This window comes from Bradyrhizobium sp. AUGA SZCCT0169, assembly GCF_018130085.1.
Taxonomy (GTDB): Bacteria; Pseudomonadota; Alphaproteobacteria; order Rhizobiales; family Xanthobacteraceae; genus Bradyrhizobium.
The window spans coordinates 112,166-227,508 of record NZ_JAFCMC010000008.1 but is presented as its reverse complement, the minus strand read 5'-3'; the positions used below and the strand labels follow the sequence as shown (position 1 = coordinate 227,508).

The 115,343-nt window shown below is 63.1% G+C and carries 103 protein-coding genes and 3 pseudogenes (2 of these 106 running past the window's edge); 63 read left to right on the top strand and 43 right to left on the bottom strand.

Going from position 1 to position 115,343, the window contains the following annotated elements; genetic code table 11:
- Positions 1-533, bottom strand: partial view of an alpha/beta fold hydrolase gene (locus JQ609_RS12860; RefSeq protein WP_212273684.1) — the 5' portion only. Its footprint begins 385 nt before the window's first position; 533 of the gene's 918 nt are visible here — the first part of the coding sequence; its start codon is at positions 531-533; its stop codon lies off the left edge, out of view.
- Between the two features lie 255 nt (positions 534-788).
- Between JQ609_RS12860 and JQ609_RS12855 the strand changes: the two genes are divergently transcribed.
- The 17 genes from JQ609_RS12855 to JQ609_RS12775 all read left to right on the top strand — a co-directional run bounded on the left by JQ609_RS12855 (position 789) and on the right by JQ609_RS12775 (position 15,695).
- Positions 789-1,169, top strand: a complete 381-nt coding sequence (locus JQ609_RS12855) for a poly(R)-hydroxyalkanoic acid synthase subunit PhaE (RefSeq protein WP_212273683.1) — start codon at positions 789-791, stop codon at positions 1,167-1,169.
- Positions 1,166-2,251 (top strand): alpha/beta fold hydrolase, encoded by a 1,086-nt coding sequence (locus tag JQ609_RS12850; RefSeq protein ID WP_212273682.1) that lies wholly within the window; start codon positions 1,166-1,168, stop codon positions 2,249-2,251. Before JQ609_RS12855 ends, JQ609_RS12850 begins: the two co-directional genes overlap by 4 nt.
- Positions 2,248-2,841, top strand: coding sequence for a GNAT family N-acetyltransferase (locus JQ609_RS12845; RefSeq protein WP_212273681.1), 594 nt, complete (start codon positions 2,248-2,250; stop codon positions 2,839-2,841). Before JQ609_RS12850 ends, JQ609_RS12845 begins: the two co-directional genes overlap by 4 nt.
- Before the next feature lie 287 nt (positions 2,842-3,128).
- Positions 3,129-3,605, top strand: coding sequence for a phasin (locus tag JQ609_RS12840; RefSeq protein WP_212032347.1), 477 nt, complete (start codon positions 3,129-3,131; stop codon positions 3,603-3,605).
- A 248-nt stretch (positions 3,606-3,853) separates the two neighbouring features.
- Positions 3,854-5,140, top strand: a complete 1,287-nt coding sequence (locus JQ609_RS12835) for a DUF445 domain-containing protein (RefSeq protein WP_212210611.1) — start codon at positions 3,854-3,856, stop codon at positions 5,138-5,140.
- Positions 5,141-5,329: 189 nt separating this feature from the next.
- Positions 5,330-6,100 carry a triacylglycerol lipase gene (locus JQ609_RS12830; protein WP_212273680.1) on the top strand — a complete coding sequence of 257 codons (771 nt, stop codon included), beginning with the start codon at positions 5,330-5,332 and terminating at the stop codon, positions 6,098-6,100.
- Between the two features lie 144 nt (positions 6,101-6,244).
- The gene (gene paaX, locus JQ609_RS12825; protein WP_212273679.1) at positions 6,245-7,114 is read left to right on the top strand and encodes a phenylacetic acid degradation operon negative regulatory protein PaaX; all 870 of its coding nucleotides are present in this window, start codon (positions 6,245-6,247) and stop codon (positions 7,112-7,114) included.
- Positions 7,115-7,189: 75 nt separating this feature from the next.
- Positions 7,190-8,182: a 1,2-phenylacetyl-CoA epoxidase subunit PaaA gene (gene paaA, locus JQ609_RS12820; RefSeq protein ID WP_212273678.1), complete on the top strand. Its 993-nt coding sequence runs from the start codon at positions 7,190-7,192 to the stop codon at positions 8,180-8,182.
- A gap of 10 nt (positions 8,183-8,192) precedes the next feature.
- Complete coding sequence (gene paaB / locus JQ609_RS12815; RefSeq protein ID WP_212210623.1) at positions 8,193-8,480, top strand: 1,2-phenylacetyl-CoA epoxidase subunit PaaB; 288 nt, start codon at positions 8,193-8,195, stop codon at positions 8,478-8,480.
- A 118-nt stretch (positions 8,481-8,598) separates the two neighbouring features.
- On the top strand, positions 8,599-9,375 hold the full coding sequence (gene paaC / locus JQ609_RS12810) for a 1,2-phenylacetyl-CoA epoxidase subunit PaaC (RefSeq protein WP_212273677.1): 777 nt from the start codon (positions 8,599-8,601) through the stop codon (positions 9,373-9,375).
- The gene (paaD, locus tag JQ609_RS12805; RefSeq protein ID WP_212273676.1) at positions 9,369-9,872 is read left to right on the top strand and encodes a 1,2-phenylacetyl-CoA epoxidase subunit PaaD; all 504 of its coding nucleotides are present in this window, start codon (positions 9,369-9,371) and stop codon (positions 9,870-9,872) included. Before paaC ends, paaD begins: the two co-directional genes overlap by 7 nt.
- 2 nt (positions 9,873-9,874) lie before the next feature.
- On the top strand, positions 9,875-10,954 hold the full coding sequence (gene paaE, locus JQ609_RS12800) for a 1,2-phenylacetyl-CoA epoxidase subunit PaaE (RefSeq protein WP_212273675.1): 1,080 nt from the start codon (positions 9,875-9,877) through the stop codon (positions 10,952-10,954).
- A gap of 87 nt (positions 10,955-11,041) precedes the next feature.
- On the top strand, positions 11,042-11,494 hold the full coding sequence (paaI, locus tag JQ609_RS12795; protein WP_212273674.1) for a hydroxyphenylacetyl-CoA thioesterase PaaI: 453 nt from the start codon (positions 11,042-11,044) through the stop codon (positions 11,492-11,494).
- A 26-nt stretch (positions 11,495-11,520) separates the two neighbouring features.
- Positions 11,521-12,852, top strand: a complete 1,332-nt coding sequence (gene paaK, locus JQ609_RS12790; protein WP_212273673.1) for a phenylacetate--CoA ligase PaaK — start codon at positions 11,521-11,523, stop codon at positions 12,850-12,852.
- 136 nt (positions 12,853-12,988) lie between these two features.
- Positions 12,989-13,312, top strand: a complete 324-nt coding sequence (locus JQ609_RS12785; RefSeq protein WP_212273696.1) for a GIY-YIG nuclease family protein — start codon at positions 12,989-12,991, stop codon at positions 13,310-13,312.
- 92 nt (positions 13,313-13,404) lie between these two features.
- Positions 13,405-14,409: a zinc-binding alcohol dehydrogenase family protein gene (locus tag JQ609_RS12780; RefSeq protein ID WP_409411175.1), complete on the top strand. Its 1,005-nt coding sequence runs from the start codon at positions 13,405-13,407 to the stop codon at positions 14,407-14,409.
- Positions 14,410-14,636: 227 nt separating this feature from the next.
- A complete protein-coding gene (locus JQ609_RS12775; protein ID WP_312014612.1) occupies positions 14,637-15,695 on the top strand; it encodes a YeeE/YedE family protein in 1,059 nt (352 codons plus the stop codon).
- 163 nt (positions 15,696-15,858) lie between these two features.
- Here the strand turns inward: JQ609_RS12775 and JQ609_RS12770 are convergent, their stop codons facing one another.
- The 3 genes from JQ609_RS12770 to JQ609_RS12760 are packed head-to-tail and all read right to left on the bottom strand — an operon-like array spanning position 15,859 to position 19,291.
- Positions 15,859-17,082, bottom strand: a complete 1,224-nt coding sequence (locus JQ609_RS12770) for a bifunctional alpha/beta hydrolase/OsmC family protein (RefSeq protein ID WP_212273671.1) — start codon at positions 17,080-17,082, stop codon at positions 15,859-15,861.
- 26 nt (positions 17,083-17,108) lie between these two features.
- Entirely contained in the window at positions 17,109-17,774 is a 666-nt protein-coding gene (locus JQ609_RS12765) for a sulfite oxidase-like oxidoreductase (RefSeq protein WP_212273670.1), read from the bottom strand.
- A gap of 50 nt (positions 17,775-17,824) precedes the next feature.
- Positions 17,825-19,291 (bottom strand): amidase, encoded by a 1,467-nt coding sequence (locus tag JQ609_RS12760; RefSeq protein WP_212210644.1) that lies wholly within the window; start codon positions 19,289-19,291, stop codon positions 17,825-17,827.
- A 52-nt stretch (positions 19,292-19,343) separates the two neighbouring features.
- Here JQ609_RS12760 and JQ609_RS12755 point away from each other — a divergent pair, with 52 nt between their 5' ends.
- A complete protein-coding gene (locus tag JQ609_RS12755) occupies positions 19,344-20,195 on the top strand; it encodes an alpha/beta hydrolase (protein ID WP_212273669.1) in 852 nt (283 codons plus the stop codon).
- Between the two features lie 143 nt (positions 20,196-20,338).
- On the opposite strand, the gene JQ609_RS12750 is transcribed toward JQ609_RS12755, so the two are convergent.
- Positions 20,339-21,115: an SDR family oxidoreductase gene (locus JQ609_RS12750; RefSeq protein WP_212273668.1), complete on the bottom strand. Its 777-nt coding sequence runs from the start codon at positions 21,113-21,115 to the stop codon at positions 20,339-20,341.
- A 191-nt stretch (positions 21,116-21,306) separates the two neighbouring features.
- Between JQ609_RS12750 and JQ609_RS12745 the strand changes: the two genes are divergently transcribed.
- The 3 genes from JQ609_RS12745 (at position 21,307) to JQ609_RS12735 (ending at position 22,913) form a co-directional block, all read left to right on the top strand.
- Positions 21,307-22,380, top strand: coding sequence for a tartrate dehydrogenase (locus JQ609_RS12745; protein ID WP_212273667.1), 1,074 nt, complete (start codon positions 21,307-21,309; stop codon positions 22,378-22,380).
- A 157-nt stretch (positions 22,381-22,537) separates the two neighbouring features.
- The gene (locus JQ609_RS12740; RefSeq protein ID WP_212273666.1) at positions 22,538-22,699 is read left to right on the top strand and encodes a hypothetical protein; all 162 of its coding nucleotides are present in this window, start codon (positions 22,538-22,540) and stop codon (positions 22,697-22,699) included.
- A gap of 25 nt (positions 22,700-22,724) precedes the next feature.
- Positions 22,725-22,913 carry a hypothetical protein gene (locus JQ609_RS12735; protein WP_212273665.1) on the top strand — a complete coding sequence of 63 codons (189 nt, stop codon included), beginning with the start codon at positions 22,725-22,727 and terminating at the stop codon, positions 22,911-22,913.
- On the opposite strand, the gene JQ609_RS12730 is transcribed toward JQ609_RS12735, so the two are convergent.
- From JQ609_RS12730 to JQ609_RS12715, 4 genes are all read right to left on the bottom strand, one after another.
- On the bottom strand, positions 22,880-23,587 hold the full coding sequence (locus tag JQ609_RS12730; protein WP_212273694.1) for a topoisomerase DNA-binding C4 zinc finger domain-containing protein: 708 nt from the start codon (positions 23,585-23,587) through the stop codon (positions 22,880-22,882). The two genes, JQ609_RS12735 and JQ609_RS12730, sit on opposite strands and share 34 nt — an antisense overlap.
- A 371-nt stretch (positions 23,588-23,958) precedes the next feature.
- Positions 23,959-24,873, bottom strand: a complete 915-nt coding sequence (locus tag JQ609_RS12725) for an NAD(P)-dependent oxidoreductase (protein WP_212273664.1) — start codon at positions 24,871-24,873, stop codon at positions 23,959-23,961.
- Positions 24,874-24,898: 25 nt separating this feature from the next.
- Positions 24,899-26,149: a Zn-dependent hydrolase gene (locus tag JQ609_RS12720; protein ID WP_212273663.1), complete on the bottom strand. Its 1,251-nt coding sequence runs from the start codon at positions 26,147-26,149 to the stop codon at positions 24,899-24,901.
- A gap of 40 nt (positions 26,150-26,189) precedes the next feature.
- Positions 26,190-27,107, bottom strand: coding sequence for a LysR family transcriptional regulator (locus tag JQ609_RS12715; protein WP_212210656.1), 918 nt, complete (start codon positions 27,105-27,107; stop codon positions 26,190-26,192).
- Between the two features lie 119 nt (positions 27,108-27,226).
- Between JQ609_RS12715 and JQ609_RS12710 the strand changes: the two genes are divergently transcribed.
- The 6 genes from JQ609_RS12710 to JQ609_RS12685 all read left to right on the top strand — a co-directional run bounded on the left by JQ609_RS12710 (position 27,227) and on the right by JQ609_RS12685 (position 32,676).
- Positions 27,227-28,048, top strand: a complete 822-nt coding sequence (locus JQ609_RS12710; protein WP_212273662.1) for a putative hydro-lyase — start codon at positions 27,227-27,229, stop codon at positions 28,046-28,048.
- 82 nt (positions 28,049-28,130) lie between these two features.
- Entirely contained in the window at positions 28,131-29,375 is a 1,245-nt protein-coding gene (locus JQ609_RS12705; RefSeq protein ID WP_212273661.1) for an ABC transporter substrate-binding protein, read from the top strand.
- A 23-nt stretch (positions 29,376-29,398) separates the two neighbouring features.
- A complete protein-coding gene (locus JQ609_RS12700) occupies positions 29,399-30,277 on the top strand; it encodes a branched-chain amino acid ABC transporter permease (protein ID WP_212273660.1) in 879 nt (292 codons plus the stop codon).
- Complete coding sequence (locus JQ609_RS12695; RefSeq protein ID WP_212210664.1) at positions 30,277-31,257, top strand: branched-chain amino acid ABC transporter permease; 981 nt, start codon at positions 30,277-30,279, stop codon at positions 31,255-31,257. Before JQ609_RS12700 ends, JQ609_RS12695 begins: the two co-directional genes overlap by 1 nt.
- Complete coding sequence (locus JQ609_RS12690; RefSeq protein ID WP_212273659.1) at positions 31,254-31,988, top strand: ABC transporter ATP-binding protein; 735 nt, start codon at positions 31,254-31,256, stop codon at positions 31,986-31,988. The genes JQ609_RS12695 and JQ609_RS12690 overlap by 4 nt, the downstream gene beginning before the upstream one ends.
- Positions 31,972-32,676, top strand: a complete 705-nt coding sequence (locus JQ609_RS12685) for an ABC transporter ATP-binding protein (protein ID WP_192737287.1) — start codon at positions 31,972-31,974, stop codon at positions 32,674-32,676. Before JQ609_RS12690 ends, JQ609_RS12685 begins: the two co-directional genes overlap by 17 nt.
- Before the next feature lie 83 nt (positions 32,677-32,759).
- Here JQ609_RS12685 and JQ609_RS12680 read toward each other — a convergent pair whose 3' ends face one another.
- Together JQ609_RS12680 and JQ609_RS12675 are read right to left on the bottom strand one after the other, a co-directional pair.
- Positions 32,760-33,026, bottom strand: coding sequence for a hypothetical protein (locus tag JQ609_RS12680; protein WP_212210670.1), 267 nt, complete (start codon positions 33,024-33,026; stop codon positions 32,760-32,762).
- 19 nt (positions 33,027-33,045) lie between these two features.
- Positions 33,046-33,702 carry an aldolase gene (locus tag JQ609_RS12675; RefSeq protein WP_212273658.1) on the bottom strand — a complete coding sequence of 219 codons (657 nt, stop codon included), beginning with the start codon at positions 33,700-33,702 and terminating at the stop codon, positions 33,046-33,048.
- A 36-nt stretch (positions 33,703-33,738) separates the two neighbouring features.
- Between JQ609_RS12675 and ltnD the strand changes: the two genes are divergently transcribed.
- From ltnD to JQ609_RS12640, 7 genes and pseudogenes are all read left to right on the top strand, one after another.
- Entirely contained in the window at positions 33,739-34,731 is a 993-nt protein-coding gene (gene ltnD / locus JQ609_RS12670; RefSeq protein WP_249127911.1) for an L-threonate dehydrogenase, read from the top strand.
- A gap of 22 nt (positions 34,732-34,753) precedes the next feature.
- Positions 34,754-35,536 carry a 2-oxo-tetronate isomerase gene (gene otnI / locus JQ609_RS12665; RefSeq protein WP_212210674.1) on the top strand — a complete coding sequence of 261 codons (783 nt, stop codon included), beginning with the start codon at positions 34,754-34,756 and terminating at the stop codon, positions 35,534-35,536.
- Entirely contained in the window at positions 35,533-36,810 is a 1,278-nt protein-coding gene (gene otnK / locus JQ609_RS12660) for a 3-oxo-tetronate kinase (RefSeq protein WP_212273657.1), read from the top strand. The genes otnI and otnK overlap by 4 nt, the downstream gene beginning before the upstream one ends.
- Positions 36,811-36,996: 186 nt before the next feature.
- A pseudogene (locus JQ609_RS12655) lies at positions 36,997-38,687 on the top strand (methyl-accepting chemotaxis protein).
- 206 nt (positions 38,688-38,893) lie between these two features.
- A complete protein-coding gene (locus JQ609_RS12650; protein WP_212273693.1) occupies positions 38,894-40,921 on the top strand; it encodes a methyl-accepting chemotaxis protein in 2,028 nt (675 codons plus the stop codon).
- A 285-nt stretch (positions 40,922-41,206) separates the two neighbouring features.
- Positions 41,207-44,388 (top strand): annotated as a pseudogene (locus tag JQ609_RS12645) (efflux RND transporter permease subunit).
- The gene (locus tag JQ609_RS12640) at positions 44,378-45,577 is read left to right on the top strand and encodes an efflux RND transporter periplasmic adaptor subunit (RefSeq protein WP_212273656.1); all 1,200 of its coding nucleotides are present in this window, start codon (positions 44,378-44,380) and stop codon (positions 45,575-45,577) included. Before JQ609_RS12645 ends, JQ609_RS12640 begins: the two are co-directional and overlap by 11 nt.
- Before the next feature lie 124 nt (positions 45,578-45,701).
- Here JQ609_RS12640 and JQ609_RS12635 read toward each other — a convergent pair whose 3' ends face one another.
- Positions 45,702-47,210: an acetyl-CoA acetyltransferase gene (locus tag JQ609_RS12635; protein ID WP_212273655.1), complete on the bottom strand. Its 1,509-nt coding sequence runs from the start codon at positions 47,208-47,210 to the stop codon at positions 45,702-45,704.
- Positions 47,211-47,342: 132 nt separating this feature from the next.
- On the bottom strand, positions 47,343-48,476 hold the full coding sequence (locus JQ609_RS12630; protein ID WP_212273654.1) for a nitronate monooxygenase: 1,134 nt from the start codon (positions 48,474-48,476) through the stop codon (positions 47,343-47,345).
- 233 nt (positions 48,477-48,709) lie between these two features.
- Here JQ609_RS12630 and JQ609_RS12625 point away from each other — a divergent pair, with 233 nt between their 5' ends.
- Positions 48,710-50,371: an NAD(P)/FAD-dependent oxidoreductase gene (locus tag JQ609_RS12625; protein ID WP_212273653.1), complete on the top strand. Its 1,662-nt coding sequence runs from the start codon at positions 48,710-48,712 to the stop codon at positions 50,369-50,371.
- Between the two features lie 108 nt (positions 50,372-50,479).
- On the opposite strand, the gene JQ609_RS12620 is transcribed toward JQ609_RS12625, so the two are convergent.
- Positions 50,480-51,631, bottom strand: coding sequence for an aminotransferase class V-fold PLP-dependent enzyme (locus JQ609_RS12620; RefSeq protein ID WP_212273652.1), 1,152 nt, complete (start codon positions 51,629-51,631; stop codon positions 50,480-50,482).
- A 186-nt stretch (positions 51,632-51,817) separates the two neighbouring features.
- Between JQ609_RS12620 and JQ609_RS12615 the strand changes: the two genes are divergently transcribed.
- Positions 51,818-52,180 (top strand): hypothetical protein, encoded by a 363-nt coding sequence (locus JQ609_RS12615; RefSeq protein ID WP_212273651.1) that lies wholly within the window; start codon positions 51,818-51,820, stop codon positions 52,178-52,180.
- On the opposite strand, the pseudogene JQ609_RS12610 reads toward JQ609_RS12615, so the two are convergent.
- Positions 52,152-52,440: pseudogene (locus JQ609_RS12610) on the bottom strand (hypothetical protein); the annotation flags it as partial. The gene JQ609_RS12615 and the pseudogene JQ609_RS12610 overlap by 29 nt on opposite strands.
- Positions 52,441-52,670: 230 nt before the next feature.
- On the opposite strand from JQ609_RS12610, the gene yghU reads away from it, so the two are divergent.
- Both yghU and JQ609_RS12600 read left to right on the top strand, forming a co-directional pair.
- Positions 52,671-53,564 carry a glutathione-dependent disulfide-bond oxidoreductase gene (gene yghU / locus JQ609_RS12605; protein ID WP_212210700.1) on the top strand — a complete coding sequence of 298 codons (894 nt, stop codon included), beginning with the start codon at positions 52,671-52,673 and terminating at the stop codon, positions 53,562-53,564.
- A 127-nt stretch (positions 53,565-53,691) separates the two neighbouring features.
- Complete coding sequence (locus tag JQ609_RS12600; protein WP_212273650.1) at positions 53,692-54,447, top strand: alpha/beta fold hydrolase; 756 nt, start codon at positions 53,692-53,694, stop codon at positions 54,445-54,447.
- A 92-nt stretch (positions 54,448-54,539) separates the two neighbouring features.
- On the opposite strand, the gene JQ609_RS12595 is transcribed toward JQ609_RS12600, so the two are convergent.
- From JQ609_RS12595 to JQ609_RS12555, 9 genes are all read right to left on the bottom strand, one after another.
- A complete protein-coding gene (locus tag JQ609_RS12595; protein ID WP_212210704.1) occupies positions 54,540-54,824 on the bottom strand; it encodes a GNAT family N-acetyltransferase in 285 nt (94 codons plus the stop codon).
- 147 nt (positions 54,825-54,971) lie between these two features.
- Positions 54,972-55,589 carry a flavin reductase family protein gene (locus JQ609_RS12590; RefSeq protein ID WP_212032306.1) on the bottom strand — a complete coding sequence of 206 codons (618 nt, stop codon included), beginning with the start codon at positions 55,587-55,589 and terminating at the stop codon, positions 54,972-54,974.
- A 116-nt stretch (positions 55,590-55,705) separates the two neighbouring features.
- Positions 55,706-56,983 carry an acyl-CoA dehydrogenase family protein gene (locus JQ609_RS12585; RefSeq protein ID WP_212273692.1) on the bottom strand — a complete coding sequence of 426 codons (1,278 nt, stop codon included), beginning with the start codon at positions 56,981-56,983 and terminating at the stop codon, positions 55,706-55,708.
- Between the two features lie 125 nt (positions 56,984-57,108).
- Positions 57,109-57,642, bottom strand: coding sequence for a Spy/CpxP family protein refolding chaperone (locus tag JQ609_RS12580; protein ID WP_212273649.1), 534 nt, complete (start codon positions 57,640-57,642; stop codon positions 57,109-57,111).
- A 70-nt stretch (positions 57,643-57,712) separates the two neighbouring features.
- A complete protein-coding gene (locus JQ609_RS12575) occupies positions 57,713-58,336 on the bottom strand; it encodes a trans-aconitate 2-methyltransferase (RefSeq protein WP_212273648.1) in 624 nt (207 codons plus the stop codon).
- A gap of 30 nt (positions 58,337-58,366) precedes the next feature.
- The gene (locus JQ609_RS12570) at positions 58,367-61,531 is read right to left on the bottom strand and encodes an efflux RND transporter permease subunit (protein WP_212273647.1); all 3,165 of its coding nucleotides are present in this window, start codon (positions 61,529-61,531) and stop codon (positions 58,367-58,369) included.
- Entirely contained in the window at positions 61,528-62,940 is a 1,413-nt protein-coding gene (locus JQ609_RS12565; protein WP_212273646.1) for an efflux RND transporter periplasmic adaptor subunit, read from the bottom strand. Before JQ609_RS12565 ends, JQ609_RS12570 begins: the two co-directional genes overlap by 4 nt.
- On the bottom strand, positions 62,937-63,344 hold the full coding sequence (locus tag JQ609_RS12560) for a FixH family protein (protein WP_212210717.1): 408 nt from the start codon (positions 63,342-63,344) through the stop codon (positions 62,937-62,939). Before JQ609_RS12560 ends, JQ609_RS12565 begins: the two co-directional genes overlap by 4 nt.
- Before the next feature lie 83 nt (positions 63,345-63,427).
- A complete protein-coding gene (locus tag JQ609_RS12555; protein ID WP_212273645.1) occupies positions 63,428-63,799 on the bottom strand; it encodes a hypothetical protein in 372 nt (123 codons plus the stop codon).
- A 239-nt stretch (positions 63,800-64,038) separates the two neighbouring features.
- Between JQ609_RS12555 and htpX the strand changes: the two genes are divergently transcribed.
- Positions 64,039-64,977, top strand: coding sequence for a zinc metalloprotease HtpX (htpX, locus tag JQ609_RS12550; protein ID WP_212273644.1), 939 nt, complete (start codon positions 64,039-64,041; stop codon positions 64,975-64,977).
- Between the two features lie 813 nt (positions 64,978-65,790).
- Here htpX and JQ609_RS12545 read toward each other — a convergent pair.
- Positions 65,791-66,570 (bottom strand): SDR family NAD(P)-dependent oxidoreductase, encoded by a 780-nt coding sequence (locus JQ609_RS12545; protein ID WP_212273643.1) that lies wholly within the window; start codon positions 66,568-66,570, stop codon positions 65,791-65,793.
- Positions 66,571-66,720: 150 nt separating this feature from the next.
- Between JQ609_RS12545 and JQ609_RS12540 the strand changes: the two genes are divergently transcribed.
- Genes JQ609_RS12540 through JQ609_RS12530 form a run of 3 tightly spaced genes read left to right on the top strand, consistent with a single transcriptional unit; the run spans position 66,721 to position 68,871 of the window.
- Positions 66,721-67,512 (top strand): enoyl-CoA hydratase/isomerase, encoded by a 792-nt coding sequence (locus tag JQ609_RS12540; RefSeq protein ID WP_212000646.1) that lies wholly within the window; start codon positions 66,721-66,723, stop codon positions 67,510-67,512.
- On the top strand, positions 67,509-68,495 hold the full coding sequence (locus JQ609_RS12535; RefSeq protein WP_212273642.1) for a phosphotransferase family protein: 987 nt from the start codon (positions 67,509-67,511) through the stop codon (positions 68,493-68,495). The genes JQ609_RS12540 and JQ609_RS12535 overlap by 4 nt, the downstream gene beginning before the upstream one ends.
- Before the next feature lies 1 nt (position 68,496).
- Positions 68,497-68,871 carry a DUF6285 domain-containing protein gene (locus JQ609_RS12530; RefSeq protein WP_212273641.1) on the top strand — a complete coding sequence of 125 codons (375 nt, stop codon included), beginning with the start codon at positions 68,497-68,499 and terminating at the stop codon, positions 68,869-68,871.
- 130 nt (positions 68,872-69,001) lie between these two features.
- Here JQ609_RS12530 and JQ609_RS12525 read toward each other — a convergent pair whose 3' ends face one another.
- Complete coding sequence (locus JQ609_RS12525) at positions 69,002-69,781, bottom strand: enoyl-CoA hydratase-related protein (protein ID WP_212205065.1); 780 nt, start codon at positions 69,779-69,781, stop codon at positions 69,002-69,004.
- 205 nt (positions 69,782-69,986) lie between these two features.
- On the opposite strand from JQ609_RS12525, the gene JQ609_RS12520 reads away from it, so the two are divergent.
- Positions 69,987-71,261 (top strand): acyl-CoA dehydrogenase family protein, encoded by a 1,275-nt coding sequence (locus tag JQ609_RS12520; RefSeq protein ID WP_212273640.1) that lies wholly within the window; start codon positions 69,987-69,989, stop codon positions 71,259-71,261.
- 95 nt (positions 71,262-71,356) lie between these two features.
- Here the strand turns inward: JQ609_RS12520 and JQ609_RS12515 are convergent, their stop codons facing one another.
- Both JQ609_RS12515 and JQ609_RS12510 read right to left on the bottom strand, forming a co-directional pair.
- Positions 71,357-72,937, bottom strand: a complete 1,581-nt coding sequence (locus JQ609_RS12515) for a fatty acid--CoA ligase (protein WP_212273639.1) — start codon at positions 72,935-72,937, stop codon at positions 71,357-71,359.
- Between the two features lie 194 nt (positions 72,938-73,131).
- Complete coding sequence (locus JQ609_RS12510; protein ID WP_212205071.1) at positions 73,132-74,007, bottom strand: SDR family oxidoreductase; 876 nt, start codon at positions 74,005-74,007, stop codon at positions 73,132-73,134.
- Between the two features lie 98 nt (positions 74,008-74,105).
- Here JQ609_RS12510 and JQ609_RS12505 point away from each other — a divergent pair, with 98 nt between their 5' ends.
- The 3 genes from JQ609_RS12505 (at position 74,106) to ppc (ending at position 79,612) form a co-directional block, all read left to right on the top strand.
- The gene (locus JQ609_RS12505; RefSeq protein WP_212205073.1) at positions 74,106-74,921 is read left to right on the top strand and encodes a crotonase/enoyl-CoA hydratase family protein; all 816 of its coding nucleotides are present in this window, start codon (positions 74,106-74,108) and stop codon (positions 74,919-74,921) included.
- A 144-nt stretch (positions 74,922-75,065) separates the two neighbouring features.
- Positions 75,066-76,610, top strand: a complete 1,545-nt coding sequence (locus tag JQ609_RS12500; RefSeq protein ID WP_212205075.1) for an acyl-CoA synthetase — start codon at positions 75,066-75,068, stop codon at positions 76,608-76,610.
- A 218-nt stretch (positions 76,611-76,828) separates the two neighbouring features.
- On the top strand, positions 76,829-79,612 hold the full coding sequence (gene ppc, locus JQ609_RS12495; protein WP_212205077.1) for a phosphoenolpyruvate carboxylase: 2,784 nt from the start codon (positions 76,829-76,831) through the stop codon (positions 79,610-79,612).
- Between the two features lie 98 nt (positions 79,613-79,710).
- Here the strand turns inward: ppc and JQ609_RS12490 are convergent, their stop codons facing one another.
- The 4 genes from JQ609_RS12490 to JQ609_RS12475 form a co-directional block, all read right to left on the bottom strand.
- Positions 79,711-80,646 carry an SMP-30/gluconolactonase/LRE family protein gene (locus tag JQ609_RS12490; protein WP_212205079.1) on the bottom strand — a complete coding sequence of 312 codons (936 nt, stop codon included), beginning with the start codon at positions 80,644-80,646 and terminating at the stop codon, positions 79,711-79,713.
- 408 nt (positions 80,647-81,054) lie between these two features.
- The gene (locus JQ609_RS12485) at positions 81,055-81,969 is read right to left on the bottom strand and encodes an SDR family oxidoreductase (RefSeq protein WP_212273638.1); all 915 of its coding nucleotides are present in this window, start codon (positions 81,967-81,969) and stop codon (positions 81,055-81,057) included.
- Positions 81,970-82,145: 176 nt separating this feature from the next.
- Entirely contained in the window at positions 82,146-83,285 is a 1,140-nt protein-coding gene (locus tag JQ609_RS12480; RefSeq protein ID WP_212273637.1) for a thiolase C-terminal domain-containing protein, read from the bottom strand.
- Between the two features lie 5 nt (positions 83,286-83,290).
- Entirely contained in the window at positions 83,291-83,704 is a 414-nt protein-coding gene (locus JQ609_RS12475) for a Zn-ribbon domain-containing OB-fold protein (protein WP_212205085.1), read from the bottom strand.
- 204 nt (positions 83,705-83,908) lie between these two features.
- Here JQ609_RS12475 and JQ609_RS12470 point away from each other — a divergent pair, with 204 nt between their 5' ends.
- The 7 genes from JQ609_RS12470 to JQ609_RS12440 all read left to right on the top strand — a co-directional run bounded on the left by JQ609_RS12470 (position 83,909) and on the right by JQ609_RS12440 (position 90,716).
- Entirely contained in the window at positions 83,909-85,249 is a 1,341-nt protein-coding gene (locus tag JQ609_RS12470) for an acyclic terpene utilization AtuA family protein (protein ID WP_212273636.1), read from the top strand.
- Position 85,250: 1 nt separating this feature from the next.
- A complete protein-coding gene (locus JQ609_RS12465; protein ID WP_212273635.1) occupies positions 85,251-85,571 on the top strand; it encodes a hypothetical protein in 321 nt (106 codons plus the stop codon).
- A gap of 30 nt (positions 85,572-85,601) precedes the next feature.
- A complete protein-coding gene (locus JQ609_RS12460; RefSeq protein WP_212273634.1) occupies positions 85,602-86,957 on the top strand; it encodes an amidase in 1,356 nt (451 codons plus the stop codon).
- Positions 86,950-87,639 (top strand): DUF2848 domain-containing protein, encoded by a 690-nt coding sequence (locus JQ609_RS12455; protein WP_212273691.1) that lies wholly within the window; start codon positions 86,950-86,952, stop codon positions 87,637-87,639. The genes JQ609_RS12460 and JQ609_RS12455 overlap by 8 nt, the downstream gene beginning before the upstream one ends.
- Positions 87,640-87,832: 193 nt before the next feature.
- On the top strand, positions 87,833-88,579 hold the full coding sequence (locus JQ609_RS12450) for a 2OG-Fe(II) oxygenase (protein ID WP_212273633.1): 747 nt from the start codon (positions 87,833-87,835) through the stop codon (positions 88,577-88,579).
- A 27-nt stretch (positions 88,580-88,606) separates the two neighbouring features.
- Complete coding sequence (gene alkB, locus JQ609_RS12445) at positions 88,607-89,260, top strand: DNA oxidative demethylase AlkB (RefSeq protein ID WP_212273632.1); 654 nt, start codon at positions 88,607-88,609, stop codon at positions 89,258-89,260.
- 217 nt (positions 89,261-89,477) lie between these two features.
- A complete protein-coding gene (locus JQ609_RS12440; RefSeq protein ID WP_212273631.1) occupies positions 89,478-90,716 on the top strand; it encodes an MFS transporter in 1,239 nt (412 codons plus the stop codon).
- On the opposite strand, the gene JQ609_RS12435 is transcribed toward JQ609_RS12440, so the two are convergent.
- The 6 genes from JQ609_RS12435 to hpaH form a co-directional block, all read right to left on the bottom strand.
- Entirely contained in the window at positions 90,717-92,345 is a 1,629-nt protein-coding gene (locus JQ609_RS12435; RefSeq protein ID WP_212205105.1) for a thiamine pyrophosphate-dependent enzyme, read from the bottom strand.
- A 26-nt stretch (positions 92,346-92,371) separates the two neighbouring features.
- Positions 92,372-93,241 carry a fumarylacetoacetate hydrolase family protein gene (locus JQ609_RS12430; RefSeq protein WP_212273630.1) on the bottom strand — a complete coding sequence of 290 codons (870 nt, stop codon included), beginning with the start codon at positions 93,239-93,241 and terminating at the stop codon, positions 92,372-92,374.
- An 8-nt stretch (positions 93,242-93,249) separates the two neighbouring features.
- On the bottom strand, positions 93,250-94,233 hold the full coding sequence (hpaD, locus tag JQ609_RS12425; RefSeq protein ID WP_212273629.1) for a 3,4-dihydroxyphenylacetate 2,3-dioxygenase: 984 nt from the start codon (positions 94,231-94,233) through the stop codon (positions 93,250-93,252).
- Positions 94,234-94,340: 107 nt separating this feature from the next.
- On the bottom strand, positions 94,341-95,876 hold the full coding sequence (hpaE, locus tag JQ609_RS12420; RefSeq protein WP_212273628.1) for a 5-carboxymethyl-2-hydroxymuconate semialdehyde dehydrogenase: 1,536 nt from the start codon (positions 95,874-95,876) through the stop codon (positions 94,341-94,343).
- Positions 95,869-96,267, bottom strand: a complete 399-nt coding sequence (locus tag JQ609_RS12415) for a 5-carboxymethyl-2-hydroxymuconate Delta-isomerase (protein ID WP_212273627.1) — start codon at positions 96,265-96,267, stop codon at positions 95,869-95,871. The genes hpaE and JQ609_RS12415 overlap by 8 nt, the downstream gene beginning before the upstream one ends.
- 31 nt (positions 96,268-96,298) lie before the next feature.
- Positions 96,299-97,105, bottom strand: a complete 807-nt coding sequence (gene hpaH, locus JQ609_RS12410) for a 2-oxo-hept-4-ene-1,7-dioate hydratase (RefSeq protein ID WP_212273626.1) — start codon at positions 97,103-97,105, stop codon at positions 96,299-96,301.
- 134 nt (positions 97,106-97,239) lie between these two features.
- Between hpaH and hpaR the strand changes: the two genes are divergently transcribed.
- The 7 genes from hpaR to JQ609_RS12375 all read left to right on the top strand — a co-directional run bounded on the left by hpaR (position 97,240) and on the right by JQ609_RS12375 (position 108,402).
- Positions 97,240-97,770, top strand: coding sequence for a homoprotocatechuate degradation operon regulator HpaR (gene hpaR / locus JQ609_RS12405; RefSeq protein ID WP_212273625.1), 531 nt, complete (start codon positions 97,240-97,242; stop codon positions 97,768-97,770).
- Positions 97,771-97,982: 212 nt separating this feature from the next.
- Positions 97,983-99,068, top strand: coding sequence for a malate/lactate/ureidoglycolate dehydrogenase (locus JQ609_RS12400; protein ID WP_212273624.1), 1,086 nt, complete (start codon positions 97,983-97,985; stop codon positions 99,066-99,068).
- A gap of 52 nt (positions 99,069-99,120) precedes the next feature.
- Entirely contained in the window at positions 99,121-99,900 is a 780-nt protein-coding gene (locus tag JQ609_RS12395) for an HpcH/HpaI aldolase/citrate lyase family protein (RefSeq protein WP_212273623.1), read from the top strand.
- Between the two features lie 115 nt (positions 99,901-100,015).
- The gene (locus tag JQ609_RS12390) at positions 100,016-101,539 is read left to right on the top strand and encodes a UxaA family hydrolase (RefSeq protein WP_212273622.1); all 1,524 of its coding nucleotides are present in this window, start codon (positions 100,016-100,018) and stop codon (positions 101,537-101,539) included.
- Between the two features lie 175 nt (positions 101,540-101,714).
- Complete coding sequence (locus JQ609_RS12385; protein WP_212273621.1) at positions 101,715-104,981, top strand: DUF2126 domain-containing protein; 3,267 nt, start codon at positions 101,715-101,717, stop codon at positions 104,979-104,981.
- A 23-nt stretch (positions 104,982-105,004) separates the two neighbouring features.
- The gene (locus JQ609_RS12380; RefSeq protein WP_249127906.1) at positions 105,005-107,527 is read left to right on the top strand and encodes a circularly permuted type 2 ATP-grasp protein; all 2,523 of its coding nucleotides are present in this window, start codon (positions 105,005-105,007) and stop codon (positions 107,525-107,527) included.
- Complete coding sequence (locus JQ609_RS12375; RefSeq protein WP_212273620.1) at positions 107,524-108,402, top strand: transglutaminase family protein; 879 nt, start codon at positions 107,524-107,526, stop codon at positions 108,400-108,402. Before JQ609_RS12380 ends, JQ609_RS12375 begins: the two co-directional genes overlap by 4 nt.
- A 136-nt stretch (positions 108,403-108,538) precedes the next feature.
- Here the strand turns inward: JQ609_RS12375 and JQ609_RS12370 are convergent, their stop codons facing one another.
- From JQ609_RS12370 to JQ609_RS12350, 5 genes are all read right to left on the bottom strand, one after another.
- Positions 108,539-108,973, bottom strand: a complete 435-nt coding sequence (locus JQ609_RS12370; protein ID WP_212205136.1) for a DUF2721 domain-containing protein — start codon at positions 108,971-108,973, stop codon at positions 108,539-108,541.
- A 10-nt stretch (positions 108,974-108,983) separates the two neighbouring features.
- Positions 108,984-110,105: a transporter gene (locus JQ609_RS12365; RefSeq protein ID WP_409411174.1), complete on the bottom strand. Its 1,122-nt coding sequence runs from the start codon at positions 110,103-110,105 to the stop codon at positions 108,984-108,986.
- A gap of 83 nt (positions 110,106-110,188) precedes the next feature.
- Positions 110,189-111,619, bottom strand: coding sequence for a DUF1254 domain-containing protein (locus JQ609_RS12360; RefSeq protein ID WP_212273618.1), 1,431 nt, complete (start codon positions 111,617-111,619; stop codon positions 110,189-110,191).
- Positions 111,620-111,736: 117 nt separating this feature from the next.
- On the bottom strand, positions 111,737-112,402 hold the full coding sequence (locus JQ609_RS12355) for a hypothetical protein (protein WP_409363375.1): 666 nt from the start codon (positions 112,400-112,402) through the stop codon (positions 111,737-111,739).
- A gap of 301 nt (positions 112,403-112,703) precedes the next feature.
- Positions 112,704-113,039, bottom strand: coding sequence for a helix-turn-helix domain-containing protein (locus tag JQ609_RS12350; RefSeq protein ID WP_249119429.1), 336 nt, complete (start codon positions 113,037-113,039; stop codon positions 112,704-112,706).
- A gap of 163 nt (positions 113,040-113,202) precedes the next feature.
- Between JQ609_RS12350 and JQ609_RS12345 the strand changes: the two genes are divergently transcribed.
- From JQ609_RS12345 to JQ609_RS12335, 3 genes are all read left to right on the top strand, one after another.
- Positions 113,203-114,336 (top strand): helix-turn-helix domain-containing protein, encoded by a 1,134-nt coding sequence (locus JQ609_RS12345; protein WP_312014673.1) that lies wholly within the window; start codon positions 113,203-113,205, stop codon positions 114,334-114,336.
- 203 nt (positions 114,337-114,539) lie between these two features.
- Positions 114,540-114,791, top strand: coding sequence for a DUF2185 domain-containing protein (locus JQ609_RS35890; protein ID WP_409363370.1), 252 nt, complete (start codon positions 114,540-114,542; stop codon positions 114,789-114,791).
- A 248-nt stretch (positions 114,792-115,039) separates the two neighbouring features.
- Positions 115,040-115,343 carry the 5' portion of a VOC family protein gene (locus tag JQ609_RS12335; RefSeq protein ID WP_212205152.1) on the top strand. It continues 143 nt past the right edge of the window, so only the first 304 of its 447 coding nucleotides appear in the window; its start codon is at positions 115,040-115,042; its stop codon lies off the right edge, out of view.

The window sequence follows — 115,343 nt, the reverse complement described above, 5'->3', positions numbered from 1 at the left end:
TCTTCCTTGGTCGCGGGCGGCGGCGCCATCAGCATGGCGGCGGCTTCGCGCGTCGGCCCCGGCACTTTTGGACTGCCCGTCGTCGACATGATCGAGGTCAGCGAGCGCACCCGCGCCGGAAACGAGATCGCGACTTCCTGCGCGATCATGCCGCCCATCGATGCGCCGACCAGATGCGCCGAATTGATGCCGAGCACATCCATCAGGCCGACCGTGTCCTTGGCCATGTCGATCAGTTTGTAGGGCGCGGCGACCGGGATCTTCAGGAATTTCAGCTTGAGCAGTTCGAGCGCGGTCAGTCGCTTGCCGCCGGTCATCCTTGAGGATTTGCCGATATCGCGGTTGTCGAAACGGATGACGCGAAAACCGCGCGCGGCAAGCTGGCGGCAGAAATCATCGTCCCAATGGATCATTTGGGCACCGAGACCCATGATCAGCAGCAGCGGTTCCGCGCCGGAATCGCCGAAGACTTCGTAGCAAATGTCGATGCCATTGGCGTGGGCGATCTGCGGCGGCTGATGGGCAAGCGTCACGGCGGCGGTCCTTTGTATCAGTCCTGCGATGGTACCTTGTTGGGGTCTTGTATGGCACGGTTTACCGCATCGCAGAAGGCTTTGCAGCTCACTGTTAACCAGTCCCTTGTTTTGGGCGCGTTTCCAGACGCGAACCGCTATCCACTTCGCTTGAAAACGCCATGTCGCCCGGTTGACCGCCACGCCGCAACGGTGTGGTATGGCGGAACAATATCCGAGGCGTGGCAAAGCGCTCGTAACCAAGGGAGGGCGCCTATGGCCGACAAGGGCAACGATCCTGCCGTGATCTGGCAGACGATGATCGGAGAGATGGAGAAGGGGTTCAACTCCTTTGCCAACCAGGCGATGGCTTCGCCCGAATTTTCCAAGGTGATGAACCAGGTCGGCGGCGCCACGGCGGGCGCGCAGAAGCAGCTCGGCGAGCTGATGGAGAAATATCTCGTCAGCATGAACTTGCCGAGCCGGGCGCAAATGGTCGGCATGGCCGAGCGCATCCAGGGCATCGAAGGCCAACTCAGCGAGATCAAGGCGATGCTGCACCAAATCCATCACAATTCGCTGGCGCCCGAGGGCGGCTTTGGCGCGGCGCGGCCACCGCGCACCAAGCGTCCCCCGTCGGAGGGAGAGCAAAAATGAACGCGCCCGCCGCAGCCCTCGATCTGGCGTCGATACCCGAGCGGATCCAGTCCGAGGTACAGCGCGCGATCCAGCGCAGCATCAAGGGCGTCGAATACATCTCCTCGTCGGGCCCCGCGCTGGGTTCGACGCCGAAGGACGTGTTGCTCAGCCGCGGCACGCTGAACCTCTATCACTATCGCCCGATCGCGGACGAAATCTACCGCGTGCCGATCCTGATCGTGATGGCGACCACCAATCGCGGCTACATCCTCGACATGGTGCCCGGCCAGAGTTTCATCGAATTCCTGCTCAAGCGTGGCTACGACGTTTACATGATGGACTGGACCGCGCCGAAGCCGGAGGAAAAATCGCTGCGGATGGAGGACTACGTTCTCGACTTCATCCCGGATTGCGTCCGCCGCGTGCAGCAGGATTCCGGCGAAACGGACGTCACCGTGATCGGCTATTGCTTCGGCGGCGTGCTGTCGCTGCTGTACGGCTCGATCTTCAACGACGGACCGATGAAGAATCTGATCTGCTTCACCACGCCGATCGACTTCCGCGAGATGAAGCTGTTCTCGAATTTCTCGAACCGACGCTATTTCGACGTCGATCGCCTCGTCGACAGCATCGGCAATGTGCCGCCGGAAATGATCCTGTCGTCGTTCGAAATGCTGCGGCCGGCGTCGCGCGCCGTCAGTCAGGTGAATTTGTGGGAGAACATCTGGAACGACGAATACGTCAAGGCCTACCGGATGATGGATCGCTGGGGCACGGACACCTTGCCGCTGGCCGGCGAATATTTTCGCGCCATTACCAAGGACCTGATGTGGGACAACAAGCTGTTCAACGACACCATGAGCGTCGGCGGCCGTGCGGCCAAAATTGCCGACATCAAGGTGCCGATCCTGCATGCGGTCGCCGAGCACGATCACATCGTGCCCTATGACGCGGCCAAGCACCTGATCGCCAAGGTCGGCTCGTCCGACAAGGAAGAGGTGATCCTGAAGGGCGGCCATGTCAGCGTCGTCGCCGGCGCCAACGCAATCAAGCGGCTGTGGCCGAAACTGGACAACTGGTTAGGTAAGAGATCAACATGAGCGAAACACGTTCCTATCCGCGCCACGCCAAGACCCACGCCGGCGAGATCGAATTCCGCCTGATGTCCCGCGCCGACGAGGCTGCGGTGCTTGCCTTCGCGCAAAAACTGCCGACCCATGATCTCTTGTTCCTGCCGCGCAACATCAGCCAGCCCAAGGTGCTGTCGGCCTGGATCAACGAGATCGAGCGCGGGCAGATCACGAGCCTCCTGGCGGTGAAAGGCGACGCGGTGGTCGGTTGCGGCACGCTGGTGCGCGACCCGCATTCCTGGTCCCCGCATGTCGGCGAGATCCGGATGGTGGTGTCCCAGGACGTGCGCGGGCAGGGCGTCGGCCGGGCGCTGTCGCAGGAGACCTTCGCGCTGGCGCTGGGTGCCGGGCTGGAAAAGCTCTCGGTGCAGATGACCGTCGACCAGCAGGCGGCGATCGCGCTGTTCGAGAGCCTCGGCTTCAAGGCCGAGGCCCTGCTGCGGGACCACGTCCGCGACGTCGGCGGCAAGAAGCACGACATCGTCGTGCTCGGGCACAATGTGGCGCAGGTCCGGGCGCAGCTGGAAGCCTTCGGGCTCCCAGGCGCCGTCCAACACTAAGCGCGCCGTCCAGCACTAGAACCGGCCGTCAAGCACTAAGCCCGCCGTCCAGCCCGGACTCAAAATCGGCGTGGGGCCTCGGCTATTCGTACGAGGCTAAGACTAAAGTGGAACTTTTGCCGGTTCCCTAGGCAAACCGCCTATCATTGAGGCTGATCACGTATTCGTGATATCGCGATGCAACATTGATGTTGCGTCGCACCATTAACTATGGCACAACGATCTCGCCCCGGGCCACTCCGGACGGGGTGAGCCCATAGCTCAAACCTGAGGATGGAGAGACCCCAATGACCACCGAAACCAATTCCGTGCTGAACACCGTCAAGGAAGCCTTCGCGCCCGTCACCGAGGCGTTCACCAAGCTCCAGAACCTGGAAGTTCCGGAAGCTGCCCGTGAGTTCGTGAAGAAGCAGGCCGAGACCGCGAAGGTTCGCGCCGCCGACATGCATGCCGGTTCCGAGAAGGTGACCGCCGCCATCGAGACCGCCGTTGCCGGTTCGGTTTCCGAGGCTGCCAAGATCAGCCGTAACATCCAGCAGGCGTTTTATCAGGACGCGGAAGCGTTCTTCGCCGGCATCGACAAGCTCGCTTCGGCCAAGTCGCTGAGCGAAGCCGCCCAGATCCAGTCGGACATGGTCCGTGCGCGTGGCGAAGTGTTCGTCTCGCGGGCGAAGGCCACCACCGAATATCTCGGCAAGCTCGTCGCCGACAGCGCCAAGACCGCTCAGGACAACTTCTCCAAGGTCTACAGCAAGACCGCCTGATAGCGATCTGCCAACTGCCCTTTTGGAAGGCCCGCTTAGGCGGGCCTTCTTTTTGTCTCCCACAGTTTGCGTTCCCCGGACGCAGTGCAGCGCGCACCGGTGCACTGCAGAGCCGGGGTCCATCGCCTGTGCATGGGTCCCGGCTCTGCGGAGCAGCGTGAAGAACGCTGCACCGCGTCCGGGACACGCAACTGCCGATGTGCGCAGCAGTTGAAAACGCTAAGCTTCGATTTCATTTGGAAGCTGTGATGACTGTCCCCGCCAAATTTTCATTCGACACGCCTGCCGACGCGCTGCGGGCTGCCGAACTGCGCCGTGTAAAGCTGCTGGCGACGCTGGTGCTGGCGGCGACGTTTGCGATCTTTATTGCGGCGAGGGCGCTGCTGCCGATCCATCCGGCGTTCGGCTTCGTCGCAGCCTTTGCGGAGGCCGCCACCATTGGCGGGCTGGCCGACTGGTACGCGGTCGTGGCCTTGTTTCGCAGGCCTTTGGGGCTGCCGATCCCGCACACCGCGATCATCCAGAGCAACCAGCACCGCATCGCCGACAAGCTCGGCGAATTCATCGAGCAGCATTTTCTGGAAGCGGCCCCGGTCGAAGCAAAACTCCGGCAGATCGATTTCGGTTCGTTCATCGCCGACTGGCTGCGCGACCGCAAGCGCAGCGAGGATCTCGCGCGCTTCGCACTGCGGCTGTTGCCCGAGGCGGTCGCGGCCACGGAGAATTCCGGCCTGATGACCTTCGTCAGCCGCCGCATCACCTCGCAATTGATGTCGATCGATCTTGCGCCGCTCGCGGCTGGCACGCTGCGCACCTTCGTGAAGGAAGGCCGGCACCAGGGCCTGCTCGACGACATCATGCGCGCGGTGCATCAATCGCTGACGCAGGCCGAGACCATGGCCATGATCCGCGAGAAGATCCGCGACGAATTGCCGACACTGCTGAAACTCTATCGCGCCGACAGGTTTCTGGTGAACAAGATCGTGGCGTCGGCGACCGCCTTCTTCGAGGAAGTGCGCAACGATCCCAAGCATCCGTTCCGCGACGAGTTCGACCGCATGGTGCTCACCTTCGTCGACCGGCTCGGCAGCGATCCGGCCTATGCCGAGCGCATCCAGGGGCTGAAGCGCGATCTCCTGGCGCGCCCCGAACTGAACAGCCTCGCGCGCCACATCTGGGAGAATGCGCGATCGTTCTTCGAGCGCAGCGCCTCAGGCGAGACGCAGGTGCTGGAGCAATATCTCGTGCGCATGTTCGTAACGGCCGGCGAGGCGCTGGCCGCCGACGCCGAGATGCGCGCCGAAATCAATCAGGGTCTGGTTGCGGTGCTTCGAAGTGTGGTCGCCGAACAAAAGAGCGGCGTTTCCACCTTCATCTCCGACCAGGTCAAATCCTGGGACATGGGGCAGTTGATTTCGCTGATCGAAATCAACATCGGCCGCGACCTGCAATACATCCGCTTCAACGGCTCGCTGATCGGCGGGCTTGCAGGATTGGTGCTTTACACCCTCGAGTACCTGCTGCGGCTCGTGTGACTATTTGATCACGTCTGCGCTTTTAATTGTCACAAGTGTGAAGTGGGCCGTTGAAAGAAGAATTCCGGTTCCTTAGCTTTTTACGAAATAATGTTGCGTTGCGGAACGATTCTACGAGGTGAGCATCTTCCCATTGAACCCTGGCCTGGCTGCCGAGACGCAAGGGGCTTGGCCTGAGAAGGAGATACGATGTCCGTTGCTACGCAGACGCTTCGTCCGCCGTCCAGAACCCTGATGTTTCTGGAGGGGCGGGCGATTTCCGAATTGGGCGCTTTCCTTGGTGCCTTGCCGCTCCTGAGTCTGGCGCCGAGAGGCGACGGGCATCCGGTGCTGGTATTGCCCGGCCTCGTTGCCTCCGACACCTCGACGCGTCCGCTGCGCAGCTTCCTCAGGAGCCGCGGCTACGCCGTCAGCGGCTGGCGCCAGGGCCGCAATCTCGGTCTGCGCCAGGGCGTGCAGCACGCGATGGTCGATCTCGTCCACGAATTGAACGACACCCACGGCCGCAAGGTCAGCCTCGTCGGCTGGAGCCTTGGCGGTCTTTACGCGCGTCAGCTCGCCAAGATGATGCCGGAGCGCGTGCGCTCGGTGATCACGCTCGGCAGCCCGTTCGCGGCCGGCCCGAAGGCGACCAACGCATGGCGCGTCTATGAGATGGCCAGCGGCCGCCGCGCCGACGAAGAGGACACGCGTTTCGGCGGGTCGCTGGCGGGCACGCCGCCGGTGCCGACCACCGCGATCTTCAGCCGCACCGACGGCATCTGCGCCTGGCAGGGCTGCATGGAGCAGACCACCGCGACGTCGGAGAGCATCGAGGTCGAGAGCAGCCATTGCGGCATGGGTCACCACCCCGCCGTGGTCTATGCGGTCGCCGATCGCCTGGCACAGCCGGAAGGCAAATGGGCGCCGTTCGACCGCAGCGGCTGGCGCAGCATGGTTTATCCGAACCCGGATAGGTAGTTGCTTCCTTACCTCTCCCCGCGCTTGCGGGGAGAGGTCGGATTGCGAAGCAATCCGGGTGACCCTCTCCCCGCAAGAGCGGGGCGAGGGGGAGGCGCGCACCGGCGTTTTCGTGAATCTGCAAAACGCGCTATGCCTTGACGCATGCCGCAGCCGCTTGCCCGCATTGTCGAACAGCTCAAGCGCGAACCGTCGCGCACCGGCTCGATCGTCATCACCGTGTTCGGCGACGCCATCGTGCCGCGCGGCGGTTCGGTGTGGCTCGGCACGCTGCTGGAGTTCTTTGCCGCGATCGACATCGACAGCGGCGTCGTCCGCACCGCGATGTCGCGGCTGGCGAGCGACGGCTGGCTTGAGCGCAACAAGGTCGGTCGCAACAGTTTTTACCGGCTCGACAAGAAGGGGCGGCAGACCTTCGATACCGCCACCAGGCACATCTACGATCCGCCGCCGTCCGACTGGACCGGGCGGTTTGAGCTGCTGCTGATCGGCAATGGCGGGGACCGCGATGCATCGCGCGATGCGCTGAAAAACGCCGGCTTCGGCAGTCCGCTGCCGGGCGTGTGGGTTGCGCCGTCAGGCGTGCCGGTTCCGGAAGAGGCCGCGGGTGCCATACGTCTGGAAGTCTCCGCCGAGGATGAGAGCGGCCGGCGTCTGCTCAGCGAAAGCTGGCCGCTTGAGCGCACCGCCGACGCCTATCTGAAATTCATGAAGACGTTCGAGCCGCTGCGCGCTTCGCTCGGCCGCGGCGAAGTCCTCTCCGACACCGATGCCTTCACCGCGCGGATCCTCTTGATCCACCATTACCGCCGCGTCGTGCTGCGCGATCCCCTGTTGCCGGCGCCGCTGTTGCCCAGGGACTGGCCGGGCAGGGCGGCAAGACGGCTCTGCGGCGAGATCTATCGCGGGCTGCTTTCGGCGTCGGAACAATGGCTTGACGACCATGCGACCAACGAAAACGGGCCGTTGCCGAAGCCGGGCGGGGCGCTGGCGCGCCGGTTCGACGGGACGTAAACATGTTACAAAAATAACTTGCATTTTGTTTTTTATGTTATATGTTGGAGGAAAGAACATACGGGGAGGTCGGCCATGTACACGCAGGCGCTCAATACGTCCGATGGCGATATCAGCCACATCGAGGACGCCGCACGTTCCGCAAACTTCCAGGCGCGCATCGATGCCGACGAGCGCATCGAGCCGAACGACTGGATGCCGGCGGCCTATCGCAAGACGCTGACGCGGCAGATTTCCCAACACGCGCATTCCGAAATCGTCGGCATGCTTCCCGAAGGCAACTGGATCACCCGCGCACCGTCGCTGCGCCGCAAGGCTGCGCTTCTCGCCAAGGTCCAGGACGAATGCGGCCACGGGCTTTATCTTTATGCCGCCGCCGAGACGCTCGGCACTTCCCGTGAAGAGCTGGTCGATTTGATGCTGGCGGGGAAAGCAAAGTATTCCTCGATCTTCAATTATCCGACGCTGACCTGGGCCGACATCGGCGCAATCGGCTGGCTGGTCGATGGTGCGGCGATCATGAACCAGATTCCGCTGTGCCGCTGTTCCTACGGACCCTATGCGCGCGCGATGATCCGCGTCTGCAAGGAAGAATCCTTCCACCAGCGCCAGGGCTTTGAGATCATGGTGACGCTGTCGAAGGGCAGCGAAGAGCAGAAGGCGATGGCGCAGAGCGCGCTCGATCGCTGGTGGTGGCCGGTGCTGATGATGTTCGGCCCGCCCGACAAGGCAAGCCAGCACAGCGACACTTCCACCAAGTGGAAGATCAAGCGTTTCTCCAACGACGAGCTGCGGCAGAAATTCGTCGACGCCACGGTGCCGCAGGCGCAGTTTCTGGGTTTAACGATTCCCGATCCCGGCATGAAGCAGAATGCCAACGGCAACTGGGAATACAGCGCGATCGACTGGGAAGAGTTCAATCAGGTGCTCGCCGGCAACGGCCCCTGCAACCGCGACCGGCTGGCGGCGCGGCGCAAGGCGCATGACGATGGCGCCTGGGTGCGCGAGGCGGCGCTGGCCTATGCCGAAAAGCGCAAGCAGCGCATGCACGCGCAAGCCGCGGAATAGGGAGAGCGCCATGGCCACGCCGAATACGCCGCTCTGGGAAGTCTTCATCCGCAGCCGCAACGGGCTCGCGCACAAGCATGTCGGCTCGCTGCATGCCGCCGACACCACGCTGGCGTTGCAGGCCGCGCGCGACATCTACACCCGCCGCGGCGAGGGACTCTCGATCTGGGTGGTGCCGTCGAACGCGATCACGGCATCCGATCCCTCCGAGAAGGGCATGATGTTCGAGCCCGCGGAATCCAAGATCTATCGGCACCCGACGTTTTACGACGTGCCTGACGAAGTCGGGCATATGTGATTGTCATCCGTCATTGCGAGCGCAGCGAAGCAATCCACCGCGCCGCAAAGGGATAGAATGGATTGCTTCGCTGCGCTCGCAATGACGACGAGAGTATCGCGCAAGCAGGATAGGCAAAATGGCAGTCGCATCCATCTCAGTCTCCGAAACCCCGCTGGTGCTCTACACCCTGCGCCGCGCCGACGATGCGCTGATTTTGGGCCATCGGCTGTCGGAATGGTGCGGCCACGCCCCTGCCATGGAAGAGGACATGGCGCTCGCCAATATGGGTCTCGACCTGCTCGGCCAGGCCCGCGAGCTTTATGCTTACGCCGCCAAGGTCGAGGGCCGGGATAACGACGAGGACAAATTCGCCTATCTGCGCGATGTCAGGCAGTACCGCAATCTGCTGCTGCTGGAACAGCCGAACGGCGATTTCGCGCGGACCATGGCGCGGCAGTTCTTCTATGCGGCCTTCGCCGATCTCTATTGGCGCGCGATGATGCAATCCAGCGATCCGACGCTGGCGGCGATCGCGGCGAAGTCCGAAAAGGAAAGCGCCTATCACGTCAGGCATTCGTCCGAATGGATGGTGCGGCTCGGTGACGGCACCGAGGAAAGCCACCGCCGCGCGCAGAGCGCGATCGACGATCTCTGGGCCTATACCGGCGAGATGTTCCATTTCGACGACAGCGAGCGCGGTCTGATCGACGCCGGCATCGCGATTGAGCCCGCCAAATTGCACGCGCCATGGCTCAAGACCGTGTCCGGCGTCGTCAATGAGGCGACATTGGCGTTGCCGCAGAACAATTGGATGCAGCGTGGCGGCCGCGACGGCCGGCACAGCGAACATCTCGGCCATCTGCTCAGCGAATTGCAGTCGCTGCCGCGAACCTTCCCGGGGGCGAGATGGTGACCGTCATGCTCCGCGATGCCGATTTGCGCCGGCGCGCCTGGGATGCCGCCGCGCAAGTGGTCGATCCCGAGATTCCGGTGCTGACCATCGCCGATCTCGGCGTGCTGCGAGAGGTTGCGGTCAGCGACGGCCATGTCGAGATCGCGATCACGCCGACCTATTCCGGCTGCCCCGCCATGAACATGATCGCGCTCGAAATCGAACTGGCGCTGGAGCGCGCCGGCATCGCGCGGCCCAAAATCCGCACCGTGCTGTCACCGGCCTGGACCACCGACTGGATGAGCGAGGAGGGCCGGCGCAAGCTCCGGGAATACGGCATCGCACCGCCGCAGGCGTCAAGTTCGCGCCGCGCGCTGTTCGGTGAGCAACAGGTGTCGTGCCCGCAATGCGGCTCGGGAAATACGGAGTTGTTGTCCGAGTTCGGTTCGACCTCCTGCAAAGCGCTGTGGCGCTGCAAGAGCTGCCGCGAGCCGTTCGACTATTTCAAGTGTCATTGATCATGTCCCTCACACCCCGTTTCCATCGTCTTGCCGTCAACGACTTGCGCCGCGAAGCGTCGGATGCGGTGTCGCTGACTTTTGCGATACCTGCGGAGCTGACCAAAGATTACAGCTTCTCGCCCGGTCAATATCTGACCCTGCGCACAACCATGGACGGCGAGGAAGTCCGCCGTTCCTATTCGATCTGTTCCGGCCCCGACGACGGTGAATTGCGCATCGCGGTGAAGAAGGTCGATGGCGGTGCGTTTTCGAATTGGGCTGCGGATGAATTGAAAGCCGGCGACGAGCTCGACGTGATGACGCCGACCGGCCGCTTCGGCGTCGCGCATGCGCCCGATCAGGCGCGGATCTATGTCGGCTTTGCCGCGGGATCGGGCATCACGCCGATCCTGTCGATCGTCAAGGGCGTGCTGGCGCGCGAGCCGAACAGCCGCTTCTTCCTGTTCTACGGCAACCGCTCGACATCGAGCATGCTGTTCCGCGAGGCGCTGGAAGAACTGAAGGACCGCTTCATGCAGCGGTTCTCCGTCTTTCACGTGATCTCCGGCGAGGAGCAGGACATCCCGATCCTGCACGGCCGGCTCGACGGCGAAAAGGTTCGCGTGCTGCTGCGCTCGCTGGTGCCGGCGTCGAGTGTCGATCACGTCTTCGTTTGCGGCCCGCTGGGCATGAGCGAGGACATCGAAAACACCTGCCGCGAGATAGGCATTGCCGAGGATCGCATTCACGTCGAGCGCTTCGTCTCCGAGTTTGGCGGCAAGCCACGCGCCAAAAAGATCGTCGAAACAACAGCGCCGCCGAAGGCGCTGGCCTCGCTCGTGATCGACGGGAAGCGCCGCGAGGTGCCGGTCGCCGAGGACGAATCCATTCTGGACGCCGCGCTCCGCGCCGGTATGGACCTGCCGTTCGCATGCAAGGGCGGCATGTGCTCGACTTGCCGCGCCAAGCTGGTCGAGGGCGATGCCCAGATGGAAGTGAACTATTCGCTGGAGCCGTGGGAGCTGAAGGCGGGGTTCATCCTCACCTGCCAGGCGCGGCCGGTGTCGGATAGGGTCGTGGTGGATTACGACCATGTGTGAACAACGCCGTCGCGTTTGACGGTGCGACGGCTAGACTACCCGAATGAAAGAGGCCGGTTGCAACAGGCCGACGACAGGGAGACCGCAGTGAACGTCAATGCCACGCTTTCGCCCGACGACCTCGCGCGCGCCTGTGCGGACGCGATGTGGAAGGAGGACGACGCCAGCAAGGGCCTCGGCATGCAGATCGTCGAGATCGGGCCCGGCCGGGCGACGCTGTCGATGACGGTCAGGCCTGACATGGTCAACGGCCAGCGCATCGCCCATGGCGGTTTCATCTTTACGCTGGCGGATTCCAGTTTTGCCTTTGCCTGCAACACCCATAACGAGCGCGCGGTCGCGGCGCAGTGCCATGTCACCTTCATCCGGCCCGGCAAGCTCGGCGATGTGCTGGTGGCGAGCGCGCGCGAGATCTCGCGCAGCGGCAGATCGGGCATCTACGATGTGCAGGTCACCGCCGGTGGCGTTGTGATCGCGGAATTCCGCGGCCATTCCCGCACCATCGGTGGTGCGTGGTTGCCCGGTACCACGATAAAATAACAAAACGATCTTTGAGGAAACACGCGATGGCTTCGAGCAAGCTTCATTCCAGTGCAGGCGGCTACCGCGCCGAGTTGGACGCCGCGGAGCGCGCTTCCCGCGATGAGATCATGGCGCTGCAAACAAAACGTCTCGCCTGGTCGCTGGCGCATGCCTACGACAACGTCGCGCACTACAAGAAGGCGTTCGACAAGGCCGGCGTGCACCCCGGCGATTTCAGGCAACTTTCCGATCTCGCCAAATTTCCGTTCACGGTCAAGACCGACTTGCGCGACAATTACCCGTTCAACATGTTCGCGGTGCCGCGCGAGAAAATGGTCCGCGTCCATGCCTCATCGGGCACGACCGGCAAGCCGATCGTGGTCGGCTACACGCAGGCCGATATCGACGTGTGGTCGGACGTGATGGCGCGTTCGATCCGCGCCGCCGGCGGCCGCACCGGCATGATCATGCACAACGCCTATGGCTACGGCCTGTTCACCGGCGGCCTTGGCGCGCATTACGGCGCCGAGAAACTCGGCTGCACCGTGGTGCCGGTGTCCGGCGGCATGACCGAACGGCAGGTGCAACTGATCAACGATTTCAAACCCGACATCATCACGGTGACGCCGAGCTACATGCTGGCGATCCTGGACGAGTTCAAGAAGCAGAAGCTCGACCCTCGCGCATCCTCGCTCAAGTTCGGCATCTTCGGCGCCGAGCCCTGGACCAACGCGATGCGCGTGGAGATAGAGCAGGCCTTCGACATGGACGCGACCGACATTTACGGCCTGTCGGAAGTGATCGGCCCCGGCGTCGCGCAGGAATGTGTGGAGACCAAGGACGGCCTGCATATCTGGGAAGACCATTTCTACCCCGAAGTGATCGACCCCGAGACCGGTGCGGTGCTGCCGGATGGCGAAAAGGGCGAGCTGGTGTTCACCTCGCTGACCAAGGAAGCCTTTCCGATCATCCGCTACCGCACCCGCGACCTGACGCGGCTGCTGTCGGGCACGGCGCGCCCTAGCATGCGGCGGATGGAAAAGGTCACGGGTCGCTCCGACGACATGATCATCCTGCGCGGGGTCAACGTGTTTCCGACCCAGATCGAAGAGGCTCTGCTCGCGACCGACTGGTGCGGCGGACATTTCATCATCGAACTGACGCGCGAGGGCCGCATGGACGAAATGACTGTGCTGGCGGAAGCCCGTCCCGAACATTGGGACGGCAGCGGTCTGCCCACGCATACGGAGAAAGTCGCAACCTTCATCAAGAACACCATCGGCATCACCGCCCGCATCAAAGCCGTCGCCCCCGAGACCCTGGAGCGATCGCTGGGAAAGGCGAAACGTGTTTACGACAAGCGCCCGAAGGGGTAGCTCTTTCTCCTCATGGTGAGGAGGCGCCCTGGCGCCGTCTCGAACCATGAGGCCCGGATGGTGGCCTCGCCCTTCGAGACGCGGCGAAGACGCCGCTCCTCAGGGTGAGGGGTGAAAGCGGTGAATGGGGATCGGCATGGAAGAGGGCGCCTTTCTTTATATCCTGCGTTGCTCTGACGGGAGCTTCTATATCGGTGTAACGCGCACGACGCTGGATATACGTTTGGCTCAGCATAACGCCGGAGCATTGGGCGGCTACACCGCTACTCGCCGGCCGGTGTCGTTGGTATTCTCGCAGTGGTTCGACCGGATCACCGACGCCATCGAGAACGAGCGCAAGCTCAAGAAATGGAGTCGGGCGAAGAAGGAAGCCCTTGCAAGAGGTGATTTCGCATCTTTACGGCAACTTTCAGCGCGCAGAACGCCGCATCCTTCGAAGCGACAGCCGACAACGTGCTGACAATTCTCTTGAACTCAGCATTCAGTCCGGTAGTCATGGTGCCTGTTCGGCGCCAAAGAACGCGCTCAAATGAAAAGACGCTGGAGTTCCTGTTGAAATCTGAAGGTCAATCGATCAACGCCCGCTGCGTCCGTCTGCCGGCGAAAGTCGCCGACGCTGCCTCGCTCGCGCCCGTCGTCGAGACCCACACGCTGTCGCGCGGCGCCAATGATCTGCTGATCGAAGTCAAGGCTGCCGCCGTCAATCCGTCCGACGTGAAGGCCGCCACTGGCCTGATGCCCTATGCGGTGTTTCCGCGGACGCCGGGCCGCGACTATGCCGGCGTCGTGATCGACGGACCCGCGGGATCGATCGGGCGGGACGTGTTCGGCTCGTCCGGCGATCTCGGCATTCGCCGTGACGGCACCCATGCCACGCATCTCGTGGTCGAAGCCGATGCCGTGGTGGAGAAGCCCAAAAGCATTTCGTGGGAGGAGGCCGCCGGTATCGGCGTTCCCTTTGTGACCGCGATGGAAGGGCTGCGTCGCGCCGGCATTCCCAAAGCCGGCGAGACCGTGCTGGTCATGGGCGTCAACGGCAAGGTCGGGCAGGCCGCGGTGCAGATCGCAAGCTGGCACGGCGCGCGCGTGATCGGCGTGGTGCGCAAGGACGAACTTTATGAAGGCCACGCCAATTCGAAGGTCGAAATCATCAACGCTTCCGTGACTGACGTCGCGGCGCGTGTGCGCGAACTCACCGACGGCAAGGGCGCCGACATCGTGTTCAACACCGTCGGCGATCCCTATTTTCAGGCGGCGCATCAATCGCTGGCGCTGCGCGGGCGGCAGATCCTGATCGCAGCCGTCGACCGCATCGTGCAGTTCAACATTCTGGAGTTCTATCGCGGCCAGCACACCTATGTCGGCATCGATACGCTCGGCCTGTCGTCGGTCGCAACCGGCGCGGTGCTCAGGGAAATCGGACCCGGCTTCGCCAGCGGGCATTTAAAACCGTTCCCGATCAAGCCGGCGGCGATCTTTTCCCTGGAACAGGCCAGGGCCGCCTTCATCGCGGTGGCGGGTTCGTCGCGCGACCGCGTGATCCTGCGGCCGGTGTAAATCCTTTCGGCCAGATATTTTTCCTCTTTATCGCGGGAACGAAACCAATCGCATTCCAGTTGGAATCGATTGTTTTATTCTCTCATTGTCGCACCGCGCGGAAGCTTCATTCTTTGTTGTCCCCCGCCGTGGACGCGCCCATGCATGCGCCGCTATAGCAGGGTGAAATCTGTAGCATATTTATGCTGTTGCGGCTGATAACGCCGAACGCTCCAAGGGAAAATGCCGTGGAAGGCCCTGCCAATATTGTCGTGCTGAGCGGATTGCTGATCGGCCTCGTCTATGGCGCGGTCGCTCTGTTGAGCGGCTTTTGCATGCTCTCCAGCCTGCGCGGCTGGTGGGCGGAAGGCGATGGCCGCCTGGTCCGTACCTATGCGCTCGCCATCGGCGTGAGTGTTGCAGCAACGCAGTTGCTGGCGGCCGCGGGCCTCGTCGATCTCGGCAAGTCGATCTATCTGCAACCGTCATTCTCGGCGCCGCTGATGTTTGTCGGCGGGCTGTTGTTCGGCTACGGCATGGTGATGTCGAACGGTTGTGGTTCGCGCGCGCTGGTGCTGCTCGGGCGCGGCAACCTCCGCTCCTTCGTGGTGGTGATGGTGCTCGGCATTTTTGCAATGATGACGCTGAAGGGCCTGATCGCGCCGGCGCGTATCGCGATGGTGCAGGCTTCGCAGACCACGACGACAGTGAATTCGGTGCCGGCGCTGTTGTCGGCGCTCGGCCTCAGCGAAATCACGGCGCGCATGCTGGCGGCGTCCGCCGTCAGCGCGGCGCTGATCATCTTCGCGTTCGGGCACGCGCCATTCCGGAAATCGCCGGGCCAGGTGGCTGCCGGTTTTGTGATCGGCATTCTGGTGGCGAGCGGCTGGTTCGCGAGCGGCTATCTCGGCGCCGATGATTTCAATCCGACGCCGGTGGTGTCGCTGACCTTCATCGCGCCGATCGCGGATGCCTTGCAATATGTCATGCTGTCGACGGGATCGACGCTGAACTTCGGCATTGCCACGGTCGGCGGCGTGCTCGCCGGCAGCCTGATCACGGCACTGGCGACCGGACGTTTCCACCTGGAAGGTTATCAATCGCCGCGCCACATGCTGCGCTCGGGCGGCGGCGCCGCGCTGATGGGCGCCGGCGGCGTGATGGCGTTCGGCTGCTCGATCGGGCAGGGACTGACAGGGTTTTCGACGCTGGCGCTGGCCTCGTTCATCGCGGTCGCCGGCATCCTGGTCGGCACCGCGCTAGGCTTGCGCGGCGCGCTCCGTGTACGTCCGCTGGCAACGGCTTGAAAATCGATGTCGTCCCGGGATTGACCCGGGGCCCATACGCCGTGTCCTTTCGGTGAGAGCACCGGCGTTAAATACCTTCTTAATCAACTAAAGCCACGGCGTATGGGTCCCCCGATGCGCAATTGCGCATCTGAGCTCAAGGCCGGGACGACGACTTCGCTTTTTACTCCGCAGCCTTGGTCACGATCCGGATTTCCGATGTCAGCGTCCGGTGCACCGGGCACTTGTCGGCAATTTCCATCAATCGCTTGCGCTGATCGGCGTCGAGCGCGCCCTCGATCGAGATCACCCGGTCGATCTGGTCGAGCATGCCGACGCGGGTTTCGCATTCGGCGCAGTCTTCCGCATGGATCTTCTTGTGCTGCAGCGTCACCGTGACGCGATCGAGCGGCAGCGATTTGCGGTCGGCATACATCCGCATCGTCATTGAGGTGCAGGCGCCAAGGCCCGCGAGCACGAAATCATACGGCCCGGGCCCGGAGTCCTCGCCGCCGGCGGCGACGGGTTCGTCGGCCAGCATCTGGTGCGACCCCGACGTGACGGTCTGCTGGAATTTGCCGGCGCGGGTCTCGCGCACCACGACATTGCGCGGTACCTCGCCGCGTTCGGCGGCCGGTTGAGCTGGAAGCGGTTCGACATAGCGTTCGGCCCAGGCGGCAATGACGTCGGCGACATACGCGGAATCGCGCTTGTTGCTGAGCAGATGATCGGCGCCGAACAGCGACACGAAACTTTTCGGATGTTTTGCAGCGACAAAAATATTGGTCGCGTTATCGATCCCGACCGTGTCATCGGTCGGCGAATGCATGATCAACAGCGCCTTGTGCAATTTGGCGACATGCGCCATCAGGCCATGTTCGGCGATATCGTCGAGGAATTCACGTTTGATGTGAAAGGGGCGTCCGGCGAGCTGAACCTCGATCTTGCCCTGGGTGCGAATGTCCTCGACGCGATCCTTGAAGAAATGGGTGACGTGTGCGGGATCGGAGGGCGCGGCAATGGTGACGACCGCCCTGGCATCGGGGATTTGTCCGGCGGCGGCGAGGATTGCGGCACCGCCGAGGCTGTGGCCGATCAGGATCGCCGGAGCCTGCCGGGTGTCGCGCAGATGATCGGCGGCGTGGACGAGATCGGCGACGTTCGAGGTAAAGGTCGAGTTGGCGAAATCGCCTTCGCTGGAGCCCAAGCCTGTGAAGTCGAACCGCAGCACGGCGATGCCGCGAGCGGTGAGCGCAGTCGCGATGCGTTTGGCCGCCAGCACATCCTTGCCGCAGGTGAAACAATGGGCGAACAACGCATAGGCCTGGATGGCGCCGTCGGGTTTGTCCAGCGCCGCGGCAAGCTGATGGCCGCCTTCACCGGTGAATTGAAAGCGTTCGGTCGGCACGGGCATTCTCCCTTGGCTCTAAGGCGTCAATCGCTGGAATAACGCTGCTCCGCCCACGGGTCGCCGCGGTTGTGATAGCCGCGGACTTCCCAATAGCCCGGCGCATCCTTATCGAGGAATTCGATGCTCTGCAGCCATTTGGCGCTCTTCCAGAAATAGAGATGCGGCACCACCAGCCGCACCGGGCCGCCATGGTCCTGCTCCAGCGGCTGGCCGGACCAGCTGTGGGCGAGCAGGGCATCCTCGGCGGCGAAATCTTCCAGTGCAAGGTTGGTGGTGTAGCCGTCATGCGAATGCAGCACCACGAAACGCGCCTCGTCGCGCGGCCGGCACGCCATCAGCAGGTCGCGGGTCGAAAGCCCCTCCCATTGATTGTCGTAGCGCGACCAGGTGGTGACGCAATGAATGTCGGACAGGAATTGCGTCTGCGGTTGCGCGCTGAACTCGGCAAAATTCCAGAAGATCGGGTTTTCGACCGCGCCGTAAACGTCGAGCCGCCAGCGCTCGCGCGAAATGCTCGGCGTCAGGCCGAGGTCGAGCACCGGCCAGTCGCGCGTCAGATGCTGGCCCGGCGGCAGGCGCTGGTCCTCGGGACGGGTGATCTTTCCGGTAAGGAACTTTCCTTCGCGCGCCCAGCGTTCCTTGCTGCGTGTCAGCTTGCTCTCCGGCGGCGGCTCGGGGTCGTCGGTCATATCGGAACCTCATTCGTGACGATGCATCGACGATTTGAGGGAGAAATACATTACCTCGGCGCGCGCGGCTCGATCGGCGTGGTGCCGCGCACGCCCAGAATGTCTTCCAGCACCTTCGCGCCGGCGAGAAGTTTTGCTTCGGCCCGTGGCTTGGCCACCATCTGCAGTCCGACCGGCAGGCCCGAGGCCGTAAAGCCGCACGGCAGCGACAGCGCGGGGCAACACACCAGCGTGATCGCGTAGACGATGCCGAGCCATTCGACATAATTGTCGAACTTTTTGCCGGCGCATTCGGCGACGTAGCGGTTCTCGACCGGGAACGGCGCCACGATGGTGGCAGGCGCCAGCAGCAGATCGTACTTGTCAAAAAACTCCAGCGTGCGCGCGGTCATCGCGACGCGCTGCGCTTCGGCGCGCTCGAGCTGCTCGACGGTCAGCTTGAGGCCTTCCTCGATGTTCCAGATCACTTCGGGCTTGAGCTGGTCGCGCTTGGTGCGCAGCAGCTGCGCCTTGCTCAGCGCAAAGTCGAACGCGCGCAGCACGTGGAAACATTCATGGGCCTCGCGGAGGTCCGGATGCGCTTCCTCGACGATGACCCCGGCTTCCGCGAAACGCTGCGCCGCCTTGCGGGTGACCGCGGCAACTTCGGGATCGACCGGCGTGATGCCGAGATCAGGCGAATAGGCGATGCGCTTCGGCTTGCTGCCCGCGCGCACCGCGGACAGGAACGAATTTGGTAGCACCGGCAGCGACAAGGGATCGCCGGGATGTTCGCCGCTCATCGCATCGAGCAGCAGGGCTACGTCCTCGACATTGCGCGCCATCGGGCCGTTGACCCCGAGATTGCGATCGACGGCGGCCGCAAGCGTATGCGCGACGCGGCCGATGCTCGGCCGCAGCCCGACGATGCCGCAGAAGCTGGCGGGGTTGCGTAAGCTGCCGCCCATGTCGGAGCCGTGGGCGAGCCAGGCTGTTCCGGTGGCGAGCGCCACCGCCGCACCGCCCGAGGAGCCGGCGGCGGAGCGGGAAGTATCCCAGGGATTGCGCGTCGCGCCGAACACTTCGTTGAACGTGTTGGCGCCGGCGCCGAATTCCGGCGTGTTTGACTTGGCGTAGATCACGCCGCCGTTGTTTTCGAGATGCTCGACCAGAATGTCCGATTTCGCCGGGATGTTATCCTTGTAGATCGGCGAGCCCTGCGTGGTCAGCACACCCTCGACCGCTGTGAGGTCCTTGATCGGGATCGGCAGGCCTGCGAGCAGGCCGCGCTCGCCGACCGGCTTTTTCATCAGCGCCCGGGCACGGTCGCGGGCGCGGTCGAAGCACAGCGTCGGCAGTGCGTTGACGGGCCCGTCGACTTCAGCGATCCGCTTTTCCAGCACGTCGAGCAGATCGAGTGGCGTGACTTCACCCGCTCTCAGCTTGCCAACGATGGCACACGCCGTCTCTCTCACCAGCCCCTGATCAGCCACTTTGCCCTCCGCGGTTTCTTGGTCGTGAATGGTGCTGTAGAACATTTTTTGGCAAAGTGGAAACCCGCCCACGTCGTGGCTGCACTGGAGATTTGGAATGCCGGTATTGTTTTCTGCGCTGGACTGGCGCGCCATGAGCCAGCAAGACCGCGATCTCGGCTTCAATAATGGCGTCGCCGTGCCCGGCAGCGTCGAGCTGGTCGCGGGCTGGGAGCAGCGCTCCGCCGACATGCGCAAGCGCTTCCCCGACCAACTCGACCTCCGCTATGGCCCGCGCGAGCGCAACCGGATCGATTTCCTGAAAGCCGCCGACAAGGCGCCGACGCTGCTGTTCATCCACGGCGGCTATTGGCAGACCCGCGCCAAGGAGGCCTTTACGGTGTTCGCCGAAGGCCCGATGGCGCATGGCATCAATGTGGCGCTGATCGGCTACACGCTGGCGCCCGATGCGACGCTCGACGAGATCGTCGCCGAAATCCATTCCGGCATCGATTATCTCACCGGGCAATTGCCCGAGCTCGGTGCGGCCTCTGACGACATCGTGGTATCAGGCTGGTCCGCCGGCGGCCATCTCACCTCGATGGCGCTGTCGCATCCGAGGGTGAGGGGCGGGATGGCGATATCAGGCATCTTTGACCTCGAGCCGATCAGGCACAGCTATCTCAACGAGAAACTGAAGGTCGACGAGGCGACGTCGCGCCGCAACTCGCCGATGGTGATGGCAGGCGGTCCGCTCAAGCCGCTGTCGCTGGTAGCCGGCAGCGCCGAGCTGCCGCTGCTGCGCAAGCAAACCGCCGACTTCGCCGGCCACCGCGCCAGGCATGGATTGCCCGTGACCTATGAGGAGATTCCCGGCGCCGACCATTTTACGATCATGCACGAGATGCTGTCGCCGACGGGGAGGATCACGACGCTGATAAGGCAGTTGTTTGAAAGGACGGCGGGCTGACGTCATCGTGAGGTGCGAGCCTCTTCGGCGAGCCTCGAAGGATGAAAGGAACAGGTGCCCGCTGCCCATCCTTCGAGGCGCGCAAGAGCGCGCACCTACGGGTGACGGCGGAGTATCGGGTGGCGTTGACGTGTTGATCGCCTCTACCCCCACCCCGCACTGATCCCGCCGTCCACCGTATAGATCACGCCCGATGTATACCCTGATCGATCCGACGCCAGAAACGCCATCAAGTCGCCGATCTCGCGGGCATGGGCGGGGCGGCCGAGCGGCAGGCCTTTCTGGAATTCCTTGTAGCGGTTCTCGTCGTCGAACTGGTTTTTGGCGCGGGTCTTCAGCAGCGTGACGTGGCGGTCGGTGCCGACGGGGCCGGGGTTGATGCCGACCACGCGGATGTTGTCGGCGAGGCTCTTGCCGCCTAATGCACGCGTGAACGCCATCAAGGCCGCATTGCCCGCGCTGCCGCAGATATAATTCGCATCGAATTTTTCGCCGGCCGCACCGATGTCGTTGACGATGACGCCGTGGCCGCGCGCCTTCATCTGCGCATAAACCGCGCGGGTCAGGTTGATGTAGCCGAACACTTTCAGTTCCCAGGCGTGACGCCAGGTCGCCTCGTCGATCTTGTCGATCGAGCCGCCCGGAATATCGCCGGCATTGTTGACGAGGATGTCGATATCCGACGTATCCTTCACCAGCTTCTCGATGTCGGCCGGGTTGCGCAGGTCGACGACATGCACCGAGGCGTCGATCTGGTGGGCCGAGCGCAGCCGGTCGGCGAGCGTCTTCAATTGCGCGCCGTTGCGGGCGGCCAGCCTGATGTCGCAGCCTTCCTCGGCGAAAGCCTCGGCCGCGGCGGCGCCAATGCCCTTGGAGGCGCCGGTGATCAGGACGCGCTTGCCGCGCAAATGCAGATCCATGGGAATACTCGCTTGCTGGGATGGTATCTCGGGAAGGCCAGCGAAATTGGTAGGCGGTCGGCACGTCGGCGGTCAACATTGCACTGCAGCGTTGCACCCGCGCGCCGTTTGGTCCATTGCAAGGCCATCAACCGGCCGTGTCTGGGGCATGGCACACGACCCAAAGAGCAAGCCACCCAAGGATTTCAAGGATGAGCAAAAAAACCTATCGGATCGCGGTCATTCCCGGCGACGGCATCGGCAAGGAAGTGGTGCCGGAGGGCCTGCGCGTTCTTGAGGCGGCCGCGAAGAAGCACGGCGTGGCCGTGCATTTCGACCATTTCGACTTCGCCTCCTGGGACTATTACGAAAAGCACGGCGAGATGATGCCGGAGGACTGGAAGGCCAAGATCGGCAAGCACGACGCGATCTACTTCGGCGCGGTGGGCTGGCCGGCCAAAATCCCCGATCACATTTCCTTGTGGGGCTCGCTGATCAAGTTCCGCAGGGAGTTCGACCAGTACGTCAATCTGCGCCCGGTGCGCCTGATGCCCGGCGTGCCGTCGCCGCTCGCGAACCGCAAGCCCGGCGATATCGATTTCTGGGTGGTGCGTGAAAACACCGAAGGCGAATATTCTTCCGTCGGCGGACGCATGTTCCCGGATACCGACCGTGAATTCGTCACCCAGCAGACGGTGATGACGCGCGTCGGCGTCGATCGCATTCTCAACTTCGCATTCGATCTTGCAGCGTCACGCCCGAAGCAGCATCTGACCTCGGCGACCAAATCCAACGGCATCTCGATCACGATGCCCTATTGGGACGAGCGCGTGGAGGCGATGGCGAAGAACTATCCCAAGGTGAAGTGGGACAAGTACCACATCGACATCCTCACCGCGAATTTCGTGCTGCATCCGGACTGGTTCGACGTCGTGGTCGGCTCCAATCTGTTCGGCGATATTCTCTCCGATCTCGGTCCGGCCTGCACCGGCACCATCGGCATCGCGCCGTCAGGCAACATCAATCCGGAAGGCAATTTCCCGTCGGTGTTCGAGCCGGTGCACGGCTCGGCGCCCGATATCGCCGGGCAGGGCATCGCCAACCCGATCGGCATGATCTGGTCGGGCGCGATGATGCTGGAGCATCTCGGCGAGAAGGAAGCGGCGGCCTCGATCGTCGGCGCCATCGAGCGCACGCTCGGCGAACGCACGCTGCGCACCAGGGATCTCGGCGGCAACGCGGACACGACCGCGTGCGGCAAGGCGGTCGCGGATATGGTGGATTGATCACGTTTCCCTCTCCCTTTATGGGGAGCCGAGACGAGCGAAGCTCGCTCTTGGGTGGACGCGATGCGCAGCATCGCCGACGGGTGAGAGGTCTGTCTCCGCGGATGCAAACCTCTCATCCGGCGTGGAATTGGTCCACGGACTTGAGCTCGAAGCGATGGAGTTCGCCATCGAGCTGATGCACACATCGAAGGCGTTCCACAGCACGGTCTGCAAGCGCCTTGAAATCATCTCACACGAAGACATCGACACGCAGGGCGACCCGGCCATCGTACCCTTTTGTCGCCACCGCCGTCGCGCAGGCGATGAAGTGGTATGACGCGGAGAAGATGGGAAAATCGAGAATGGCAATCGGCAAAGCGATCACGTTGATGTGCCGCGCGCGCAAGAGCCGCGAGGGCGATCACTTCGCTGCGACCATCGGGCTGCGGTTGCTGTTTGAAGGCTTTACCAGCGTCATCAACAAGACCGCGCCAGCGTCATCGCGGCCCAAACATTTCTATATTGAACGTGAGTACGTACAATTCGGATAGTTTGAGCATCCATAGAACACTCCGAACTTCCCGTTGCGCTTTACCAAACTTCCAACACAGCCTTCCGCTGGACATTTTTCAACAGTTTTCGGTTCTTTTGCGGATAGACGGCGATCAATATATTTCTGACGCTTAAAGGTCCAAGGGTGAACATTATCCTCATACGCCCAAATTCCCCGCTTGTTCCTCTGAGCAACTTCCAAAGCTTCAAAATATATCTCATCAGGCCCGTATCGTTCGAGAACCCAAGCCCAACCATTCAGCAGCATCTCAATCTCAATATTTCCTGTCAGATATAACGAATGATTGCTGACCATAGAAGCCGGATATCGATCACCCAAATATGGAACAGCGACAATCCGCCCATGCCGATCCAGCGATTTGCCTGTATCCATCTTGGTCAGGATATCAATCCAAACTTTTCGCCCTCCGATCAAAGCAGTGAGAAACTCTCTCGCTTCACGACCACCTCTTTGCTCAAGCTCTGGAGCATCGACAAAGCCAAATCGAATTGTGGCTTCGAATTCCGTGTGGTCTTTTGGATTATCCGTCAGTTGACAAAGGGCGATCTTGGTGAGGAACCCATCACCATCAAACACTTTCAATACAGGAACCTCAATCGCAGTCGGTGAAGCTACGTCTTCGAAAAACGCAAGTTGATCAGGATCATTCATGACCGGGCTTTTGCTTCGCGAGAGCCGCGCAAGGCGCGCTGGCTACTAACTTAGAATATCCCACTCGCATCGTGATTGTCAGCGCGTGCCAAACCGTTGCGATTGCAAGCCATCGTCAGGCGATCAGGCACCGCCTGCGCATGGCAAGAGGGGGCGTCAGCCGTCAAGGGAAAGGCCGCACTAAGCCCGCCAGTGCGCCGGGGACCACAGGCAGGGCCGAGCGAGGCGGCCACGTGCCATCGGCTACCGGGACCGCTGCGGCAAGGAACCTCGTACAAGGGACACTATACGGACACCGATTTCCGTTTTGCCCGCTATCTCAATCGATTACACAGGGTCCATATTCCCACAAGGGGAGACGAAGAAGGCTCCTACTTCCCCTTCGCGATCCGCCGGCAGTGCTCCAGCGCCGCCCCGATCAAGTTCTCGCTGGCCTCCGGCGTGCGGAACGCGGAATGCGCCGACAGCGTGACGTTGGGCAGCTTGGTTAGCGGATGATCCGCCGGCAGCGGTTCGATGTTGAAGACGTCGAGGCCGGCGTGACGGATCTGGCCTGATTTCAGGGCCTCGATCATCGCTTCCTCGTCGACGATGGCGCCGCGCGCAGTGTTGACGAGGATGACGCCGGGCTTCATCGCCTCGATGCAGGCGGCCGAGACCAGCCCGCGGGTCTCGTCGTTGAGCAACAGGTGAATCGAGATCACGTCGCTCTCGGTCAAGAGCTCATCGAGTTCGACGAACTCGACCTTCGGATGCTTCTTGGGCGACCGGTTCCAGGTGATCACGCGCATGCCGCTGCCGAGCGCGATCCGCGCGACTTCGGCGGCGATGCCGCCGAAGCCGATCAGCCCCAGCGTCTTGCCGGTCAGTTGCATGGCGTCATCGCGCAGCCAGTTGCCGGCGCGGATCCCGCGATCCATGCTGGCGAGGCCGCGCGCGCCTTCCCACATCAGCGCGATGGCGCATTCGGCAACGGCGGTATCGCCATAGCCCTTGATCAGGTGCACTTCGATGCCGAGCTGGCTAAGCTCTTCCGGGTTCATGTAGCTGCGCGCGCCGGTGCCGAGGAACACCACGTGCTTCAACCCGGTACACTTCTTCGCAATCTCGGTCGGCAGCGCGGTGTGGTCCACGACAGCGATTTCGGCGCCATCGAGGATCTTTGGATATTGCTCCGAGGTGATGTCGGGATCCCGGTGGATAAGCACCTCGGGATCACCGGGCTTTTGCAGCCGCTCGAAGATCACGGCCAGGGATTCATTGGCATCGACAAAAACACCGCGCACGGCAGTCCCTCCGGTTTTGATTATTTTATGACGCCACGCCGGCAAGCGCCAGCACGGTATGCATCAGGACGTTGGCGCCGGCGGTGCAATCGGCCTGCGTGGCGTCTTCCAGTTCGTTGTGGCTGATACCGTCCTTGCAGGGCACGAACACCATCGCCGCCGGCATCACGGTGTTGAGGTTGCAGGCGTCGTGGCCGGCGCCGGAGGTGATGCGGCGATGCGAGTAGCCGAGCGCGGTGGCGGCGTTTTCGACCGCGTCGACCAGCTTCGGATCGAAATGGGTCGGCGGCTTGCGCCAGACCAGATCGAGCTTGACGTCGACCTTGCGGCGGGCCGCGATCTCCGCAATCGCCGCGCGCAAATCCCTGTCCAGCGCGTCCATGATCGCGGCGTCCGCGCTGCGGCAATCCATCGTAAAGGCGATTTCGCCGGGAATGACGTTGCGCGAGGGATTGGCGATCACGGCCTCGCCGATGGTGCCGACCGCCTTCGGGCCGTGCTTCCTGGCGGTCGCTTCCATCGCCAGCACGATTTCCGACAGCGTCGCCAGTGCGTCGCGTCGCAGCGGCATCGGCGTCGAACCGGCATGACTTTCGAACCCGGTGATCTTGCCGTCGTACCAGAGCACGCCCTGGCCGGAATCGACCACGCCGATAGTCTTGTTCTCGGCTTCGAGGATCGGGCCTTGCTCGATATGCAGTTCGACGAAGCTGGAGAATTTCTGGCGGCCCACCGGGCTCTCGCCGCGATAGCCGATGCTGTCCAGCGCCTGCGCCACCGTCACGCCCTCGGCATCCTTGCGCGACAGAATGTCGTCGGTGGTGAAATCACCGACATAGGCGGCGGACGCCATCATCGCCGGCGCAAAACGCGAGCCTTCTTCATTGGTCCAGTTGCAGATGCAGATCGGCGTCTCGGTCTCGATCCCGGCATCGTTGAGGGTGCGAACCATCTCCAGCGCAGCGAGCGTGCCGAGTATGCCGTCGAACTTTCCGCCGGTGGGCTGGGTATCGAGATGGGAACCGACCCCGATCGGCGCCTTCGACATGTCGCGCCCCTTGCGCAGGCCGAACATCGAGCCGAGCGCGTCGACGTGAACCTCGAGGCCAGCGGATTCGCAGGCTTTCCGGAACCAGTCGCGGACCAGCTTGTCCTCAGGTCCCAGCGTCAGTCGCCGCACGCCGCCTTTCGGCGTTGCACCGAATTTGGCGGTTTCATGAATGGTGTCCCACAGCCGGGCGGAATCGATTTGCAGGTTGGATGCGATCTTGGTCATTGAGCCATTCCGGTCTTGATTGATGCTCACCCGATCCGCTTCAATGACGCGCCTGCAGCGGCGCGTCAACAACGACGCCGCCCTGCGCGAGCGAGGCCGCCAATTCAGCCACCCGTTCGACCGCGACCGTGTCGGGGGAGGTCAGCCAGCTCGCCGAAAACGTCAATAGCGGCATCTGCAGGTTGGTCGACAGCAAGTGCAGCCTTCCATCGGCGATTTCGTTTTCGACAATCGCCGTCGGAACGACGGCAATGCCGAGGCCTTCGATCGCCATATGCTTGACCGTACCCAGCGAGGCGCTGGCGTGCAGGCGCATCGGCGGCAGGTCGGGCCGGTTGAACAGCGAACGGACGATCTCGTAAGGCGGCGTCTTGCGTGGAAAGGTGATGATGGGAAATTTGGCGAGGTCATGCACCGTCAGCCGCTCCTTGCCCAGCCCGAGCGAAGGACTGGCAAGAAATCCGACCGAATAGTCGCACAGCACCCGGTTGCTGATGGTCGGCCCCGTCACCGGCCCGAGCAGGAACGCGAGTTCGATCTCCTGCGCCAGCAGCCGGTTGCGCAAATTCGAGGTGATGTCGACCTCGATCTCGAGCGAAAGGTTGGGGTAGGTGTGATTGACGCGCTTGATCAGCTGCGTGAGGAACGTGTGCACGATGGTCTCGGCGACGCCGAGCCGGAGCACGCCGCGCATCGCCGAATGGTCGCCGACAACCGCCAGCATTTCCGAGCGTAGTCCGATCAGTTTCTCGGCATAGACCATCAATTGCCGGCCGTTCGGTGTCGGCATCACCATGCGGCGCTCGCGCTGTAACAATCTGACGCCCACCTCCCGTTCGAGCTGGGCGATCCGCTGCGAGATGGCGGGTTGCGTGGTGTTGAGCTTCTGCGCGGCACCACGGAAGCTCCCGAGCGTTACCACCCACATGAAGGTCTCAATTGCCTTGAAATCAACCATGCACCCTCTGCCCGCAGATTGATAAACTGGATTTATCCATCTTGATTAAAAATCACGATTAGACATTATCATAGCCATATGCGGGAGTGGATGTCGACCTGATTGGAGCTGTTGCAACGATGACCAGCTTGGCAAGAACGGAACGACCCGGTCTCGATACGGCGAATTTATCGCCCAGCGTCGCTGCCCGGCATGCCTGCCGTACCGGTATGGCCGCCACCACGGCCGGCGTCGCCAACGGCTTCGTGCAGGGCAATCTGGTGATCCTGCCGGAAAAGCTGGCGGCGGCGTTTCACCGGTTCTGCCAGCTCAATCCCAAACCGTGCCCGATCATCGGCATGTCCGATGTCGGTGATTTCAGAATTCCCTCGCTCGGCCTCGATCTCGACATCCGCACCGACCTGCCGCGCTACCGCGTCTGGCGCGACGGCGAAGTGGTGGAAGAGCCGACCGACATTACCGCGCATTGGCGCGACGACCTGGTGGCGTTCGTGATCGGATGCTCCTATTCATTCGAGGAAGCGTTGCTGGCGGACGGGCTGCCGATCCGCCACATCGAGCGCAAGCTGCGCGTGCCGATGTACCGCACCAGTATCGCCTGCGGCGCGGCGGGCCCGTTCGCGGGGCCGATGGTGGTGTCGATGCGGCCGTTCAAACCGGCCGATGCGATCCGCGCCGTACAGATCACCTCGCGCTTTCCTTCGGTGCACGGTGCGCCGGTTCATCTCGGTCATCCGCATGCGATCGGGATTGCCGATATCAACAAGCCCGACTACGGCGATGCGGTGCCGGTCGGGGACGACGAGATTCCGGTGTTCTGGGCCTGCGGTGTGACGCCGCAATCGGTGATCGCGGCCGCCAGGCTGCCGTTTGCGATCACGCACGCGCCCGGATTGATGCTGGTGACCGATCTGCAGAACAAGGCGCTTGCCGTGCTTTGATGCAGATGGTGCCGATCATTGAGGCTTTACCGTAACCGCTAACCGCTTCATCGAAGTCAGCCGTTCAAAAGGGGGATTTGCAATGACGATCACGCGCCGCAATGTATTGCTTGGAGCCACCGCTGCCGCCGCTCTCGCGCCGATCGCGGCCCGCGCGCAAACGTCCGAAGTGGTGATCGGCGTCACTTACCCGATGTCCGGCGCCAACGCGCAGATCGGCGTCGACGCGCAGCACGCCTATGTGACCGCCACCGACATCATCAACAACAAGCATGATTTCGAGCTGCCGCTGGCAAAGGATGCCGGACTGCCTGGCCTCGGCGGCGCCAAGATCCGCCTCGTGTTCGCCGACCATCAGGGCGATCCCCAGAAGGGCCGCGCCGAAGCCGAGCGCCTGATCACGCAGGAGAAAGTCTGCGCCATCATCGGTAGCTACCAGAGCTCGGTGGCGGTCACCATCAGCCAGATCTGCGAGCGCTATCAGACCCCGTTTGTCTCGGCTGACAACTCGTCGCCGAGCCTGCATACCCGTGGCCTGAAATTCTTCTTCCGCGCCGCGCCCCATGATGAAATGTTCACCAAGGCGATGTTCGACTTCTACGAGGCCATGAAGAAGAAGGGTACCAAGATCGAGACGCTGGCCCTGTTCCACGAGGACACGATCTTCGGAACCGACTCCGCGAACGCACAGATCAAGCTTGCCAAGGAGCTCGGCTACAAGATCGTTGCTGACATCAAGTACCGTTCCAATTCGCCGTCGCTGTCGGCGGAGGTCCAGCAGCTCAAGTCGGCGAATGCCGACGTGCTGATGCCCTCGAGCTACACCACCGACGGTATCATGCTGGTCAAGACCATGGCCGAACTCGGCTACAAGCCGAAGGCGATCGTGGCGCAGGCCGCGGGCTTTTCCGAGAAGGCGCTGTACGACGCGGTCGGCGACAAGCTCGAGGGCGTCATTACCCGCGGCAGCTTCTCGCTGGATCTCGCCGTCAAGCGGCCGATGGTCGGCAAGATCAACGATTTGTTCAAGGCGAAGTCGGGCAAGGATCTGAACGACAACACCTCGCGCGAATTCATGGGCCTGATCGTGCTCGCGGACGCCATCAATCGCGCCAAGTCGACCGACGGTGAAAAGATCCGCGCGGCGCTGGCCGCGACCGAAATCCCGGGCGAGCAGACCATCATGCCATGGAAGCGCGTGAAGTTCGACGAAATGGGCCAGAACAACGACGCCGATCCGGTGCTGCTGCAGTATATCGGCGGCAAGTTCGTCACCATCTCCCCGCCGCAAGGCGCGGTCGCCGAGGCCGTCTGGCCGATGAAGTAACGGGCGGACACGGGGGCGGGGACATGACAGCCGAGACCATTATCCAGAGTCTGGCGAGCGGCCTTTTGATGGGGCTGCTCTACGGGCTGATTGCGGTCGGCCTCGCGCTGATCTTCGGCCTGATGGACGTCGTGAATTTCGCCCACGGCGAATTCCTGATGATCGCGATGTACGCGTCGTTCTTCCTGTTTGCGTTCTTTGCGATCGATCCATTGTTGGCGGCGCCGCTGGTCGCGGCGGCGTTGTTCGCCTTTGGCGCCGTGGTCTATCTCCTGATCGTACGCTTCGCGGTCAGGGCCAAGGCCAACGCCGGCATGGTGCAGATCTTCTCCACCTTCGGGCTTGCGATCGTGATGCGCGGCGTGGCGCAGTTCTTCTTCACGCCGGATTACCGCAGCGTCACCCATTCCTGGTTCGGCGGCAAAACCGTCTCGATCGGCGGCATCTTCCTGCCGCAGCCGCAACTGATCGGCGCGGCGGTGGCGATGCTGGCCTTTGGCGGGCTCTATTACTTTATTCACCGCACCGATTTTGGCCGCGCGCTCGAAGCCACCCGCGAGGATGCCGGCGCCGTGGCGCTGGTCGGTATCGACAAGAACCGCGTGTTCGCGCTGGGCTGGGGGCTCGGTGCGGCGATGGTGGGTCTCGCCGGCGCCATCATGTCGATCTTCTTCTACATTTATCCCGACGTCGGTGCGTCGTTTGCGCTGATTGCCTACGTCACGGTGGCGCTGGGCGGCTTCGGCAGCGTGTTTGGCGCCTTTGCCGGCGGCATCATCGTCGGCCTGGTTGAAGCCACCACCGCACTGATCCTGCCGCCGTCACTGAAGTCGGTCGGCATCTATGCGGTTTATCTCCTGGTCGTGTTCGTGCGGCCGCGCGGTCTGTTCGGGTCGATGTGATGGATACGGATTTCGCAAAACGCCGCCGCCGCGACCTGATCCTCGCATTCTGCCTCGCCGCCATCGCCGCGATCGTACCGCTGTTCGTCAAGGACTCCTACGTCCAGAACATCATGGTGCTGACGCTGATGTGGGCGGCGCTGTCGCAAAGCTGGAATATCCTCTCCGGCTATTGCGGACAGATCTCGCTCGGCCACGCGCTGTATTTCGGGATTGGCGCCTATACCACGACGCTGCTGTTCACCAAGTTCGGCGTCCTGCCGTGGTTCGGTATGCTCGGCGGCGGCCTGATATCGGCTGTCATCGCGATGGGCCTGGGCTATCCCTGCTTCCGCCTGCGCGGGCATTATTTCGCGATCGCCACCATCGTCATTGCCGAGATCGGGCTCTTGCTGTTCCACAACTGGGATTGGGCGGGCGCGGCACTGGGCATCGAGATTCCCGTGCGCGGCGACAGCTGGCTCAAATTCCAGTTCGCGCGCAGCAAGCTGCCGTATTTCTACTTTGCGCTGGCGCTGGCCTGCGTCGCCTGGTTCGTCACCTGGTGGCTGGAGGATTCCAAATGGGGCTATTGGTGGCGCGCGGTGAAGGACAATCCGGACGCCGCTGAAAGCCTTGGGGTCGTCGTGTTCAATTCCAAGATGGGCGCAGCCGCGGTATCGGCGTTTCTGGTCGCGGTCGGCGGCAGCTTCTATGCGCAGTTCGTCTCCTATATCGATCCCGAGAGCATCATGGGCTTTCACATCTCGCTGCTGATGGCGCTGCCCGCGGTGCTGGGAGGCATCGGTACGCTGTGGGGGCCGATGCTGGGGGCCGTCATCCTGATTCCGCTCACGGAATTGACGCGGTCCTACGCCGGCGGCTCCGGCCGCGGTGTTGACCTGATCGTCTATGGCGGCCTGATCATCGCGATCTCGCTGGCGCGGCCGCAGGGGCTGGTCGGTCTGTTCTCGCCCGCGCGCAAGGAGGCGAAGCAATGAGCACGCCCTTGCTGGAAACGCGCGGGGTCTGGCAGCGCTTCGGCGGTCTCGTCGCCAACAGTGACGTCTCGATTTCGGTCGGGCGCGGCGAAATCGTCGGCTTGATCGGGCCGAACGGCGCCGGCAAATCGACGCTGTTCAATCTGATCGCAGGCGTGCTGCCGCCCACCCAAGGCTCGATCTGGTTCGACGGCGAAGACGTCACCGCGCTCCCCGCAGCCGAGCGCTGCGTGCGCGGCGTCGCCCGGACCTTTCAGGTCGTGAAAAGCTTCGAGACCATGACCGTGATCGACAACGTCATTGTCGGCGCGCTGGTTAGAAACACCGTGATGCGCGTGGCGCGGCGCAAAGCCCATGAGGTGCTGGATTTTTGCGGCCTGGCCGGACGCGCCAATGTGCTCGCCAGCGATCTGGTCCCGTCGGAAAAACGCCGCCTCGAGGTGGCGCGCGCGCTGGCAACCGAACCGAAACTGCTGCTGCTCGACGAATGCCTGACCGGCCTGACCCCGCTCGAGGCCCAGACCGGCGTCGAACTGGTACGCAAGGTGCGCGACACCGGCGTTACCATTCTGATGGTCGAGCACGTCATGGAAATCGTGATGCCGCTGGTCGACCGCGCCATCGTGCTCGATCTCGGCAAGGTGCTGGTCGAGGGCAAGCCCGCCGACGTCGTTCGCGATCCGAAAGTCATCACCGCCTATCTGGGGGATCGTCATGCTGTCGGTGCATGAAGTCACCACCGCCTATCAGGGGCTGGTCGCGATCTCGGCGGTCACGATCGAGGTCGCCAAGGGCGAGGTCGTCTGCGTCGCCGGCGCCAACGGGGCCGGCAAGTCGACGCTTTTGAAATCGATCGCCGGCGCCGAGCGTCCGCGTTCCGGTACCGTCACCTTCGACGGCGAGCGGATCGACGGCCTGGCGCAGCATGTCATCACCTCGCGCGGCATCGCCTATGTGCCGGAAAACCGCCGGCTGTTTCCGCGGCTCTCGGTGCGCGACAATCTGCGGCTCGGCAGTTACCTCTATCGCGGCGAAGCGGACCGCGAAGCGCCGCTGGATTTGGTGTTCAAGCTGTTCCCTCGGCTGTCGGAGCGGCTGGATCAGCGCGCCGAAACGCTGTCCGGCGGTGAGCAGCAGATGCTGGCGATCGGCCGCGCGCTGATGACGCGGCCGCGGCTGTTGATGCTCGATGAGCCCTCGCAAGGCATCATGCCGAAACTGGTCGATGAAATCTTCCAGGCCGTGAAGCGCATCCGCGACACCGGGATGACCGTCTTGATCGTCGAACAGCGCATGGCCGAGTGCCTCGAAATCGCCGACCGCGCCTACATCCTGCAAACCGGCCGCGTGCTGATGCAGGGCAGCGCCGCGGAGATCCGGACCAATCCGGATGTGCGGAAGGCGTATCTGGGATTGTAGGGTGGATTAGCCGAAGGCGTAATCCACCGTTCGCTCTCGACGAAAGAGGTGGGTTACGGCTTCGCCTAACCCACCCTACGGACCTACCGGATAACCTCGACCTTCGCCGCCATATCAGGCGCGCGGCCGACGCGGTAGTTCGCATTGCTGCACCTGAGAACCCACACTTCGCGGTCTGGCTTCGAGCGCTTGGCGTCCTTTTTCGCGCCGAGCGCCTTGTCGCAGGAAAAACCCTGCGTGCGGATCTGGGCCGCCAGCATGCTTTGCACAGTCTCTTGGGCCTGCGCGGTCGATCCAGTCCAACCGCTCAAGAACAGAACTCCGAAGGCGAAACCGATGTATTTGAACATGTGCGTCCTCCGCAAAAGATCAGTGATTGTGGTCCGGCAGCGTCAATCCAAACGTTTTAGTCAGATCCGCCACCTGTTCCGGCGACAGATATCGCGGATTGAGTCCGCGCAGCAGCAGATACAGTTTCGCCGTCTCTTCCAGTTCCTCGATCGCGAACACGGCCGCTTCCAGCGTGTCGCCTGAAACCACCGGGCCGTGGTTGGCGAGCAGCACGGATGAATACTTTCCGGCGAGCCCCTTGATCGCGTCCGCCACCGCGGGATCGCCGGGCCGGAAATACGGCACCAATGCGGTGTGGCCGCATTTCATCAGGTAATAGGGCGTCATCGGCGGTAATGCGGCGCGGGGATCGATCTCCGGCAGCATCGACAGCGCCACCGAATGGGTCGAGTGCAGGTGCACCACGGCGCGCGCAGCGCTGCGGGTTTGATAGAGGGCGGTGTGCAGCGGCACTTCCTTGGTCGGGGCGTCGCCGGACACCAGCTTGCCGTCGGGCCCTAACCGCGACATCCTGTTGGGATCGAGCGAGCCGAGCGAGGCGTTGGTCGGGGTCACCAGCCAGCCGCCATCGTCGAGCCTGACGCTGATATTGCCCGAGGAGCCCGGCGTCAGCCCGCGCTCGAACAGCGAGCGGCCGAGACGGCAGATTTCCTCGCGAATTCTGGTTTGGCTCATGGATAAAACCCTGTTCCTCCGGTCTTTTCTCACGCTTTGGCAGCGCGGCCAAGCCGTGATACCCAGAGGCAAAGCCGCAAGGATCAGACTCCAAGAGCACAAGGAAACGCCACAATGCCAGAATCCGCAAAACCGCGCGCCGCCGTCATCGGGCTGGGCTCGATGGGCTTTGGCATGGCCACCTCGCTGCGCCGCGCCGGGTTCGAGGTGACCGGGTGCGATGTCTCGGCCGAGTCCGTCGCGCGCTTCGTGGCCGATGGCGGCCACGGTGCCAAGACCCCGGCGGAAGCTGCCAAGGCGGCCGATATCGTCGTCAGCGTCGTCGTCAATGCCGCGCAAACCGAAACCATCCTGTTTGGCGCTGACGGTGTTGCGGAGACCCTGGCCAAGGGCGCGGTGTTCATCTCCTCCGCCACCATGGACCCCGATGTAGCCCGGCGGCTGGCCAAACAGCTGGAGGCGACGGGACGGCTTTATCTCGATGCCCCGATCTCCGGCGGCGCGCAGCGCGCGGCGCAGGGCGAACTCACCATCCTGGCCTCGGGCAGTGCGGCCGCGTTCGCCAAGGCACGCCCGGCGCTGGATGCGATGGCGACAAAACTTTATGAACTTGGCGATGCCGCCGGGCAGGGCGCCGCGTTCAAGATGATCAACCAGCTATTGGCCGGCGTGCACATCGCCGCAGCTTCCGAAGCGATCACGTTTGCCGCCAAGCAGGGCCTCGACATCAAAAAGGTCTATGAGGTGATCACAGCCTCCGCCGGCAATTCCTGGATGTTCGAGAACCGGATGCCGCATGTGCTCGACGGCGACTACGCGCCGCGCAGTGCGGTGGAGATTTTCGTCAAAGACCTCGGCATCATCCAGGACATGGCGCGCTCGGCGAAATTTCCGGTGCCGGTCGCCGCCGCGGCGTTGCAGATGTTCCTGATGACGGCGGCCTCCGGCATGGGCCGCGACGACGACGCCTCAGTGGCGCGGATGTATGCCCGCGTCACCGGCACGCATCTGCCGGGTGAGCCGAAGTAATTAAGCAGGAAGAGGACAGCACATGCCCCGCTTTGCCGCCAATCTCACCATGATGTTCAACGAGGTCCCGTTCCTCGATCGCTTCGACGCCGCCGCGAAAGCCGGCTTCACCGCCGTGGAATTCCTGTTTCCCTACGAGTACCCGGCCGACGAGGTAGGCTCGCGGCTCAAGGGCGCCGGGTTGACGCAGGCGCTGTTCAACCTACCGCCGGGCGACTGGAACGCCGGCGAAAAGGGATTCGCGGCGCTGCCGGAACGTTTTGAAGATCTCAAGAAGAGCCTGCAGACCGCGCTACCCTATGCGCAGGCGACCGGCGTCAAGCGGCTGCATCTGATGGCGGGGATTGCCGACCGCGGCGACCGCAAGGCGGTGGAAGCGTTCTATAAGTCAATAGCGTGGGCGGCCGAGTTCTTCGCGCCACATGGCCTCGACGTGGTGATCGAGCCGATCAATTCGCGCAACGTGCCGGGTTACTTCCTCAACGACTTCCTGTTCGCGCGCGATCTGATCACCGAGTTGAAGATTCCCAACCTGAAACTGCAGTTCGACATCTACCACTGCCAGATCATCCATGGCGACGTCACCATGCGGCTGCGCGAGATGATGCCGATAACAGGCCATATCCAGATCGCCAGCATCCCCTCGCGCAACGAACCCGACGGCGAGGAGCTGAACTATCCGTTCCTGTTCGCTGAGCTCGACCGGCTTGGCTATGGCGGCTTTGTCGGCTGCGAATACAACCCGCGCGGCAACACCACCGACGGCCTCGGCTGGTTCAAACCCTACGCCGGAGCAAAATCGTGAAACTGTCTTTGGGCTGCATCGCCGACGACTACACCGGAGCCTCCGACCTCGCGAACACGCTGACGCGCTGCGGCCTGCGCACGGTGCAGACCATCGGCGTGCCCTCTGACGATCTCGCGCTGCCGGAGGTCGACGCGGTCGTGGTGTCGCTCAAAAGCCGCTCGATCGAGGCGGGCTTGGCCGTCACCAGATCGCGGTCAGCAGAAAAATGGCTGCGCGGCCGTGGCGCTGATCATGTGCTGTTCAAGATCTGCTCGACCTTCGATTCCACCGACGCCGGCAATATCGGTCCCGTGATGGATGCGCTGTGCGCTGACTCCGGCGATGCCATCGTGCTGGTGACGCCGGCGTTTCCGGAAACCGGCCGCACCGTCTATCAGGGCAATCTGTTCGTCGGCGCCGTGCCGCTGAACGAAAGCCCGCTGAAGGATCATCCGCTCAACCCGATGCATGATTCCAATCTGGTGCGGGTGCTGGCGCGCCAGAGCCAGACGAAAGTCGGACTGGTCGACCTTGCGACACTCGCGCGCGGGGAAGCTTCCGTCCGCGCGCGTCTTGCCGATCTCGCCGGCAAAGGCATTGGCGCGGCCGTCATCGACGCGGTGTTCGACCGCGATCTGGAAACCATCGGCAACGTCGCGCTGGATCATCGACTGTCGGTCGGCGCCTCCGGCATCGGGCTCGGCCTCGCGCGGGCGTTGGTCGCTTCCGGCAAGGTCAGATCCAACGTGGCAGAGGCGAACGCCGATGCGCCGGTCGGCGGACCGGCGGCGTGCCTGGCCGGCAGCTGTTCGCAGGCAACCTTGCTGCAGATTGCCAATGCCGAAAAGGCGATGCCGGTTCTGCATCTCGATCCCGACCGCGTCGTCGCGGGTCCCGACGAAGCGCGACGTGCGTTGGCGTGGGCAAAGGATCGAATCGGTGACGGCCCGCTGCTGATCGCGAGCAGCTCGACGCCGGATCAGGTTGCAGCCCTGCAATCCTGGCATGGCCGCGATGCAGCTGGACATGCCATCGAGCAGGCGATGGCAGACATCGCAAACGGATTGGTGCAGTCCGGCGTGCGCCGGTTGGTCGTCGCAGGTGGTGAAACTTCAGGCGCCGTGGTCGATCGGCTGGGGATTCCCGGCTTCCTCGTCGGCGCGGAAATCGCTGCAGGCGTGCCGGTTCTGCGCGCGGTGGGCGCGAAAGACGGCGAGATGCTGCTTGCACTGAAATCGGGAAATTTCGGCGGCGCCGAATTCTTTTCCGACGCACTCAAGCTGATGCGCTGATCGTCCTACGCCATTCATTTCTCAAAGACTTCTGTCGCGTACCGTATTTTTACGGTGCGCCAAATTAACACAACCTGAGAACGAATAAGATTCTGCTGCGTGCAAGGCGTCCTTCCGCCCGAATGACTCACCGCCTCGTCGCAATCGGCGCGTCTCCCGCGCCCAAAACCAAGAGATTCCAAACCAATGCTCGCGAAGTACTCGATCCGCGCCAAAATCATCACCGTCGTCGCCTTCCTGCTGGTCGCGATGACGGGCATGGGCCTGCTGGCCGTCCGCAACATGCGGGCTATCAACGCCAACACCGTCGACATCGCGACCAGCTGGATGCCGAGCGTCCGGGTGCTGGGTGACCTGCGCGCCGGCGTCATTACCTACCGCAATGTGATCCGCGAGCACATGCTGGTCGGAACGCTGGAAGGAAAGCTGGCGCAGGAAAAGACCCTGGCGAGCGTGGTCGAGAGCAACACCAAGATCCGTGCCCTCTACGAGCCCATGATCACCTCTCCGGAGGAGCGTGCGCTGTACAAGGAATGGTCCGATCTCTGGGACAAGTACAAGGCGGGTACACAGGAAGTGATGGCGCTGTCGCGCGCGGCCGCCGGCAAATTTCCAGCAGAGGCGCATGAATTGAACTCCAAGACCGTCAACAAGATCGGGCTCGAGGCCGACGCCGTCCTGCGCAAGGACATCGACCTCAACAACGCCGGTGCCGACAAGGCGGCCCAGGATGCGGCTGGCAGCTACGCGTCCGCCTTCATGATGCTGGCCGTGATCCTCGGCGTCTCCGTCATCATCGGTATTGCCGTCAGTATCTATCTGGTTCGCGACGTCTCAACCGGCATCGCTTCCATCGTCACCCCGATGCAGGCGCTGGGCAACGGCGACCTCAGCGCGGAAGTTCCGCATCAGGCTGAGAAGACCGAAATCGGCGCCATGGCAGACACCTTGCAGGTATTCAAGCAGGCGCTGATCGCGAAGAAAGCCGCCGACGAAGCCGCGGCCCTCGACGCCGAAGCCAAGATCGAGCGCGGCCGCCGGGTCGACGGCGTCACCCGCAATTTCGAATCTGTCATCGGCGAGATCGTTCAGACCGTGTCCGCAGCTTCGACGCAGCTCGAAGCCTCGGCCGGCACACTGTCGGCGACCGCCGAGCGTTCGCAGTCGCTGACGACAGCGGTGGCTGCGGCCTCCGAGGAAGCTTCCACCAACGTGCAGTCGGTGGCGTCGGCGACCGAAGAACTGTCGTCATCGGTCAACGAGATCAGCCGCCAAGTGCAGGAATCGGCGCGCATGGCGACCGACGCTGTCGGCCAAGCCCGCGTCACCAACGACCGGGTCAGCGAATTGTCGAAGGCGGCGAGCCGGATCGGCGACGTCGTCGAATTGATCAACACCATCGCAGGCCAGACCAATTTGCTGGCGCTTAATGCCACCATCGAGGCGGCGCGCGCCGGCGGAGCCGGCCGCGGCTTCGCCGTCGTGGCGTCGGAAGTGAAGGCGCTGGCCGAGCAGACCGCGAAGGCGACCGGCGAGATCGGCCAGCAGATATCGGGCATCCAGGCCGCGACCCAGGAGTCGGTCAACGCAATCCAGGAAATCAGCGGCACAATCGAGCGGCTGTCGGAGATCTCCTCGACCATCGCCGCCGCGGTGGAAGAGCAGGGTGCCGCGACACAGGAAATCTCGCGCAACGTGCAGCAGGCGGCGCAAGGCACCCAGCAGGTCTCCTCTACATCACCGACGTGCAGCGCGGCGCGAGCGAAACCGGCTCGGCCTCCTCGCAGGTGTTGTCGGCGGCGCGGTCGCTGTCCGGCGACAGCAACCGTCTCAAGCTCGAAGTCGGCAAGTTCCTGGATTCGGTCCGGGCAGCCTGACGCCCGGCCGATCACCGGCGAAGAGCCCGGCTCCCAACAGAGCCGGGCTTTTGCGTTCTGCAACCCAGCAGCGAAATCCGATTGGGCTGCTCGGTACTCGCTACTGAGCTAAAATTAACCAGTGTTCTTTACAAGAGCACCATCTTTACGGCGCGCGCGCTGTTCGCCGACAGCGCGTTTGGGGAAATTTGGGGTTCGCTGACATGATCAAGCTCAATCGCATCGGGTATAAACTGGGCCTGGCTGGCGCCGTCGGCATATTGCTGGCGGGCGGCATGGTGGCCAACCAGATGATGTCGGAACGGGCGATCGAGGCGGCAAACAGCCGCGCCGACCGCTCGCAGCGGGTCATCGACGCCGCGATATCAGCTAACCTGAACGGACGGCAGATCGAGCTTGCCGCGCGCAACATCCGCCTGGCGACGAAGGCCGCGGACGTCGAAAGGAACGCGGCGGACCTCAGTCGGTTGAAGGCCACTCAAGCCAAGGCGTTGGATGACGCGCTGGCGATTGCGGCGCTGCCGGATACCAAGCAGCGCCTGGAGAAAATCAGGTCGCTGATGAACTCCTACACGACCGGCGTCGATGAGCTGGCGAAGACACAGCTCAATCTTCTCGCGGTGATCGACAAGCGCTCGGCGATTTCGGCTGAATGGACCAAGGCGATCGAGACCCAATTGGCGTCACCCGCGCTGGCCAAGCTCGACAACAAGCTCGAAATCGAAAAGCTGCTGCATATGGCCGACGCCAAGGTCAACACGCTGCGGGCCATGGTGTGGCGGCTGGGCGCCACCGGCGATGTCAGCCTGATCGCCCAGATCGCCAAGACCCAGGCGGCGCTCAAGGCCAATTTCAACCTGTTGCGGGGTGAGGCCGATGACCGCGATCTGCTGGTCGTGGTCAGCTCGCTGGATTCGATCGTCAAGCGCTTCCTGGCCGCCAATGACGAAGCGGTCAAGACCGAGGAATTGAAGGTAGACATCGTCGTCAACCGCTCCGTCAAATTTGCCCAGGAGGCGGGCACGCAGATGGACAGCCTGGTCGACGTGGCGCGAAAGGACTACGCCACATCGAAGGAGGAAGCCGCCGCCGAGACCGAGCGAGCCAGCATGGTCAGCCTCGCCATGGGTATCGTGGTGATTATCGCGCTGTTCGCATCGATGGTGTTTTCCTTCCTCGGGATCTCCCGCCCGATGATGCGCCTGAACGGTGCGCTGGGGGAGATGGCCGGCGGCAACCTCGACGTTGTGATCCCCGGCGCCAGGCGCGGCGACGAAATCGGCGACCTCGCCAAGACGGTCACGATCATCAGGGAGAATGCCGAGCAGAAGGCCCGCGACGAAGCCGAGGCCAAGATCAAGCAGGACCAGATCGCCGCCCGGCAGCGCAAGGACGACATGATCAAGCTCGCCGATACGTTCGAGACGGCGGTCGGCGAGATCGTCGAGACCGTGTCGTCGGCCTCGAACGAACTGGAAGCCTCCGCCGGGACGCTGACGTCGAACGCCGAGCGCGCCCAGGAGCTGACCACGATGGTGGCGGCGGCCTCCGAGGAAGCCTCCACCAACGTGCAGTCGGTGGCGTCGGCGACCGAAGAGTTGTCCTCCTCGGTCAACGAGATCAGCCGCCAGGTGCAGGAATCGGCGCGGATGGCCACGGCGGCCGTCGACCAGGCCCGCACCACCAACGACCGCGTCAGCCAATTGTCGAAGGCCGCGAGCCGGATCGGCGACGTCGTCGAACTGATCAACACCATCGCCGAGCAGACCAACCTGCTGGCGCTCAACGCCACCATCGAAGCGGCGCGCGCCGGCGATGCCGGCCGTGGTTTTGCGGTCGTGGCGTCGGAAGTGAAGGCGCTGGCCGAGCAGACCTCCAAGGCCACCGGCGAGATCGGCCAGCAGATATCAGGCATCCAGGCGGCGACCCAGGACTCCGTGAACGCGATCAAGGAAATCAGCGGCACCATCGAAAAGCTGTCGGAGATCTCCTCGACCATTGCCGCCGCCGTGGAAGAGCAGGGCGCCGCGACTCAGGAAATCTCCCGCAACGTGCAGCAGGCCGCTCACGGCACCCAGCAGGTGTCCTCCAATATCACCGACGTGCAGCGCGGCGCCTCCGAGACCGGCTCCGCCTCCACGCAGGTTCTCTCCGCCGCGCAATCGCTGTCGGGTGACAGCAACCGTCTCAAGCAAGAGGTCGGCAAGTTCCTCGACTCGGTGCGCGCCGCCTGACCACAACGGGATGACAATCTGAAAGCCCGGCCTCCGGAAGGGGCCGGGCTTTTTGCATTTGACTGCCTGCGTTTGCGAAACGGCGGGTCGGCTCCGTAGTTCTACCCTATCGTCCGGCCGGTCGGCGTGCTCCGGCCTGAGCCAGTAGCTATGCCGGGGAAGTGAAGGCCTGATGCGCGGCCCGCGTTGGTCTTTTGGGCTTTTTTCGGGTAAATCAGCCCCGATGAATTGGCCTGCAGGGGCGCCAATCCTCGTCTCTCGGCAGCGGTTGGGAATACTTCCTAGATGGTCTCACTGGTCCGTATTGCGCTGAGCCGGCCCTATACTTTCGTTGTGCTCGCGATCCTGCTGCGCTGATCATCGGACCATTGGCCGCGCTGCGCACGCCGACCGACATCTTCCCGGACATCCGCATCCCCGTCATCGGCGTGGTCTGGAACTATACCGGCCTGCCGCCGGACCAGATGTCGGGGCGTATCATCACGCCGTTTCAGCGCGCGCTGACCACCACCGTCAACGACATCGAGCACATCGTCGCCAATTCCTACACCGGCATCGGGATCGTCAAGATCTTCTTCCAGCCGGGCGTCGATATCCGCACCGCCAACGCCCAGGTGACGGCGATCTCGCAAACGATGATCAGGCAGTTGCCGCCCGGCGCGACCCCGCCGCTGATCCTCAATTACAGCGCCTCCACCGTTCCGATCATCCAGGTTGCACTGTCCGGTGAGGGGCTGACCGAACAAAACCTCGCCGATATCGGCATCAACCAGTTGCGTACCCCGCTGGTGACAGTGCCGGGCGCGGCCATTCCCTATCCGTTCGGCGGCAAACAGCGCCAGGTGCAGATCGACCTCAATCCCGCCGCGCTGCAGGCCCGCGGCCTGTCCGGGCAGGACGTCGCCAACGCGCTCGCCGCGCAGAACCTGATCACGCCGGTCGGCACCCAGAAAATCGGCCAGTTCGAATACACCATCCAGCTCAACAACTCGCCGCTTCGAATGGAAGAGCTCGGCGACCTGCCGATCAGGGCGGTGAACGGCGCGATGGTCTATGTTCGCGACGTCGCATCCGTGCGCGACGGCAATCCGCCGCAGACCAACATCGTGCACGTCGACGGTAACCGTTCGGTGCTGATGATGGTGCTGAAGGCGGGCGCGACCTCGACGCTCGATATCATTGCCGGCATCAAGCAGAAGGTGACCGAGGTCAAGGATTCGCTGCCCGACGCGCTGAAGATCGGCTTCATCGGCGACCAGTCGGTGTTCGTGCGCGGCGCCATCGAGGGCGTCGCCGTCGAAGGCGTCATCGCCGCGCTCCTGACCAGCGTCATGATCCTGCTGTTTCTCGGCAGCTGGCGCTCGACCGTCATCATCGCCGTCTCGATCCCGCTGTCGGTGCTGGGCGCCATCATCTGTTTGTCGGCGATCGGCGAGACGCTCAACATCATGACGCTCGGCGGGCTGGCGCTGGCGGTCGGCATCCTCGTCGACGACGCCACCGTGACCATCGAGAATATCAACTACCATCTGGAGCAGGGCAAGCCGGTCGAGCAATCGATCCTGGATGGCGCCAACCAGATCGTGACGCCGGCCTTCGTCTCTTTGCTGTGCATCTGCATCGTGTTCGTGCCGATGTTCTTCCTGCAGGGCGTGGCGCGCTTCCTGTTCGTGCCGATGGCGGAAGCCGTCATGTTCGCGATGATCTGGTCTTTCCTGCTGTCGCGCACGCTGGTGCCGACGATGGCGAAATATCTGCTCCAGCCGCATGTCCATCATGAGGGCGGGCGGCCGCCGACGCGCAATCCGCTGGTGCGCTTCCAGCGCGCCTTCGAGGCGCGGTTCGAGCGGATTCGCGCCGGCTACCACGATCTGTTGTCGATGGCGCTGGCAAGGCGGCCGCTGTTCGTCACCGGCTTTCTCGCCCTGGTCGCGCTGTCGTTCCTGCTGGTGCCGTATCTCGGCCGCAACTTCTTCCCGGCGGTCGATGCCGGCAACATCCTGATGCATGTCCGCACCCAGGTCGGCACCCGCGTCGAGGAGACCGCCAACCAGCTCGCCGACGTGCAGAAGGCGATCCGCAAGATCATTCCGCCCGGCGAGATCGAAACGCTGACCGACAACATCGGCATGCCGATTTCCGGCATCAACATGACCTACAACAACACCGGCGTGATCGGACCGGCCGACGGCGACATCCAGATCAAGCTCAGGGAAGGCCACAGGCCGACGGACGAATACGTCCAGATTTTGCGCGAGCAATTGCCGCGGCTGTTTCCCGGCATGAACTTCTCGTTCCTGCCGGCCGACATCGTCAGCCAGATCCTGAACTTCGGCGCGCCGGCGCCGATCGACCTGCAGATCCGCGGCGCGGACATGAAGGCGAACTTCGACTATGCCAACAAGCTGCTGAGCAAAATCCGCCGCATTCCCGGCATCGCGGACGCGCGCATCCAGCAATCGCCGAACGCACCGACCTTCAACATCGATGTCGACCGCACCCGGGCGCAATATGTCGGTCTGACCGAGCGCGACGTCACCAACAGCCTGGTGGTCAATCTCGCCGGCAGTTCGCAGGTCGCGCCGACTTTCTACCTCAACCCCGACAATGGCGTGTCCTATTCGATCGTGATGCAGACGCCGCAATACAAGATGGATTCGCTCAGCGCCCTGCAGGCGCTACCCATTACGGCGACCGGCAATCCGCAGGCGCCGATCCTGGGCGGCATCGCGGACGTGAGGCGCTCGGCCTCCAGCGCCGTCGTCTCGCAATACGACATCCAGTCGATGGTGCAGATCTACGCGACGCCGCAGGGCCGCGACCTCGGCGCGGTTGCCGCCGACGTCCGGACCGCGATGGCGGAGACGGCGAAGGATGTGCCAAAAGGAAGTTCGGTGGTGCTGCTCGGCCAGGTGCAGACCATGAACAGCGCGTTTTCGGGCTTGCTGTTCGGGCTGCTCGCCGCCGTGGTGCTGATCTATTTCCTGATCGTGGTGAACTTCCAGTCCTGGTCCGATCCGTTCGTGATCATCACGGCGCTGCCCGCGGCCCTTGCCGGCATCGTCTGGATGCTGTTCACGACGCAGACCACGCTGTCGGTGCCGGCGCTGACCGGCGCCATCATGTGCATGGGCGTTGCCACCGCCAACAGCGTGCTGGTGATCAGCTTTGCCCGCGAACGTTATGAAGAGCTCGGCGATCCCATCGCGGCGGCGCTGGAAGCCGGCTTCGTCCGCTTCCGCCCGGTCCTGATGACGGCGCTCGCGATGATCATCGGCATGACGCCGATGGCGCTCGGACTCGGCGAGGGCGGCGAGCAGAACGCGCCGCTCGGGCGGGCAGTGATCGGCGGCTTGATCTTCGCCACCATCGCCACCCTGATGTTTGTTCCCGTGGTGTTCAGTATGGTACACAAGAAACAGGGCGTCATTGCCGACGCCGCACCGGAGAGCCCGCATGACCACTGAACAACGCCCGCCGGTATCGCGCCGGAAATTGGGCCTATTCGGGGTCGTGGCGCTGATTGGGGCGGGGCTGATCGTCGCCACCGGCATCCGGGCGCGCGAGGAATCCGGCTCGAAGCTGCGCGAATGGACCGACAACCAGGCGGTTCCGAGCGTCGCCGTCGCATTCCCCAATGCCCGCGCGCTCAATCCCACCATCGACCTGCCGGGCCGTCTTGAAGCTTACTCGCGGGCGCCGATCTTCGCGCGCGTCAGCGGCTACCTGAAAAGCTGGAGCGCCGATATCGGCGCCAAGGTCAAGGCAGGCCAGGTCATCGCGGAGATCGAGGCGCCCGACCTCGATCAGCAATTGCTGCAGGCTAGGGCCGATCTCGTCAGCCAGCAGTCGAGCGCGCGGCTGTCAGAGGCTACGCTGAACCGGCGCAAGACGCTGCTCGCCTCGAACTTCGTCTCGATGCAGGAAATCGACGAGCGCACCGCCGACCTCGCCAACAAGAAAGCCGCCGTCAATTCCGGCACCGCCAATGTCGAGCGGCTGGAGGCGCTGGCGGGTTACAAGAAGATCACCGTGCCGTTCGATGGCGTGGTCACGGCGCGCGAAACCGATGTCGGGGCGCTGATCAATGCCGGCGGCGGTTCGGGGCCTGCGATGTTCGTGGTGTCTGACATCACCAAGCTGCGCGTCTATGTCAACGTGCCCCAGAGCTACGTTCCCGCCGTCAGGATCGGCGCGAAAGCCGTGCTGACGATGCCGGAATATCCGAACCGGACTTTTGCGGCGACCGTGGAAGCATCCTCGCAGTCGGTCGATGTCTCCTCGGGGACGACGCGCATGCAGCTGGCGCTTGACAATGCCGGCGGTGAACTGATGCCCGGCGCCTATGCCAATGTACGCCTGCCGCTGGAACGCGACGCCGTGCCGCTGCATATTCCCTCCAGCGCGCTGATCTTCAACAAGGACGGTTTGCGGGTCGCGACCGTCGGTCCCGACGACAAGGTGCTGTTCAAGACCGTTACCATCGCCCGCGATCTCGGCCGCGAGATCGAACTCGCCTCCGGCGTCACCCCCGACGACCGCATCATCACCGCGCCGCCGGACGGCATCGCCGACGGCGACCCGGTCCGCGTCGTCGGCGCCGACGCCAAGGGCAAGCCCACGACGGCATCGGAAAAGCAGGACGTGAAGGGGTAGGGGGCGGAGACGACAGTCTCTCGTTCGTCATGCCCGGGCTTGACCCGGGCATCCACGACTTACTTTCGTTCGAGTTACAAAGACATGGATGGCCGGGACAAGCCCGGCCATGACGGTGGAATTTCTACCCCGCCCGCCACTCCAGCACGCCATCACCGGTCGTGACGATCTCCCCCACCGAACCCACCGGCGTGCGCTCCATGTTGCGCAGGTGCGCCAGCGTCGCGCTGTCGTGCGCCGGCACCCGCGCCAGGGCGCGCGCATCGCCGGCCGTGCGCATCATCACCACGCCGTGCTCGACATCGCCCTTGCCGCCATAGATCACGGTAAAGCTTTCGACCTTGCCCTTGCCGGTGGCTTCGGTGACGAACTCGGGCACGGCGCCCTTGCGGCGGTCGGCCTCGGCCTGCACGCTGGTGTCCTGCGCCAGAGCCTGCTTTGGCGCCTGTCGCGACAGCACCAGGCCATGATGCTTGGTGACAAAGCCGCCCTGACCGTAGAGCAGGCCAAGCGTGCCGCCCTCGCGCAGCTTCCTCACCATCGCGCAGGCCGCATGCGTCATATAGGTGTTGAGCGGAGCGCCGAAGAAAGTGAGACCGCCGGTGACGGTGGGTTTGACGTCAGGGCCGAGGCCGAGCGTCCGGCGCGCCATCTTGGGCACGCAGGGGAAGCAGCTGTACAATTCGATCGCGTCGAATTTTTTGCCGTCGCCCCCGACGAGGTCCATTACGGCGTTGAGCACGGCATTCTGCGGATGGCTCTCGAAAAACTGGTCGCGCACCAGATAATCGCGCGGCTCTTCCGCCGATGCGCCGCCCAAAGGATAGATCAGCTTGTCCTCGGCCACGCCGGCAGCGCGCGCCTTTGCCAGCGAGGTCATCAGGATCGCGCCCCCCATATTGACGGTTGGGTTGGCCACCATCAGCTTGGTGTAGGGCCAGGCGATCAGCCGGTTTTCCGGCGTCGGCGTTGTGATCTCGTCCGGCGTGAAGTTTTTCTTCAGCCAGGAATTGGGATTCTCCGACGCCACGCGCGCATAAGTCGACCACAGTTGTCCGGATTCGGCGAGCGCCTCGCGCGGCGTCTGTCCCCAATGCGCTGAGGTCGCGGATTCATATAGCGGATAGACCGTGATGGGGCGGAACACGCCGAGCGCCACAGCCATCGGCTTCTGGAACGCCGCGCCGCGCTTCGGCTCCTCGACGTCATGGGCAAACGGCGTCCATGGCAGATCGATACCGGCCCGCTGGGCTTTTGTTGCGGTGGATTGCGCCTCGGCGCCGCACACCGCCGCCACGCTGCATTCGCCGCGCGCGATGCGTTTTGCTGCTTCATGCAGATAGCGGATCGGGCTCTCGCCGCCGACCGGACCGTAATAGCAATGCGCAGGTTTCGCGCCGAGCCGCTCGGCGAGTTGCTTCTCCGGATCGCGGTAGCGCCAGCTCAGGAAATTCACGACGTCGAGCGAACCGAGTTCGCCGAGCAGTTTTGCACCGCTGTCCGCTTCCGCGCGCTTCAGCGCCTGTTCCAGCAGCGCGAGCGGTTCGAGCCCGGCGGCGATGTCCTTTGGCCGGTCGACGATTTCGCCGACGCCGACGATGACGGGAATGCGGTCTTCGGGAGTCTTCGACATTTTCTTGTTTCTCTTTCAGGGCTAGGCAACGTCCTCATCCTGAGGAGCCGCGAAGCGGCGTCTCGAAGGATGGGCCACGGGCCTCATGGTTCGAGACGCGCGAAGACGCGCTCCTCACCATGAGGAGAAATATCACTCCTCCATCAACGCATTCATATGCTCGACCGCGTCGACAAAATCTTCCTTGAATTCCTGCACCACCGCGCCGGCGGATTTGACGCTGTCGATCAGGCCGACGCCCTGGCCGACGAAATAGCTGACGAGGTCGCGCGCCTGGACGTTGCCGGCCGCCGCGGCGCGGTCGATCGAGTTGAAGGCGTCGCGGCTGATGATGCTTTGCAGCGGCATCGGCAGCGCACCGGGGCTGTCAGGCCCGCGGTCCCACGCATCGGTCCATACCGAGCGCAACTGCCGCGCGGGCTTGCCGGTGCGGCCCTTGGAGCGGATGGCGTCGCGCGAGGACGCCGCGATCATCTTCTCGCGGAAGATTTCCGAGGTCTCGGACTCCACCGTCGCCAGCCACACCGAGCCGGTCCAGACCCCGGCCGCGCCCATCGCCATGCAGGCGGCCATCTGGTGCCCGGTCATGATGCCGCCCGCCGCCAGCACCGGCACGTTGCGGATCGGCTTGATCGCCTTGATTACCTCGGGCACCAGCACCATGGTGGAAACTTCGCCGCAATGGCCGCCGGCTTCGGTGCCCTGCGCCACCAAAATATCGACGCCGGCCGCAACCTGCCGAAGCGCGTGCTCCTTGGAGCCGATGAGGGCGGCGACCGGCACGTTGTGCTTGCGGCCCATCTCGATCATCGCCTTCGGCGGGACGCCGAGCGCGTTCGCGATCAGCCTGATCGGATGACGGAAGGAAACGTCGAGCAACTCCAGCGCGATCTCGGCGTCAAACGGCTGTGGCTGGTTGTCGGCGACACTCTCGGTCGTGAGTTCGATGTTGTATTTCTTCAGAAGATTGCGGGTGAAATCACGATGCTCTTGCGAAACCCGCTTCTCCAGACTTTTCCAGGTGAGGTTCTTCTCGCCAGCGGTCGAGATGTTTTCCGGGATCAGCACATCGATGCCGTAGGGCTTGCCGTCGACGTGGTCGTCGATCCATTTCAGTTCCTGCTCCAGCGTCTCCGGCAAGAAGCGGGTCGCGCCGAGCACGCCAAATCCACCGGCGCGGCTGACGGCGGCGACCACGTCGCGGCAATGGCTGAAGGCCAGCAGCGGAAATTCTATTCCCAGCATGTCGCAGATCGGGGATTTCATGGTCGTATCCGTTCCCTGGGGTGGCTTTGACGCCGCTCGTTGTTTGTTTTTGTTTGCCGTATTGACCTGACGCTAGCCCATCGGGGGCTGGGATGCCAAGCGCTCTTCGATCATGAGGGACGAACATTCCACGCCGCAAAATATGCAAAGCAAGACCGCCGATTTGTGTCTTGCGCTTTGGCGCTATCGAGAGAATGCTGTCCGGCAAATCAAGAATTCGCAAGGGAGTGTCCATGACCGCATCGCCATCCGTTTCCGGGAAAGCTGCCGAGAGCTACGACGTCGTCGTGGTCGGCGCAGGCTTTGCCGGCATGTACATGCTGCATAAACTGCGCGGGCAGGGGTTTTCAGCGCGGGTCTATGAGCAGGGCGATGGCGTCGGCGGCACCTGGTACTGGAACCGCTATCCCGGGGCGCGCTGCGATGTCGAGAGCATGCAATATTCCTATTCGTTCTCCGAAGAGCTGCAGCAGGAATGGGACTGGAGCGAGCGCTACGCGCGGCAGCCGGAGATTCTGAAATACGCCAATCACGTCGCCGACCGTTTTGGTCTCCGTCCCGACATCCAGTTCAACACCGTGGTGGAGCGCGCGGAGTACGACGAACGCACCAACCTGTGGTCGGTCACGCTATCCGGCGGCAAGGCCGTCATTGCAAAATTCGTGGTGCTCGCCACCGGCTGCCTGTCGAACGCGCGGATGCCCGAGATCAGGGGTCTCGATCGCTTTGAAGGCAAGGTCTATCACACCGGTCACTGGCCGCATGAAACCGTCGATTTCACCGGCCAGCGCGTCGGCGTGATCGGCACGGGATCGTCGGGCATCCAGTCGGTGCCTGTGATCGCCGAGCAGGCGAGCCACCTCACGGTGTTTCAGCGCACCGCGAATTTTTCGATTCCCGCCCGCAACGCCATGCTGACCGAGGAAGAGCGGCAGGCGTTCCGCGCCAAATATCCGGAAGTCAGGCAGTTCGCGCGCACGGAATCGCGCAACGGCATCTATACCGAGATGCCCGATCGCGGCGCGCTCGATGATGGCGACAACGAGCGCCGCGCCAAATACGAAGCGCGCTGGAGTCGCGGCGGGCTCACCTTCATGTCTGTTTACAACAACCTCGCGCTCGATCAGGCCGCCAACGACACCGCGGCAAATTTCGTCCGCGAGAAGATCGCCGAAATCGTCAAGGACCCCGAGAAGGCAAAGCTGCTGCAGCCGAACAACCATCCGATCGGCTCCAAGCGCATCTGCATCGACACCGAATATTTTTCGACCTTCAACCGCCCGAACGTGACGCTGGTCGACATCAAGTCCAACCCGATCAAGGAAATCACGGCCAACGCCGTACGATCAGGCGGCAAGGACTACGAAGTCGATGCATTGGTGCTGGCGACCGGCTTCGATGCGATGACGGGTTCAGTTGCCAAGATCGACATTCGCGGCCGCAACGGCCAGACGTTGAACCAGAAATGGGCCGAGGGGCCGCGCACCTATCTCGGCTTGATGAGCGCCGGCTTTCCCAATCTCTTCGTCATCACCGGTCCCGGCAGCCCGTCGGTGTTGTCGAACATGATCGTCTCGATCGAGCAGCATGTCGACTGGATCACCGACTGCGTGACCTATATGCGCGACCGCGGCTTCGAGGCCATGGAAGCCAAGAAGGAAGCCGAGGATAACTGGGTCGCCCACGTCAACGAGGTCGCCTACACCACGCTCTATCCGCAGGCCAATTCCTGGTACATGGGCGCCAACGTCCCCGGCAAGCCGCGCATCTTCATGCCCTATATCGGCGGCGTCGGGCCGTACCGGCAGATCTGCGACGACGTCGCGGCGAAGGGCTACGAGGGCTTTGCGATGACGGGCGCGGAGCCTGCGCAGAAACGCGCCGCGTCATCCTGAGGTGCGCGCACTTGCGCGCCTCGAAGGATGAGCCGCTTGCACTCTACCAACCACCCTTCGAGGCTCGCTGACGCTTGCACCTCAGGGTGACGATTGGAGTTAGAGGAGCTATCCCCGCAACCGCAGCGCCAACACCTCCACAAACCGATCCGCATCCGCCTCGTCATTGTAAACATGCGGCGATATCCGCAGCCGCCCCAAACGCGGTGCGACGTAGACGCCGTCGCTGGCCAGCCCCTCGACCAGTCCCGCCGGCATCCCGCCCTTGAACGCCAGGCTCAGAATATGCGGCGCACGCAGCCGCCCATCCGGCACGCTGATGCCGATGCCGCGCACGCCTTCCGCAATCCGCTCCGTCAGCATCGCGAGCCGCTGCACCACGGCCGCTGCACCCCATTCGGCCAGCATTTCCATACCAATGGACGCCATCTCCATCGAAATGAAATAGTCGCGCTCGCCCATGTCGAAGCGGCGCGCATCGGGCACGTAATTGAGATCGGTGAAGTAGACCGAATTCTCGGCGCGCACGTCGCGGCGGCCGGCTGAGGTCTGCTCCAGCGGAATGCCGCTCTGATGGCGTTTTGCAACATAGAGAAAGGCGCGGCCGTAAGGCCCGAGCACCCATTTGTAGGTCGGGAACAGCACGAAATCAGGATCGAGACGCTTGACGTCCATCGCCAGCACACCGACGCCCTGCGTGGCGTCGATCAGGAACATCGCGCCGCGCGCCTTGAGCGCCGCGCTCACTTTGTCGACGTCAATCAGCCCGCCGTCCGACCAGTGCACCGAGGAGATCGAGGCGAGGCTGACCGGCGCAGCACCCGATCGTTCGATCACGGCCAGCACCGCCGACGTCCAGTCGCCGTCTTCGGGTTGTCGAACCGTCTCGACGGTAAATCCCTGCACATCCGCTCGCGCGTGCCATTCCAGCACGGGGGAGGAGTGATCGCTTTCCAGCACGATCACGCGCGTGCCGCGGGGAATGGTCAAAAGCTTTGCTGCCGTCGCGACGCCGTAGCTGATCGAGGGGGTCAGCGCGATATCGGATGGCTCGGCATTGATCAGCCGGGCAGCAGCCGCGCGCGCACGTTCGTTCTGCTGGTTGGCAAAGGAAGCCGGCAGCGTCCACGGCGTGCCCTTGCGCCCGACCGCGGCGCGGCCGGCTTCCAGAGTTCGGATCGGCAAGGGGCTGTAGGAGGCGGCGTTGAGGTAGCAAATCTGGCGCGGTATCTCGAACAAAGCGCGTTGCGAGGCAAGCATTTGGGATGATCTCTTGGGTGCGATCCATCCACTATGGCCGATCGTGACCAAGCCAGCCACAGAAGCATTGCTCCGAGTACAACTCTGCCGCGCCTAAGGACTTTTACGCTATGAACCTGGACCATGGCAGGCGCGACCAAAGGGCGTTCGCAGAGCTCCACGATATCAGTGGCAACAGAGGCGGCCATGTCACTTTCTTACGAAACCCAGCGACCCATCGCCTCGGACAATATCGTCGCCGGAGCCGTCTACGTACTTTACGGCGTAGGATATTTCACCGGGATTACAGCGCTGATGGGTCTCATCATCGCGTATGTGAAGGTCGACGATACCGACCCCGTGATGCAATCGCATTTCCGGTTTCAGATCAGGACCTTCTGGATCGGACTGCTGTACCTTGCGATCGGCATTCCGTTCTCCCTGGTGCTGATTGGCCTGCCGATTGTTGCCTGGTGGTTCATCTGGTCACTCATCCGCATCGTCAAGGGCGGCCTGTTGAGCATCGAGCACAAGCCGATCGTCAATCCGAAGTCCTGGCTGTTCGGATAATCCGGCCGGCGGGAAGCTGCCCCCTAAACCTCCAGCACTCCTTGCGCACGCCGGCATTGGCGGCAAGCTCCGCCGGCGTTCCCTCGAACACGATGCGGCCGTGGCCCATCACATAGAGGCGGCGGGAAATCTTCAGCGCGATGGTGAGTTTCTGCTCCACCAGAAGAATAGCGGTGCCGCGGCGCGCGCATTTCGTCGAGCAGGGACCTGGTCGACCAGCTTGGGGCGAGCCCCTCGGTCGGCTCGTCGATGATGACGAGGACAGCCCATTCCCCTGAGAGGCCCGCATTTTTGTTGTCTTGCGGTGCCGATGCGAAACCGTAACATGGACCCGACGCGGACCGCCACGGGAATTGTTGGGCTGCCATGCAGCATCTTGCGGTTGGCGGCGACAGCCCCAAGGTATACCAGACAGTCGCATTGTAATTCCGCCGCGCGGCAGATCGCCCCTCACGTGACTCGGCCGACAAGAAGCCTGGAGCCAACACGAATGAACGAAATTGTTACCGACCCCACCGCCTATGTGCCGCCGAAAGTCTGGACCTGGAATAAGGAAAGCGGCGGCCGCTTCGCCAGCATCAACCGGCCGATCGCCGGTCCCACGCATGACAAGGAACTGCCGGTCGGCCGGCATCCGTTTCAGCTCTATTCGCTGGCGACGCCGAACGGCGTGAAAGTCACCGTCATGTTCGAGGAGCTGCTGGCCGCGGGCCACAGCGGCGCCGAGTATGACGCGTGGTTGATCAAGATCGACGGCAACCAGTTCGGCAGCGGCTTTGTCGCGGTCAATCCGAACTCCAAAATCCCGGCGCTGATGGACCGCAGCGGGCCGACGCCGATCCGGCTGTTCGAGTCCGGTGCGATCCTGATGCATCTGGCCGAAAAGTTCGGGGCCTTTCTGCCGGCCGGCGGCGAGGCGCGGGCGGAATGCCTGTCATGGCTGTTCTGGCAGATGGGCAGTGCGCCGTTTCTCGGCGGCGGCTTCGGTCACTTCTATGCCTACGCGCCGACCAAGATCGAATACGCCATCGACCGCTACGCCATGGAAGTGAAGCGTCAGCTCGACGTGCTCGACCGGCGGCTTGCCGACAATGAGTATCTCGCCGGCAGCGAATACACGATCGCCGACATGGCGACCTGGCCGTGGTACGGCGCGCTCGCGAAGGGCCTCGTCTATGGCGCCGGCGAATTCCTGTCGGTGCACGAATACAAGAACGTGCAGCGCTGGACCGATCAAATCGCAAAACGCCCGGCGGTGAAGCGCGGCCGCATGGTCAACCGGATCTCGGGCGATCCGGCGAGCCAGTTGCACGAGCGGCATGAGGCCAGCGATTTCGATACGAAGACGCAGGACAAGATCGGCGAGCCGGCCAAGGCATCGTAGTAGTTTGTCGCTGTAGGGCGGATTGGAGCCGAAGGCGTAATCCGCCTTTGGTGCGGCCCGACAAAGATGGTGGGTTACGCTACGCTAACCCACCCTACGAAGTAAAAATCCGAACCGAGGAAACCCCATGCCGACTTTCGAAAAAGGCGCCGTTCGTATCCACTATGAGGAAGCCGGCTCCGGTTATCCCTTGCTAATGATCGCCGGCGGCGGATTGAACTCGACGATCGCGGGCCTGTCGGGCAGCTATCCGCCGTTCGATTCCTTCGAGGAGTTCAAGGGCGAGTACCGCTGCATCGCGGCCGATTTGCGCAACGCTAATACCGGGAAATCTTCCGGCCCGCTCGAAATCGACCGGCCCTGGGATTCCCACACCGACGACCATCTTGGCTTGATGGATCATCTTCGCATCGACAAGTTCATGGTGCTCGGCTTCTGCATCGGCGGCCCCTTGATCTGGAATCTGCTGAAGCGCGCGCCCGATCGCGTCGTCGCTGCCGTGCTGGCGCAGCCGTCCGGCTCGCGTCCCGAGATGCGGGACCTGTTCTACGACAACAACACCAAAGGCTGGGCGCCGGAGCTCCTGAAGCAGCGGCCGGACATCACCCCGGAGACAACAGATAAATTCCTCACCAGGATGTACCGCACCAATCCCGACTTCGTCTTCACGGTGACACGCGACTTCGTGCGCCAGTGCAGGACACCGGTGCTGATCCTGCCCGACGATATCCCGGCGCACCCTTATGCGGTCGCGATGGAGTCGGCGATGCTGGCGCCGAACGCTGAAGTCAGCATGTTTCCGTGGAAGGAGCCCAAGGAGCGGATACCGCTCGCGGTACGCCAGATCCGCTCGTTCCTGCGCGCGCACCGGCCGGTGGCGTAGCTTGTAGGGTGGGCAAAGCGAAGCGTGCCCACCATTTCAACCGAGTTTCGAATGAAGATGGTGGGCACGGCGCAAGCGCGCCTTTGCCCACCCTACGAAGCCGTGCCCAGCAAGTCGTTATCTTCCGGATGCTTCTTCATATAGCCCTGGATGAACTCGCATTCGACGGTGAGCTTGCGTCCCTGCGCCCGTACCGCTTCGAGGGTCGCCCGCGCGAGTTTTGAGCCGACGCCTTTGCCGCCGAGCTCCGGCGGCACCACGGTGTGTTCGAGCGTGATCGTATCAGGCGATTTGCGGTAGGTAACGAAGGCGATGGCGCCGTCGACGTCGAGCTCAAAGCGGCTGCTGGTTTCGTTGTCGCGGAAATGGTCGGTCATGCGAACTCCAGTATCGGTGCGTAGGGTGGGTTAGGCGAAGCCGTAACCCACCATCTTCGTTCCGCATCGGCGGTGGGTTACGCGGAGTTTATCATCGGGCGCGCATTCGCGCGACCCGGTGGCTAACCCACCCTACGAAATTACGCGCTACTTCGCCGGAAGTTCCGGCGCCGGCGGGAACACGACGCGGTCGTCGGTGCGGCAATAGCGGTCGGCGAACATGCGGCCGATCGGGTGGTAGCGCTCCATGTGCACGCGCATGGTCTGCGTATCCCACAATTCGTCGCGGATGTAGAAATTGATGCCTTCGCCCATGATCAGCGTGCGATCGCCATTGACGTCGATGGTCTTCCAGATCTTGCACTCCATCGCCCAGGGCGCATCGGCCAGCCGCGGCGCCGCGACCCGGGTCGAGGGCGCAAGTTTCAGGCCGAGATAGCCGGGCTCGCCGACATCGGGCGGAAAGTCGCCGCTGGAATCGTGCATCGCGCGCGCCAGCGGCTCGTCGGTGAGGTTGACGACGAACTCGCCGGTGCGCTGGATGTTGACCAGCGTGTCCTTGACGCGCCCGTCGGGCCGCAGATTGACCGCGAACATGCACAGCGGCGGATCCTCGCAGAACACATTGAAGAAGCTGAACGGCGCGGCGTTGACCACGCCGGTCGGGCCCACTGAAGTTACCCAGGCGATCGGCCGCGGCAGCACGAATCCGGCGAGCAGCTTGTAGCGCTCGCGCGGCTGCAGGTTTTCGGGGGCGTATTCCATGGGGATTTCCGATCGACAGGCCGTAGGGTGGATTAGCCGAAGGCGTAATCCACCGTTTGCGTTCGACAAAAGAGGTGGGTTACGGCTTCGCCTAACCCACCCTACGAAGCAAGATCCTACGGCATGCTCAGTTCATGCCGGCCCACCACCATCCAGTGCACCTCATCCGGACCGTCGGCGAAGCGCAGGTGGCGGACGTCCTGGTACATTTCGCCGAGCGGGCTCCAGTGCGAAATACCGGTGGCGCCGTGCATCTGGATTGCCTGGTCGATGATCTTGCAGGTGCGCTCGGGCACCATGGCTTTCACCATGCTGACCCAGATCCGCGCTTCCTTGTTGCCGAGCACGTCCATCGCCTTGGCCGCCTTGAGCACCATCAGCCGCATCGCCTCGATCTCGCAGCGCGCCTGCGCGATGATCTGCATGTTGCCGCCGAGATGGGCGATCTTCTTGCCGAAGGCTTCGCGGGTCAGGCCGCGCTGGACCATCAGGTCGAGCGCCTTCTCGGCCTTGCCGATGGTGCGCATGCAGTGATGGATACGGCCCGGCCCGAGGCGGACCTGCGAGATTTCAAAGCCGCGGCCTTCGCCGAGCAGCATGTTTTCCTTCGGCACCCGGCAATTGTTGAAGCGCAGATGCATGTGGCCGCGCGGCGCGTGGTCGTGGCCGAACACGTGCATCGGGCCCAGGATCTCCACGCCGGGGGTGTCGATCGGCACCAGGATCTGCGACTGCTGCTTGCTCGGCGGGGCGTCGGGATTGGTCTTCACCATCACGATCATGATCTTGCAGCGCGGATCGCCGGCGCCGGAGATGTAGTACTTCTCGCCGTTGATCACCCATTCGTCGCCGACGAGCTTTGCCGAGGTCGAGATGTTCTTGGCGTCGGAGGAGGCGACATTCGGCTCGGTCATCGCATAGGCCGAACGGATTTCACCTGATAGCAGCGGCTTCAGCCACTTTTCCTTCTGCGCCTTGGTGCCGACGCGTTCCAGCACTTCCATGTTGCCGGTGTCGGGCGCCGAGCAGTTCATGGTCTCCGACGCCATCGGATTTTTCGCCAGCTCAACCGCGATATAGGCGTAGTCGAGGTTTTTCAGGCCCTGGCCGGTCTCGTCATCGGGCAGGAAGAAATTCCACAGGCCGACTTCCTTGGCCTTGTCCTTGGCCTTCTGCAGGCAGGCCAGCTGTTCCGGCGTAAAACTCCAGCGGTCGGTCTTTTTCTCGCCAAGCTTTGCGAATTCGACCGACATCGGGTCGACGGTCTCGCGGATGAATTTCTTGACGTGCTCGTAGAGCGGACGGACCTCATCCGACATCCGGAGATCGTTGAGCTCTTCGCCCGGATTGAGGTTGTAGGTCGTCGTTCGCGGGATGTAGGCGTGCTTCATCAGGGTCCTCCCATGCGGCGTTTTCCATTCTGCGGATAATCTTTGGAACGCGCCTGTTGGGCCGCAATCTAGACGCCAGCGCGGTCCCTGCACAAGCGGGACGAGGGTCCGCGCGCAGCGCCCTGCCGCTAATGCATGCGGTGATGCCGCGCCGGGGAATCGGATGCGTATCCCCGCAACTGGGCATATTGTTTCATCTGATCGGGAGACAGGATTTGCGCCGTTTCGAGGTGATATTTCAGATGCGCGTTGCGCAGTTCCGCCTGCGTCTGGCCGATCTTCGTCGTCGCTTCCCTCAGCGCGTCTGATGTGATCGAACGGTTGGCGAATTGCCGGTCGAGCGCGCGTTCCTGTTCGATCAGGCTGAGACCGATCGGTGTCGCTTCCGCTTTCATTGTTTCAAACAGTGTTTGAATCCGTTGCTTCTGCGCCGCCGACAGCGCCAGCTTGTCGGACAATTCCAGCACGTGCATCGGACCGGGGTAACCGTTCAGTTCGGCCGCCAGCGCCAGGCCCATGCCCCTGCCGGCCCTGAGATCATCGATCTGCTGCGCGGACAGTGCCTTGATCGAGCGGCCCTGCATCCCCGCATAGGGCGACTGCGCCATTGCGGCGGTCGAAGCGAGGGCGAGGATGGTGATGGCGTTGGCAATGGCTTTCATGAAGATCTCCTGCTGTGCGTCGTAATCTTAATAGTGCCGCCGGTGGGCGTTCATCAAAGTCCCGTCAGAATTACTCGACGCGCTGAAAGACGCTGAACTGGAAAAGCTGGTGCGATCCCCAGGGCGTGGCATGGTCGTCGCGCTGGCTTTGCAGCAGCTTGAACCCCGATCCCAGCGTCTGCCGGAGCCGCGCCGCATCGTAACGCATCACCGGCAGGCCGCTGCATTTCTCGGGTCCGTCCAGCGCGAAGGTCGCGATGATGGCGTGGCCGCCGATCTTCAAACCCTGCTTGAACCGTGCGATGTAGCTCGCGCGGTCACTCTCCTCGGTCAAAAAGTGAAACGCCGCCCGGTCATGCCAGATGTCATACGCCCGCGACGGCTGCCATGTGGTGGCGTCCGCCACAAGCCAATGCGCGCGTGAGGCGCGTTCGCCGAGACGGGCTTTGGTGGCCTCCAATGCCGCCGCGGATAGATCGAGCACGGTGACGTCACAAAATCCCTGATCGATGAGGTGATCGACCAGCCGTGACGCGCCGCCGCCGATGTCGATGATCGCCGAATGAGGCGTCGCCCCGATCTCGGCGATCAGCGCCAGCGACGGGGCAGGGCTTTCCTGAAACCAGCTGACCTCGTTCTCGCCTTTGCTGGCGTAGACGTTCTCCCAGTGCGCCTGGCGGCTTTCGCTTTCCATCGCGTCCTCCTTCGCCCTGCGGGGCCAACATCATATTCCGGCCTCGCCCGGCTTGCCATTGAGATTCATCGCCGGGCTGCGGACCCGCTCCAGCCGCGCGCCTTTGACCAGCGCATAGATCGCAGGAATCACGATCAAGGTCAGCAGCGTCGATGAAATCATGCCGCCGATCATCGGCACCGCGATGCGCTGCATGATTTCGGAGCCCGTGCCGGTGCTCCACATGATCGGCAATAGCCCCGCCATGATGGCGACGACCGTCATCATTTTCGGCCGCACCCGCTCGACGGCGCCCTCCATGATCGCATCGTAAAGGTCCTGCTTCGTCAGCGCGCGGCCTTCGGCCGCCCGGCGCGCCCGGATCTCGTCGAGCGCCTGGTTGAGATAGATCAGCATCACGACGCCGGTTTCGGCGGCGACGCCGGCAAGCGCGATGAAGCCGACGACGACGGCGACCGATAGATTAAAGCCCAGCCACCACATCAGCCAGAGCCCGCCGACCAGAGCGAACGGCAGCGACAGCATCACGATCATGGTTTCGGTCAGCGAGCGGAAGTTGAGATAGAGCAGCAGAAAGATGATCATCAGCGTCACCGGCACCACGATCTTCAGCCGCGCCGTGGCGCGTTCGAGATACTCGTATTGGCCGCTCCACATCACATAGGCGCCCGGCGGAAATTCGATGCTGGCCTTTACGGCAGCCTGCGCGTCAGCGACGTAGCCACCGATATCGCGGTCGCGGATATCGACATAGATGTAGGTCGCGAGCTGCCCGTTCTCGGTGCGGATCGAGGTCGGCCCGCGCGACGGTGCGACCTTGGCGACTTCGCCGAGCGGCACCGCGCCGCCGCCCGGCATCGGCACCAGCACGTCGCGGATGATCGATTGCGTATCGCCGCGCAGATCGCGGGGATAGCGCATGTTGACGCCGAAGCGCTGGCGCCCTTCGACGGTCGTGGTGACGGTCTGGCCGCCAAGCGCGGTCGCGATCACGTCGTTGACGTCCTGCACCATGATGCCGTAGCGCGCCAGTGCCGCGCGGTCGGGGACGACGTCGAGGTAATAGCCGCCGATGCCGCGTTCGGCATAGGCCGATGACGTGCCGGGCACCGCCTTGAGCACCTGTTCGATCTGTTTTGCGAGCCGGTCGATCTCGTTGAGGTCGGTGCCGATCACCTTGACGCCAACAGGCGTCCGGATGCCGGTCGACAGCATGTCGATGCGCGCCTTGATCGGCTGGGTCCAGGCGTTGGAAACGCCGGGAAACTGCAGCGCCCGGTCCATCTCGGCGGTCAGGCTCTCCACGGTGACGCCGGCCCGCCATTCCGCCTTTGGTTTGAGATTGATCACGGTCTCGAACATTTCGGAGGGGGCGGGATCGGTCGCCGTCAGGGCGCGTCCGGCCTTGCCGTACACGGAAGCGACCTCCGGAAAACTTCGGATGATCCGGTCCTGGGTCTGCAGCAATTCACCGGCCTTGGTGACGGATATGCCGGGCAGTGTCGTCGGCATGTAGAGCAAAGTGCCTTCGTTGAGGTTCGGCATGAACTCGGTGCCGAGCTGCCGCGCCGGCCAGACCGTCACGGCGAGCGCGGCCACCGCCAGAAGGATCACCAGCACCTTGGCGCGCATCACGGCCTTGATGACGGGACGATAGACCCAGATCAGGAAGCGGTTGATCGGGTTCCTGTGCTCGGGAATGATCTTGCCGCGCACGAAGATCACCATCAACGCCGGCACCAGCGTCACCGACAGCAAGGCCGCCGCGGCCATCGCAAAGGTCTTGGTGAAGGCGAGTGGGCTGAACAGCCGGCCTTCCTGCGATTCCAGCGTAAATATCGGCATGAACGACACCGTGATGATCATCAGGCTGAAGAACAGCGCGGGCCCCACCTGTGACGCCGCCTCGATCAGCACATCGATGCGCGATCGCCCGGGCTCGGCGCGCTCCAGATGCTTGTGCGCGTTTTCGATCATCACGATCGCCGCATCGACCATGGCGCCGATCGCGATCGCGATGCCGCCGAGGCTCATGATGTTGGAGCCGAGGCCAAGCAGCTTCATGGCGCCGAACGCCATCAGCACGCCGACCGGCAGCATCAGGATCGCGACCAGGGCGCTGCGCACATGCAGCAGGAACACGATGCAGACGAGGGCGACGATCACGCTCTCTTCGAACAGGGTGCGCTTGAGCGTATCGATCGCGGCGTTGATCAGGTCCGAGCGGTCGTAGACCGCGACGATCTCGACCGATTTCGGCAGGCTGCTGGCGATCTCGGCAATCCGCTTCTTGACGTTCTGGATCACGTCCAGCGCATTGACGCCGAAACGCTGCAGCACGATTCCGCTGGCGACTTCGCCTTCGCCGTTGAGTTCGGTGATGCCGCGCCGCTCGTCCGGGCCGAGCTCGACGCGGGCGACGTCTTTTAGCAGCACCGGCGTGCCGCCGCTACTTTTGAGCACGATATTGCCGAGGTCGTTGATGCCCTTGATGTAGCCCTTGCCGCGAATGACGTATTCGAACTCGGACAATTCGACGGTGCGGCCGCCGACATCGGCATTGCTGGCGCGGATGGCGTCGCGCATCTTGGGCATGGTGATGCCGAGGTCGCGCATGCGCTGCGGATCGAGCACGACGTTATATTGCCGGACGAAGCCGCCGACGCTGGCGACCTCGGCGACGCCTTCGGCCTTGGCAAGTGCGAACTTCAGATTCCAGTCCTGGATCGCGCGGGTGTCGGAAAGGTTCAGCTCTTTCGACATCACGGCGTATTGGTAGACCCAGCCGACGCCGGTGGCGTCCGGTCCCATTGTCGGCGTCACGCCCGCGGGCAGGCGCGCCGAAGCGCTGTTGAGGAATTCGAGCACGCGCGAGCGCGCCCAGTAGATATCGGTGCCGTCCTCGAAGATCACATAGACGAACGACACGCCGAAGAACGAGAACCCGCGCACCACCTTTGAACGCGGCACCGTCAGCATCGCTGTCGTGAGGGGATAGGTGACCTGATCCTCGATCACCTGCGGCGCCTGGCCGGGATACTCGGTATAGACGATCACCTGGGTGTCGGAGAGGTCGGGAATGGCGTCCAGCGGCAGATGCGCCAGCGCATAGAGGCCGGCGGCGGTGGCGAAACCGGCGCCGAACAGCACCAGCAGCAGATTGCGCGCCGACCACGCGATCAGGCGGGCGATCATGGCTGCGCTCCGTCGGCAAAACCTTTCAGCGCGGCCTTCAGATTGCTCTCCGCATCGATCAGGAAGTTCGCCGAAACCACCACCGGCTCGCCTTCGCTGACGCCGTCCCGTACCTCCACATAACCATCGCCGCGATGGCCGAGCTTGACTTCGCGCGGCTCGAAACGGCCTTCGCCCTTGTCAACGAACACCGCCTGACGCCGGCCGGTGTCCATCACGGCGCTCTCCGGGATTGTCAGCACCGGCGTGGAATTGCCGATGTCGATTTCGGCCTCGACATACATGTCGTGGATCAGCACCAGGTCGGGATTGGCTAGCTCGATTCGCAAGCGCCCGGTGCGCGTCTCCTTGTTGATCTGCGGATAGATGACGCTGATTGTCCCGGTGAAGGTGCGGCCGGGAAAGCCGCGCGCCTTGACGGTCGCCGATTGCCCCACCGTCAGCATCCCCATGTCGCGTTCGGCGACGTCGATGATGGCCCAGAGCAAAGCATGGTCGGCGATCCGGAATAGAACGTCGCCCGGCTGTGCGCGCGCGCCCTCGATGGCGTTGCGTTCGAGCACGATGCCGTCGCGCGGCGACGTCCACTCGATCCCGATCGGGACCGTCCGACTTTTCTCCATTGCCGTTATCGCCGCTTCGGGCACGTCGAGATTCATCAACCGCTGCCGTGAACCCTTGCCATAGGCCGCGTCGCCACTGATGGCCTTCGAGTTGATAGTCGAAATGTATTCGGCCGCAGCCGACGATATCGCCGGACTGTAGACTTCCATCAGAGGCTGGCCCTTGGCGACGCGGCTCCCGGTGGTGACGTTGGCGATCTTCTGCAGGTAGCTTTCGGCCCGCATCGCGATCACCGAGACGCGGCGCTCGTCGAGCTGGATGGTGCCCGGCGCGTGGATCGTGCTGCGGATGGTGCGCGGCACCGCCGGCTCGGACCTGACGCCGGTGCGCTGGATTTTTCCCGGCGACAATTTTACCGAACCGTCATCGCTGTCCTCGCCCTCATAGACGGCGATGTAATCCATCCCCATCGGATCCTTCTTGGGGGTAGGGGAGGTGTCCGGCAGTCCCATTGGGTTGCGGTAGTATTTGATCTTGCGATCAGCGCCGCCGGCGGACGCCGCCGGCGTTGTCTTCTCGGGAGCCTCCTCATCGAAGCTGACGTCGGCTCCGGCCGGAACGGGGCGATAGTCGCGGCCGTCGGGCGTCTTTTTCGGCGTCAGCGAATACGACGGTCTGCCGTCCGGGTCCTGAAAATAGATCGGCGCGCGGCTCTCGTCGGCCGCAGCGCGCGTGATCATGGCGATGGCGCGCGCGGGCAGTCCCTGCGCGCCGGCGAGGACGAGCCCGGCACCCGCCGCCGCGATCAACACGGCGGTGGCGCTTGCGATGACGGCGCGGTTCATTTCTGTGCCGTGATGACAAGCTTGTTGTCGACGGTACCGGTCTCGCCCTGGACCTTCGCGCCGAGCGAAAGCTGCCAGCGGCCGGCCATGCCGAATGTCGCCTTGAACTTATAGGTACCTGGCTCGGCACCCGGCACCGGCGTGAGCTTAGTCGCCATTTCCTGCATGCCGTCCGGAGCCATGTCCAGGCGGGTGGCAAAGATGACGGCATCCGGTACCGGCTTTCCGGTTTTCGTGTTCATCAGCCGAACCGTGATGGTCTTGTCGGGTCCGGCCTGGACGGTCTGATCGACGAGTTCGAACTTGTAGTCCTTGATGTCCGCGAGCGCGGCCGTGCTTGCGCCGCCGATGGCGGCAGCGATCAGCGCGGCCCGCAAGGCGCGCGCGTGGGTGAACGTCTTCATTTTCTATATCCTCGATTGTCCTGGATCTGCCGCGTGAGCGGCATGGATCACGGGCGCATCAAAGCGCCGCACGACGTCAGGCGTTAAGCCGAATGGACCAGGAGTCGGGGAGGTCTTGGCGGGGGATGTTGGCCGAGGCTATCCGCTTCGGGATCGCTGCCCGGCACCAGCAGCCGGACCGTGACGGGCCGGACTTCAATCATTCCGGCCGGCGACGGCACCTGAAAATTCGTGACCATGCAGAGCGCCATCAGGGGGCACTGGTCGCAATCCATGGGCACGGATTTGTCCGGGCAGCATGGCATGTCGGCGGCCATTTCAGACATCTCCGCCGCCACCGGCGCAGCCATGGCCATACCGCCGCCCGCATTCGCAGGCCGGGAAAGCGGCGCAAACACGAGCCCTGCGATCACGAAGATCGCCAGCAGCCGGGAAAGGTGGAACGATATTTTCACCCGTGCATTTTCTCACGTTCCGGCCACCAAGGGAACCTCGGCTGGATCACTAATTCGCCAGAATACCCGCTGGATGGCTCAAGCCATTAACCAATCGATTCCGTCCGCTATCCGCCAGATTACATCCGGGTAATCCGCGGCGCCTCGACGCACCATGGCTTCTTGAAGGGAGGCCAGTAGGCTCCATACATCCTCTCATGTCTGCCACGGCATGCCGCCGCGGCGGCAGGGAGACAACAATGAGCTATTTCAAGACTGCCATTCTCCTGGCCGGTCTTACCGGCCTCTTCATGGGCGTCGGCTATCTGATCGGCGGCGCCGGCGGCGCCATGATCGCGCTTGTGATCGCCGCCGCGACCAATCTTTTCGCCTACTGGAATTCGGACCGCATGGTGCTGTCGATGTACGGCGCCCATGAGGTCGACCGGCAAACCGCGCCCGACCTCTACAACCTCGTGGCCGAGCTTGCCGGGCGCGCCGGCCTGCCGATGCCGCGCGTCTTCGTGATGGACGAGGCGCAGCCCAATGCGTTCGCCACCGGCCGGAATCCGCAGAACGCGGCGGTTGCCGTGACCACCGGCTTGATGCAGTCGCTCAGCCGCGAGGAACTGGCCGGCGTGATCGCGCACGAGCTCGCGCATATCAAGAACCACGACACGTTGCTGATGACGATCACCGCGACCATTGCCGGCGCCATCTCGATGGTGGCGCAGTTCGGCGCGTTCTTCGGCGGCAACCGCGACAACAACCACGGCCCCGGCATCATCGGCTCGATCGCGATGATGATCCTGGCGCCGCTCGGCGCCATGCTGGTGCAAATGGCGATCAGCCGGACCCGCGAATACGCCGCCGACGATCTCGGCGCGCGCATCGTGGGTCAGCCGATGTGGCTCGCTTCCGCGCTGTCCAAGATTGCCGGCGCGGCGCACCAGGTGCCGAACGTGGAGGCCGAGCGCAATCCGGCAACTGCGCACATGTTCATCATCAACCCGCTGTCGGGACACGGCGTCGACAATCTGTTCACGACGCACCCCTCGACCGAGAACCGCATCGCCGCCCTGCAGCAGCTCGCGGCGGAATTGGGCGCGGGCGGCACGGCTTCCGCTGGTGCCGGTCGCAGCACGCCCCGCCGCGGCCCGTGGGGCCGCCCCTCGGCCTCGCGCGGCCCGTGGGGGTGAGCGCGTAACGTCTCTCACCTCGTCATTCCCCGATGCGCAATTGCGCATCTGAGGACGCGCCACTTGGCGCGGGCCCGAAATCCATCAGCCCGCATGGACTGTCGCCCGATGGATTCCGGGCTCGATGCTGCGCATCGCCCTCAGATGCGCAATTGCGCATCGGGGAGTGACGGTGGGTGGGCTGCTGCGACAAATTAACCCGACGGGCAAAATTCCGCTTCCCTCGTCGGGCAAATCAGCGGTTTGAATTGTCGCGTCCCGCCCGACAAGAGGGGCGTGCGCACGTCACGAACGCGCGGCGGGATGCGGTGGACGCTGGTTCACGCCTGACGATGGCGTGGATTAAGCGTACGGCAAAACCGTGTGGTCCTGGCGCCCGTTGCCGGCGTCAAGCTGTCGGAGAAGCGCGAGCGGAAACGACAGCGACGGAGTCAATCAAGAACTCGTCTCCGGGGAGAGCACGGCATAAGCCGTAAAGCCATTGCGCAGGGAAGGCCGGGTGTTCTCCGCTGCCCTGTATGCTCGTGTGCAGCCTACTTAGTGCAAACCGCACACGGGACCGCGGGTGCAGCGCGCACCCGGTCTTCCCTGCGCCCTCTGTTTGAAGAGGGCAAGGAATTTCGGGCAAAGCTCGGGCGCATTGCGCCGCGAGAATAATTTTCGTCGTCCCGGCCTTGAGCCGGGACCCATACGCCGCGGCCCATCAATTGGAGCGCTGGCGTTGGAGACCTTCTGCAAACAACATCCGCCGCGGAGTATGGGTCTCGGCGTTCGCCGGGACGACGAGTGTAGAGAGCTTCGCCACGTCCACCCTCAAAACGCCGTATACCCGCCATCGATCACAAAGCAATCCGCTGTATGATACGACGAGGCCTGGCTCATGATGTACACCGCGATGCCGCCGAAATCCGCGGGCTCGCCGAAGCGGCGCACTGGAATGCGCGGCATCACGTTGGCGACGAATTTGTCGTTCGCCATGATGCCCGCCGTCATGTCGCTCTTGATCCAGCCGGGCAGGATCGCATTCGCCGTCACGCCGTGACGGGCGAGTTCGACGGCGAGCGCGCGGCACAGCGCGTTCAGCGCGGCCTTGGTGCCGGCGTAGTGCTCGTTGCGGGCGGTGCCGAACAGCGACGCCAGGCTCGAGGTCGCCACCAGCCGTCCGAACTTGTCGCCGGCTTCCGCGCGCTCGGTCATGTGGCGGGCGGCGGCCTGGAACACGTGGAAGACGCCGTCGAGATTGGTCGCGAACATTTTTCGCCACTCTTCCTCCGTACGGTCGATGAAGGCGCGCCGTCCGCCGCCGCCGATGCCGGCATTGGCAAAGCAACCGTCGACGCGGCCGAGTGTATCCAGCGTGGCCTTCATCGCGGCCTTGACGGAGGCGGGATCGCTGACGTCGCAGATCCTTGTATCGACCTTGCCGGGACCCTTGGCGAGGCTTGCTGCCGCGCTCGCATTCTTGTCGGCGTTGCGGCCCCAGATCGAAACGGTGCAGCCCGCGGCGTTCAACGCCTGCGCGATGCCGAGGCCGATGCCGCCATTACCGCCGGTGATGACGGCAACGCGGCCGGAGAGATCGAAAATGCTCATGAATGTTTCCTCAAGTCGTGCGCCCGGTGGCGGGCAGATGTTCGCGTTCAACCATGGACAAGCCGATCAGGAAAATCAAATATGGGCCCAAGCAACACATCCGCCCATCGCGCAGCCTGATAGCGCGTAAACACAACTCATGAGGAAACAATGCAGTTCAAGCACGTCACGCTCGATTTCGATGGCCCGGTCGCCGTTCTCAGGCTTGATCATCAGGAGGTCATGAACGCGGTCTCCATGGACATGCTGGGCGGGCTTGCCGATGCGCTCGACGAGATCGAGGACAAGAAGGAGCAAGTGCGCTGCGTCGTGCTGACCGGTGCCGGCCGTGCCTTCTGCACTGGCGCCAATTTGCAGGGCCGCAACAATCAGAAGCCCGGCAAGAGCAACGCCGGCGCCTCGCTGGAAACTGGCTTCCATCCCTTCCTGCGGCGCATTCGCAAGCTTCATTGCCCGCTCGTGACCGCCGTCAACGGCCCGGCCGCCGGCGCCGGCATGAGCTTTGCGCTGATGGGCGACATGATCCTGTGCGCGCGCTCGTCCTATTTCCTGCAGGCGTTCCGCCGCATCGGCCTGGTGCCGGATTGCGGATCGACCTGGCTATTGCCGCGCATGATCGGCAAGGCGCGCTCGGTGGAATTGTCGCTGATGGGCGAGCGGCTGCCGGCGGAAAAGGCGCTGGAATGGGGGCTCGTCAACCGCGTCCATGACGATGCGGTCCTGATGGAAGAGGCGATGAAGCTGGCGCACGACCTCGCCAATGGCCCAACGATCGCGCTGTCACTGATCCGCAAGCTTTATTGGGACAGCCCGGAAAACTCCTTCGAGGAACAGCTCAACCTCGAGTTCGAGTCGCAGCGTATCGCGGGCTCGGCGGAAGATTTCAAGGAAGGCGTCACCGCGTTCCTTGAAAAGCGTCCAGCCAAGTTCAAGGGCAAATGATCGAGGCCGAACTCGGACGCTGCGTCGCCGCCTGGTATCCGGGCGCGACCGGCGTCACTGGCGCGGCAAAACTTTCCGGCGGCGCCAGCCAGGAGACCTGGACGTTCGACATCGTTCATCCCAGCGGCAATGTCGGCGCGATCCTGCGCCGCGCGCCGCCGGGTTATGGCGCATCACCCGGCCGCGCCGCCGGGCTCGATGCCGAGGCGACGCTGATGCAGCTGGCGCACGATGCCGGCCTGCCGTCGCCGCGCGTGATGCATGTCCTGAAGCCCGAGGACGAACTCGGCACCGGCTTCATCATGCAACGCATCGAGGGCGAAACCATCGCGCGAAAAATTCTGCGCGACGAACAATTCGCACCGGCGCGCCCGATGCTGGCGCGCCAGCTTGGTGGGGTGGTCGCGGGCATCCACGGCTTGCCGGCGGCAAAACTGCCAAAGCTGCGCGAGATGACGGCGACAAAGGAGATCGCCGATCTCGATCGCGAGTATCGCAGTCTTGGCCGGCCGCGTCCGGTGTTCGAGCTGGCGCTGCGCTGGCTGCGCGAACGCGATCCCGGTCCTTCCAAGGAAGTAACGCTGGTGCACGGCGATTTCCGCCACGGCAACCTCATCATCGGGCCCGACGGCGTCCGCGCCGTGCTGGATTGGGAGCTGGCGCATTTCGGCGATCCAATGGAGGATCTCGGCTGGATCTGCGTCAATTCCTGGCGCTTTGGTGAGATCGACAAGCCGGTCGGGGGCTTTGGTTCGCGCGAAGATCTGTTCGCCGGCTATGAGGCGGCCGGGCGCAAGGCCGATCCCGACCGCGTGATGTTCTGGGAAGTGATGGGCACGCTGCGCTGGGGCATCATGTGCTGCGGCATGATGCAGCGGTTTCGCCAGGGCCCCGATCATTCGATGGAGCGCGCGATGATCGGGCGGCGTTCGTCGGAGACCGAAATCGATTTGCTGAGACTGCTGGCCCCGAGGGGGAAATAAGATGCAGGATGAACCGACACCCACCGAACTGATCAAGGCGGTCGCGGATTTTCTGCGCAACGAGATCACGCCGGCCATCAAGGGCCACAACGCCTTCAAGCTCCGCGTCGCCATCAACGGCCTCGATCTGGTGACGCGGCAATTGGCGCTGGAAGGTGATGGCGATAGCGCAGAAGCCGCGCGGCTCAAGCAACTGCTCGGCATCGACGGTGCGCTGCTCGACCTCAACCGCGCGCTGTCGGATAAAATTGCAAACGGCGAGGTAGATCTGCAAACGCCGGGGCTGGCCGATCATCTCTGGCAGACCACGATGGACAAGCTTGCCGTCGATCAGCCGAATTATGCGTCGTACAAGCGGGAGTTGGGGTCGAAGTGAGAACGTTCGTTCCCCGGACGCGGCGCACGCGAAGCGGTGCGCTGCAGAGCCGGGGTACATCTGCGGCACTGTGGGTCCCGGCTCTGCGGAGCAGCGCAAGAGCGCTGCACCGCGTCCGGGACACGAGAGCTTACTTCCCCAGCCATTTCGGCGCGCGCTTCTCCGAAAACGCTTTCGGTCCCTCGATGTAATCCTGCGAGGCCGCCATCGCCTTCACCGCCGGATATTCGCGCTGCTCGGCGATCGCCTGTTCCAGCGAGACCGCCATGCCCTTCTGGATCGCCTGCTTGGAGGCGCGGATCGACATCGGCGAATTCTTGGCAATGGTCTCGGCCCAGCGCTCGGCCGCGGCCAGCGCTTCGCCGGCGGGGACGACTTCGTTGACGAAGCCGAGTTCGAGACCTTCTTTCGCCGAGACGTGGCGCGCGGTCAGGATCATGCCCATGGCGCGCTTCATGCCGATCTGGCGCGGCAGCCGGTGCACGCCGCCGGCGAGCGCGGCGAGGCCGACGCGCGGTTCGGGCAGCGCGAAGGTCGCGTTCTCGGAAGCGATGATGAGGTCGCAGGCCAGCGCGATCTCGAACCCGCCGCCCATCGCGACGCCGTTGACGGCGGCGATGATCGGCTTGTCGCAGTCAAAGCGCGAGGTGAGGCCGGCAAAGCCGCCCTTGTCCCAGCCGCGCTTGCCGCCGGCCGCCTGCCATTTCAGATCGTTGCCGGCACAAAACGCCTTGTCGCCGGCGCCGGTGACGATCGCCACCCACTGGCCGGGATCGGCGGAGAAATCGTCGAACACCTTGTTGAGTTCAAAATGCGCATCGATATGCAGCGCATTGTACACTTCGGGGCGGTTCAACGTGATGATGGTGATCGGACCCTTGCGAGTCACTTTCGAGAATTTCAGATCCATGTTCGCTCCCGCTGTTTTTCTGTGACGAGGAATAATAGCGCGGTGCCAGCCGCCGGAACCCATTCAATTACGCAAGCGAGCCGCGCGTCACAAGCGATATTCCGTTGCTTGACTTGGCCAGGGTATTCCAACCTTAATCGAACATGCGCCGCCTGGTCCGGCTAGCCACTAAACACAATAAACGACATTTTCGGGAGAGACCGCCGTGGATTTTGCATTGCCCGCCGACCTCGTCGCTTACCTCGACGAACTCGACAAGTTCATCGCGCGCGAGATCAAGCCGCTGGAAGAGGCCGACGACAACATCCGCTTCTTCGACCATCGCCGCGAATGGGCGCGCACCGATTTCGACAAGGGCGGATTGCCGCGGCATGAATGGGAAGCGCTGCTGCGCAAGGCGAAAAACCTCGCAGACGCCGCCGGCCATCTGCGCTTCGCGATACCGAAACGCTACGGCGGCAAGGACGGTTCCAACCTCTGGATGGCCGTGATCCGCGAGCACTTTGCATCCCAGGGATTGGGCTTGCACAACGATCTGCAGAACGAGCATTCGATCGTCGGCAATCTGCCGATCGTGACCATGCTCGACCGCTACGGGACCGACGAACAGAAGGCGATGATCGACGGTTCGATCACCGGAAAGTACCGCATCACCTTTGGCCTCACGGAACCCGAGCACGGCTCCGACGCCACGCATATGGAAACAAGGGCGGTGCCGGCGACCCGTGACAACGTCAAGGGCTGGATCGTCAACGGCCAGAAGATGTGGACCACGGGCATGCATGTGGCGACGCATTGTGCGCTGTTCGCCCGCACCTCAGGCGATGACGGCGACGCGCGCGGCATCACCTGCCTCCTGGTGCCGGCCAAAGCTGAAGGCGTAAAGGTCGAGGAGTATATGTGGACCTTCAACATGCCGACCGATCACCCCCGTGTCAGCTTTACCGACGTGTTCGTGCCTGACGATGCGCTGTTCGGCGAGGTCGGCCGCGGCCTGTCGCTGGCGCAATGCTTCGTGCACGAGAACCGGATCCGGCAGGCGGCGAGTTCGCTCGGCGCCGCGGTCTACTGCATCAACGAAAGCGTTAAATACGCGCGCGAGCGAAAGCCGTTCGGCAAGGCGCTGGCCGAGAACCAGGCGATCCAGTGGCCGCTGGTGGAACTGGCCACGCAAGCCGAGATGCTGAGGCTGTTGATCCGCAAGACCGCGTGGGAGATGGACAAGCTGACCCAGGCCGAGGTCGAGCACACGCTTTCCGACCGGGTCTCGATGTGCAATTTCTGGGCAAATCGCCTCTGCTGCGAAGCCGCCGACCGCGCCATGCAGGTCCATGGCGGCATGGGCTACTCGCGCCACAAACCGTTCGAACACATCTACCGCCACCACCGGCGCTACCGCATCACCGAAGGCAGCGAGGAAATCCAGAAGCGCAAGGTCGCAGGATTCCTGTTTGGGTATATGGGGGCGGGGAAGCATTGAGGGCTTCCGTCATTGCGAGGAGCGTTAGCGACGAAGCAATCCATCCATCCGTTATGCCGCGATATGGATTGCTTCGCTGCGCTCGCAATGACGGATCAATTCACCTGCCGGTCCTTCCCCGTCCAATACGGGTCGCGCAAATTCCGTCGCAAAATCTTGCCCGACGGATTGCGCGGCAGCGCTTCGAGAAAATCCACCGACTTCGGCGTCTTAAAGCCGGCGATGCGTTCGCGGGTGAAGTTGATGATGTCGGCGGAAGTAGCTTGCTTGCCGGGCTTCATCACCACGATCGCCTTGACCGCTTCGCCCCATTTGTCGTCGGGGATGCCGATGACAGCAGCTTCGGCGACGTCAGGGTGATCGCAGATCGCGCTCTCGACTTCGGCGGGATAGATGTTCTCGCCGCCGGAGATGATCATGTCCTTGATGCGGTCGTGGATGTAGAGATAGCCATCCTTATCCATATAGCCGGCATCGCCGGTGCGCAGCCAGCCGTCGCGGTCGAGCGTCCTGGCGGTGGCTTCCGGCAGGTTCCAATAGCCGACCATGTTGGAGCCGGAACGCGTGGCGATCTCGCCGACTTCACCGACCGGCAGCCGCGTGCCGTCGGCGTCGAGGATAGCAAGCTCGATGCCGGGCAGCGCCTTGCCGGCCGAGCGCATGCGGTCGAGGCCTTCGATGTGGTCCTCCGGCGGCAGCGCCACGATAGTGCCTGTCGTTTCGGTCATGCCGTACATCTGCACGAAGCCGCATTTGAAGACCTCGATGCATTCCTTCAGCAGCGCCGCCGGTATCGGCGAGGCGCCGTAGAGCATGTATTTAAGCCGCGAGAAATCGACCTGCCGCGCGCGCGGCTGCCGCACCACGAACTGCATCGCGGCCGGCACCATGAACAATTTGGTGATGCCGGACTGTTCGAAGAAATCCAGCACCTTGGTGGGATCGAACTCGCGCGCGATCACGCCCTTGGCGCCATGATAGAGCCCCATCACGCCCCAGCCGGAGCCGCCGATGTGAAAGATCGGCATTGCCACCAGCGAGACGTCGTCGGTCGACCATTTGTTCCAGTCGGGCTTCTCGGCCTCGCTGCCGGTCTGCACCAGGTTGAGGAAATTGGCATGCGACAGCATCGCGCCCTTCGGCTTGCCTGTCGTGCCCGACGTATAGAGCTGGATCGCGACGTCCTTGGGGCTGATCGGCACCTTGGGGTCATCGCCGCTCTGCGCATCGCGCCACGCCGTAAAATCCGGCCATTCCGGCGCGCCGCCTTCGGTGGTGATGATGGTGCGAAGGTCAGGCAGCTGCGGCTTGATGTTGCGGGCTTGCGTGATGAACTCCGGTCCGACGAACAGCACCGGCGCCCGGCAATCGGCGACGATGAAGGCGACCTCGGGCCCGGCCAGCCGCCAGTTCACCGGCGCCATCACCACATTGGCCTTCATCGCGCCCATCAGGAGCTCGAAATAGATGTCGCTGTTCTTGCCGAGATAGGCGATGCGCTCGCCCGGCTTGACGCCGAGCGCTACAAGCGCATTCGCAACGCGGTTGGTCTTGATGTCGAATTCGGCGAAGCTGGTCTGGCGTCCCTCGAATTCATAGACCAGCGCATTGCCGCGGCTCCTGGCGCGCTCGCGCACCATCTCGGCAAGGTTTGCCGGCGCTTGTGTGGCGGACATTTTTCTCCCGTCGAGTCTTATTTTCGTTGCGTGGAGTGTGACGGTATCGCGCGCGAAAAACAAGCAGCGTCGTCCCGGCGAAGGCCGGGACCCATGCGCCGCGGCCCATCGGTGAAGAGATGCGGGTAGTCGCCTTCGTAACAATTGGCGACGGTGGCTATGGGTCCCGGCCTTCGCCGGGACGACGTAGAGTTTTACCCGCCCCGCGCCGCGCGGTCTTTTTCGTTCTGCGCCTTGATCGAATCCCGCGCGCGCTCCCAGTCGGCATCGGACCACTCGCGCAGCTCGTAGAAGTTTCCGCCGGTTGCCAGCGCCTGTGCGCCGTCCATCGCAATGGTCTCACCGTTGATCCAGTCGCAGCCGCCCGAGATCAGGAACACGGCAAGGTTCTGCAACTCTTCCATCTTGCCGACGCGTCCCATCGGATTCCGTGCGATGGTGCGTGCACCGGGTTCATCGCCCGGGTTGAGACGCTTGCTCATGCCTTCGGTCGGAATTTCACCGGGTGCGATGGTGTTAAGACGGATACCATAGCGTCCCCATTCCATCGCCAGCGACATGGTCATGGCATGGATCGCCGATTTGCTCATCGCCGACGGCACCACATAGGGCGAACCGTTGCGGACCCAGGTCACGGTGATCGACACCACATTGCCGCGCTGCTTCTCGGCAATCCAGCGGCGGCCGATAGCGTGGGTGACATAGAATGTGCCGTGCATCACGATATTGGCAATCGCGTCGAAGCCGCGTGGCGTCAGGTCCTGGGTGCGCGAGACGAAATTGCCGGCGGCGTTGTTGATGAGATCGGTGAGCGGACCGCCGGTCCAGATCTGTTCGATCATCTCGTCGACCGCCAGCGCGTTGCGGATATCGACGCCGTGGCTGACCACACGTCCGCCGTGCAGGTCCATCAATTCGGTCGCGGTCTCGTCGCACACGCTCTTGCGACGGCCGCAGATATGGACCTCGGCGCCAAGCTCAAGGAATCGCGCTGCCATGGATTTGCCGAGGCCGGTACCGCCCCCGGTCACGAGAATGCGTCGCCCGGTGAGAAGCTGATCGTTGAACATCGTTTCCACCTGAAAGGAATTGCTGTTAATTGGTCGATTGACTAAATCCGGACAACGCCGTTCTGTAAAGCGATAACAACGAATGGAGGAGAATTCTCATGGAGCAGCGCGTTTCGATATCGATTTCGGACGGCATTGCCGACGTCCGGCTGGTGCGGGCCGACAAAATGAACGCGCTCGATGCCGCGATGTTCGAGGCGATTGTCGCTGCAACTGAACGCCTTGCGCATGAGAAAGGGGTCCGGGCGGTAGTATTGTCCGGCGAAGGACGGTCGTTCTGCGCCGGCCTCGATATGGGCCGCTTCGCCGCGATGAAGGAGCAGGGCGGTAACGGGATCGCCGGCGGCGAGAAGCGCGACCTTTCGGCGCGCACCCATGGCCTCGCCAATTTTCCACAGCAGGCGGTGTGGGGCTGGCGGCAACTTCCGGTGCCGGTGATTGCGGCAATTCAGGGCGTCGCCTTCGGCGGCGGGTTCCAGCTCGCACTCGGCGCCGACATGCGCTTCCTCACCCCTGATGCGCGGATGTCGATCATGGAAATCAAGTGGGGCCTGGTGCCTGATATGGCGGGCACGCCGATCCTCGCCAGCCTGGTACGCGACGATATCCTGCGCGATCTCACCTACACCGGGCGCATCTTCTCGGCGCAGGAAGCGATGAGCTATGGCCTTGCAACGCGGATCTGCGACGACCCCCGCGCCGCGGCCTTCGAGGTGGCGCGTGAGATCGCCGGCAAGAGCCCCGACGCGATCCGCGCCGCTAAGCGCATGCTCAACAACCTGTCCGTCGATCCCGGCCCGGCATTGCTCGCCGAATCCGTCGAGCAGATGAAGCTGATGGGCGGGCCCAACCAGCAGGAAGCCGTGCGCGCCAATCTGGAAAAACGGGCGCCGAAGTTTGCGGATGCGGGATAATTTTTGCTGTCATTCCGGGATGGTGCGCTAGCACCAGACCCGGAATCTCGAGATTCTCCGATGTGCAATTGCACATCGGAGTTCGTGCTGCGCACGCCCCGGAATGACAGTTTCCTTAAACCCGGCGAGAGATCGGAAAAGACAATGACAACATCATCCCCCTTCCTCGGCATCATCAGCGGCCAGCGCCGGCGCGAGCATCCCGAGGTCGCCGAGCGCACCGACCGCATCGCCAGCGGCTTGCATCAGCTCGGCGTCAAGCCGGGCGACAGCGTATGCATGCTGATGCGCAATGACATCGCCTTCATCGAGGCCGCTTATGCCGCGATGCGGCTCGGCGCTTACGGCGTTCCCGTGAACTGGCATTTCAAGCCGGAGGAAATCAACTACGTGCTGAAGGATTCCGGCACTTCGGTGCTGATCGCGCATGCCGACATGCTGCATCAATTGCGCGATGCGATTCCATCAGGCGTCACCGCGCTCAGCGTGCCGACGCCGCCGGAGATTTTGGCGAACTACAAGATCAACCCTGATCACCTCTCGACGCCCGATTTCGCGATCGACTTCGAATCCTGGCTCCAGCAACAATCGCGCTATGACGGGCCGGTGGTACCGCAGCCGCAGAACATGATCTACACTTCGGGCACGACGGGCCACCCGAAGGGCGTGCGCCGCTTTGCGCCGACGCCCGCGCAGTCTGCCAACGCCGAAGCCATGCGGGCGATGATTTACGGCCTCAAGCCGGGCGCGCGCACGATCCTGCCGGGACCACTGTATCACTCCGCGCCGAACTCGTTCGGCCTGCGCGCCGGGCGGCTTGGTGGCGCGCTGATATTGATGCCGCGCTTTGAGCCCGAGGAATTTTTGCGGCTGATCGAAACGGAGCGGGTCGACACGATATTCATGGTGCCGACCATGTTCATCCGCCTGATGAAGCTGCCGGAGGCCGTGCGCAGGAAATATGACATGTCCTCGCTGCGACACATCATCCACGCCGCCGCGCCCTGTCCGGCCGACGTCAAGCGCGCGATGATCGAATGGTGGGGGCCGGTGATCTACGAATTCTACGGCTCGACCGAGTCAGGCGCCGTCACCTTTGCCAATTCGGAGGACGCGCTGAAGAAGCCCGGCACCGTCGGCAAGATATCGCCGGGCGCTGAACTGCGCTTCATCGGCGATGACGGGCGCGTGCTGCCGCCGGGCGAGATCGGCGAAATCTATTCGCGGATTTCAGGCAATCCGGATTTCACCTATCACAACAAGCCGGAGAAGCGTTCCGAGATCGACCGCGAGGGATTCATTACCTCGGGCGATGTCGGGTATATCGATCAGGACGGCTATGTCTTCATCTGCGACCGCAAGCGCGACATGGTGATTTCGGGCGGGGTCAACATCTACCCCGCCGAGATCGAAGCCGCGCTGCACGCCGTGCCCGGCGTCCATGACTGCGCGGTGTTCGGCATTCCCGACGAGGAGTTTGGCGAAGCGTTGATGGCTGTCGTGGAGCCGCAGCCGGGCGTGACGCTCGACGTCGCCGCGGTCCGCGCCGAGCTCAAGAAGTCACTGGCTGACTACAAGGTGCCCAAGCACGTCGAAATCCAGACCAAGCTGCCGCGCGAGGATTCCGGCAAGATCTTCAAGCGCCGCCTGCGCGATCCCTATTGGGAGCGGGCGGGGAGGAAGATTTAGCCCAGCCCCTCATGGTGAGGAGCGCCAACGGCGCGTCTCGAACCATGCAGGCCCCCGATGCGGCCATCCTTCGAGACGCGGCGAAGACACCGCTCCTCAGGATGAGGTTGGTGGGTGAAAGTCGTTGGGCTTGCACCGCCTCCATCTTTATCTTGCACTGCGGCAAAAAACTTGCACACTCCAGAACTTGCCGGGCAAGCCCTCTGGAGTAGCAAGCCATGTCACCCCAGACCGTGCCTTCCGATCCCGAAGTCCGTGCCAATCGCGTCGAAGACGCGGAGGACGCCCGGTTGCGGACCGATATCAGGCTGCTCGGGCGCATTCTCGGCGATACCGTGCGTGACCAGGAGGGCGCCGACGTCTTCGACCTGGTCGAGCGCATCCGGCAGACCTCGATCCGGTTCCACCGCGACGACGACAAGCCGGCGCGGCGCGAGCTCGAGCAGATCCTCGACAGCATGTCGATCAGCCAGACGGTGCGGATCGTGCGCGCCTTCAGCTATTTTTCGCATCTGGCCAACATTGCCGAGGACCAGAACAACATCCGCCAGATGCGGGCGCGGACCGAGCCCGGCGGGGCGCCGCGCGCCAGCATGCTGGCCCAGACCCTGGCGCACGCGCGCACGGTCGGAATCAGCGCCGCCGATCTGCGCAAGTTTTTCGCAAGCGCCCAGGTCAGTCCGGTCCTCACGGCCCATCCCACCGAAGTCCGCCGCAAGAGCACGATCGATCGCGAAATGGAAATCGCCGCGCTGCTCGACCGCAAGGAGCGGGTGCAACTGACGCCGGATGAGATCGAGGCGAGCGACGAGCAATTGCGCCGCGCGGTACTGACGTTGTGGAAGACCAACCTGTTGCGCCGGACCAAGCTCACGGTGCTCGACGAGGTCGCCAATGGCCTGTCGTTCTACGACTACACGTTCCTGCATGAGGTGCCGCGGCTGCATTGCGCGCTGGAGGACCGGCTGAACGAGGGCGACAGCTCAAGGGGCGAACTGGCTTCGTTTCTCAAGATCGGAAGCTGGATCGGCGGCGATCGCGACGGCAATCCGTTCGTGACCGCCGACGTGGTGCGCGGGACGCTGAAATTGCAGTCCAGCCGGGTGCTGCGGTTTTATCTGGAGGAATTGCATCTCCTCGGCGCCGAACTGTCGATGGCGGCGCATCTGGCCGATGTTTCCAAGGATTTGCGTGTCCTTGCGGAGCGTTCGCCGGATAAGTCGCCGCACCGGAGCGGCGAGCCCTATCGTCTTGCGGTATCCGGCATCTACGCGCGCCTAACCGCGACCGCGACGCGGCTGGACGTGGAGACCAGACGTCCGGCGGTCGGCGAGGCCGCGCCCTATGCCGATGTCGCGGAATTCAAGGCCGATCTCGATATCCTCTATCGCTCGCTGATCTCGAACAATTCCGGCGTGATTGCGCGCGGTCGGCTGCGCCTGCTGCGCCGGGCCGTGGATTGCTTCGGTTTCCACCTGGCGAGCCTCGACATCAGGCAAAATTCGGCCGTGCACGAACGTACCGTTGCAGAGCTGATCGACGCGGCGATGCCCGGCATGTCCTATCTGGCATTGACTGAGGAGGCGCGGATCGCCTTGCTCGTCAAGGAGCTTGGCAATGCGCGTCCGCTGACGTCGGCTTTTGTGAAGTACAGCGAGGAAACGATCGGCGAACTCGCGCTGTTCCATGCGGCCGCCGAGGCGCATGCCCGCTATGGTTCCGCCGCTATCCCCCAGTGCATCATCTCCATGTGCAAGGGGGTGTCCGACATGCTGGAGGTCGCGCTGCTTCTGAAGGAAGCCGGCCTCGTTCGCCCCTCGGGCCGTTGCGCGATCAACATCGTGCCGCTGTTCGAGACCATCGAGGATCTTCAGGGCTCCAGCGGCGTCATGGACCGCATATTGTCGCTGCACGATTACCGCAAACTGGTCGACAGTCGCGGAGCGATTCAGGAAGTGATGCTCGGCTATTCCGACAGCAACAAGGACGGCGGCTTCGTCACCTCGGGCTGGGAACTCTACAAGGCTGAAATCGGCCTGATCGAGGTGTTCGAACGCCACCACGTCCGGCTGCGGCTGTTCCACGGCCGCGGCGGATCGGTGGGCCGCGGTGGCGGGCCGAGCTATGACGCGATCATCGCGCAGCCCGGCGGCGCGGTGAACGGCCAGATCCGCATCACCGAGCAGGGCGAGATCATCTCCAGCAAATATTCCAACGCCGAGGTCGGCCGCAATAATCTGGAAATTCTGACGGCGGCGACGCTGGAGGCGAGCCTGCTGCAGCCGAAGCACAGCGCGCCGCGCGCCGAATATCTGAAGGCGATGGAGGAATTGTCCGCGCTGGCCTTCAGGGCTTATCGCGGGCTGGTCTATGAGACCGAGGGCTTCGCCGACTACTTCTGGGGCTCCACCGTCATCAACGAGATTGCCACGCTCAACATTGGCAGCCGTCCGGCCTCACGCAAGAAAACCCGCGAGATCGAGGATTTGCGCGCCATCCCCTGGGTGTTCAGCTGGGCGCAATGCCGCCTGATGCTGCCGGGCTGGTACGGCTTTGCCAGCGCGGTCGAGACCTGGATCGCAGAGCATCCCGAGCAGGGCATGCCCTTCCTGCAGGAGCTCTATCGCGAATGGCCGTTCTTTCGGATGTTGCTGTCGAATATGGACATGGTGCTGGCCAAGAGCTCGATCGCGATCGCCTCCCGCTACGCCGAACTGGTGCCCGACGTGGCGCTGCGCGAGAAGATTTTCAGCCGCATCCGCGAAGAATGGCATAGCTGCATCGATCTGCTGCTGAAGATCATGCAACAGGACCGTTTGCTGCAGAGTAACCCGCTGCTCGAACGCTCGATCCGCAACCGCTTTCCCTATCTCGACCCACTGAACCACGTGCAGGTGGAATTGCTGAAGGAGCACCGCGCGCAAAACCCCGACGAGCAGGTACTTCGCGGCATTCAGATCACCATCAACGGGATTTCGGCGGGGTTGAGGAATAGCGGGTAGGGAGTTCGATCACCGTCGTTCCGGGGCGCGCGCAAGCGCGAACCCGGAACCTCGAGATTCCGGGTTCGCTCGCGTCGCCCCGGAATGACTGCGGTGATTTACGGCTTCATGGCGCCCTGCGCACTGGTGTAGACGGCGTAGAGCGATGACGAGCCGCAGATGTAGAGCCGGTTACGCTGCATGCCGCCGAAGCACAAGTTTGCAACCGTCTCCGGGATGTGGATCTTGCCGAGCAGATCGCCGTCGGGCATGTAGCAGCGCACGCCGTCCTCATTCGGATCGCCCCAACCCACGGAGCACCAAAGACGCCCGGCGGTGTCGCAGCGAAGTCCGTCGGTAATGCTGGGCTTAGGCATGTCCGCAAAGACCTTGCTGTTCGAGAGTTTTCCGCCCGCGAGATCCACATCGAACACGCGGATATGCGACGGGTTGTCCGGCCCGTCGGTGAAGCCGGTGTCGCAGATATAGAGCTTCTTCTCGTCGGGCGAGAAGCAAAGGCCGTTCGGCTGCACGAAATCGTCGACGACCATCTTGATGTCGCCGGATTTCGGATCGACCCGGTAGACGTTCTTCTTGTCCTGCTCGGCATCGGCTTTGATGCCCTCATAGAAGCCGCCGATGCCGTAGGCCGGATCGCAGAACCAGATCGAACCATCGGCCGCGACGACCGCGTCGTTCGGCGAGTTCAGCTTCTTGCCATTGTACTTGTCGGCGATGATGGTGATCGAGCCGTCGAGTTCGGTCCGGGTCACCCGTCGGCCGCTATGTTCGCAGGTGATCAGGCGTCCTTCCCGATCGATGGTGTTGCCGTTCGAATTCATCGATGGTTGGCGGTAGACGCTGACGTGACCGTCATCCTCCGAGAAGCGCATGATGCGGTTGTTGGGAATGTCGGAGAACAGCACGTAGCGGCCGGCCGGGAAGTAAACCGGCCCCTCGGCCCAGCGGAAGCCGGTTGCGACGCGCTCGACGGCCATGGTGCCGGCAAAGGCCGGGAAACCGGTCGGCCCGAACGAGACCCCCTTCTTTTTCATCGACTCAAGGCGGGCATCCGGATAGCGGGCCCCGGGTAGCGGTCCCAGGGGCAGCGGGCCGGTTGACGGGGTTGGGACCCCCGTTTGGCCTAACGGGGCTACGCTTGCCGCTGAGGCCGCTGTCATGGTCATGGCCGTGGTGGCCAGCACGGTTGCACCGCGCAAGAGCGCGCGGCGATCCAGTCCGTTCGCCTTGGTGTCAGCGGAGTGAGGTTGGGGTAGCGGAGTTGTCATTTTTTCCTCCCAGTTTTTCGTTGGAAGGAAATCATGTGCCCGCAATTGGGCGTAAAGCAGGCGAGTTTCGCTCGAACAACCTGGGGATGAAGCGGAAGTAGCGTCCTTATGCCGGAGCCGGGCCAGCTTTGGAGGGTGGGCAAAGCGTCTTTGCCCACCCTGTGTTGTCGCGGCTCAGATCGGATCCCAGGTGAAAACGTCCGCGGAACGGTCGAGCTTGGAGAACGATCCCTTCAGCGCCGGCATGCCGTGCTCGGCGATGGTCTGCGGCGTCCAGCCTTCGCTGCGGTGAACCGAGCGCACCGGACGATGCTGGCCGAACAGGAAGATTTCGTTCATGCGCACGCCAAAAATCTGCCCGGTCACGTCCTTGGCATCGTCCGAGAGCAGATGCGCGCAGACCGGCGCGATCTTCTCCGGGCCCATTTGCTTGATCTTCTCGACGCGCGCCTTCTCGGCATCGGTCTCGGTCGGGATGGTGCCGATCATGCGGGTCCAGGCGAACGGCGAGACGCAGTTCGAGCGGACGTTGAAGCGGCCCATGTCGAGCGCAATCGACTTCGACAGGCCGACGATGCCGAGCTTGGCAGCGGCGTAATTGGCCTGGCCGAAATTGCCGATCAGCCCAGAGGTCGAGGTGAAGTGCACGAAGGAGCCGCTCTCCTGTTCGCGGAACAGCCGTGCCGCGGCGTGGCTGACATAGAACGAGCCCATCAGGTGCACCTTGATGACGGATTCAAAGGCTTCGACGCTCATTTTATGGAAGATCATGTCGCGCAGGATGCCGGCATTGTTGACGACACCGTCAAGCCGGCCGAAATGATCGGTCGCCGTCTTCACGATCTTGCTCGCGGGGATCGCGTCCGCCACCGACTCGAAATTGGCGACCGCGGTGCCGCCGCGCTTCTTGATCTCTTCCACCACTTCCTCTGCGGGAGCTGCGCTGTTGCCCGCGCCGTCGGCGGCAACGCCGGGATCGTTGACTACGACCTTTGCCCCTTCGGCCGCGCAGAGCAGGGCGATCTCCCTGCCGATGCCGCGCCCCGCGCCGGTAACGATGATGACTTTGTCCTGCAGTGATTTTGTCATGGTGGTTCTCCGATGCTGTTTGTTCTTACCTCGCCCCGCTTGCGGGGAGAGGTCGGATTGCGAAGCAATCCGGGTGAGGGGGACTCTCCGCGAGTCCGACTTTGCCGAGGGAGCCCCTCACCCCGACCCTCTCCCCGCAAGGGCGGGGCGAGGGAGCAGGGAAGGTCGGCTCATCGTCACTTCTCGTTCGTAAAGATGATCGTGCCTGATGCCGCGAACATGCCGCCGACGCCGTGGCACACCGATATCCTCGCGTCCTTGACCTGGGCCGGCGCGATGCCGCGCATTTGCCGGACGCTCTCCTGCAGCGCGTACATGCCGTACATGCCCGAATGCATGTAGCTCAGGCCCCCGCCATTGGTGTTGAGCGGCAGCTTGCCGCCGGGGCGCGTATTGCCCTCGGCGATGAACTTGCCGGTTTCTTCGTGCGGCATGAAGCCGAGATCGCCGAGACCGAACAGCGGCAGATGCGCAAAGGCGTCGTAGATCATCAGATGATCGACGTCCTTGTGGGCGATGCCGGCCTCCTTGAACGCCAGCGGTCCTGCGGTCGTGAAGGCGCGCGAGGAGTTGAAGGTCTCCATCTGGCTGACCATCGGCGTTTCCACGCTCTCGCCGGTGCCGAGGATATAGACCGGGTTGTTCGGGAAATCCTTGGCGCGGTCGGCTGACGTGAGGATCAGCGCGCCGCCGCCGTCGGTGACGAGGCAGCACTGCAGGATGCGGAACGGATAGGCGATCATCTTCGAGTTCAGCACGTCCTCGACGGTGATCGGCGCCTTCATGGTGGCGCGGGGATTCTTCGCGGCCCATTCGCGCTGCACCACCGCGACCATGGCGATCTGCTCATGGGTAATGCCGTAAGTCTTCATGTAGCGCAGCACGGGTATCGGAAACATGCTGGGCGGGCCGAACACGCCGAACGGCTGTTCGAACTGGCCGTTGAGGCTGTCCGGCGGCGTCGAGCGCGGCAGCTTTCCGATCATCGACTTGCCGCTCTCGGCGTGCGTGATCAGCACGGTCTTGCAGAGGCCTGCCTCGATCGCGGCCGCGGCGTGGCGGACATGCAGCATGAACGAACAGCCGCCGACGGAGGTGCCGTCGACCCAGGTCGGCTTGATCCCGAGATAGTGGGCGATCTGCTGCGGGGTTTCCACCGCCGTGGCGATACCGTCGATGTCGGACAGCTTTAGCCCGGCATCGGCGATGGCGTTGAGCGCCGCATCCGCGTGCAGCTGGATCTGCGACATGTTGGGGATGACGCCGAGTTCGGTGGTCTCGGCAGCGCCGACGACGGCGACCTGGTTTCTGCGCATGATGCCTAGCCCTTCGCCGGACGGAACTGGGGAAGGGTGATCTTGTCGTCGAGCTTCTCGAAGGCGACCTCGAGCTTCATGTCGAGTACGAGCGCTTCAGGCGTCTGCGGACAATCGAGGATGTTGCTCATCATGCGCGGACCTTCGTCGAGCTCGACGACGGCGATCGCGTAAGGCGGCGTGAAGCCGGGTGCGGCGGGGCGATGGTTGATGACGTAGCTGTAAAGCCTGGCCTTGCCGCTCGCCTTGAACACGCTGACCTTGCGCGAGGCGCAGGACGGGCAGAACGGGCGCGGCGGGAAATAGACATTGGCGCAGGCGTCGCAGCGCTGCAGGCGCAATTCGCCGGCCGCAGTACCGTCCCAGAAATGCTGGGTTTCCGGGGTCGGCTTCGGTTTAGCGCGCGCTGGCTCTGCCATATCAGGCATTCCTCCTCGAGGCGGGCTCCGGCCCGCATGTTGCGATCTTGATGCGACATTTGACCATTCCGCGTCAACGGTCCAGCGGCGCCGTCGCATGGCCGCATTCCCGCAAGCCGACAGCGCTTGTATGCCAGTGATTTCCCGCGCTAGGGTGTTGCTGATTGCGCCGCACGGAATGTCCGCGGTGACGATGGAGGCGATGTGCGAACGATTCGAATAGGATCCGGTGCCGGCTATTCGGGCGATCGCATCGAGCCCGCGATTGAACTCGCCGAAAAGGGCGACATCCAGTACCTGGTGTTCGAGTGCCTCGGCGAGCGCACGGTAGCGTTGGCGCAGCAGGCGCGCATGAAAAACCCGGAAGGCGGCTACGATCCGCTGCTCGAGGAGCGGATGCGCGCGGTGCTGCCGCAGTGTGCCGCCAAAGGTATCAAGATCGTCACCAATATGGGCGCCGCCAATCCGGAAGCCGCCGCGCGCCGGACCGCCGAGATCGCGAAGTCGCTTGGGTTGTCCGCGCTGAAGATCGCCGCCATCGTCGGTGACGACGTGCTCGACGCCTGCAAGGACGGCGATCTGCCGATCATGGAATTCGACGGCACCATCAAGCAGCTCGGCAACCGCTTGCTGTCGGCGAACGCCTATCTCGGCGCCGAGCCAATGGCAGAGGCGCTGAAATCAGGCGCAGATATCGTCATCACCGGGCGGGCTTCGGATCCGGCGCTGTTCCTGGCGCCGATGATCCATGCGTTCGGCTGGGCGATGGACGACTGGAACTTGCTCGGGCAGGGCACCGTTGCGGGGCATCTGCTGGAATGTGCGGGGCAGATCACCGGCGGCTATTTTGCCGATCCCGGTTACAAGGATGTTCCGGATCTCGCCCGGCTCGGTTTTCCGATCGGTGAAGTCGGCGAGGACGGCAGTCTCGTCATCACCAAGGTTGCGGGTTCCGGCGGTGCGGTGACGGCGCGGACCTGCAAGGAGCAGTTGCTCTACGAGGTGCACGATCCACGGCAGTATTTCCAGCCGGACGTGGTCGCGGATTTTTCGCAAGTGTCCATTGAGGAGATCGGGCCCGATCGTGTGCGCGTCAGCGGCGGGCGCGGCCACCAGCGGACCGATACGCTGAAAGTCTCGGTCGGCTATCTCGACAGCTATATCGGCGAGGGGCAGATTTCCTACGCCGGACCCGGAGCGCTGGCGCGCGGCCGGCTCGCGCTGGAGATCGTGCGCGAACGGCTGAAGTTGACGGGCGTGGAATCCAGCGAGCTGCGGTTCGAACTGGTCGGCGTCGATTCCCTGCACGGCGCGGAAATCTCGAACCGCGCGAACGAGCCCTATGAAGTGCGCGTTCGGGTCGCGGGGCGCACGGAAAATCTGCGCGAGGCGGTCAGGATCGGAAACGAGGTCGAAACGCTCTATACCAACGGCCCGGCGGCGGGCGGCGGCGCCTGGAAATCCGCGCGCGATGTCGTCGCGGTGGCATCGGTGCTGTTGCCCCGCGAACTGGCAAAGCCGCAAGTTCGCTTCGTGGGGGCATAAGGTGAAGCTGCGCGAGATCGCCCATTCCCGCACCGGCGACAAGGGCAACATTTCGAACATTTCCGTCATCGCCTATGATGCGAAGCACTATCCGCTGCTGCGCGAGCAGGTCACCAGCGAACGGGTGAAGGCGCATTTCGCCGGGGTCGTCGAGGGCGAAGTGGTTCGCTACGAGCTGCCCAACCTGTCGGCCTTGAATTTCGTGATGACGCAGGCGCTCGGCGGCGGCGTCACCCGTTCGCTGGCGCTCGATGCCCACGGCAAATCGTTGAGTTCGGCCCTGCTCGATCTCGACATTGAGCCCGGATCAGATGACAAGTAGCAAAGCGAAGAGAAGCAGCGAGAGAAACTCATGCCGAACACAACAACACTTGCCTCACTCGCCGCCGATCTCGATAGCGGAGCGACCTCCGCCCGCAAGCTGGTCGAGGCATGTCTCGCCAAAATCTCCGACGCCTCGGGTGAGGGGTCGCGCGCCTTCATCCATGTCGACAAGGAAGGCGCCATTGGTGCGGCCGACGCGATGGACCGGCTGCGCAAGGCCCATGCGGCGCCGTCGCCGTTTGCCGGCATCCCGGTCTCGATCAAGGATCTGTTCGACATCAAGGGGCAGGTGACCCGCGCCGGCTCGCGGGCGCTCGAGGAAGACTGCACGCCGGCAGAAGCCGATGCGCCCGTGGTGGCACGGCTGCGCCGCGCCGGCTTCATCGTGATCGGCCGCACCAACATGACCGAGTTCGCCTATTCCGGCATCGGCATCAACCCGCATTACGGTACGCCGAAAAGCACCTGGAACCGCGGCGTCGGCCACGTGCCTGGCGGCTCGTCTTCGGGCGCGGCGGTCTCGGTCGCCGACGGCATGGCCCATGGCGCGCTCGGCACCGACACCGGCGGCTCCTGCCGGATTCCGGCGGCGTTCAACGGCATCGTCGGCTTCAAGCCGACGCAGCGCCGCGTGCCGCTCGACGGCGGCGTGCCGCTGTCATCCTCGCTCGACAGTTTTGGGCCGCTGGCGCGCACGGTGCAGTGCTGCGCGACGATGGACGCCGTGCTGGCCGATGAACCCGAATTGCCGGTCTTGCAGCCGCGGCCTGTCAGGGGCATGCGGCTCGCGGTGCCGACCACGGTCGCGCTCGATGATCTCGATGACGACGTCGCAACAACGTTCGAGCGCGCATTGGAAACGCTGTCGCGGCAGGGCGCGCTGATTGAACGCATCGAAGTGCCGGAATTCCTCGATGTCGGCGCGATGAACGCCAAGGGCGGCTTTGCAGCATCCGAAAGCTATGCCTGGCACCGCTATTTGATCGTGAGCAAAGGCGATGTCTACGATCCCCGCGTGCACGTCCGCATTCTGCGCGGCGAAGGCATGAGCGCCGCCGACTACATCGATCTGCTCGGCGCGCGAAAATCGTTCATTGCGCACACCGAAGCGCGCATCGCACCCTATGACGCGCTGGTCATGCCGACCACGGCCAACACTCCGCCCAAGATCGCCGACCTCGCTGACGACAAGGCGTTCGCGACGCAAAATCTGCGTGCGCTTCGCAATTGCACGCTGATCAACATGCTCGACGGCTGCGCGATCTCGCTGCCCGCGCACCGCGAAGGTGAGGTGCCGGTCGGGCTCATGCTCGCAGGAGCCGGCGGAAGAGATCGCTGCATCTTTGAACTCGCGGCCGGAATGGAGAATGTCATCCGTGGTTGATCTTACCTTTACCGTTCAGGACAAGGGCGGCGCGCCGACGCCGCTGACGCTGGCAATCGATCAAGCCGTGATTGCCGGCTGGACCGGGCGCGATCCGGTGGCGCGCGACAAGCACATTGCCGAACTGGAAGCGATCGGAATCGCGCGGCCGGCCTCGACGCCGATCTACTACCGTGTCTCCGCGTGCCGGATCACCACCACTGACAGCATCGAAGTCAGCGGCGGCGATTCCAGCGGTGAGGTCGAGTTCGTGCTGATCGGCTGGCAGGGGCGGATCCTTGTCGGCTGCGGCTCCGACCATACCGATCGCAAGGTGGAAGCCTACAGCGTCACGGTTTCCAAGCAGATGTGCGACAAGCCGATGGCATCCACGCTGTGGGAGCTGGAGGAGATCATCGGCCACTGGGACCAGATGATCCTGCGCTCCTGGGCCATCATCGACGGCAAGAAGATGCTGTACCAGGAGGGCACGCTCGATGCCATGCTGCCGGTTAAGGACCTGATCGAACGCGGCTTTGGCGGCAAAGGCCTGCCGGACGGCTGCGCGATGTTCGGCGGCACCTTCGCGGCCAAGGGCGGCATCCGCCCGGCTGATCGCTTCGAGTTCGAGCTTGAAGACCCCGTGCTGAAGCGCAAGATCGGCCACGGCTATGATGTGATTGCGCTGCCGGTGCTGGGTTGATTTGTCGTCCCGGCCTTGAGCCGGGACCCATACCGCGTGATCTGTCGATAAGGCACGACGGCAGAGACCTCTCGCAACATTCCCGCCGGTGGCTATGGGTCCCGGCCCCCGTGCGCAATTGCGCACTAGGCCGGGACGACGCTTAACGGAAATCGGGTGGCACACCGCTACCCGTCTTGCGAAACTGCCCGCCATGAAAGCCACCGCAAAAACCACCGATCGCCGTCCGTCCCCCGACATCGCCGCCCGCGTCGAGGCCATCGACTGGACGCAGGCCACGACCGATCTCGACGGGCAGGGCTCCGCCGTGCTGAAGGGATTGCTGTCGCCGGACGAATGCCGGGCGATCGCGGCGCTGTATCCTGATGACAGCAAGTTCCGCAGCCGCATCGTGATGGGGCGTCACGGTTTTGGGCGCGGCGAATACAAGTATTTTTCCTATCCACTGCCCGACCTGATCGCGGAACTGCGCCCGGCGCTGTATGCGCGGCTGTGCGGTATTGCCAATCGCTGGAACCAGACGATGGGCATCGATATCCGCTATCCCCTGGCGCATCAGGCATTCCTGAAGCGCTGCCATGACGCGGGGCAAATTCGGCCGACGCCGCTGCTGCTGCAATATGGGCCCGGTGACTACAATTGCCTGCATCAGGATCTCTATGGCGAGCATGTGTTCCCGCTGCAGGTCGCGATCCTGCTCTCGGAACCGGGGCGCGATTTCACCGGCGGTGAATTCGTGCTGACCGAGCAGCGGCCGCGGATGCAGTCGCGGCCCGAAGTGGTGCCGCTCACACAAGGCGACGCCGTGGCATTTGCTGTGCATCACCGCCCGGTGCAGGGGACGCGCGGGTTCTATCGCGTTAATCTGCGCCATGGCGTCAGCCAGATCCGGTCCGGCCATCGCCACACCGTCGGCGTGATCTTTCACGACGCCAAGTAATTTGACGCCAAGTGGGTGCGAAGCGAATTGACCGTAGATCTGTTCGACGCCGTTGCCGATGTGCAGCCGTCGCGGGAAGCGATGGCCGATGGTGCCGTGTTGCTGCGCGGTTTGGCCCTGCGCTTCGAAGCCGATCTGATTCCGGCGCTGCGCGAAATTGTGGCGCAGGCGCCGTTTCGTCATATGTCGACGCCGGGCGGCCATCAGATGTCGGTGGCGATGACCAATTGCGGCAATGCCGGCTGGGTCACCGATCACACCGGTTATCGCTATGACGGCGTCGATCCCGAGTCCGGCCAGCCGTGGCCGGCGATGCCCGCGGTGTTTCGCGAACTGGCCGCCGAAGCGGCGACCGAGGGCGGCTTCGAACACTTTTCACCCGATGCCTGCCTGATCAACCGCTACAAGCCGGGCGCCCGGATGTCGCTGCATCAGGACAGGGACGAGCACGATTTTGCCGCGCCGATCGTCTCGGTGTCGCTCGGGATACCCGCGATCTTCCTGTTCGGGGGATCAAAACGCAGCGACAAGCCGGCCCGGTTTCGGCTGGTGCATGGCGACGTCGTGGTCTGGGGCGGGCCGTCGCGGCTGTTCTTTCACGGCGTGGCCCCGCTGGCCGACGGCGAACACGCAGCCATGGGCCGCCAGCGCATCAACCTGACTTTTCGAAAAGCGCGCTGATGGTCTCTTCCCCTCTCCCCTTGTGGGAGAGGGTGGCTTCGCGAAGCGAAGACGGGTGAGGGGTTGCTTCCTCACGGCAAGATTTCGCGATGACGATAGAGACCCCTCATCCGGCGCTTCGCGCCACCTTCTCCCACAAGGGGAGAAGGAAGAGAGGGAAGGACTTCCCATCGAAGTTTCGTCTGGTCTATGCTCTCCGTCGGGCGGGGAGCGAAATATGACCACGACTGAGGCAAAAGCCGACAGCCGCGCGGGCGCCAGCGGCACCGGCATCTACCTGGCCGTGCTGCAACTGATCTTCACGCTGGGCTGGACCACTTACGTCATCTATCTGCCGAAGCTTGCAGCGCAGGTCGGGATCGCACCCGGCATGGTGATCTTCATCCTGATGCTCGATCAGGCGATCTTCACCATCACCGACACCGCGATGGGAATCGCGGCCGACAAGATCGCCCCCTTTATCGGCCGGCTCGGTGTCTTCGTCGGCATCCTGACCGCGATCTCCTGCGCGGCGTTCGTGGCGTTGCCGTTCGTGGCCGGCACGGGTCCGGGCGCGCAAGCCTGGTTCATCGTGCTGATCGTGATCTGGGTCGTGACGTCGTCGGCGTTGCGTGCGCCGCCGCTGACGCTGCTCGGCAAGCATCGCGCGCGGTCACAGGTGCCGTTGCTGGCGGCGCTGGCGATGCTGGGTTACGGCCTGGCCGGCGCGATCTCGCCCTATCTTGGAACGGTGCTGCGCAACCATGATCCGCGGCTGCCGTTCCTGATCTCGGGCGTCGTCCTGCTGCTCACCACATTGGCGCTGTCGAAGGTCGAGCGCGACGCTGTGGCACAAGCGCCCGCCCCGAGCGAGAAGGCAGTCCCACCCAAAGCGATCAGCACGATCCCGATGTTCTTCATCGCCTCGATGGTGATCCTGTCGCTCGGCTATCAACTGCACTTCAGCCTCAACAGTTCGTCGTTCTTCCTGCGTTTCACGACGCAAGATCAGCTGCAGTGGCTGTTGCCGGTGTTCTGGATCGGCTTCAACATCGCGATGTTTCCGGCGAGTGTCGTGGTCAAGCACCGCGGCGGGCTGATCGTGATGGGTGCCGCCGGCCTGTTGGGCGCGCTGGCAGTGCTCGCCGCAGAATTGTCGAGCAGTCTCAACATCCTGATCGTCGCGCAGTTTGTGGCGGGCGCGGCGTGGGGTTGCATGCTGATGAGCGCGGTATCGGCGGCGCTGGCGATCGGCGACACCGGCGCCGAGGGCAAGGTGATCGGGCTGATGTTTTCAGCGCTGGCGCTGGCGACCTTTGCGCGGATGGCGGCAGTCGCCGGCGGCCTGCAAAAGCTGCCGGAATACGCGCCATTGTTGCACTGGGCGCCGGTCGCCTGCTGGACGGTCGCGGGTGCGGGCCTGTTGGTGATCGCGGCTTCGCGGGTACAGCGCGGCGCGATGGCGCGGGGGGCTTAGTTACGGCATCGCCGGATGGATGAACTTCCACGGGCTGACCTCGGAGTCGGTCGGCACTTCCACCGAAATCACATAGGGCCCGCCATCGGCCAGCGCCTTTTCCAGCGCGGCGCGGAAGTGATCGGGCGAGGTGACGCGCGCGGCACCGACGCCGAAGGATTCCGCGAGCTTGACGAAATCCGGATTGACGAGATCGGACGCCACCACGCGGCCGTCGAAACGCTCGCGCTGGTCGCGCCGCACATTGCCATAGGCGTTGTTGTTGAAGATCAGCGTTACCACGCCGATCTTGAACTGCACCGCGGTTGAAAGTTCCTGCACGCCGAACATAAAACCGCCGTCACCCGTGATCGCGACCACCGGCCGCTCCGGATGCGCGACCTTGGCGCCGAGCGCGGTCGGGAATCCAGAGCCGAGCGTGCCCTGATAGCCTGACGTGATGAAGGTACGCGGCTCGTAGATCGGAAAACCGTACCAGGAGGCGAAGCCGACCTGCGACAGTTCGTCGGTGACGATGGCATTCGTCGGCAGCACCTCGCGCAGGATGTTCAGATACGCCATCTGCGGCTGAACCTTCTGGATCTCCTGATGCGCGGCGGCGGTGGCTTCGCGGATCGCGGCGCGGCGTCCGCTGGTCCTGCTGTAACCGGCCTTTTTCACGGCGGCGACCAGATCGGCGGTGCCGGCCCTGGCATCGGCGACCACGGCGGCGTCCGGCGTCAGCCGTCGCATTTCCGACGGATCGATATCGATACGAATGGACTTCAGGCCGGCCGGCTGGAACGGCCACCGAAAGCCCGATGCCGGCAATTCCATGCGCGTCCCGATTCCGATCATCAAATCGGTCTGCGGCCACAGCTTGTAGGCCGCCGCCATCGTCAGCCCTAGTTCGTGCGCGTTGGAGACGATGCCACGGCCGCTGCGGAACGCCACCACGGGCGCATCAATCATTTCGGCGAGTTCGAGGATTTCCTCGGATGCGTCGATCGCGCCGCTGCCGACAAAGATCATCGGCCGCTTGCTGCCGGAGACCAGCGCCGCGGCCGCTTTGATACGATCAGGATCAGGCTGCGGCGCCGGGAAGGGATCGAACGGCTCTGAACCGCCGACCTGCGCACGCTGCGTGAACACGTCCCACGGCATTTCCAGCGACACGGGACCGCGGCGTCCCGACAGCATTTCCTGGAACGCGCGCGAGACCTTTGCCGGGGCGTCGTCGGGATATTCGATTCTATCAGCCCATTTGACGAAGGTGCGCAGCGTTGCGAGTTGGTCCGGCATCTCGTGCAAATGGCCGCGGCCCTTGCCGAGAAACGCCGTCGGCACCTGGCCAGTCAGGCACAGCACCGGCTCGTTGCAGCCGAATGCCGTCAGCAGCGCCGCACTTGCGTTGAGCACGCCGGGGCCGGGGACCACGCTGAACACGCCGGGCCGTCCGCTGGCGCGCGCATAGCCAAAGGCCATATAGCCGCAGGCCTGCTCGTGTCGCGCGCCGATCACTTTCAGCTGTGCCTGATGGAAGGCGTCGAACAGCCCGTAGACCTGCGCGCCGGGCAGGCCGAACACGGTATCGACGCCGTGCGCGACGAGGCCGTTGACGATCGCTTCGCCGCCGGATGTTGAAGTCATGTCACTGTTCCATCATTGCAGGGTGATCAGGTTTCGTCGGCGACGCCGTTGCGCAAGATGCCGACGCCTTCGGCTTCGACTTCGATCACGTCGCCCGGCTTCAGGTAGCGGGGCGGATCGAACCGTGCGCCGGCGCCCGTCGGTGTTCCCGTCACGATGACGTCACCGGGGACCAGCGTGGTGAAGGTCGAGATGTAGTTGAGGAGGTAGCGGAAACCGAAGATCAGCCGCGAGGTGCGGTCGTCCTGCCGCGTCTCGCTATTGACCTTTGTGGTCAGGCGGACGTCCGCAATTTGTGCTTCACTGGTGTAGGGAACCAGCCATGGGCCAAGACTGCCGGTGGAATCAAAATTCTTGCCCTGCGTGACGTTGAACTTGGCATGCCGCACCCAGTCCCGGATGGTGCCTTCATTGCAGAGCGTGACCGCGGCGACGTGATCCAGCGCGTCGCTCTCCCTGATATGGCGGCCGGCCTTGCCGATCACCAGCACCAGTTCGCCCTCGTAATCGAGCTGCGCTGACGCGCGCGGGCGGATCAGCGGCGCGTTGTGGCCGACAAAGGAGCGCGGCGTGCGCATGAACATGCTGGGAAACTTCGGCGCGTCCTGGCCGTCCTTGTACTCGGCGTTGCGGTCCGGATAGTTCACGCCGATGCAGATGATCTTTTCCGGCGCCGGGATCGGCGGCTGCCATGTGATGGCGTCGAGCGCATGATCCGGCGAGCGCTTTGCGGCGTCCTCGGCTAGTTTTGTCAATGCGCCGGCGGCAATGGCTTCGCGCAGCGTCGGATACTCCTTGCCGAAGCGCGCGGAAAGATCGACGATGCCGGCATCCGTCACGGCGCCATACTTGGCGGCGCCGCCGATTGAATAGGTCGCGAGGCGAGGTGAGGTCATCTGGGATCCTAATCCGCAATCGTGACGTCGGCGACAAACGCAGGCTCGCGCACCGCTTGCCCCGTGAACGGCGAGCCCTGCTCGAACCAGGAGCGCGGCGCCGGTGCGCCCCACAGCGTTTGCCGGCGCGGATCTTTCAGCGACCAGCGCAGCGGCTCGTGGTCATGATCGCCGGTAAAATAATCGCTGGTGTAGAGTTCGAGGCGATGGCCGTCGGGGTCGCGGATGTAGAGGAAGAAGGCGTTCGAAATGCCGTGGCGGCCGGGACCGCGCTCGATATTTTTGAGGAAGCCGCTGGAAGCCATCACGTCGCAGAGATGCAGCACGTTCATCGCGGTCGGCACCCAATAAGCGAAATGGTGCAGGCGAGGGCCCTTGCCGTTGGTGATCGCAAAATCGTGCACATTGCCCTTGCGGTGCATCCAGGCCGCCGCGATGCGCCCGTTCGGCCCGTCCTCCTCGCCATATTCGGTCAGGCGGAAACCGAGCCGCGCGTAGAAGTCGACGGTGCCCTGCACCTCGGCCGCGAAGACGTTGAAATGGTCGAGCCGCTGCGGATGGCAGCCCTTGTAGAGGTCGTAGCGCCGCAGCAGATGCGGGCGTTTTTCCATCGTCGCATAGAGCTCGATCTGGAAGCCGAAGGGGTCGGTGAAGTGCAACGTGCGGCCCTGGAACGGCTGCTCGGCGAAGGCATAGGTGATACCATTTTCGGAGAAGAAGCTGGCGGCCTTGTCGAGATCGCCGTCATTGCCGACCTTGAAGCCGAGCCGGTTGCAGGCCGCGGCTTGCGCCTTGCGCAGCACCAGCGAGTGATGCTGGTGCTCCTCGGCGCCGCGCAAATAGACCGCGTTGTCGTCGCGATCCTCGACATGGAGGCCGACGGTCTTTTCGTAGAAGTCGCTAGAGGCGTTCAGATCCGTCACGTCGAGCACGGCGTGGCTGGAGCGGATGATGTTGAACGGCGGATCGAAGGTGTGTGTAGGTACCGGCATGGCGTTTCCCTGATTGGCTTCGTCATTCCGGGATGGTGCGTTAGCACCAGACCCGGAATCTCGAGATTCCGGGTTCGTGCTTCGCACGCCCCGGAATGACGGTGAACCTAGATTCCCAGTCTCTGAATCTTGTGCGTCCCGCGCGCCAGCGAGACGTGTTTGGTTTCCATGTAGAAGTCGAACGAGTAATCGCCGCCGTCGCGGCCGATGCCGGACGATTTCATGCCGCCGAACGGCGTCGGCAGATGACGCACGTTCTCGGAGTTGAGCCAGATCATGCCGGCTTCCAGCGCGTCCGCGACGCGTAGCGCCCGGCCCATGTCGCCGGTCCAGACGTAGCCGGTGAGGCCGTACTGCACGCCATTGGCGATCTCGATCGCGTCCTTTTCATCCTTGAACGGAATGACGGTCAGGAACGGACCGAACACTTCTTCCTGCGCGACACGCATTTTGGCGTGCGCACCGGTGACCAGCGTCGGTTGGACATAATGCCCGCCGCCGGGGCCGTCATGCGGCTTGCCGCCGACCGCAATGGTCGCGCCATCCTTCTGTGCGACGTCGAAATAGCTGCAGACTTTTGCAAGATGCCGCTCGTGGATCAGCGGGCCGATTTCTGTGACGGGATCGAGGGGATGGCCGACCTTCAGCGCCTTGACCCGCGCCGTCAGCTTTTCGATGAATCTTTCGGCGATGCCCTGCTGGACCAGCAGCCGGCTCGACGAGGTGCAGCGCTCGCCGTTGAGCGAGTAGATCATGAAGACCACCGCATCGAGCGCACGGTCCAGATCAGCGTCGTCGAACACGATCACGGGGTTCTTGCCGCCGAGCTCGAAATGCACGCGCTTCAAGGTCGGCGCGCCCTGCGCCATGATCGCCGAACCCGTCGAACTCTCGCCGACGAACCCGATCGCCTTGATCGCGGGATGTTCGGTCAGCGCCTTGCCGGCCTCTTCGCCGATGCCGTGTACGGTGTTGAGCACGCCGTCGGGCACGCCGGCCTGTTTTACCAGTTTTGCCAGGAGGTCAGCCGTCACCGGCGACCACTCGGCAGGCTTGTGCACGACAGTGCAGCCGGCGGCGAGCGCCGGCGCGATTTTCCAGGTCGACAGCATGAACGGCGTGTTCCACGGCGTGATGACGCCGACCGGACCGATCGGCACCCTGGTCGAGAGGTTCCAGTGCTCCTCGCTCGGCGTGCTGAGCCCGTCGCGGGCTTCGGCGCATCTGTCGGCAAAGAAGCGGAAATTCTCCGCGGCGCGGATCGCCGCCTTGGCCATGAAGCGGTGGGCCTGCCCGGTATCGATGCATTCGAGCACCGCGATATCGTCGGCGCGGTCTTCGATGGCGTCGGCGACGCGATGCAGCAACTTCTTGCGCGTCGTCGCCGCCATGTCGCGCCAGGATTTGAACGCCTGCGACGCCGCCGTGGCGGCGCGGTCGATATCATCAGGCTTGCCGCGTGCGACAGAGGCCAGCACCGCGCCATCGACCGGCGATTTGGTCTCGAATGTCTGCCCTGAAATCGACGGCACTATCTTGCCGTCGATCATGTGGCCGATGCCTTCGGCCTTCAGCTTCGCGAGCAGGGGAGCTGCGCGGTCGCGGTTGGCCGCGAACACGTCTTTCGGGGTGACCTTATCCATTGACCGTCTCCACCTTCAAGGCTTCGTGGATGTTGTTGCGCTTCCAGCTGGTGTCCTTGTCGTTGATCTGCATATCGAACGACAATGCGAACTTTGTCTCGGTGAATACCGGATCGAGATGGGCCGAGAGGGCCTTGAAAATGTGCTCGCCGGCCTTCTTTCGGGTGGCGAGATCGCGGCCTTCGCCGAGCCGCAGCACCATGTCGAGGAAGCCGTAATCGAGTCTGTTGTCAGCGATGGCATAGTGCTCGCATTTGATCGCCCGGACACGGATGCCGCCGAGCGGGAAGATACCGGTTTCAACCGCGGCCTTGCGTACCAGTTCCACGACAGCACCCATATCGACGCGTCCGTCGAGTTTGGCTGAATATTCGATCGTGAAATGCGGCATGTCCTTAACTCCAGCGTTTCCCGCGAAAGCATCAAGCGAAGTAGCAGCTCACCGAGCCGTAGGGACCATAGTCGGCCTGGATCGTGTCGCCTTTGCGGGTTTCGATCGGTCGGATGAACGATCCCGCCAGCACCACCTGACCAGCCTCCAGCGCCAGGCCATTGGGCGCGATCTTGTTGGCGAGCCAGGCCACGGAGGTGGCGGGATGATTGAGCACGCCGGCGGCAAGGCCGGTTTCTTCCAGCTGGCCGTTGCGAAAACACAGCGCGCCGATCCAGCGCAGATCCGCATCCATCGGGCGGATCGGCCGACCGCCGAGCACGATGCCGGCATTGGCCGCGTTGTCGGCGATGGTGTCGAAGATTTTTCGCGTTGCCTTGGTTTGCGGATCGACCCGCTCGACGCGTGTGTCCAGAATTTCCAGCGCCGGCACCACGAAATCGGTGGCGTTGAGTACATCGAACACGGTGCAGTCAGGGCCCGCAAGCCGGGTCTTCATCACGAACGCCAGTTCGGCCTCGACGCGGGTGGCGATGAAGCGGTCCGATGGTACCAGACCGCCGTCGGCCAAGAACATGTCGTCGAGCAGGATGCCGGAATCCGGCTCGTTGATATTGAGCGCGCTCTGCATCGCCTTCGAGGTCAGGCCGATCTTGTGGCCTTTGACAATGCGGCCCTGCGCGATCTTCATGTCGACCCACGCCTTCTGGATCGTGTAGGCGTCGCCGATCGTGATGCCGGGATGTTCGAGCGAAATCTGCCGGATCTGCGTGCGGGTCTTTTCCGCATGGTCCAGCCGCTCGGCGGCGGCGCGAATCTGGTCGTTGGAAAGGGCCATAGACTCTCAGCAAAAAGATGGTGTCGGGAGATGATTAACATGTTAAGTGAAATTGATCAAACCGAATTAGCGCTTGCTGCACCGCAAAACTTTATTCCCTTTGATCAGCATTACTGATGGCGGACGATTGGCGGATGGCACGGAAGAAGTCGGAGACGGAAACCAGCACGGAAACGGCCGAGTCGACGCGGCGCGCGCCGATGCGCGACTTCTCGCGTTCGTTGCCGATGTCGCTGCTGCGCGCCCGCGAGGCCGTGATGCGTCAGTTCCGCCCGTCCTTGCGCAATCACGGCCTGACCGAACAGCAATGGCGCATCCTGCGCGCGCTCACGACCGTGGATGCCATTGAAGTCACCGAACTGGCGCGCGTCGCGTTTCTGCTGGGACCAAGCCTGTCGCGCATCCTGCGCGACCTCGAAGCGCGGCAGTTGATCGAGCGCCGTACGGCCAAGGCCGATCTGCGCCGCGCCGTAGTGTCGATATCGGCCAAGGGATTGAAACTGATCGAGGCGGTGGCGCCGACCTCGGAAGCGATCTACGCCGAAATCACCAGCCGCTATGGTGCCCGCAAGCTTGCCGAATTGCAGGAGATGCTGGGCGTGCTGGAACGCAGCCTCGTGGCCATGGAAGTGGCAGGCGAGGAAGGCGGCGAGATCGAGGAGTGAGCACAAATTTGCATGATGCTACCGGCGCCACGCATAGCGGGCGGCAAATGATTGCAATCATTGCCGGAGTGCGACTGAGGCCATAGACACGCACGCGATTTTTCGCTCAAAGTGCAGCCAAGCTGGTCGTGAAAACCGGCGCGGGAGCTAGCGGTTTCGTCGCGGGATGATGCGGCTGGACCGAAAGACGAAAAACAGGCTGAACTCCAGACATGGTCACGATCCAAGTCAGCAATTTGATCGATTTCGTTGCCGAGGTTTTTTCCCGCTCGAAATCCTCACCTGAAGAAGCAAGGCGTATCGCGACCTATCTGACCACAGCCAATCTGACCGGCCATGACAGCCATGGCGTGATCCGGGTACCGCTCTACGTCAGCTGGCAGCAAAAGGGTTCGGTGGTTCCCGATCAGATCGCCGAAGTTGTGGTCGATACGCCTTCGCTCGCTGTCATTGACGGCAAGTTCGGCTACGGGCAGACGGTGACGCCGCAAGCCGTGCGGATCGGCATCGAGAAATGCAGGAAGGCGGGGCTGGCCGCGATCGCGCTGCGCAACGCCGGCCATATCGGCCGCGTCGGCGACTGGGCGGAGATGGCTGCGGCCGAAGGCCTGGTCTCGGTGCATTTCGTCAACGCGGCCGGCTCGCTGCTGGTTGCGCCCTATGGCGGCGTCGAGAAGCGGTTGTCTACCGCACCCTATTGCGTCGGCATTCCGCGAAAGGGCCAGGATCCGATCGTGCTCGATTTTGCGACTTCGGTCGTCGCCGAAGGCAAGGTGCTGGTCGCGAGCCGCGGCGGCAAGAAATTGCCTGAGGGTGCATTGGTCGATGCTGACGGCACACTGAGTGAAGATCCGGCGGTGCTGTATGGGCCGCACAGCGCGGAAGGCCCGCGCGATCATACCAAGGGTACCGGCGCGATCCGTGCGTTCGGCGAGCACAAGGGCTCAGGGCTCGCTTTCATCTGCGAACTGCTCGGCGGCGCATTGACCGGCACTGGTGCGACCTCGGCGGACCGGCAATTCGCCAACGGCATGCTCGCGATCTATGTCGACCCCAAAGTGATCGACACCAGCGATTTCTTCGACGGCGAAGTCTCGCGCTATGTCGACTTCATCCGGGCCACCAAGCCGATCTCAGGCGTTGACGCCGTGCTGATCCCCGGCGATCCCGAGAAGAAAATGCGTGCCGACCGCACCAAAAACGGTGTGCCGCTGCCTGATGATACCTGGGCAGCGATCGTCAATACCGCCCGCGAGGTCGGTGTTAGCGAGGTCAGTATCCAGCGGGCCGTGAGCTAGGCTGTTCCGTGAAATCCACCGATTGCAACGATCACAAAAGGAAACGCGATCAATGACTACAAACAACGTCAAGAAAGTCTGGGCTTCGGGCAAGGCCGTCGTCAACGCCTGGCTGGCCATCCCGTCAGGGTTTTCGGCCGAAGTGATCGCGCAATGCGGCTTCGACAGCGTCACCGTGGATATGCAGCACGGTGTGCAGGATTACCTGTCGATGGTGCAGTGTTTCCAGGCGATGAACGGTCACCCGGTGACGCCGATGGTCCGCGTTCCCTGGAACGAGCCGGGCATCATCGGCAAGGTGCTCGATGGCGGCGCCTATGGCGTGATCTGCCCGATGATCAACACGCCGGAGGAAGCGAAGAACCTGGTTCAGTATGCGAAGTATCCGCCAAAGGGCACGCGTTCGAACGGCCCGATCCGCTCCGGCATGTACGGTTCCGCCGGCACCTATCAGCAGACCGCCAATGACGAAATCGTGCTGCTGCCGATGATGGAGACCAAGACCGCGGTCGAGAACATGGAAGCGATCCTCGATGTCGAGGGCATCAACGGCGTCTATATCGGCCCCTCCGATCTCGGCTTCTCCTATGGCCTGGTGCCGAAGCTCGACCGCGAGGAGCCGGAAATCCTCAAGATCTACGAGAAGATCATCAAGGAATGCGGCAAGCGCGGTCTGCACGCCGGCATCCACTGCTCGGGCGCGGAAGGCGCCGTGCGCGCGATCAACATGGGCTTCAAGCTGGTGACGCTGTCGAACGAGAGCGGCCTGATGGCGACCTACGCCAAGATGCAGGTGAACCAGACCCGCAAGGATTCAGCCGGCAAGGCGTAAGACTCGCGAATAGCGAGTAGCGAATGGCGAATAGGGTTTCGAGAGAGTAGCGAGTGGAGTAAAACCATTCGCTACTCGCCACTCGCTATTCGCCAACTTAGCCAGGAGACCTGTCATGGCCCCAGCCCCCGTCATCCGCCTGCACCCCGATGATGGCGTGCTGATTGCACGCTCCAGCCTGCCGGCGGGCATGGTCGTGGCCGACGGCGTCACCACGGTCGAGCGGATTCCCGCCGGCCACAAGGTGGCGATCAAGCCGATCGCGGCCGGCGAGCCGGTGCGGCGCTACGGCCAGATCATCGGCTTTGCGACGATTCCTATCGCGCCGGGCCAGCACGTCCACACCCAGAATTGCGGCATGGGCGATTTCGCCAAGGACTATGCGTTCGGCGTCGACGTCACCCCGACGCCGAATTTCGATCTGCCCGCGACCTTCGACGGCATTCGCCGTTCCGACGGGCGGGTCGCGACCCGCAACTACATCGGCATTCTCACCTCGGTGAATTGCAGCGCGCATGTCGCCGGTATCGTCGCCGACATGTTCAAGAAAAATCCGTTCACCGGCGACAATCCGCTGGCGGATTTTCCAAACGTCGATGGCGTGGTCGCACTCACCCACAAGACCGGCTGCGGCATGACGCAGGACGAACCGCTGGCGCTGCTGCGGCGGACGCTCGGCGGTTACGCACGGCATGCGAATTTTTCGGCCGTCGTGGTGCTCGGCCTCGGCTGCGAGGTCAACCAGATCGGCGGCTTGATGCAGGAGCAGAAGCTCGCGGGCCGTCTGCGCGCGATGGACATCCAGGAAGTCGGCGGCACCCGCAAGACCGTGGAGGCCGGCGTCGCCTTTGTGCGCGAGGCGTTGATCGACGCGAATAAAGTGAAGCGGGAGCCGGTACCGGCGAGCGAACTGACCGTGGCCCTGCAATGTGGCGGCTCCGACGGCTATTCCGGTGTATCCGCCAATCCGGCGCTGGGAGCTGCGAGCGATCTGCTGGTGCGCCATGGCGGCACCGTCATTCTGTCGGAAACGCCGGAGACCTATGGCGCCGAACATCTGCTGACGCGGCGCGCGGTCAGCCGCGAGGTCGGCGAGAAACTCGTCGGCCTGATGCGCTGGTGGGATGAATACACGGCGCGGGAAGGCGCCGAGATGAACGCCAATCCGAGTCCCGGCAACAAGGCCGGCGGCCTCACGACCATTCTGGAAAAGTCACTGGGCGCGATGGCCAAGGCCGGCACCACCAATCTGGTCGACGTGCTGAACTACGCCGAGCCCGTCACCAAGAAGGGTTTTGTGTTCATGGATACGCCCGGCTACGACCCGGTCGCGGCGACCGGGCAGGTGGCTGGTGGTGCCAATCTGGTCTGCTTCACCACCGGCCGCGGCAGCGTGTTCGGCTGCAAGCCCGCGCCCTCGATCAAGCTTGCGACCAACACGCCGATGTACACCCGCATGGAAGAGGACATGGACGTCAATTGCGGCACCATCCTCGACGGCCAGGAAACCGTGCAGGAATGCGGCCAGCGCATCTTCGAGCTGATGCTGAAAACCGCATCGGGCCAGCCGACCAAGAGCGAGAGCTTTGATTTCGGCGGCGCCGAGTTCGCGCCGTGGGTGATTGGCGCGACGATGTAGTGGGCGAATCGTGAGTGGCGAGTAGCGAATAGGGGGCTGCGGAACTACCGAACTTCTATTCGCCACTCGCTACTCGCCATTCGCCCTTACTTCAGGCACCCCGTGCCCGTTGTTAGTGCTTGATGTCGACCGGAACCAGTGTTCTGCTTAAAAAAGCTGCTGGAGTAGCCCGTCCGTGTCGATCTTCGTCGCACTGCATCACGTTACGCACTACAAATACGACCGACCGATCGACATCGGGCCTCAAACCGTACGCCTGCGGCCGGCGCCGCACACGCGCACGCCGGTGCTGAGCTATTCGCTCAAGGTCACGCCCTCAAATCACTTCGTGAACTGGCAGCAGGATCCGCAAGGCAACTGGCTGGCGCGATTCGTTTTTCCGGAGAAGGCGAGCGAGCTGAAGATCGAGGTCGATTTCTCGACGCAGATGACCGTGGTCAATCCATTCGACTTCTTCGTCGAACCCTACGCCACCAGTTTTCCGTTTCAATATACCGACGATCTCAAGACCGAGTTGGCGCCATATCTGGCGACCTCGGACGAGGGGCCGCTGTTTGCCGCCTATCTGAAGGACATCCCGCGTGAGGCCGACAGCACGGTCAATTTCCTGGTCGACCTCAACGCGCAGCTGCAGAAGAAAATCGGTTACGTCATCCGGATGGAGCCGGGCATCCAGACGCCGGAGGAGACGCTGGCCGCCGGCTCCGGCTCCTGCCGCGACTCCGCCTGGCTCCTGATCCAGATCTTCAGGCATCTCGGACTCGCCGCGCGTTTCGTCTCCGGCTATCTCATTCAACTCCGCCCCGACATCGATCCGGTCGAAGGCCCGCGCGAGGTCGAAAGCGATTTCACCGACCTGCATGCCTGGGCCGAGGTCTATCTGCCGGGGGCAGGGTGGATCGGCTTCGACGTCACCTCGGGCATGCTGACGGGCGAGGGGCACATCCCCGTCGCCGCCACGCCGCATTACCGCTCGGCGGCGCCGATCTCGGGCACCGCAGGATTCGCCAACACCGAATTCGGCTTCGAGATGAGCGTCAAGCGCATCCGCGAGGCGCCGCGGATCACGCGGCCGTTCTCGGACGAATCCTGGTCGCGTCTCGACAGGTTAGGCGAAGCCGTCGACGCCGATCTGAAAATGGATGACGTGCGGCTGACGATGGGCGGCGAGCCGACGTTCGTGTCCGTCGACGATCTGGAATCGCCGGAGTGGAATATCGCCGCGGTCGGTCCGACCAAGCGCACGCTCGCTGACGATCTCATTCGCAAATTACGCGTGCGTTTTGCGCCCGGCGGCCTGCTGCATTACGGGCAGGGCAAATGGTATCCGGGCGAGAGCCTGCCGCGCTGGGCGTTCGGGCTCTATTGGCGCAAGGATGGCGTGCCGATCTGGAAGAACGCCGAACTGATCGCGAACATCGAAAATCCGCGCAAGGCCGAAATCGCCGACGCCGAGCATTTTGCCGAAGGCGTCGCACAAAAGCTCGGACTCACAACCGACTACGTGCTGCCCGCGTTCGAGGACACCGCGCATTGGCTGCAGAAGGAAGCGGCGCTGCCGGCCAATGTCGATCCGACCGACTCCAAATTGGCTGATCCGGAAGAACGCGCGCGGATGGCGCGGGTGTTCGATTCCGGCCTCAACAAGCCAAAGGGTTATGTGCTGCCGATCCAGCGCTGGCGAGCGGAGGAAAAGCATGCCGGCCGCTGGCGCAGCGAACGCTGGAAAGTCCGGCGCGGCCATCTGTTCCTGTTTCCGGGCGATTCACCACTTGGCCTGCGGCTGCCGATATCGTCGCTGGAATACGTCCCGCCGGAAGAATTCCCCTACATCATCGAACAAGATCCGATGGAGCCGCGCGACGAACTGTCGGTCTCCGACGATGCGGCGGCGGACAAGGCGGGCAAGGAAACCAAAAAGCCCGACCCCGTGCGCACGGCGATGTCGATCGAAATCCGCGACGGCATCCTGTGCGCCTTCATGCCGCCGGTCGAGAAGGTCGATGATTATCTGGAACTGGTGACGGCAATCGAGGCGACCGCCGAAGAGCTGAAATTGCAGGTCCATGTCGAGGGCTATTCGCCGCCATACGATCCGCGCGTCGAAGTCATCAAGGTGACGCCCGATCCCGGCGTGATCGAAATCAACATCCAGCCGGCGCAGAGCTGGCGCGAGGCGGTCGACATCACCTTCGGCCTTTACGAGGACGCCGCGAAAACGCGCCTCGGCGCCAACCGTTTCCTGGTCGACGGCCGCCACACCGGCACCGGCGGCGGCAACCACGTCGTGGTCGGCGGCTCTACGCCGCAGGACTCGCCGTTCCTGCGCCGGCCCGATCTCTTGAAGAGTCTCGTGCTGTACTGGCAGCGCCATCCGTCGCTGTCCTACCTATTCTCGGGCATGTTCATCGGCCCGACCAGCCAGGCGCCGCGCATCGACGAAGCGCGGCATGACGGCCTCTATGAACTTGAAATCGCGCTGGCCCATGTGCCGCCGCCGGGCATCGAGGCGCCGCTATGGCTGGTCGATCGCCTGTTCCGGCACATCCTGGTCGACATAACAGGCAATACCCATCGCGCCGAAATCTGCATCGACAAGCTCTATTCGCCTGATGGCCCGACCGGCCGTCTCGGGCTCGTCGAGTTCCGCGCGCTGGAAATGCCGCCCGATCCGCGGATGTCGCTGGCGCAGCAACTCCTGATCCGGGCGCTGATCGCAAAAATGTGGCGCGAGCCGCAGCAAGGCCAATTCGTGCGCTGGGGCACCGCGCTGCATGATCGCTTCATGCTGCCGCATTTCCTCTGGGAAGATTTCTTGGGGGTGCTCGAAGAACTCAAGCTGTCCGGCTACGATTTTTCGCCGGAATGGTATTCGGCCCAGCTCGAGTTTCGTTTCCCGGTGTTTGGCCGGGTCCATCACGGCGGCGTATCGCTGGAGCTGCGTCAGGCGCTGGAGCCGTGGCACGTGCTCGGCGAGGAGGGCTCGGCCGGCGGCACCGTGCGTTATGTCGATTCGTCGGTGGAGCGGTTGCAGGTCAAGGCGTCGGGCTTTGTCGAAGGCCGCCACGTCGTCACCTGCAATGGCCGGCGGATGCCGATGACAGCCACCGGCCGCGCCAGTGAGGCGGTCGCTGGCGTCCGTTTCAAGGCCTGGCAGCCGGCATCCGGGCTGCATCCGACCATTCCGGTCCACGCCCCGCTGACATTTGATTTAATTGATACCTGGAACGGCCGCTCGCTCGGCGGCTGCGTCTATCATGTCGCCCATCCCGGCGGCCGCAGCTATGACACCAAGCCGGTCAATTCCTATGAGGCCGAGGCGCGGCGGCTGGCCCGGTTTCAGGATCACGGCCACACCCCGGGCAAGGTCGATCTGCCGCCCGAGGAACGCACAATAGAATTTCCTTTGACGCTCGACTTGAGGACGCCGCTCCGGCACTAAAGGCGCTGAGATCGGAGAGTCGGATGGCGGGGCACGCCGGCAGTCAGGATAGCAAGACCCGTCCGGGCCAGCGCCGGATGGCGCAATGGACCCGTGACTACGCCCGGCTGCCGGGTATTCCGGATGAATATATCGGCCAGGACGGTGCGCCCCGGCCAGCTTGGGCGCGGTTTTTCGATGCCTTTGCCGCGCTTTCGCCCGCCGACATCGAGCGCCGGTTCGCCTCCGCGGATCGCCATCTGCGGGAGGCCGGCGTCACCTATCGCGCGCCCGGCGAGACCGCTGACCGGCTCTGGCCGCTGAGCCATCTGCCGCTGATCATCGACGAGACCGACTGGCGGCAACTGACCACGGGCATCGCCCAGCGCGCGCAGTTGCTCGAAATGATCCTGCGCGACCTCTATGGCGAGGGCCGGCTGGTCGCTGATGGCTCCGTGCCCGCGGCGGCGATTGCCGGCAGCAACGAATATCTGCGCGCGGTCTGCGGCGTCAAACCGCCGGGCGGACGCTACCTGCATCTCTACGCCGCCGATGTCGGCCGCGGCCCCGATGGCCGCTGGTGGGTGCTCAGCGACCGGACGCAGGCGCCGTCGGGCGCCGGCTACGCGCTGGAAAACCGCCTGGTGCTGTCGCGCGCCTTCTCCAATCTCTACAAGTCGATGAATGTCGAACGCGTCGCGCCGTTCTTCGAGGCGTTCCGCGACGCGCTGCGCGCGAGCGCTGACCGCGACGAGCCGCGCATCGGATTGCTGACGCCGGGCGCCTTCAACGAAACCTATTTTGAGCATGCGACGATCGCGCGCTATCTCGGCTTCCTGCTGGTCGAGGGCGATGATCTCGCCGTCAGCGGCGACCGCATCCATATCCGCACCGTCGCCGGCCTGAAGCGGCTCGATGTGCTGCTGCGCCGGGTCGATTCCAATTTCCTCGATCCGCTGGAGCTCGATGCGTCCTCGCATCTTGGCGTGCCCGGCCTGATCGACGTGCTGCGCAAGAGCGGCGTCGTGGTCGCCAACATGCCCGGCTCCGGCGTGCTGGAGGCGCGGGCGCTGCTCGGCTTCCTGCCCAATCTGTGCCGCCGCCTGCTCAGCGAGGATTTGCTGATGCCGCACATCGCGACCTGGTGGTGCGGCCAGAAATCGGCGCGCGAGGAAGTGCTGTCGCGGCTCGACGATTTTGCGATCGAGGGCGCCTATGGCCGTGCCGTGCCGGGATTTCCGGGCAGCGGACCCGTGCTTGCGGGCGAGTTGTCTCCGCCCGAGCGCGAGCGGCTCAGGTCTGCGATTTCCGACCGCGGCATCGACTTTGTCGGCCAGGAGCTGGTGCGGCTGTCGACGACGCCCACCTGGGAGAACGGCCGGATCACGCCGCGTCCGTTCGTACTCCGGGTGTTTGCCGCCGCCACCCCGAACGGCTGGACCATTCTGCCGGGCGGCTTCTGCCGGATCGCCGATCAGCCCGACGCCCGTGCGGTGTCGATGGGCGACGGGGCGCGCGCGGCCGACGTCTGGGTGGTGTCCGACAAACCAATAGCGGCTTCGACGCTGTTGCCGGCGGCCGACACGGTGCGGATCAGGCGCATCGCCGGCGTGGTGCCCAGCCGTGCCGCAGACAATCTGTTCTGGCTCGGCCGCTATCTCGAACGCGCCGAGGCGACGCTGCGGCTGATCCGCGCGCTCGGCACGCCGACGCGCGATTCCGGCAAGGGCGCACCGAGCGGGGCATCGACCGCGCTGCATTCGGTCGAGCGCATCCAGCGGCTTCTGGTGACCTGGGGGGCGACCTCGCAGGCGAGCCGGGCCAATTCCGCCAAGGTCGCCGCCGAGGCGCTGCAAAGTGCGGAAAAATTCGGCTCGGCACTGTCGCTGCTGCGATCGGCGCAGCGCACCGCGACCTCGCTGCGGGAGCGGCTTTCGCCCGACGCCTGGCAGGTCATCACCGAGATGGTGGAACGCCTCTCTGTGGAAGCCGACGATGATGACGGCATCGTCAGCGCCGCCGAGTTGTCCTTGCAGGAGCTCGCGAGCTTTGCCGGGCTCGCACAGGAGAACATGAACCGCGCCGCCGGCTGGCGCTTCCTCGAGATGGGCCGCCGCGCCGAGCGCGCCATCAACACCGCGCGGTTTGCCCGACAGTTCGCCTATGACGAGGCCGGCGACGAGGACCTCGACGTTTTGCTGACGCTGGTGGATTGCCAGATCACCTACCGTTCGCGCTATCTGGTCGGGCCGGCGCTGGCGCCGGTGCGCGATCTGGCGGTGCTCGACCCCTACAATCCGCGCTCGGTAGCGTTTCAGGTGGCGGCGCTCAACGAGCACATTGCGAGCCTTCCGAGCCTCAAGGAGCATGGCTTGATCGAGCGGCCGCAGCGTCTGGCCGTGGCGCTGCAGGCGATGCTGACGACCGCGGAGGCCGCAGCGCTGGATGTCAAAGCCCTGTTCGCGCTGGAGCAGGACCTGCTCAATCTCGCCGACGCCATCGGCCAGCATTACTTCCCGCACGGACCCAATGCGAGCCGGCCGGAGAAGCTGACGGGCCTCGCGTGATCTACGACATCCGTCACGTCACGACCTATAGCTATGAGAGCCCGGTGAGTTTTGCGCGCTGCTCGCTGCGGCTCGAGCCGCGCAGCGGCGACGGGCAGCAACTGGTCTCGCATTCCGTCGAGATCCGCCCCAAGCCGGCGGAGCGCACGATACGGCGGGATTTTTTCGGAACCCATACCGAGAGCGTGCTGATCGAAACCGCGCATCGCAGCTTGCGGATAGATTCCAGGTCGCGGGTGCAGGTCGCGCGCCAGGCGCTCGCCCGCACCGCGCCGAGCCCGTCATGGGAGAGCGTGCGCGACGTCGCCTTCGAGGCCTCAAGCCTCGGTCCAGCCTCGCCGGTCGGCTACGTCTTTGCAAGTTCGCTGGTGCCGGTGCTCGGGCCGGTCACCGCATACGCCGCGGCGAGCTTCCCGCAAGGGCAGGGCATTCTCGTTAGTGCCGTCGACCTGATGCACCGCATCCGCCACCAGTTCAAATACGATCCGAAAGCCACCGTGATCTCGACGCCGCTGCGCGAAGTGTTCGAGAAACGCCACGGCGTCTGCCAGGACTTTGCCCATGTGATGATCGCGGGCCTGCGCGGCCTCGGGCTGCCGGCCGCCTATGTCAGCGGCTATTTGCGCACCTACCCGCCGGCGGGCAAGCCGCGCCTGCAGGGCGCCGACGCCACCCACGCCTGGGTGTCGGTGTGGTGCGGCAGTGAGATCGGCTGGATCGGGTTCGATCCGACCAACGACCTCCTGGTCGAGAACGACCACATCATCCTGGCGGTCGGGCGCGACTTCTCCGACGTCTCGCCGGTCGATGGCATCATCGTGGGCTCGCGCAAGCAGAAGCTCGCGGTGGCCGTGGACGTGGTGCCGGTGGAGTAATCAGTACCGTTCCAGGTGAGCGCCGGTCGCCCGACTCAAAATGTTGAAATCAACCCCATGCACAGCACCGGTATCTTATACCCTAAACTAAGCTGCTGTTTTCTAATGCCTTTGACCGAGTTAGGTATAGGTCAAATCAGCCGTAATGGTCAAACTCGTTCGGCGCAATCCGAACCTCTCGCGCGAAATCCGTCAGAGACACGATGAAGGCTGAAACAGAAATGACGAAGAGGATGGCGACGCCTCGTTCGTGCCGGATCTCAAAGAATGCACTTACGAAGCCCACGATGATGACGATGCCTATCGAAATGCTTCCCATGATGGCCCAGAAGATCGCACGATTGATCATGGCGGCACGCCGAACAAGGCGGGGCAAGTCTGCCTTGAGCCGGCTTCTCGCTTGGTCCTGATCAGAAATCTGGTTCAGGTAGATCGACCTATCGATGATCCTGTTCAGGCGAGATATCAGCAGGGCGATGAAGGCCGCCAGTGCGCCAAGAAGAAACGCGGGTGCGGCCGCCTGGGAAATGACGTGAGAGAGCTGACTGATTGATGGCGTGTCCGGCAACATTGGCTGGCCGCTATTTCGCTAGCCGCCTGGTTGGCGTCACCGTGCTGGTTGGCGCCATCGGCGAGATTGAGAAGGTCAACCATGTATTCCAGCCGGCCGGGCGATTCTCGGCAGCGAACTCACCGTAACCTTTCAGGTTCAGATATCCCTGCATGTCTCCCACAGGGAACAGGAAGCCGACCTGCGGACCGATGCCTAGCACACGGGACCGAAAGCCTCCCAGGGCGGGATGCTGGCCGAAGTCATCGGTAATCTGCTGATAAGCATAGCCAACGAGGCCAACGAAGGCCTGCTTCGACAGAAACTGCGAGGCTCCCCAATCCACGTGGAAGTCGATGCCGTTCTGGTATTGCGTATCCGGATTCTTGAAATTGTAGGTGAGGCCCGCGACGGCGGAAAACTCGTGACCGGCCTGCGGATTGAAGTATGTGTAGCCGCCGCCGCCGTCGATGGCAGCATGACCGATGCCGAGATTGGCGAGCCGGGTCGAACTGTAAGCGCCAACGGGAATATCTCCTGTGACATAGGTCATGAAATTGTGGACGCCTGCGTTCCACTTGAGCGTCGCCTGCGGGTAGAGATCGCCGACCGATGTGACGGAGTCGCCGAAACTGCCCGCACGCGTTACCCCGAACGGGCCAACGGCCGCCGTCAGCATTCCGGCAAGACCGGCGCTCGATCGCCCGAACAGTCCCGTTACACCGATGGCGAGTTGCCCGCCCAGCACCGGCGTTGCGAAGGTGTAAGTGGGATTGAGCAGGACGAGATCCCCCCGCCCATTCAGACGCAAGTTCAGATCGACGTTTACTGTTGCGGGAATTCTGCCGACGTGAACTTCTCTCGCGGCGGCCGCAGTACCAAATGCAGTTACGCTGGTGTGATAGTAGACTGCCGCCATCGACCAGCCGGGAACCTGAGGTGTCGCAGCAAGGCTGCTGAAGCGGCCAGGAAGCCAGTAGGACACGCCGCCCTCATCGGCGCGGACGGTGGTAGCGGGCACCAACAGCGCCGCAATCGCCGAGGCAATGGCCGCATTCTTGAACGCGGGACGGAGAGATGACCTTACCTCGCTTCGTCCAACGCGGTGTCTTCCTCTTCCAAGGTCAAGCCCCCACATGATAGCCCCCCGCATGTTTTGAGAGTACCGCGCCTTAAGCCCTACTCCGAACGGTCGGCCTCATGCCGGCGCCGTCGCGCCGGCATGAGACCGTGGTCTCAAGCGCCAACCTTCCTGGCTGCAGGAACCGTCCATGTTCCGTTGATGATCGACGGGTCTGTCTCCTGCGGCCAGTACATGCGTAGCATGAGGATAAAATCTCCCTCTGGCGCAGGCAGCCAGTTGGATTCCTTGTCTTTGCCGGGAGAGTCCTTCTGAATGTACAGGTCGGTTGAGCCGTCCGGATTTTCCTTCAAATCTTCACGAGCACTGACCGAGTACCTGTTGAGCGGGTTCTTTACGAAGAAATAGCCGCTGTCATACATCGTAAGCGACCAAAATCCCTCCGCTGGAGGCAAATGGCCTTTGGGAAACCGCATCACGTACTTGTTCGCGCCATTGTACTTGTGACCATCGGCGTCTTTTTGCGAGGTGGGATACACCGCGTCCTGCGGACGGTTGGCACCAAGTCCGATCGCTGTCACCAGGGCACGCATCAGATAATCGGTGCCATAGATGCCGGTCTTCGTCGTGAAAGCGAAGCCGTTCTCGTCCTTGATGGCCTTGTTGATCTTGAACTGAACCATGATCCGGTCAAACGACACCTCCGGCACGCGCTTCAGGAAGTCCGCCTTCAGCTTGCTCTCGTCAAAATCCTGCCCGGGTACGATGCCGATGCGAGCAAATTTCGCAAGCTGAGGCGCGTCGGCGGCGTATGGTGGATTGGTCTTCATTAGCTCGCAAAGCAGCTTGAAGTACGAAATCGCGTCCATGCGATTGACCTGTTCGCGGACGGCCGTTTTCATGTCGATCGACGGATCGACCTTGCCCACAGGCGGCGTGTACGGCTTGCCGTAAGCGCTGAGCGGCACGAGCTTGCACTCGTCCTGCAGCTTGTGTACGGCCGCGTAATCTTCCGGCGTGCCGGTGCAGTAGATCCGGCCGAGCAGCCACACGATATTGGTCTGCGACTTATACTGCTTCACGCCATCCGGCAGCGTGCCTTTCCAACCGGGCCCGGTAATCGCGTAGGTCTGCGCGCCGGTGCCAGTGGTACGCTTGCCGGGCACCTGGAAAACCGTCGTCCAACCGTCCAGCATCGGCATCAGGAAATAGCGTCCCTTCATGTCGGGGATGCTGAGCACCCATGGTTCTTTCCCGACATCGAAAAACGAGGTCGTGTAGAGCGTGTCCGCGTTCGGCGCCGTGACGTCCCGGAACGAGGCGTCGGGATATTGTCGTAGCTTGATGATATGCCCCATCGGGCCGCGCGTGCCCACGGGCTCGGCGACATTGGTGATGATCCGCCGGGTCATCTCCATCGTCACCAGCGGATAGCCGAAGATGTAGGCGTCGCTGGCCAGCCAAAACTCTTCCAGGCCTTGTCCCACTCCGAGAAAGGAATCCTGCGCAAGAGTCGGTCGTGTTGCGGCGACTCCTGCGAGCAACCCCATTCCGCCAAGTGCGAGGGATCGACGGGTGATGTTCATCGTTATCTCCTTCCTGATACAAACGAATGACGTAGGTTCGTGGCTCACGCCTTTTGCAACGGCGTCGTTTAGACGAGTGTAAAAATTGGCGGCTACGATGCCGCTAATCGGCAACGCTCAATAGCAAGGCGGATAGGGGTAGTATCCGCATCGGGGAGCGTAATAGGGATACGCCGCTGCGCCGGCCACAGCGGCCGCTCCCGCGAAAGCAGCGCCACGGTAGAACGCTCCCCGCCAGGCCGTGCGGCGGGCGACGCCGGCGAAAGACAACGGCGTGAATGGCCGGCCAATGATGTCGATAAAGACTGATGCCGGGCCGTCCGCTCCAGCGAGATCGCCTTCGAGTATGTCGACATCGAAAGTCAGCTTGTCACCCTCAAGCTTGGGCGATTTCAGTACGACGACGGCATCGACCACGGATGATCCGTCCTTCTTGAATCCGGACACGGTGGCGTTTGGGGGATCCTTCGCAAAGTTGTCGCTGCCGTTGCCCCAATCCTCGACAATTCGCGACGTGAGATCATGCCCGGCGGCGCGAACAGGCCGATCGGCAAAGACGATCGCATTCGGTGAAATTCCCGTCAGCACCAGTTTACCTTCCTTCAGACTCGCGCCGCGCGAGTTGAGGACAAAAAGAGACGGGACCACTTCCGGCTTTGCCTGACCGATGGATTTATCAAGCGGAATGTGCGGCTTGTTCTCTGCCGGCGATTGAGCAAGAAGTTGGTGCGGAAGAGCCACTAAACCAGCGGCGCAAGCCGCGATCAGGGCAAGGCGAGCCATCATGATGGTGTTCTCCTTTGCAGGCTGGTTGTTCTTTTTCGATCGGCACTTGAGCAATTCAAAAAGCAGCTTGGAGCAGCGCCGTGCAGACAAGCCGAAAACGCTAGCGACACCTCCCAATTCACCATGGTCGTCATTGATATAGATCAATGGCGGGATAGCTCGCTCGCGCTGGTGACGCTTTCACCGCCGCGGCGACCGTTCTGCATTTCGCGCCAATTCACATCGCGCGTCTTGCCATTTCGCGCCAATCGTCAGAAGTTGTTCAGCGGCTGATCGCATGAGAACGACGGCGAGCAAATCAACCATCATGCTTGCGGCCACGTTGCTGCCGCCGATAAACAACAGGTTGAATTTTCATCAAACGGGCAAAAGATCGGCTGAAGCTGCTCGCGTTGGTATAACCGAGGAATTTAGCGATATCCGACAAGCGCTTACTCGAATCGGCGAGCAAGTGGCACGCGATCTGCAAACGCACCTCGGCGAGCAGTTTGCCGTGGCTTGTACCCATGCGTTCGAGATGACGCTGCAATGTGCGTCCACTGATTTTGAGCGCGTGGGCTGTGCTATCCAGGGTTGCGTCACCGTGCCGCAGTGATGCAACAATGGCGGCGCGGACCGCCTTGGGTGAAGGCAAGCGGACAGCTCTCATCGGTTGGTGCGAGGCGCGAAGCCTATGCTCCCTCAATGGAATTCGGGTGATGAGACTACGGGCCCTTGATGGGACTCATCTGGCCAATAGGCGCCAAAATTTTCGTCAAATGGAATTGTCCGAAACCTGAAACTCTCTCGGAAGGATTGTGCTCGATAAAACGGAAGCAAAAAGCGGTGCGGAACTGATAGTCTGTCGACAAGATTCAGGCAGGCATGCAGTTGGGCTGCCAACTGCGCGTTCTTTAGTACGTTTTAGATTTCGTTTTGAGGTGCAGTCAGTGCCGAAGATTCATTTGACGCGTTGTCAACACCTTAGTCCTTTCGCGGACATTCTGAATAATCTTGGCACGCCAACCGCTTCGCTGCTGGAGAAATTTCGTTTACCAGCGTCGCTGGAGGAAAAATCCGATCACTACGTTCCGATTTTACCTGCGATCGAATTTGCGGAGTTTGCCAGTAGGTCGCAGGGCATAGAGGATTTCGGATTCCACGCTGCCAAGACGCTACATTTCGGCCACCTGAGTGAAAGGACCCGGATTTTAATCGGTCATTCTCCGACGCTGCTTGTCGCGCTACAACAGGCCTGCAAATGGGCATCGCTCGAAGACTCAAACTTGAGCAACTGGCTCGAGCACCACGACGATCATGTGCGCTATTGCAGCAGGCTTGCCGGGACCAAGGGGCTTCAGCATCTCGAGCATTCACAGTGGCTTCAGAACGTTTTTCCGATTTACATCGTCCGGCAATTCGCCGGACCGGATTGGGCTCCGGCAACTATCGCCTTTGAAGCGCGGTACACGCCGGGTCCGGCATGTCAGTCATTTTGGCCGACCTCTCGATTCCTGTCCGGTCAAGAAGCATCGTGGATCGACGTGCCTGTTTCGCTTCTGGCACTCCCTAACAGGTCCAGCGAAAGTTCTCTCGATCTGAAGAGCGACCACGTCCAACATTCAAGTTTTGACTTCATCCAGGCCTTGAAGCTGATGCTTCCCTCCTACCTGGACGAGCGACCTCCAATGCTTGCTGAAATTGCAGAACTGGCAGGGGTCAGTGCGCGTAGCCTTCAACGCAAGCTCTCGCGCGCCGGCTTTACATATTCGGAGCTTGTGGATGCCGTCAGGTTTGAAAATGCCAGGCAGCTCTTACGTAACACCGATTCCAAGATCATCGAAATCGCGTTCGCTTCTGGCTACGCGGATCCTGCCCACTTTACCCGCGCCTTCCGGAGGGTTGCCGGCGTAACGCCGGGGCAGTTTCGCGAACAATGGCGACCTCGATAATATTTGTTTCTACGAAGCTGTTTCGACGGGTTCAATGTCCGTTTTGGATCCAAGCGGAATTGACGTCCACGCCGGAAGTCAGCTTTTGACCTTATCTGAACGTTGCACAAAGCTAGATCATTGTGGCCGCGCTACCCGTTCGGTGAGAGGCCTGATGCAGAAGCGGTTCGCAAAGACTGCCGGAGATTTCAAACCGCTCGCCTGTGGTTACGGAGCATGTTTCGCAACGGACAGGATCAAAGTCGACGGCATGCGCGTCCGCTTCATGTACCGGGAAAAGGCCGGCAACTCGATCGATAGCGGATAGAGGTTCATGGCCGGGCGAAACAGACGACTACATGAATGATGCAGCTAATCATGGGATTTATGACATCAGTACGATAGCGAAATACGATCCCGACATCATGCCTGTCTCGACGCGGCGGAAGGTTGAGCTTTCGGACGAATGCCAATGATCACTTCGTTCAAATCGTTGATTATCGGATTGCGGAGTAAGAGGCTTCTGGCCCATAGCAGACGTTGCCATCCTCGGCGGTGATGCAGCTTGTGCCCCGAAGCAGGCTTCGCCGCGGGGCCGCCTACCGTGCGATGGAGCGAACTGGTAGCCTTGCAACCGGGCGGGAGTGCCAGTTGCCGGCAGCTCATCCGGCGGAGGCAAGCCGGCGCGGCCGAGTGCGCGGCGTTGATGACAGGGAGTGATCAGATGATACTCAATCCGGATCATATCACGATCGCAGTGGCAGACGCCGACCGGGCGATCGGGTTCTTCGCGCTGCTTGGCTTCACAAAGGGGCACGTTGCGACGATCGACGGTGGCCTTCCCGCCCGGTACATGGGCATGCCGGCCATGAAAGCGCAGCACATCACCCTTGTGCTTGAAGGAGCGGACCCTCATTTCGAGATCCAGCTGCTTGAGTTTGACCCGCCCCCGGGGACCGATCCGGGTGCGCACCCGACGAATTTGCGAAAACTGGGCTTCAATCATCTCGCGTTCCGCGTCGATGACA

What these genes read in the sequence shown, in the direction of transcription:
- yghU (WP_212210700.1), top strand. Translation starts at nt 52,671, where the DNA reads ATGAACGAAATTGTTACCGACCCCACCGCCTATGTGCCGCCGAAAGTC.
- JQ609_RS12580 (WP_212273649.1), bottom strand. Translation starts at nt 57,642, where the DNA reads ATGAAAGCCATTGCCAACGCCATCACCATCCTCGCCCTCGCTTCGACC.
- JQ609_RS12685 (WP_192737287.1), top strand. Translation starts at nt 31,972, where the DNA reads ATGCTGTCGGTGCATGAAGTCACCACCGCCTATCAGGGGCTGGTCGCG.
- paaA (WP_212273678.1), top strand. Translation starts at nt 7,190, where the DNA reads ATGTACACGCAGGCGCTCAATACGTCCGATGGCGATATCAGCCACATC.
- JQ609_RS12450 (WP_212273633.1), top strand. Translation starts at nt 87,833, where the DNA reads ATGAAAGCCACCGCAAAAACCACCGATCGCCGTCCGTCCCCCGACATC.
- JQ609_RS12690 (WP_212273659.1), top strand. Translation starts at nt 31,254, where the DNA reads ATGAGCACGCCCTTGCTGGAAACGCGCGGGGTCTGGCAGCGCTTCGGC.
- JQ609_RS12415 (WP_212273627.1), bottom strand. Translation starts at nt 96,267, where the DNA reads ATGCCGCATTTCACGATCGAATATTCAGCCAAACTCGACGGACGCGTC.
- JQ609_RS12485 (WP_212273638.1), bottom strand. Translation starts at nt 81,969, where the DNA reads ATGACAAAATCACTGCAGGACAAAGTCATCATCGTTACCGGCGCGGGG.
- JQ609_RS12855 (WP_212273683.1), top strand. Translation starts at nt 789, where the DNA reads ATGGCCGACAAGGGCAACGATCCTGCCGTGATCTGGCAGACGATGATC.
- JQ609_RS12695 (WP_212210664.1), top strand. Translation starts at nt 30,277, where the DNA reads ATGGATACGGATTTCGCAAAACGCCGCCGCCGCGACCTGATCCTCGCA.
- JQ609_RS12530 (WP_212273641.1), top strand. Translation starts at nt 68,497, where the DNA reads ATGCAGGATGAACCGACACCCACCGAACTGATCAAGGCGGTCGCGGAT.
- JQ609_RS12760 (WP_212210644.1), bottom strand. Translation starts at nt 19,291, where the DNA reads ATGTTCTACAGCACCATTCACGACCAAGAAACCGCGGAGGGCAAAGTG.
- JQ609_RS12755 (WP_212273669.1), top strand. Translation starts at nt 19,344, where the DNA reads ATGCCGGTATTGTTTTCTGCGCTGGACTGGCGCGCCATGAGCCAGCAA.
- paaK (WP_212273673.1), top strand. Translation starts at nt 11,521, where the DNA reads ATGGCTTCGAGCAAGCTTCATTCCAGTGCAGGCGGCTACCGCGCCGAG.
- JQ609_RS12515 (WP_212273639.1), bottom strand. Translation starts at nt 72,937, where the DNA reads ATGTCCGCCACACAAGCGCCGGCAAACCTTGCCGAGATGGTGCGCGAG.
- JQ609_RS12545 (WP_212273643.1), bottom strand. Translation starts at nt 66,570, where the DNA reads ATGAGCATTTTCGATCTCTCCGGCCGCGTTGCCGTCATCACCGGCGGT.
- JQ609_RS12700 (WP_212273660.1), top strand. Translation starts at nt 29,399, where the DNA reads ATGACAGCCGAGACCATTATCCAGAGTCTGGCGAGCGGCCTTTTGATG.
- JQ609_RS12395 (WP_212273623.1), top strand. Translation starts at nt 99,121, where the DNA reads ATGACTACAAACAACGTCAAGAAAGTCTGGGCTTCGGGCAAGGCCGTC.
- JQ609_RS12640 (WP_212273656.1), top strand. Translation starts at nt 44,378, where the DNA reads ATGACCACTGAACAACGCCCGCCGGTATCGCGCCGGAAATTGGGCCTA.
- JQ609_RS12590 (WP_212032306.1), bottom strand. Translation starts at nt 55,589, where the DNA reads ATGGAATACGCCCCCGAAAACCTGCAGCCGCGCGAGCGCTACAAGCTG.
- JQ609_RS12595 (WP_212210704.1), bottom strand. Translation starts at nt 54,824, where the DNA reads ATGACCGACCATTTCCGCGACAACGAAACCAGCAGCCGCTTTGAGCTC.
- paaX (WP_212273679.1), top strand. Translation starts at nt 6,245, where the DNA reads ATGCCGCAGCCGCTTGCCCGCATTGTCGAACAGCTCAAGCGCGAACCG.
- JQ609_RS12635 (WP_212273655.1), bottom strand. Translation starts at nt 47,210, where the DNA reads ATGTCGAAGACTCCCGAAGACCGCATTCCCGTCATCGTCGGCGTCGGC.
- JQ609_RS12850 (WP_212273682.1), top strand. Translation starts at nt 1,166, where the DNA reads ATGAACGCGCCCGCCGCAGCCCTCGATCTGGCGTCGATACCCGAGCGG.
- JQ609_RS12720 (WP_212273663.1), bottom strand. Translation starts at nt 26,149, where the DNA reads ATGACCAAGATCGCATCCAACCTGCAAATCGATTCCGCCCGGCTGTGG.
- JQ609_RS12355 (WP_409363375.1), bottom strand. Translation starts at nt 112,402, where the DNA reads ATGGCTCGCCTTGCCCTGATCGCGGCTTGCGCCGCTGGTTTAGTGGCT.
- JQ609_RS12575 (WP_212273648.1), bottom strand. Translation starts at nt 58,336, where the DNA reads ATGGAAAGCGAAAGCCGCCAGGCGCACTGGGAGAACGTCTACGCCAGC.
- JQ609_RS12380 (WP_249127906.1), top strand. Translation starts at nt 105,005, where the DNA reads ATGGCGGGGCACGCCGGCAGTCAGGATAGCAAGACCCGTCCGGGCCAG.
- JQ609_RS12710 (WP_212273662.1), top strand. Translation starts at nt 27,227, where the DNA reads ATGACCAGCTTGGCAAGAACGGAACGACCCGGTCTCGATACGGCGAAT.
- JQ609_RS12735 (WP_212273665.1), top strand. Translation starts at nt 22,725, where the DNA reads ATGGCAATCGGCAAAGCGATCACGTTGATGTGCCGCGCGCGCAAGAGC.
- hpaD (WP_212273629.1), bottom strand. Translation starts at nt 94,233, where the DNA reads ATGCCGGTACCTACACACACCTTCGATCCGCCGTTCAACATCATCCGC.
- JQ609_RS12740 (WP_212273666.1), top strand. Translation starts at nt 22,538, where the DNA reads ATGGAGTTCGCCATCGAGCTGATGCACACATCGAAGGCGTTCCACAGC.
- JQ609_RS12525 (WP_212205065.1), bottom strand. Translation starts at nt 69,781, where the DNA reads ATGGATCTGAAATTCTCGAAAGTGACTCGCAAGGGTCCGATCACCATC.
- paaB (WP_212210623.1), top strand. Translation starts at nt 8,193, where the DNA reads ATGGCCACGCCGAATACGCCGCTCTGGGAAGTCTTCATCCGCAGCCGC.
- ppc (WP_212205077.1), top strand. Translation starts at nt 76,829, where the DNA reads ATGTCACCCCAGACCGTGCCTTCCGATCCCGAAGTCCGTGCCAATCGC.
- hpaH (WP_212273626.1), bottom strand. Translation starts at nt 97,105, where the DNA reads ATGGCCCTTTCCAACGACCAGATTCGCGCCGCCGCCGAGCGGCTGGAC.
- JQ609_RS12365 (WP_409411174.1), bottom strand. Translation starts at nt 110,105, where the DNA reads ATGCGGGGGGCTATCATGTGGGGGCTTGACCTTGGAAGAGGAAGACAC.
- JQ609_RS12510 (WP_212205071.1), bottom strand. Translation starts at nt 74,007, where the DNA reads ATGTTCAACGATCAGCTTCTCACCGGGCGACGCATTCTCGTGACCGGG.
- JQ609_RS12475 (WP_212205085.1), bottom strand. Translation starts at nt 83,704, where the DNA reads ATGGCAGAGCCAGCGCGCGCTAAACCGAAGCCGACCCCGGAAACCCAG.
- JQ609_RS12730 (WP_212273694.1), bottom strand. Translation starts at nt 23,587, where the DNA reads ATGAATGATCCTGATCAACTTGCGTTTTTCGAAGACGTAGCTTCACCG.
- htpX (WP_212273644.1), top strand. Translation starts at nt 64,039, where the DNA reads ATGAGCTATTTCAAGACTGCCATTCTCCTGGCCGGTCTTACCGGCCTC.
- JQ609_RS12440 (WP_212273631.1), top strand. Translation starts at nt 89,478, where the DNA reads ATGACCACGACTGAGGCAAAAGCCGACAGCCGCGCGGGCGCCAGCGGC.
- paaC (WP_212273677.1), top strand. Translation starts at nt 8,599, where the DNA reads ATGGCAGTCGCATCCATCTCAGTCTCCGAAACCCCGCTGGTGCTCTAC.
- JQ609_RS12675 (WP_212273658.1), bottom strand. Translation starts at nt 33,702, where the DNA reads ATGAGCCAAACCAGAATTCGCGAGGAAATCTGCCGTCTCGGCCGCTCG.
- JQ609_RS12535 (WP_212273642.1), top strand. Translation starts at nt 67,509, where the DNA reads ATGATCGAGGCCGAACTCGGACGCTGCGTCGCCGCCTGGTATCCGGGC.
- JQ609_RS12540 (WP_212000646.1), top strand. Translation starts at nt 66,721, where the DNA reads ATGCAGTTCAAGCACGTCACGCTCGATTTCGATGGCCCGGTCGCCGTT.
- JQ609_RS12360 (WP_212273618.1), bottom strand. Translation starts at nt 111,619, where the DNA reads ATGAACATCACCCGTCGATCCCTCGCACTTGGCGGAATGGGGTTGCTC.
- JQ609_RS12600 (WP_212273650.1), top strand. Translation starts at nt 53,692, where the DNA reads ATGCCGACTTTCGAAAAAGGCGCCGTTCGTATCCACTATGAGGAAGCC.
- JQ609_RS12715 (WP_212210656.1), bottom strand. Translation starts at nt 27,107, where the DNA reads ATGGTTGATTTCAAGGCAATTGAGACCTTCATGTGGGTGGTAACGCTC.
- JQ609_RS12630 (WP_212273654.1), bottom strand. Translation starts at nt 48,476, where the DNA reads ATGAAATCCCCGATCTGCGACATGCTGGGAATAGAATTTCCGCTGCTG.
- JQ609_RS12435 (WP_212205105.1), bottom strand. Translation starts at nt 92,345, where the DNA reads ATGACTTCAACATCCGGCGGCGAAGCGATCGTCAACGGCCTCGTCGCG.
- JQ609_RS12845 (WP_212273681.1), top strand. Translation starts at nt 2,248, where the DNA reads ATGAGCGAAACACGTTCCTATCCGCGCCACGCCAAGACCCACGCCGGC.
- paaE (WP_212273675.1), top strand. Translation starts at nt 9,875, where the DNA reads ATGTCCCTCACACCCCGTTTCCATCGTCTTGCCGTCAACGACTTGCGC.
- JQ609_RS12615 (WP_212273651.1), top strand. Translation starts at nt 51,818, where the DNA reads ATGTCACTTTCTTACGAAACCCAGCGACCCATCGCCTCGGACAATATC.
- JQ609_RS12570 (WP_212273647.1), bottom strand. Translation starts at nt 61,531, where the DNA reads ATGATCGCCCGCCTGATCGCGTGGTCGGCGCGCAATCTGCTGCTGGTG.
- JQ609_RS12680 (WP_212210670.1), bottom strand. Translation starts at nt 33,026, where the DNA reads ATGTTCAAATACATCGGTTTCGCCTTCGGAGTTCTGTTCTTGAGCGGT.
- JQ609_RS12430 (WP_212273630.1), bottom strand. Translation starts at nt 93,241, where the DNA reads ATGACCTCACCTCGCCTCGCGACCTATTCAATCGGCGGCGCCGCCAAG.
- JQ609_RS12505 (WP_212205073.1), top strand. Translation starts at nt 74,106, where the DNA reads ATGGAGCAGCGCGTTTCGATATCGATTTCGGACGGCATTGCCGACGTC.
- JQ609_RS12745 (WP_212273667.1), top strand. Translation starts at nt 21,307, where the DNA reads ATGAGCAAAAAAACCTATCGGATCGCGGTCATTCCCGGCGACGGCATC.
- JQ609_RS12500 (WP_212205075.1), top strand. Translation starts at nt 75,066, where the DNA reads ATGACAACATCATCCCCCTTCCTCGGCATCATCAGCGGCCAGCGCCGG.
- JQ609_RS12620 (WP_212273652.1), bottom strand. Translation starts at nt 51,631, where the DNA reads ATGCTTGCCTCGCAACGCGCTTTGTTCGAGATACCGCGCCAGATTTGC.
- JQ609_RS12560 (WP_212210717.1), bottom strand. Translation starts at nt 63,344, where the DNA reads ATGAAGACGTTCACCCACGCGCGCGCCTTGCGGGCCGCGCTGATCGCT.
- JQ609_RS12840 (WP_212032347.1), top strand. Translation starts at nt 3,129, where the DNA reads ATGACCACCGAAACCAATTCCGTGCTGAACACCGTCAAGGAAGCCTTC.
- hpaR (WP_212273625.1), top strand. Translation starts at nt 97,240, where the DNA reads ATGGCACGGAAGAAGTCGGAGACGGAAACCAGCACGGAAACGGCCGAG.
- JQ609_RS12370 (WP_212205136.1), bottom strand. Translation starts at nt 108,973, where the DNA reads ATGTTGCCGGACACGCCATCAATCAGTCAGCTCTCTCACGTCATTTCC.
- JQ609_RS12835 (WP_212210611.1), top strand. Translation starts at nt 3,854, where the DNA reads ATGACTGTCCCCGCCAAATTTTCATTCGACACGCCTGCCGACGCGCTG.
- JQ609_RS12390 (WP_212273622.1), top strand. Translation starts at nt 100,016, where the DNA reads ATGGCCCCAGCCCCCGTCATCCGCCTGCACCCCGATGATGGCGTGCTG.
- paaD (WP_212273676.1), top strand. Translation starts at nt 9,369, where the DNA reads ATGGTGACCGTCATGCTCCGCGATGCCGATTTGCGCCGGCGCGCCTGG.
- JQ609_RS12565 (WP_212273646.1), bottom strand. Translation starts at nt 62,940, where the DNA reads ATGAACCGCGCCGTCATCGCAAGCGCCACCGCCGTGTTGATCGCGGCG.
- JQ609_RS12705 (WP_212273661.1), top strand. Translation starts at nt 28,131, where the DNA reads ATGACGATCACGCGCCGCAATGTATTGCTTGGAGCCACCGCTGCCGCC.
- JQ609_RS12480 (WP_212273637.1), bottom strand. Translation starts at nt 83,285, where the DNA reads ATGCGCAGAAACCAGGTCGCCGTCGTCGGCGCTGCCGAGACCACCGAA.
- JQ609_RS12765 (WP_212273670.1), bottom strand. Translation starts at nt 17,774, where the DNA reads ATGACCGACGACCCCGAGCCGCCGCCGGAGAGCAAGCTGACACGCAGC.
- JQ609_RS12490 (WP_212205079.1), bottom strand. Translation starts at nt 80,646, where the DNA reads ATGAAAAAGAAGGGGGTCTCGTTCGGGCCGACCGGTTTCCCGGCCTTT.
- otnI (WP_212210674.1), top strand. Translation starts at nt 34,754, where the DNA reads ATGCCCCGCTTTGCCGCCAATCTCACCATGATGTTCAACGAGGTCCCG.
- JQ609_RS12750 (WP_212273668.1), bottom strand. Translation starts at nt 21,115, where the DNA reads ATGGATCTGCATTTGCGCGGCAAGCGCGTCCTGATCACCGGCGCCTCC.
- JQ609_RS12830 (WP_212273680.1), top strand. Translation starts at nt 5,330, where the DNA reads ATGTCCGTTGCTACGCAGACGCTTCGTCCGCCGTCCAGAACCCTGATG.
- JQ609_RS12460 (WP_212273634.1), top strand. Translation starts at nt 85,602, where the DNA reads ATGCCGAACACAACAACACTTGCCTCACTCGCCGCCGATCTCGATAGC.
- JQ609_RS12400 (WP_212273624.1), top strand. Translation starts at nt 97,983, where the DNA reads ATGGTCACGATCCAAGTCAGCAATTTGATCGATTTCGTTGCCGAGGTT.
- JQ609_RS12785 (WP_212273696.1), top strand. Translation starts at nt 12,989, where the DNA reads ATGGAAGAGGGCGCCTTTCTTTATATCCTGCGTTGCTCTGACGGGAGC.
- hpaE (WP_212273628.1), bottom strand. Translation starts at nt 95,876, where the DNA reads ATGGATAAGGTCACCCCGAAAGACGTGTTCGCGGCCAACCGCGACCGC.
- JQ609_RS12625 (WP_212273653.1), top strand. Translation starts at nt 48,710, where the DNA reads ATGACCGCATCGCCATCCGTTTCCGGGAAAGCTGCCGAGAGCTACGAC.